Source organism: Pseudoalteromonas sp. Angola-7 (assembly GCF_028599255.1).
GTDB lineage: Bacteria > Pseudomonadota > Gammaproteobacteria > Enterobacterales > Alteromonadaceae > Pseudoalteromonas > Pseudoalteromonas atlantica.
In genome coordinates this window covers 115343-230685 of record NZ_JAQREL010000001.1, presented here as the reverse complement: position 1 = coordinate 230685, position 115343 = coordinate 115343, and the positions used below count along the sequence as shown (strand labels likewise).

Here is a 115343-nt window from a genome sequence, read left to right as displayed (position 1 = left end):
ATTTCGCTATTGGCAACCACAATACCAGTGCGCAGGCCTGGCAAGCCCAGTTTTGAAAGCGACATACACAATATAATGTTTGAGTTCCACGTAAGGTTTGCATCGGTGTAAATACAACCTGGGAAAGGGGCGCCGTAGGCGTTATCAATAATTAGGGGAATATTGTACTTGTGTGCAAGGGCATCTAGGTGGCGTACTTCCTCATCGGTAATGACATTACCAGTTGGGTTGGTAGGGCGCGATACGCACAGTGCGCTAATACTGGTATCGTTGGCTAATACGTCTTCTACCGCGTCAAAATCAATGACATATTTAAACTGCTTAGAGCCACTGGGTGTATTTAAAATTTCGATGTCGGGCTTTATTGCCACAAACATATCATCAGATAAACCTTGGTCGGCGTAACCTACGTATTCAGGCGCAAGCGGAAACAATATACGCTTATTAGTGCCATCGCTCATTTTGCCCGCAAGCATATTAAACAATACAAAAAAGTTAGCTTGGCTGCCGTTACCCAGTGCTATGTTTTGTGGTGTTAAGCCCCAGTCAAACTCGCTATTGAGCTGTTTAGCAAGGGCCGCTCTAAATTCGTCATTGCCAGTTGGCCCGTCGTACAAACCAAATACTTGCGATACTTTATTACTGGCTACTAGCTTTTGTAATTCATCTAAAAATACGGCATTAACCTGTGGTACGTGTGCGGGGTTACCGCCACCTAGCATAACAATATTTGGATTATTGCTTGCGTTAGCGCTGCCTAAATCTTCCATAAGCTGCGTTATTCCGTTGGGTTGTGTAAATTTAGTACCAAAATTTGAGTAGTTCATAATACCTATGTGTGCGCTAATAACGAGGAGGGCAGTATAGCGTAAATTATAGCTTTAAATTGCATGTTGAGAATAATTCACGGTTTAGAACTTTAAACTCTTTAGGGTATAATTAATGCACTTTTTATTCGCTAGGCTATTGTTATCAGTAATTTTGAATCGACTTTACATCGCACTACGCTTGAGGCTGAACCTGCCGCTGATTTAAACGAGCCTGTGGTAAAAAACACGCAATTTAAAATAGCCACGTTTAATTTATTTAACTACCTTGAGCCGCCTAATGCGTATTACGATTTTGAAAAAATTTATACCGCAGAGCAATGGGCACGCAAACAGCGTTGGATTGTAGATTATTTAAATGAGTACGCGCCTGATGTAATAGGTTTTCAAGAAGTGTTTAGTATTGAATCGCTAAAGGTGTTAATGGCGCAGCAAGGCTATACATATTTTGCTGTGGTTGATACACCAGAGGTGATTGATGATTTTATCTTTAAACGCCCGGTAGTGGCTATAGCGTCTAAATTTGAGATTGTTGATATAGCTGCGGTTAAGCACAATACCGAGCTTGTTGAAATGCTTGGCCTTAATAGTAATTTTACGTTTAGCCGTAAGGTGTTAAGAGCCACCATTAGATTACCCCATGTAGGTAATACCGACTGTTATGTGGTTCATTTTAAGTCAAAACGAGCCATGATTGAAAGTGATGAAAGTACTACTAGCTCAGCCAAAACCGAACCATCCTCAAGCGAAAAAAACATAATAGACACTCTCAAAGCAAATGTGGCCGGCTCGTGGGGCTCAACCATTCAGCGCGGCAGTGAAGCCACTTTACTAATGATAGAAATGATTACCCGACGCGAAGCTACACAACAGCCTATGGTGCTAATGGGCGATTTTAATAACGACCTTGCCGATGGCGTATTGACCCATTTATTAACGAATACATTGCGATTTGCCCCAGCGTTTGATGTTAAAACATACCTTGCTAAATATTGTTTAAATGACGCATGGCAATTATTTAAAACACTAAAAATGAGCCAATTTACGGCGCACAACACCCAGCAAAACGCTGGGAATGCAGATGTTCAACAAAGTAATGGCCCCTCTGCGCCATTATTAAATCGCAGCCCTACCCATTACTATGGAACGAGTAGTACGGTACTTGATTATATTTTACTCTCGTGTGAATTTGACCCAAGTTACGATGATAGCTTTTATGAAGTGAGTGATTATCATACATACGACAGGCATTTAATAAACCCAGAATACGAACGAGACGATTTAACAACCGATCACGCAGTGGTATCAATTACCCTAACGTTAAGGAGTTAATTCGTGGGTAACATTTATAAATAGGTTTGCAGCTTTTACATTATTATTGAACTTATAAATTACAAGTCATTAATTATAATGAACTTATTTTAGGCTTAAAACTTGCCGTAACTACTGAGTTAAAACAATTTTAAGGACATAAAAATGACTGAAGTTGCGCTTTCTGCCTATATGGCGTTTTACGTTTATTTAATAATGTTAGTGGTACAGTGGTCGGTAGCTACCTTTAGCAAAGCTAAACAACCTAATGCTGTACCGGGTAAAATTAGCGATGATTTATCGCACGACAGTTTTATATTTAGAGCCCACCGTACTTTTCATAACACACTAGAAAACAGCGCGTTGTTTATTGGTACTGTGTTGTTTGCATTTGTTATAAATTACCAAAGCCCTATATTTGCCATGTGCGTTTGGGTGTATGTAATAGCGCGATTAATTCATATGGCGCTGTATTACGTTATAGCCACAGAGAAAAACCCAAGCCCACGCACGTACTTCTTTTTAATCAGTTTTATAGCCAATATTGTCATGCTAATTTTAATTGGTTTAAGATTAATGGCTTAATATCATGCGGTTAAAGGCTATTAAACCGTTAGTATAAAAGCGAAAGGGCTGTAATTATCCCTTTTACTTTTTAGTTTAATCTACACCAATAAACCCACCGGTTTGATGCGCCCAAAGGCCAGCATAAATACCATTTTGTGCAATGAGCGCTTCGTGGTTGCCTTGCTCTACAACGCGTCCTTCATCAAGTACAATAAGTCTGTCCATTTGCGCAATGGTCGATAGCCTGTGAGCAATGGCAATCACAGTTTTACCTGTCATTAAATCATCTAGGCTTGCTTGTATTGCGGCTTCTACTTCTGAGTCGAGCGCGCTGGTGGCTTCATCGAGTATTAAAATAGGTGCATTTTTCAGTAATACCCGCGCTATAGCGATACGCTGGCGTTGCCCACCGGAGAGGGTTACACCGCGCTCGCCTACTTGAGCATCAAACCCTTTATTGCCTTTGCTATCTTCTAAATCGCTTATAAACTCGAGTGCTTTAGCTTGCTTGGCAGCGCTGAGCATTTCGGCTTCTGAGGCATCGGGTCGGCCGTATAAAATATTATCTTTTACAGAGCGGTGAAGCAGGGAAGTGTCTTGCGTAACCATGGCTATATAGCGGCGAAGGCTTTCTTGGCTTACATCGGTAATGTTTTGGCCATCAATTTTAATCGCCCCAGAATCGGTATCGTAAAAGCGCAGCAGTAAATTAACTAATGTTGATTTACCAGCGCCAGAGCGACCCACTAAGCCAATTTTTTCACCGGGCTTTATATGGAGGTTTAGGCCATTCATTACCGGACCGCGATTAGTTTCGTTAGCGGCTTTGCCGTAGTTAAAATGAACATTTGAAAAAGCGATATCGCCCTTAGAAACGTTAAGCGTTTTTGCATCGGGTTTATCATCTACTTTAATGGGCGTAGATAAGGTTTTCATGCCATCGGTTGCGGTACCAATGTTTTCAAACAAGCTGCTTATTTCCCACATGATCCACTGCGCCATACCATTTAATCTAAGCGATAAACTAACCGCAACTGCAATGGCGCCTGCGCTAATTGCACTTAACGACCATAAATAAAGGGATAGTGCGGCCACACTAAATACTAATAAGTAATTTAGGCTATTAATGGCAAAGTTAAGGCTGGTTACTAAACGCATTTGCTTATAAACAGGCTGTAAAAATACATCCATACTTTGTTTAGCGTATTGCTCTTCACGTTGTGTATACGAAAAAAGCTTAATGGTCGATATATTTGTATAGCTGTCAACTATACGGCCGGTCATTTCAGAGCGCGCATCGGCCTGTGAGCTGGCAATTTTTTTAAGCTTTGGCACAAAGTACATTTGAATGGCGGCATAAATAATTACCCACACTAAAAGCGGTAGCATTAAACGCCAGTCAGCTTCTGCAACTAAAAACACCATAGCGCCAAAATAAACCACAATATACATTAGTACATCGAGCAGTTTCATTACGGCTTCTCGTACGGCCAGTGATGTTTGCATTACTTTTGTGGCAATACGCCCTGCAAACTCGTTTTGATAAAAGCTAACACTTTGGCGTAATAAGTATCTATGCGCCGACCAACGAATCGACATAGGGTAATTACCCAGTAATGCTTGGTGTAAAATAGCCGAGTGAAAAAACACCACAATAGGCAATATCACTAAAAGTACTACCGCCATTTTTATAAGTTCGGCTTTTTGCTCTTCAAATAGGGTTTGCGGTGTGTAGGTGCCCAACCAATCAACCAGTTGGCCCATATAGCTAAATAACGATACTTCTAAAATGGCAAGCAGGGCAGCACTAACAGACATTAAAACTAACGACAGCTCCATACCTTTAGTGTAATGACGACAAAACGCAAATAAGGTAGAGGGCGGCTGCGTTGGCTTTTGCTCAGGAAATGCGTTGGTCATTTTTTCGAATAATCGATACATTTTATAAACTTAAATGACAAAAAATAGAAAAGGATCATACCATTTAAGTGGCGCGCTGTAGATCTTTAGCGACTAATTTACACTGCTACTTTTATCGAATAGGGTTTGTAAGGTTTACGCCTTTAATCATATAAATGTCGTCATAGCGTAAACCGCCATTTCCGTAGGGCTTTTTATGTGGGCCCGTATTACAGTTAGCTAAAAAATAGCTAAGTGGGCGCTCGCGTTTCATTCTAAAGGTGGCATTTTTATACACTAAGGTTTGGTTTTTAAATTCGCCGCCTTGAACGTATACATTGTATTGCTGGCCTTGCATTTTTACCGATGCATTATTAACAACGTACCAAATGTTGTACCAACTGTTTGTATCAAGTGGTTTAGCCGATTGCGCTTGTGCATAGTTTTGGATATTACTATAGCCTTTATCAGTTTTGACCATTAGCGCCCCGGTATTAACTAAGCCGTTTGATTCGGTTTTATCGGTAACCCGAAGAGTGGCTTCAAAGGCGTCGTAGCCATGAACGTTTATTTGCTCTGGCTCTAAGTTACTTAATCCAAAAGCATGGTTATTTGGAAAAGAGGCGACGTTAATACGGGTAAAAAAAGTGTAGGTTTCGCCAACGGGCACTGTTTTAGGAAGCTTTTTATAGCTGAGGGCTTTGCGGTTGCCGACAATACCATTTTCGGCAGGCTTTTTAATTAAAAAATGGTTAATCCCTTTGGCTGTGTCCTCAACTTCTATTTTAGTTACTTGTGGGTTAGCGACATAAGGTTGAGTTTGGTTGTCTGTGTCGGCCTTTGTCCAGCCTTTTAGCGGTTGTTCAAAGTTATCTACTAATAACCACTTTGCAGAGGGAGCGTTTTGATTGTTTTGGCTACAGGCTAATAATCCTGAGCAGGCCACTAACAGTAAGCTGTATTTAACGCGCATAATCCCTCTTTAACTAATGTAAGTATAAGTATACAAATTGGTAAACCAATATGTGGAATTTAATTTTTAAAGCCAAAAATCTATATAACCAATTTGGCGTAAATTAGTCAACCAATATTGTATTTTATCTATTCTACTGACGTTTATATTTTAAACGCGTAAAATACCTAACTACACGCAATTAAAAATAATAAAAGGGATTATATGTATACTGGCACGTGCCTATGTAAAGCGGTAAGCATTGAAATTAAAGGGGCTATTTCTCAAATTATTCATTGTCACTGCTCACTATGCAGAAAAAACAGTGGGACTGCTTTTGCCACTAATGGTTTTGTAAACACTCACGAGTTTACACTTACCCAAAGGTGAAGATAATTTAACTGAATTTAATTTCAAACCTGGGCGTGCGCGCTTTTTTTGTAAAACATGTGGCTCACCTATTTACAGTGCTAATGCAGAGGATAAATCTCGCTTGCGAATACGCCTTGGGTTGATAGATGACGATATTGCTGAACAGGTAATGTCGCATAATTTTGTTACCTCTAAAGCCAATTGGGAGCAATTAGAAACCCATTTGCCGTGCTATGAAAAACACGAACCAGGGCGCTAAATTACTCTATGTGATAAATGCTGTTTATGTCGTTGTGAAGGGTGGGCGCCCACGTTTTAAATAATGGCGAATGGGCTATTTCTTCTTTATTAATGTGCACTAAGCTTTGCTGAGAAAGCATCACGACAATATTTTTGTATTCGTTAAACTCTATAAGGGCAATACAGCTAAAGTGTTGCCTAAACAGGACGAGTAAAGCTTGGAGCTCTTTTCCTGTTTTAGGGTTTAAATTTATAATAATTTGCGCATTTAGCCCGCTGCAGCGACGTATGTTTTGCCAAAATACGCTGTTAGATAAAAAGTCTTGATGTACATCGCCACTAAAAATATCAATTGTAATGACATTGTATGTGCGCGTGCACGTTGCAACAAACAGCTCTGCATTTTGTAAGTGCACCGTATGATTAGCGGGCAAGTTAAAATGGTGCTTAGCAACGCTTATCATCGCGGGGTTTATTTCTACACTGTCAAACACAGCTAAGTTATTTATATAAGCCGTTTTGTTATGTAAATAATGAATGGCTCGTTCAATGCCCGCAGTACCTATACCTAAATTTAAAACACTTAGTGGCTCAGCTGCTTTAAGTAAAAATAACAGCATACATTGATTAACCGCAATCAGTAATTGTTCATTCTCATTAAGGCTCATCACCCCTTGAATAGTGATATCGCTTTGCGCATTTTGGGCAAGTGTTAACCAGCGATAGGCCGTATTTTGATAAACACAAATAGGCCCATATTGGTTGTTACTAGTGGCAATTAAATTAGCAGAGACAGTGTCGGCTTTAAGCTGGCGCATAGGTTACAAATACAAATAAAACACCCCATTAGTTTGCCACGAAAACACGCTATGTATATAGCGTATTTATGTAACAAGGTTTGTAATACGCTCGGTTTCTTAAAAGAGGGGAGTACTTAAGTGTGGTTAATTTTTACAGTTGAGCTTACTTGTATAAAGCTTTAACTCAAAATAGTTGCACTATATAGGTCGTTGAGTAATGGTAAGGTAAAAAATAAGGAGCTTATAATGCGCAAAACCCCTTTTTCTATTACAACTAAACTTATTAATTTGAGTGCGTTAGCCTTTGCTTGTACGGCAGGATTATCAGCACAGGCTCATGCCAGCATAAAATATGAAGAACAACAAAAGCTACATGATATTGCAGCGCAGGTATCAGCTAAACGTATTGGGAGCGACATACAAACGCTGGTGGATTTTGGTACCCGCCATACTCTTTCTGAAACTAAGTCAGATACACGGGGCATAGGTGCTGCACGGCGTTGGATCAAAAAAGAGTTTGAAAAAATATCAGCGCAATGTGGTGGTTGCCTAGAAGTTATTGAAGTTAAAGACACTATATCAGGTGAAAAACGAATTCCTAATCCTGTTGAAGTAGTGAATATAGTGGCCATTCAGCGTGGTAGTACTGAGCCAAACCGAATGGTTATTATGTCGGGCGATATTGATTCGCGGGTGAGCGATGTAATGGACTTTACCAGTGATTCACCGGGTGCTAATGATAACGCTTCAGGCGTGGCAGGGGTTATTGAAGCTGCACGTGTACTAAGCAAGCATAAATTTAATGGCTCAGTTGTGTATGCAGCGTTGTCTGGCGAAGAGCAGGGTTTATTTGGCGGTAAAATACTCACAGCGTATGCGCAAGAGCACAATTGGCAAGTACATGGCGTTTTAAATAACGACATGATTGGCAACATTACCGGTATTAATGGCGTTACCGACAATACAACGGCGCGTATTTTCTCAGAAGGCACGCGTGTAGTAGAAACGAAACAACAAGCAAGAACGCGCCGTTTTACAGGTGGCGAAGTCGATTCGGCGAGCCGTAATTTAGCGCGCTATATAGATACAATTGCCGATAGGTATATTCCAAATTTAGATACGATGTTAGTTTACAGGTTAGATAGATTTGGCCGGGGCGGGCACCATAGACCGTTTAACGATGCAGGTTTTGCAGCAGTCAGAATTATGGAAACTAATGAGCATTACGACCGACAACATCAAGATTTACGTTCAGAAAATGGCGTGGTTTATGGCGATACCATAGATGGCGTTGATTTTGACTACACAGCAAAGCTTACGTCACTGAACGCAGTAACAATGGCTTCAATGGCTTGGGCGCCAGCTCCCCCTAAACAGGTAAAAATTGAAGGCGCGGTTAAGGCCGACACTACGCTTTCGTGGCAAAGTTCAGATGATGATAATATAGCCGGTTATCGTATTTATTGGCGCTATACCAGTGAGCCGCAATGGCAATTTAGCCAAGATGTGGGCAATGTAAGTAAAGCTACACTTAAAAACGTTGTTATAGATAATTACTATTTCGGTGTTGCAGCGATAAGCAAAGACGGGATTGAATCGCCAGTGGTGTTCCCAGGTGATGTAGGCTCGTTTGATCACAATATAAAATAACAGCGATTTATTATTGCTTAAGCGCAATTGTGATTAAAAACAAATCAAATGGTGTATTTAAGGTGCAAAGCAGGTGTTTTATGCTTGCACCTTATTTGTTATGCACTTAGAGTGTAGAAAAAAAGCAGTAAAGGTTAATAAAATGCAGCAAGAAGAAAAAAAACCATTAACAGCGCAAGAGCAAGCACAAATAGAGCAACAACGGGTTGCTTGGCAACGCGAGTGTTTTCAAAACGCCCAAAAATACTTAGCAGAAAAAGGCATTATGCCTAAATCAGTAATAGACAAAGATAGCCGCTTTTTAGCGCCATTGTGTGCTATGTGGAAATTTAAAGCGCAAAACGGTAAGAGCTACTGGGTAATAACAGGGCGCTTACCTACTGATCATGCAGAAGTAAGTGCAGCAAAAGATGCGCGCGATGCTATGCGATATTTTTCTTTACAATGGCAGTTAAAAGCAGATCAAATAATGAGTGTTGGCGCACGCGATAAAACCCAAGTCGACTTTGCTAACTTACTTATAAACCGTGCTCACGGCTTATACGAAATGCATGAAAACGAGCAACTTTGGGCTAATGAACCAAAATAAGGTATTGCTTGTATAAACGTAAAAAAGGGCTATTAACGGCCCTTTTTTAATGTACTAATGTAAATGGTTTAGTGACAAACTCAGACACTTGGCATTGCATTCGCTGCCTAGGTATACCTGCTTCCATAAAAACACCGCCTTGTTGTATAAAGCCGTTTCGTTTAAAGCGTTCAACTTCGTTTAAAATACAATTAATACTAATAACTTGGTGCCCATCGTTAGCGGCAAGATTAACAATAAAAGTAAGTAATGAAGTATAAACGTGGCGATTACGGTGTGCGGGCAAAACGGCTATTCGGCCTATTAAGCCATCTGTACACAGCCTACCTGTGGCTACGGGTGCGTTACTGTTGTGAGTAACTAGCACATGGTGTGCTAGTTTGTCTTGGCTATCAAATTCTACTCGTTTGGGTATGTGTAACTCATATACAAATACTTTTTCACGTATTTGTTGTAGCTGGTCTTTTTGCCTATCCCACTCGACCTTATTAATTTGATAGCCCATAGCGCACCTCTAATTAAACCACATCCCCTCATTAACTAGTGTAGTAAAGGTTTGAATAAAAACTAGGCTGGGCTGCGCTGCGTTTAAATCGTCGATATTAACATAATCATGATCTGTTAATAGTTTAACGGCATTTAAGTCGCAAAGTGGTAACGGGTAGTTTTCGCCATTAATACTTAATAATAGGGTGTCTTCTAGCTGCTGATAGATAGCACGTATGCCACCTAAACGCTCAAATTCTTCTGCATTGTTTGCTATTAAATCACTCATTTGCTCGCAGGCTATAGGCTCTTCAAGCGGTGCTAAGTCCATTTCGTGCTTGGCTTGGCTTAAGGTATTACCAAGCCAATGCTTAAATAGCTCATCGTTATTAAGTAGCGCTTGCATAAGGGTTTTAACTTTATCGGTTTCGCTCTGTAAAAGCTCACCTTTAGAGTCCCTAAGGGCTAAAGTGTGATCGGTATAGCGTTTTTGGCCGCTGTCGGTATCAATAACATGATCGGCAAAACTAGAAAATAAGTCTTGTTGATTAGGTGCTCTAAATCCAACCGAGTAGTTAAGGGCGTTTTCTATTGCATAACCTTCGTGAGGACACCCAGGTGGTATATATAAAATATCGCCGGGCTCTAAAATACAATCTATAACGGCTTCAAATTGCTCAACTTGTAGTAGTTTTTTATTTTGCGTAAATTGTTTAAGTGTTGGATCAGGCAGACCAACACGCCAATGACGCTTACCCTGGCCTTGAATAATAAATACATCGTACTGATCTAGGTGCGGACCAACGCCACCTTTAGGGGTTGAGTAGCTGATCATTAAATCATCTATTCGCCAGTTAGGTATAAACCTAAATGGTTGAAGCAGTTGTGCTGCATCGCTATGCCAATGATCAACCGCTTGTACCAATAAAGTAGCGTGTTGCTCAGTTAATTTTTCAAAGTCTTCAAATGGGCCTTGGTATGCTTGCCAATCGTTATTGTGGTTGGTAACAATTCGCGACTCTATACTTTCTTCCATAGCAAGACCGGCAAGCTCTTCTGCCTCTATTGGGTCTTGAAAGTCTGTAAAGCCTTGTTTAATTAATAGCGGTTCTTTTTGCCAGTATTGGTTTAAAAATTCTTGCTCACAGAGGTTGTTTATTTTTAATTGGTACATAGAGTTGGCCTATAATTTTTAGTACAAAAAAAGCGAAAGGGATTATCCTTTCGCTTTTTATATGCGCAATTTAGTATTTAAACTAAATCGTCAATAAACTCAACAGCGCGGCCAATGTAGTTGGCAGGTGTTAGTTTTTTCATTTCTACTTTAGCGTGCTCTGGCAGGTCTAAACCATCGATAAAGTCGGCCATAATCTCTTGATTTACACGTTTACCACGCGTTAAATCTTTAAGTTTTTCGTATGGTTTTTCAATACCGTATTTACGCATAACTGTTTGAATTGGCTCAGCAAGTAATTCCCAGTTTTGATCAAGCTCATCAAGTAAACGTTGCTCATTTACTTCAAGCTTGCTTACGCCTTTAAGTGTAGATTGATACGCAATAAGCGTGTAGCCCATACCCACACCTAAGTTACGTAAAACGGTTGAGTCGGTAAGGTCACGCTGCCAACGAGAAACAGGCAGTTTTTGTGCAAGGTGAGCAAATATAGCATTTGCTAAACCTAGGTTACCTTCTGAGTTTTCAAAGTCGATAGGGTTTACTTTATGCGGCATTGTTGAAGAGCCGATTTCGCCAGCAATGGTTTTTTGCTTAAAGTGGTTAAGGGCAATGTAACCCCAAACGTCACGATCAAAATCAAGTAAAATAGTGTTAAAGCGAGCAATAGCATCAAATAGCTCGGCAATGTAGTCATGCGGCTCTATTTGTGTAGTGAACGGATTAAAGGTTAAACCAAGGCTAGTTACAAAGTTGCTTGCGTGGGTATGCCAATCGTAATCTGGGTAAGCACTCAGGTGAGCATTGTAGTTACCTACAGCACCGTTAATTTTACCTAGCATTTCTACCTGTGCGATTTGGTCGCGTTGGCGTTTTAAACGCATGTATACGTTAGCAAACTCTTTACCCATTGTTGAAGGCGTAGCTGGTTGGCCGTGGGTACGCGTCATCATAGGTACTGCTTTGTACTCAATGGCTTTTTCTTTTATAGCGTTAAGTAGTTGGTCGCAGTATGGAAGGAGCACATTATCACGAGCTTCGCTTAGCATTAAACCATGAGATAGGTTATTAATATCTTCTGATGTACAGGCAAAATGAATGAACTCGTTAATAGCGTTAATTTCGCTGTTATCGGCTACTTTTTCTTTTAGTAAATATTCTACCGCTTTAACATCGTGATTTGTGGTGCGTTCAATGTCTTTAACACGCTGTGCGTCTGCTTCGCTGAAGTTATCAACTATGGCATTTAAAAGTGCATTGGCTTGTTCGCTAAATGCAGGTACTTCTTTAATATCGCTTGCTGCAGCTAAGGCTTGCAACCAACGCACTTCAACGGTTACGCGGTATTTGATTAAGCCAAATTCGCTGAAAATACTGCGTAGTTCAGTGGTTTTGCTGCCGTAGCGACCATCCACTGGAGAGATAGCGGTTAACGCTGAAAGCTCCATAATAACTCCTAAATTTTAGTTTTGAACGATAATTAAATGTTTGTTTTTGCAATAGCGAGAATTTTTCTTTTTGCAAAGAAAAAGTGACGGCGTTTACCGCCCATTTGTCGCCATAATACAGCACTGCGAATTCCTGCTAATAAAAGGGCACGAATTTTATTTTGCGTTTGCTGCTGTTTTAATAACTCGGGTTTACCATAAACCTGAATTCGGTGCCCAAGGGGGCTCAGCACCGACGAGTATATATCTGCTAAACCGGCAACTACGGTGTCATCGGTTATGGCAAAGTGATCTAAGCGACGATGAATGTCGTCGATACGACGGCCAAGTTCAGCTAAGCTTTTTGGCTCGTTATTTAAAATACGTTCAAGCTGCATTAAACCACCTACGTACTTAACTATTTCAACATCTTTTTGAGCGCCAGCAGTAAGCTGCGCCATTAATGTTTTATAGCCGTCGCGCAAGTTATGCGTACCTTGATAAACATCAACCGGCGATGCGGGTGATGTTTGTACAATACTTGTAAATAGCACGTCTAAGTCTGAATCGTTTGCGCTGCCGTATTGCGCGATTTTTTGTACTTGTTTAGCCACTTGGCACATGGCGGCAAGCGCCATGACTTGGTGTTGATTCATTACTTAATCACCGAATCTATAATACCGCCACCTAAACACACATCATCGGCATAAAATACAGCTGATTGACCCGGTGTAACGGCTTTTTGTGGTTCATCAAACAATACGCGTGCCATACCATCTTCCCCAACGAGAAGAGTACAATTAATATCTTCTTGGCGGTAACGGGTTTTAACGGTGCAGCGCGTTGTACCTTGAGGACCAACACGGTCTACCCAATGTAATTGATTGGCGTTTAGACCATTGCTGTATAGGCGAGGGTGGTCTTTACCTTGTCCGACAACGAGCACATTGCGCTCAACGTCTTTATCTACAACGTACCATGGCTCGCCAGAGCCTTCTTTCATGCCACCAATTAACAAGCCTTTACGCTGGCCAAGTGTATGATACATAAGCCCTTCGTGCTCACCAACGTTGTTGCCGTCAGTATCTTCAATCACACCAGGTTGAGCAGGTAAAAACTTTTGTAAAAAGTCTTTAAATTTACGCTCCCCAATAAAACAAATACCGGTGCTGTCTTTTTTATCGTGGGTGATTAAGTCTTGCTCTTCTGCAATACGGCGTACGTCTGGTTTAGCTATATCGCCTACTGGGAAAAGAGTTTGGCCTATGTGTTCATGGCTTAAGGTATATAAGAAATAGCTTTGATCTTTGTTATCGTCTAAGCCTCGGCACATAACGTATTTGTCGTCTCGTAGTTCACGACGAACATAATGGCCTGTTGCAATATAATCGGCGCCAAGTGCTTGTGCTGCAAATTCTAAAAATGCTTTAAATTTAATTTCTTTGTTACACATAATATCTGGGTTTGGCGTACGGCCCGCTTTGTACTCTTCTAAAAAGTACTCAAAAACGTTATCCCAGTATTCGGCTGCAAAGTTAACGGTATGAAGCTCGATGCCTAATTTGTCACACACTGCTTGTGCATCTTTTAAATCTTCAGCGGCTGCACAGTATTCGTCATTGTCGTCTTCTTCCCAGTTCTTCATAAACAGGCCTTCTACTTGGTAGCCCTGTTGTTGTAATAAATATGCAGATACAGAAGAATCAACACCGCCGGACATACCAACGATGACTTTAATGTGACTATTTTCGCTCATGAATAATTTCGCTTATACAGATTGCTGTTAACTAGGAAAGGCCGCGATTATAGCACGCATTTTGTTTTTGCTTAAAGGGAGGAGTGGCGCAAACACACGATTTTGTAGTTATTTTATTCATATAATAAATAGCAAATAAGACTGAATCGCATTTAACATAAAAAATGATGAAAAATTTAAATAAGCCATTGTAAAAAGATATTTCGGTGCCATTATTGTCTGAGCGCATAATAATAGCGTCCATATTACCTTGTGTTTGTTGTACAATTAAGGAACAGGCAAGATTTTTGTATTAAATTTGCATTTTATTGCCTTAATATTTTCAACGGAATGAATATATGAATTACGCCTTTCAGGTAAAAAAACTTACGACCCTAATTACGTTTTATACGACTAACTCAAGCTTTCATGTAAAGCAGTTACTTGAAAACCCGACGAGTGAGTTTAAGCAATCTGCCTACAAACTTTTTCATGAAATATTTAAACACAGCGTACCCGTAGACTCTCAACAGATTAGCCCCGTTGATGCTATTTTTGATTCAGTTACCGCATCTTTAGCTTTAATTAACCAATCTGAAGTGGCGTTAATTGAAGCAACACAAAAATGGTGGAACGAGTGGTACTTTGTATTAACTATGGAGCATTCGCTTTCTCACGAAAAAGAAGATGCGCCATACAGTTTCCTTTCTAAAAAAATGCATCATCCTATGAAGCGCCACGAGATGAGCCACTACGCCCATTTATTTACTATTTTGCCTATGCCTATCTCTAATGTGTGTGCTAAAACCGGTGATATTATTAGAGTTAATCAGCGCTTTATAGATGTATTTGGTTATACCGTTGATGACTTACCTAACTTAGAGCAGTGGTGGGTTAATGCATACCCAGATCCTCACTATCGAGAGTCCGTGAAAAAAATGTGGCAATCGGCGTTAGAAATTGGCAATGAAACAGGGCAAGACATCCCCGCGCATGATTACCATGTTACTTGTAAAAACGGTAATACAATTACCATGGAAGTATCTGGAATCAATTTGGGCGATGAATATATTGCTGTATTTAATGATGCGACCAAGCGTTTAGAAGATCAAAATATTTTACGCGACATGGCATTTTTAGATTCGCTAACACAAATAGCAAATAGACGTCGTTTTGATGAAAAGCTAAGTAAAGAGTTCGAAAAAGCCGTTGAGTGTGGTGACGATTTGGCAATTATTTTAATCGATATTGATCACTTTAAACTCTTTAACGACCGCTACGGGCATGTTGAAGGTGATTTATGTTTGTATAACGTGGCGCAAGCAATAGCTTGTACGGTAAGCCGCACCGAGGACTTTGTGGCGCGTTATGGCGGAGAAGAATTTGTTGTATTGCTGCCTCAAACCGATAAACAAGGGGCCTTATTTATTGCTGAGCATATTCAAAAGGCAATTGAAGAGCTGCACATCCCTCATGAAGACAGCTTTACCGGCTACTTAACCCTGAGCATGGGTATTCACGCAATTAATAAAGATGATAGCTGCGATCAAAAAGAGTTTATTAAGGCCGCCGACAGCGCACTTTATTATTCAAAAAGGCAAGGACGAAATTGTTTAGCATTAAGTTAATTTATAGCCTTGGACTATTTATATAGCTTTGAGAATTATATAAAGCGTAGATGTTTAATTATCCTCGTAAATAAAGTCTACGTCTTGAATAGGGCGGTTTAGGCTGTCTTCAATACATTTTAAAACTAAATGGCTTCTTAGAGGCAGTGCTTTTATGTCTTCTAAACTGTGCCAGTTGGCACTAATTATATCTCCATCTTTTGGGCAGGGCTCAGTGGTGACTTGAGTGCCATCAAACATAAAACAAAAGCGTAAGTAATGCACCCCATTACCGCATGTAAGTTATAAACACCGATTAAGCCCGTGGAGGTTAGGGACAAACCTGTTTCTTCAAAAAGCTCTCTGCTGGCTGCTTGAGCCAGTGTTTCGTTTACTTCTAAATGGCCAGCAGGTTGGTTATAACAAATATTAGAAGTAAATTTATCTCGCTCTTTTACCAGTAAAAAATGCTCTCCTTTTTTTACTACAGCAGCCACCGTTACATGGGGTTTATGCATTTACCTTACCTTTTATAACACTGTACTGTGCGCTGTTTATGCCATCTAGCGTGTAATTGCCAATACTGTAGCGAATAAGCCTTAATGTAGGGTGCCCAACGTGGGCGGTCATACGGCGAACTTGCCTATTACGCCCTTCATTAATTGTAATACTTAACCACGTTGTAGGAATCGACTTTCGCTCTCTTACCGGCGGCACGCGAGGCCAAAGTTTTGGCTCGTCAATAATTTTTACGTTTGCGGGTAAGGTCATCCCATCTTTTAGTTCAACACCTTTACACAGGGCATTAATGGCCTCTTCACTAGGCTCGCCTTCAACTTGCACCCAATAGGTTTTATTGGTTTTTTTATTCGGTGCGGTAAGGGTATTTTGAAGCTTTCCGCAGTTTGTTAAAAGTAACAAGCCTTCACTGTCACGGTCGAGTCTGCCTGCAGCGTATACATCTTTAATGGGAATAAATTCAGCCAAGGTTTTTCTTTTGGCATCGTCTGTAAATTGGCAAAGCACATCGTAAGGCTTGTTAAATAAAACAATTTTTCTATCTTTAGGCGCTATAGCGGGTTTAATTTCACGCGAAGTTGTACTTTTTTTAGTGAGCGAATTGCGTGAGTAAGTTCTACCCGTGGTTCGTTTAGTGGTACTTTTACTTGCGCGATTATGCATTGGTTTGTTCGCCATTAAATACACCTAGCGGGCTTGGGTAAGCCAGCAATTTTTGTGGCTTGTTTTGCAGGCCCCTTGGGAAATAATTTATACAAATAAATACTATTGCCTTTGTCCTCGCCAAGCGCTTTAGCCATGGCTTTAACAAGCATTCTTATTGCTGGGCTGGTGTTATATTCTAAGTAAAAATTGCGCACAAAATTAATCACTTCCCAGTGTTGTTCACTTAAGATAATGTTTTCTTGCTCGGCGATAATGGGGGCTAACTCTTTTGTCCACAAGGTGTAATCTAGCAAGTAGCCTTGTTTATCAGTGTCGATTTGTTGATTATTAAATTCAAGCATGGATTACCAGGTAATAGATTGGTTAGTAGATAGAGTAAGGGCGACAAACTCATCGTAATTAATAAGTGTTTGGCCTGGGCTTAGTTTAACTGCGCGTGCCTGCGCATCCTCTAAAAGCAACAATAGCGAATCGTTTAATTGAAAATACTGCTTAGCGGCATAACAGGCATCACCAACAAGGAGTACTTTATCGGTGTATTTAATTAAGTTTTCAAGCTGAGTAGAGTCATAATAAGCCAGTGGCTTTGAAAAAATGTGTAATGTACTCATAGGTTCACCACAAAATCTTGCTGGCCGATCAGCAGTTGTTGCTCAGTGTAATTGAGGCTGGTTGAATCAATAATTAATTGAGATTTGTTTAAGTTATAATCTAGTAACGATTTTTCACATACATATATGTTTTCTACTTCATAGATTTCAAGCGTTTTGATGTTTTTAAAAAAATCTTTTACACCAAGTTGCTGTGTTGATTGATTATGTTTTAAAGCAAGCACTGCAGGGCCGCTAAATAGCCAGCTAATATTTTGATCAACTGCGGCAAATATTAGTGCCATGTCTAGGGCATCGCGGGTATTAAGCTCATCAAAGGGGCTGGATTGGCTCATTACTAAAACGTTTTTCATTTAAACTGTATCCATTTATCTGCATCACTCGCTAGCATGGCAAATTCTGCAAGCCCGGCTACAGTAAACACACCTGTTTGGCTTGTGTTTAAGCCACGTTTTTCTGCTGCAGTAATACATAGCATTAAGTTGACGTTTTTATCTGCAAGTTGTTGCCATTGCGTAGGAATTTGCAGCTCGTCAGAGGCTAGCTCAAAGTGAGCTGACGCGTGATAAATCCCATTTTGATACAAAAATATCGCATCTATGGTGTGGCCTTGTGCTAAACATGCATTCGCAAACTTTATAATACGTTGCGTTGAGTCATGATCTGAAGGAGGAGTATGTAAAGAAAGAACAAATCGCGCCAAAACAATTCCAATAAAAAAGCCCCAATAAAGGGGCTATTTTAACAGAACTATTTAATTAGTCATCACTTGCGCCAAGAAGGTGCAGTAAAGAGGTAAATAGGTTATATACGTTTAAGTATAGAGCGACCGTCGCGCGAATGTAGTTAGTTTCGCCGCCATTAATAATACGGCTAGTATCAAATAAGATTAAGCCAGACATAATTAACACAACAGCAGCGTTAAGCACCATAAACATTAGCGAGCTGCCAATGAAGATGTTAACTATGCTTGCAACAATAACCACTAGTAAGCCTACTGTTAAAAAACCACCCATAAATGAGAAGTCTTTTTTAGTGTTTAATGCATAAGCCGATAGACCAAAAAATATTAATGCAGTAGAACCAAGCGCCTGCATAATAAGCATAGGGCCATTAGGCATAGCTGCATAATAGTTAAGTAGTGGGCCAAGGCCTGCGCCCATACAGCCTGTAAAAGCAAACACCCAAAACACGCCTGAGGCTGAGTCTGCTTTTTTGTTTACAACAAATAATAAACCAAACGAAACCAGTGTGAACACAATTCCCATAAAGTAAGGTAATTGTAATGCCATTGAAATACCCGCCGTAACAGCACTAAATGCTAATGTCATGGCCAGTAAGAAATAGGTGTTTTTAAGTACCTTGTTTGTTTCAATGGTCGACATTACCGGTTTAGCGGTATTGTACGAATGATTAAATGCCATTGTAGAGCTCCTTTAAGTGAAACATGTTTGTTTCGATAATTTAACTAAAATTAGATTACCAACTCTTATATGTTTGGGCAAACCTTTGTAGATCAATAGAGTGTTATTTTTTAATTAAAGTTCATTTAAGCATCAAAAAGAAATTATTTGTTTCATCTTTAAACAAATTAATTGTTTTTTAAGCACTTAAACAATTTTTTAAAAAAAAAGCTTCACAAAGCCAATGGGTTTCCCTATTATGCAGGCCGTGCGGAGAGATGGCAGAGTGGTCGAATGCACCGGTCTTGAAAACCGGCATAGGTTTGTAGCCTATCTAGGGTTCAAATCCCTATCTCTCCACCATCTTATTACAATAATTATGAGTACACTCTTACTTGTAATTTATAGCACTTTCGGAGAGATGGCAGAGTGGTCGAATGCACCGGTCTTGAAAACCGGCATGGGTTTGTAGCCCATCTAGGGTTCAAATCCCTATCTCTCCACCATTATATTAAAGCCCGCTTTTTAGCGGGCTTTTTTGTTTTTACGCTTTATTATCAGGCCATCTTAGGTTTCCTCGCTTATTTGCCCATTTCGGTTTGCTATTAGCCGCTATTGATAGATTATTAACATATTCATGTACTACTTTTATTTTTTAGATTTTAAAATTGGTCATTAAAATAGTATGTTGTGGCTCAAGGATGATTTACCTTCAAGAAAACTTATTATTTATCGTGTAATGATGCTCATTGATAACGTTGTTTGTTTTATTTGTATTCCAACCTTTTGACACAATTAACGATACATCATCACTTTTGCAGCTTTGCTGTGCTGTATACCTATGACGCTGGCTATGCGTAAATTAGTCATTAATTGAAGAACGTATTTAATATTGCAATCTAAAGGTTAGGTTTTACTGACGATAGCGTCTATAAGGTAGTGAACTTTGTCTTATAGGCGACTAAGCAGCTCAAAGTAAGCGTGGGCAGGTAAAACAATGCGTGTTTGTTTTTTGTTAGCAAAACATTATTAAGCCCATTCACTAAACAGCCCAACATAAATTAAATCTTCAAATTAACACACCTTGCAAAGGGGGTTAAAGGCCCTTGCTAGAAACGCGAAGGTATATTTTTTATAAAATTAAAATGCCTAGTTACAGCAGTTTAAAGAGTGCTTGTTTTCCCATCATAAATTACGACCATAGTCTCTATTTCTAACCTTAAGAACTTGGTGCATGCTTAATATAATGTTTGTAGTGTGTAATTAGGAACTTATATGAAACATCAACTAGTCAAAAGTGTAGCGCTTTCTTTATTATCCCCTGTGATTGTTGGTAGTTTACTTGGCCTTTATTATGGGCTCACTATGAATGGCGATGCGGTTACCATTTTTTTACAACTACTGATGAGTGCAATTGCGAACGCACATATTGTTGGACTGACTATGGCCGCTTTTGTCGTACCGGGTTATTTGCTTATGTTTAAGTATGCAAAAGTGAATTATTCAGGTGTACTGACTCTTGGGCTGCTCGGTGGCGCAATATTTAGTTATTTACTCAGTGCTACAACAGGTGAGATATTTTTAATTAATAGTGTAATGGCAGCTTTTGCCGCAGGACTATTTTTATTTGGCCTGCGTAAAACATCAAAAAAATAATTGCAGAAATATTAATCAAGCGTGCTGAAAAACGGCGCTATTTCTGTTTTTTTGCCTGTAAAAGGTTTCAATTTTTCACGACAAAGAGTACCTTTAGCTACTGTCTGTTTAATAAGAAGTAGTTTGGTATGCAAAAGCACGATTTTTACCAGTCATTAGTTAAGCAAACTGAATCACTAATTGCTGGTGAATCTAATGTCATTGCTAATATGGCTAACGTAAGTGCGCTATTATTTACCTCATTAGAAGATGTAAATTGGGCGGGCTTTTACTTTATGGATTCGCCAAGTGAATTAGTGCTTGGGCCTTTTCAAGGTAATCCAGCGTGTATTCGTATCCCTGTTGGTAAAGGGGTGTGTGGTACGGCTGCAGCAACGTTAGAAACTCAACTAATTGAAGATGTACATGCGTTTGATGGCCACATAGCCTGCGATGCAGCGTCTAACTCTGAGATTGTTGTACCTATCATGAAAAATGATAAAATAGTTGCTGTTCTTGATATCGATAGCCCAACTATTGGTCGATTTGATACTGATGACCAAGCAGGTCTTGAAGCATTAGTTAAATGCTTAGAGGCAAGCTTATAATGAAAGACTTGCTAAATGTTCAAGACTACCTATTCGCAGTACAAGATGTAGGCGATTGGGAAGGGGAAGAAGAACATGTAGCGGAAACGCTCAATGATTTGATTCACATAGCCTGGGATAAACTTCCAGATGATTTAGATTGTGAATCAATCGATGAAATAATAAATGGTATTTGGGAACACCTTCGAGGTGATTTGGCTGTACTTGAAGCCGACTTCGAAGAGTTAATCGACTGGGTAATACACTACGTTGACTCGTCCCTTGATGAAAAGATGTGAAAAATAGGTTCTAAAATGGAAACCACAAACAAGCTAAAAGATATTAATGAAGTGCTGGAATTTCTTTATCAAGAATTTCCACAATGTTTTAAACAAAAAGACGGTATTAAACCGCTTAAAGTCGGTATTTTTAAAGATATTGCCGAGCGTATCGAAGGGTCTGAAAAAGTAAGCAAGACTCAAGTACGTCAAGCGCTTAGAAAATACACGTCTAACTGGCGTTATTTAGAAGCTGTGACTAAGTCAGAGTTTCGTATTGATCTTGATGGTAATCAAGGTGAAAAAGTTGAGCAAGAGCACATTGACCACGCTCAAAAAGCACTAGAAGAAAGCCGTGCTAAAATGGCAAAACGCAAAAAACAACAGCGTCCACGCCAAGATTCAGATTCTAAATCTTTCAAGAAAAAACCAGCCCACGCTAGCAAAAACAATGCACAAGCTAACAAACCAGCTAAAGCAGCCCCTGCTAAACGTTCAGGAAAAGTTGAACCTTTACCTGCAAGTGAGGTCAAGGTTAATAACAAGGTTAAGGTTAAACTTGGCCAAGCACTTGTAAATGCGGTAATTACTGAAGTAAACAAAGACGAAGTTCATGTTGAATTAGTAACAGGCATGCAAGTTAAAACCAAAGCTGACAGCTTATACATTATTTAAGTTGTAAATAAATTAAGGAGTTGTGTATGAGTAAAAAGTTTACGCTCATTCCGTTAGTTGCTGCCCTGTTTTCGGGTTCTTTATTCGCTTCCGTAGAAGCGGCAAAACTTGAAGACTTGCCTGTACTTAAACAAGAAAGTCAACATGGCACTGCCAGCAAACGAGTGGCTAACTTATTTGCTCGTTCACACTATACACCGGTTCGATTTAACGATGCGCTTTCTAGCAAAGTGTACGATCGTTATATCGAATCCCTTGATTTTAATAAAAGTGTGTTTTTAGCAAGCGACATTGCTGCGTTTGAAAAATACCGCAACGATTTTGATAATGCTATTACCACCGGTAAGCTTGGCTTTACGTTTGATATTTTTAACTTAAGCTTAAAGCGCCGTTTTGAACGTTATGATTATTCTTTATCACTACTAGATAAAAAAATGACGTTTGATAAAGACGATGAATACTTTTTTGACCGTGAAGATTCAGCATGGCCAGCATCGCAAGCTGAGCTTGATGAAATTTGGCGTGAACGCGTTAAATACGATGCCTTGCGTTTAAAAATGACAGGCAAAGATTGGGAAGGGATCAAAGAGGTCCTTACCAAGCGTTATAAAAATGCACAAAAACGTTTAGTTCAAACAAATTCAGAAGATGCATTTCAAATTGTAATGAACTCGCTAGCGCGAAGCATTGAAGCGCATACGTCGTATTTATCGCCGCGCCGCGCAGAACAATTTAAAATGGATATGGACTTAGAGCTTGAAGGCATTGGCGCCGTTTTAAGCCCAGATGAAGATTACACCGTTATTCGTAGCTTAGTACCAGGTGGACCTGCCGATAAAACAGAGCAGCTAAAAGCTGACGACAAAATTATTGGTGTTGCCCAAGATCAAAAAGAGTTTGTTGATGTTATTGGCTGGCGTTTAGATGATGTAGTTGATTTAATTAAAGGCCCTAAAGGCACTAAGGTACGTTTACAGTATCTTAAAGGCTCTGATGCACATGGCACGCCTAAAGTAGTTGAAATCACCCGTGATAAAATTCGCTTAGAAGATAGGGCTGCTAAATCTGAAGTATTTGAAGCGAGTTATTCAAATTTAACTTCAAAAATTGGTGTTATCGAGATCCCAGGCTTTTACAACAATCTTTCAAAAGACGTTAAAGTTGAATTAGCTAAACTTAAAGAAGAAAACGTAGACGGTATTATTATTGATTTGCGCCAAAATGGCGGTGGATCATTATATGAAGCTACACAGCTATCAGGCTTGTTTTTTGACCAAGGTCCGGTTGTACAAATTCATACATTAAATAACCGTATCGAAGAGCAAAAAGACCGTGACGGAATTACCTACTACGATGGCCCATTAACTGTTTTAGTTGACCGTTACAGTGCTTCAGCCTCTGAAATTTTTGCCGCCGCAATGCAAGACTATGGCCGCGCAGTAATTATAGGCGAGCAAACCTTTGGTAAGGGAACGGTTCAGCAGCACAAAGGCTTAGGTCGTGCGTACGATTTATACGACAACGACTTAGGTAGCGTACAATACACTATTGCTAAGTTTTACCGTATAAACGGCGGCAGTACTCAGCATAAAGGGGTTATTCCTGATATTTCATTCCCTTCGGCGATAGACCCAGCAGAGTGGGGCGAGAGCAAGCAAGATAATGCATTGCCGTGGGATAGCATAGTACGAGCTAAGTATAATAGGCAGGGTAATTTAACGCCTGTAATCACTTATCTTGAAAAACAGCACGAAGTACGTATTAAGTCAGAGCCAGAGTTTGGTTACGTATTTGATGATATTGCCCGTTACAATGAAGAGAAAGACCGCAAAACTATTTCTTTAGTTGAAGCAGACCGTATTAAAGAAAAAGATGAAAATGAAGCACGTACTCTAGCGCGCACTAATGAGCGTTTAAAGCGTTTAGGTAAAGAGCCAATAGAAAACCTAGATGATGTACCTGAGGTAATTGAAGAGCTTGACCCTTTCTTAGAAGAGGCAGCACTGATCACTCAAGATTACATTAACTTTGGCCGTATCGCTAAAAAATAAACACGTGTTTACCCCGTTTAAAAGGCGCTTTTTGCGCCTTTTTTGTTACCTAAATTTCGCTAAATTGCTATAATCGCGAATTACTAAATTGAGTTACATTACTGTGGCTTAAAAAAAGCACTGATACGCTAAAAATAATAAATAACCACGCCACGATATGTGGTGTGCAGGAGTCACTATTTTGAAGCCTTTAGAAAAACCGATTAAACCCGCCTCGTTTTTTGATGCACTTGTTCCTATCACTGTTTTAATTTGCCTTTTAGGCGCAGCGGTATATTTATTTGGCGATAACTCGTCATCAGGTCCTAACCAAATAGCGTTATTATTTGCCACCTTTGCTGCGGCACTAATAGGGCTAAAAAATGGCTACACGTGGAAAAAGCTTGAAGAAGCCATGATTGAAGGTATTACCTTATCATTGGGGGCTATTTTAATTTTATTAATGGTGGGCGCCTTAATTGGTACTTGGTTGTTGTCGGGTACCGTGCCAACGCTCATTTACTATGGCTTACAGGTTATTAACCCAAGCTGGTTTTACGCCGCAAGCTGCTTAATTTGTGGCATTGTTGCAATGAGTATAGGTAGCTCTTGGACCACAGCTGCCACCATAGGTGTGGCGCTTTTAGGGGTGGCCACCGGGTTAGGGCTTGATCAAACTGTGACGGCAGGGGCGGTTATTTCGGGTGCTTACTTTGGTGACAAACTCAGTCCGCTTTCTGAGACTACTAACTTAGCACCGGCTGTTGTTGGAGCTGATTTATTTGAACATATTCACCACATGTTATGGACTACTGTTCCTAGCTTTGTCATTGCATTAATCATTTTTATATTTATGGGCTTTAATGCAACGGCTTCTAACGAAGCCGGCAGGATTGACGAAATAACAGCGATTTTAGAGCAAAACTTTAATATTGGCTTTGAAATGCTAATTCCATTAATTGTGCTGCTAGTTTTAGCTATTAAAAAAATGCCAGCGTTTCCGGCTATTTCAATTGGCGCTGTAATCGGTGCTGTGTGGGCAATGTTGTTTCAGTCTGATTTAATTGCGACACAAATTGACCTTTCTCAGGGTGAGTTGGTTGGTTATTTTAAAATTATTTGGACAACTTTTTTCGATGGTTTTAGCATCGACACGGGTGATGACAAAATGGATTCATTGCTCAGTGGTGGCGGAATGGCAGGTATGTTAACTACAACATGGCTGATCATGACAGCTCTTATGTTTGGTGCCATTATGGAAAAAACCGGTTTATTAGATATTTTTGTTAATAGCATTTTAAAAATTGCAAAAAGCACAGGCTCGCTTATTACATCAACCATTGCTACTTGTGTGGGCACAAACTTAATAGCGGCTGATCAATACATTGCTATTGTAGTGCCAGGTCGTATGTTTAAAGAAGAATATAAAAAGCGTGGATTAAAGCCCGTTAATTTATCGCGTACTTTAGAAGATGGCGGCACAATAACTAGCCCGTTAATTCCGTGGAATACCTGTGGTGCATACATGCAAAGCGTTTTATTAATCAACCCATTTGACTATGCCTTGTATGCTTTCTTTAATTTAATTAACCCTTTCTTAGCCATTATTTATGCGTACGTAGGCATTAAAATTTTACGCATTGAACCCAAGCAACCTGCTTAAATCTAAATAGCTCCTTTTTAAGGAGCTTTAGTTGGAGTAACTATGACTGTTTCAGCAAAGCCAAAAGCGCAATACTTAAAAGACTACACTGCGCCTAATTTTTCTATAGAGCACACTGAACTCACTTTTGACTTACAACCACTAAATACAAAAGTGACGGCGCTACTAACGCTTAAAAGAACAACAAATCAAAACTCAACGCTTGTGTTAGATGGCATAGACTTACAATTAGTGGAGCTGCAAGTAGATAATGTTGCTTATACTAATTATAAGATTGAAGGTGAGCACCTATTCATTAATGATTTACCTCACACATGCCAGCTCAAAATTGTTACTGAAATTTCTCCTGATACAAATACCTCTTTAGAAGGCTTGTATTTATCTGGTGGAGCGTATTGCACGCAATGTGAAGCGCAAGGTTTTAGAAAAATAACCTACTTTTTAGACCGCCCTGACGTGCTAAGCACGTACGATGTGACGATTATTGCTGATAAAAGCTTTAAGCATTTACTGTCAAATGGTAACCAAATTGACAGTGGTGAAACAGCTGATGGCCGCCATTTTGCTAAATGGCAAGACCCATTTAAAAAGCCAAGTTACTTATTTGCATTAGTAGCGGGTGATTTTGATGTACTAAAAGACACTTACACAACAAAAAGTGGGCGCGAAATTGAGCTTGCGTTATTTGTTGATAAAGGCAATTTATCTAAAACACCGCATGCAATTAACTCATTAAAAAAAGCCATGCATTGGGATGAAACGCGCTTTAACCTAGAATACGACTTAGATATTTACATGATTGTTGCCGTAGATTTTTTCAATATGGGAGCAATGGAAAACAAAGGGCTAAATGTATTTAATAGTAAATGCGTATTGGCTAACCAAGAAACCGCCACCGATAAAGATTATCACACGATAGAGTCGATTGTTGGTCATGAGTATTTTCATAACTGGACGGGTAACCGTGTTACCTGTAGAGACTGGTTTCAGCTATCGTTAAAAGAAGGGCTCACAGTATTTAGAGACCAAGAATTTAGTAGCGATTTAGGCTCACGCGCACTTAACCGCATTGATGCCGTTAAGGTAATGCGCACACACCAGTTTAGTGAAGATGCGGGGCCAATGGCGCACCCAATTCGCCCAGAAAAAGTTATCGAAATGAATAACTTTTATACCGTAACGGTGTACGATAAAGGGGCTGAAGTTATCAGAATGATGCACACCCTGTTAGGTGAGGTTAACTTTCAAAAAGGGATGCAGCTTTACTTTGAACGCCATGATGGCCAAGCGGTTACCTGTGATGATTTTGTTGCTGCAATGAGTGATGCTTCAGGCATAGATTTAACGCAATTTAAGCGTTGGTATAGCCAATCTGGTACACCACGATTAAATGCAACACAGCACTATGATCACGATAAGCAACTTTATACTTTAACAATTGAGCAATCAGCTCCGCTAAATCAGCCAGATAATAAGAGCCTTCACATTCCATTTGCCATCGAATTATTAGATGAAAATGGGCAAAGTATTGCACTTACTTATCAAGGTGAAAAACGCGACCACGTGCTTAACGTAACTGCGCCAACGCAAACGTTTTACTTTGATCAAATACCTGCTCGCCCAGTGGCTGTACTACTTGAAGATTTTTCAGCGACCTGTATTTTAAGCCAGCAAAATTCAGAACCTGATTTACTGCATATTATGCGTTTTGCGCGCAGCGATTTTTCGCGTTGGGATGCGCAGCAGCAATTATTTATTAATGCAGTTAAGCAAGCAGTTAACGCACCTGAACACGCAACATTAAGTGAAAACGTTATTAATGCACTACGTGTGTTAATAAGCGCACAAAGTGGCGATTTAGCACTGGTAGCAGAGCTTATAAAACTGCCAAGCTTTGACACGTTTGCCGCTGAGTTTGACATAATTCCTGTTGACGAAATCATTACAATCACAAGATTGTTTGAGCAACAGATTGCCGAGCAATTATCTGATGAGCTTTTACATTGTTACAGTTCGTTAGTAGATGATGGCAGTATAAATTCAGATGCAGTGGCTATAAGAGCGCTTAAAGGTGTTTGTCTACATTACTTAGCTAAAATACCTTCTGAGCAAGTTGACCGCTTTATTAAAAAATCGGCAGATTCACCGAATATGACCAATGTTTTAGCTTCATTAAGTGCGGTAGTAAAAGCATCACACCCATTAAGAACAACGTTGTTAGATCATTTTGATAGCCAGTGGCGTCATGATGTTTTAGTTATGGATAAATGGTTTGCGCTGCAGGCTATGCAATCTGGTGATGATGCTATTGAGAATATAAAAGCGTTGTACGCGCATCCTAGCTTTGATTTTTCAAATCCAAATCGTGTACGGGCATTAGTGGGCAGCTTTAGTCATTTTAATACCGCACAATTTCACCGAAAAGATGGTGAAGGTTACGCATTATTAGGTGATTTACTTATTAAGCTAAACGCGATTAATCCGCAAAATGCCTCTAGAATGTTAACGCCTTTCATGTCGTGGAAACGCTTTGACACAACCCGTGCTCAAGCAATGAAAGCACAGTTGCAACGCTTAGCAAACCTTGAAGGATTAAGTGCTGATTTATTTGAAAAGGTTGAAAAAGCGCTTAATTAAATGATTGAGTATTACTTCTCTTTACACCTGAGCTATAACAAATGCATGGACTACTACCATGGTCGTTTTAGCTCAGTACAAGTGGTTGAGGATAACGGTAAAACAATACGTTTTGCCGCCTCGCACTTACGCCCTTACATTTCATCTATAGGAATAAGAGGGCGTTTTAGACTTTTACTTACCCCCGAGAATAAATTTATTCGCCTCGAACGTATCGCCTAACCTGCTGTTTTTATGTTATAGATACATAAAAATATTATCTTTTTGTTAATTTCAATTTGTTCTATTGTTAATTTACGTGTATAAATTATCTGGTATGACGTCTTACCAATACGTAAACGTCAGCTCAAAAAATATAATAATTGATTGAACGCGACCATTTGTAATTTTTTATAATCGCTTCTATCGTTAAGATTACACTAAAAACAATAACTTGATCACACATAATTACCCACGACAGGGGGGATACACAATGATAAGAAGATCGCTTTTTGTTAAAAACAAAATAGCTATAGGTTTAGCAGCCGCAAGCTTAGGTTTATCTGCAGCAGCGAATGCAGCAAATTTTGAGGTAGGGGGCTTTGATGTCACCTTCGACTCAACTTTTTCCTATGGTCAAAGCGTCCGTGTTGAAGACAGAGATTTCGACATTATTGGTAAAAGCAATAATCCTGCATTTGATTGGACTGGGTATAATCCTTCATTAAATACAATTTATTCTTCTCAAGATGTTTGGGCTCAACCAGGCTCTTACTCTAATAATGGCGATGCAGGTAATCTTAATTTTGATAGCGGTGATTCGTTTTCAAAATTATTGAAAGGAACACACGACCTTTCAATTAGCAAAGATAACTACGGCTTATTCACACGTTTTATGTACTTTTACGATTTTGAGTTAATGGATGGTGATAGAGCCTACGTTAACCCAACCTCAGGACAAGGCGTAGATCCATGTGATGATGACGACACAAAAGAGCAAAGCTGTGCCGACATCCGTTTATTAGATGCCTACGTTTGGGCAAATTTTGACTTAAACGATGGCAATAACCCGCTGTCAATTCGCCTTGGTCAACAAGTAGTTAACTGGGGTGAGAGTACACTTATCTCTCATGGTATTAACGTAAACCCGGTCGATATTGACCGCTTAAAAGCGCCAGGTGCTGAGCTTAAAGAAGCATTTATTCCTGTAGGTATGCTTTGGGCGTCATTAGGGATCACTGAAAATATTACTTTAGAAGGTTTTTATCAGTACCAATGGCATGAAACACGCCTACCGGCTGCGGGTACTTATTTTTCTACCAATGACTTTGCAGCAGAAAACGGCTATCAGCAAAATGTACAGTTAGGTTTTACTTCAAACCCTGACATTGATATGGCCTTTTTAACCGACAGCCTTAATAACCTTTATACTAATTTTGCTCAGGTAGCCGCTGCACAGGGTATTGACCCAACAAGTGCTGAAGGCCAAGCCCTGCTTGCAAACATGTATTTAGCTCATCCAACTAAAGTTGCGCTTAAAGGTAAAGGCGATAACGGTAAAACAGAGCCAGATGACGGCGGCCAATATGGTCTACGTTTAGGTGTATTTTTACCAGAGTGGAACGACACAGAAGTGGCGTTATACCACGTTAACTACCATAGTCGACGTCCGCTAATTTCTGGTCGTGTTTCTAACTTTTCTCAAGCTGCCATCGCACAAGATCTAGCGATGATTGCAACAACAGAAATTACAGATGACAACGTGGCAGATTTAGTTGCGTTTTCAAAAGCAGAAAATGATTACCCAGAAGATATTAAACTTTACGGTTTAAGCTTTAACACCACAATTGGCGAAACCGCGTTTGCTGGTGAGTTTGCATTTCGTAAAGACGAACCGTTACAAATTGATGATGTAGAGCTACTTTATACCGCCATGCCTGAACAATTGGCGCTTGCCGGTATTCGCCCAGACTTTGCGGGTATTTCGCAAATGAGTTTTGGTGATGCGATTAGCTCTGTAGCGGCAGGTGAAGTTGCACAAGGTTATATTGAACGCGACACATCACAAATTCAGTTTACTGCAACACATTTATTTGGCCCGTCATTAGGTGCTGATAGCTGGGCTGTAGTAGGTGAAGTAGGTGCTGTGAAAATTCATGATATGCCTGATTACGACGAAATGCGTTTAAATGTGTCGGGTACAGGTCGAAGTGGTGTGATCACAGGCCCAGGCACTACTGACTACACAACATTACAACTAGGCCTTTCTAATGGGCCAGAAGAAAAGTCGTTTGCAACGGCATCATCTTGGGGTTACCGCCTAATTGCTAAAGGTGATTACTTTAACCTTTACAATGGCATTAACTTCTCTCCACGATTTGTATTTTCTCATGATGTAAACGGTAACACACCTGATCCTATGTTCTTGTTTATTGAAGACCGTAAATCGTTGGGTGTAACGATGAACTTTAATTACCAAAATGCATGGTCACTTGATGTGAGCTACAACTCATTTTGGGGTGGTGGCGATATCAATACTTTCTCAGATCGTGACTACGTTTCTTTCAATTTAAAATATTCAATTTAGGGGTAATATTAGTATGATTAAAAAACCTACCCTCATCGCTACCGCTTTGTGTAGCATGTTTTTAAGTTCAGCGGCAATGGCAAAAATGAGCGCTGAAGAAGTTGCACGTTTAGGACAAGACTTAACGCCATTTGGCGCAGAAAAAGCAGCCAATGCTGATGGGTCAATTCCAGCGTGGAATGGCGGTATTACATCTGCACCAGAAGGTTATGAGCCAGGCATGCACCATTTAGACCCGTATTCTGCGGACAAAGTGTTGTTTACCATTGATAACACAAACCTTGATAAGTACAAAGCTAACTTAAGCCCTGGTCAAATTGCTTTATTTGAAGCATACCCAGATACGTTTAAAATGCCTGTTTATGAAACGCGCCGCTCTGCGTCTTACCCACAGTTTGTATACGATGCAACAAAAGAGTTTGCTGCAACGGCTGAGCTTATTGAAGGTGGCAACGGAATAAAAAATACCGCAATTGGTATTCCATTTCCTATTCCTAAATCTGGCTTAGAAGCTATTTGGAATCACTTATTACGCTATCGTGGACAATCAATAGAGCGTTTTGGTGGACAAGCTGCACCCACCGCATCGGGTTCGTACAATTATGTAGGCTTTGATGAACAACTATTGGTTAAATATTCAGATCCTAAAGCGACCCCTGCAGAGCTTCAAGACTCAAACATTTTGTTTAAATTTAAGCAAAAGGTAACAGAGCCAGCACGCCTTGCCGGTACTGCGCTACTCGTACACGAAACCATGGATCAAATTTTAACGCCTCGCCAAGCGTGGACATATAACTCGGGTCAGCGTCGTGTTCGTCGTGCACCAAATGTTGCATATGACGCTCCAGGTACAGCCGCAGATAGCTTACGTACTACCGATGATTTTGATATGTTTAATGGCTCACCTAACCGTTACAACTGGACGTTAAAAGGTAAGCAAGAGCTATATATTCCGTACAATAGCTACAAATTACACAGTGATAAACTAGAGTACGACGATATTTTAAAACCAGGCCACATTAACCCAGAGCATACGCGTTATGAAAAGCACCGTGTATGGGTTGTTGAAGCTAACTTAAAAGATGATACACGCCATATTTATAAAAAACGCGTGTTTTATATTGATGAAGATAGCTGGCAAGTACAAGTGACCGATATTTATGATAATCGCGACCAGCTTTATCGTGTAGCAATGGCATATGGCTTAAACTACTACGAAGTACCTACGCAGTGGAGTACCTTAGAAGTGTATCATGATTTAAATTCGCGCCGTTACTTAGCTATTGGTTTAGATAACCAAGAAAAAATGTACGACTTTTCAGAGTCGTTTAACGATAACGAATTTACTTCAAGCGCATTACGCCGTGAAGGTAGATAACAACGTAATATGCAGCTAACAGCCCGTTAGCTGCTTTTTTCTTTCTCATCGCGTTTGTCTATACGACACGCAGGATTTTCCTCAGCAAACAGACAAACAATTCTTCAGTTCAAGGCGATTAAAATTTATGAAGTATTTGGTATATGCCAGCCTGATCATAAGCGGTGCGAGTATTGCACAAGATGCACCTCAGTATGCTATTAGCGCAATTAACGCAAATAAAACCCTACTAACTGATATTACCAATACAGGTGCAGGTTTAGTGGCTGTAGGTAAGCACGGTACGGTAATAACAAGCAAAAACGCTGAGCAGTGGCAGCAAGCGCAAAGCGTCCCTACACAGGTATTGTTAACGGCTGTCGATTTTTCTAATGAAACCCACGGGTGGGCGTGCGGGCACGATGCCACAATAATTAATACCACCGATGGAGGTTTAAATTGGCAATTACAACAAGCAAAACCAGAGCTTGATAAGCCGTGTTTAGATATTTACTTTGAAGATGACTCAAATGGTTTTGCTGTGGGCGCTTATGGCATGTTTTATCAAACCAGTGATGGCGGCAAGCACTGGCGTAAACGCTTTTTAGACTCTTTACTGTTTAGTGAAGATAGAGAGTATTTGAATGATTTAAAAGAAAATGACCCTCAAGGCTACGAGGCTGAAACAGCATCTATACTGCCACATTTTAACCGTATTGAAAAAACAGACAGTGGTTTGATGTTAGTCGGTGAAATGGGGTTAATGGCCAAAAGCAGTGATAATGGCCAAACATGGCAACGCCTTGATGAAATTTACCCAGGTTCTTTTTTTGCGGTAGCATCAGATGCGCAGCAAGAAATTGTGGCAGGGCTCAGAGGAAATGTATTTGCTAAAAATAAAAATGAACAACAATGGCAGCATTTTGAAAATGTTAAAACGGCCACGGTTAATAACATTATAAATTATAATAATGAGCATTGGTTACTGCTGGCAAATAGTGGTGTGATCTTTCATTTAAAAGATGGCTTACTTACACATGAACAACGCCCCGATGGTAAAGCTATTCTTGATGGCGTAATAATTAATAATAAATTAGTCATGGCAACAGAAGATGGCATTAAAGTGAAGGAGTTGAACCCTTAATGCATACGTTTTTAGATTTTTTAGAGAAGGCGGTGTTTAGACACCGTACTATCATGTTGATCGCTTTTGCGCTAATCACATGTTTTTTAGGCTATAAAGCCACTCATATTGAATTAGACGCCTCGTTTAACAAAAATATTCCGCTGAATCACGAATACATGAAAGTGTACACCAAACACGAAAAACAATTTGGTGGCGCAAATAGCATTTTAATTTCGGTGTGTGATGACAGTGGCGACATTTTTAACCCCGAATTTTTCACCCAGTTAAAAGCAGTACACGATCAACTGTATTTTATTCCCGGTGTAAACCGCCCATTAGTTAACTCTATTTTTGCGCCCAGTGCACGTTTTGTCGAAGTGGTTGAAGATGGTTTTGCTGGCGGCCCAATCATTCCTGCAAACTTTAAAGCTGACCAAAAAGGTTTAGCGGTAGTTAAAGAAAACATTGAAAAAGCAAAAGTAGTAGGGCGAATGATTGCCAGCGATTACTCATGTGCCATGGTGACCGCGCAACTACTCGAAACCGACCCGCAAACTCAGCAAAAGCTAGATACACTCGCATTTGCAGATAAGTTAGAAACGCAAGTAAGAGAGCCTTTAAGTACAGATAAAGTCAGTATTCATATTATTGGATTTGCCAAAATGGCCGGCGATATCGCTCAAGGGGCAAAAGGCGTTGTACTATTTTTTGCTATTGCCATTGGTTTTACCTTTATTATGGTATGGCTATTTTGTGGCAGTTTAAAGCTCACCATTTTACCTATAGCGTGTTCAATTATTGCCGTAATTTGGCAAATGGGTTTATTGTCGAGTTTAGGCTTTGGTCTCGACCCTATGTCTATATTGGTACCATTTTTAGTATTTGCGATTGGTGTAAGCCACGGCGTGCAGATGATCAATGCCATTGGTAAAAAAGTAGGTGAGGGCAAAAGTACCCGAGTTTGTTGTCAATCAAGCTTTAGAGCATTACTTGTACCTGGTGGTATTGCGCTGCTTTCAGACACGGTGGGCTTTTTAACCCTGCTGACTATTGATATAGGTATTATTCGTGAACTTGCAATCACAGCAAGTTTAGGTGTTGCGGTTATTATATTTACTAATTTAATTTTATTGCCAGTGTGGGCCTCGTATATGAATTTTGCCAACACTGTGCATATTCAATCAGGCGATGCGCAAAAGCCAAATATGCTAGATGCGATACGCGATTTATTAGTAAAAGCCACAGACCCTAAAACCGCAAAAATGATTATTGGTTTTACCCTGGTGTTATTTGCCTTAGGTTACTGGCAAGCAGATAAAATGCGAATTGGTGATTTACATGCAGGTGCGCCTTCGCTGCATCAAGATGCTCGCTACAATCAAGATACTTTTTTAATATCGGACAAATACACCATTTCGTCGGATATTTTAAAAGTGATTGTTGAGGCTTACCCTGCGGCGTGTACAGAGCACGATGTGATGGCGCGCATTAGCCGTTTTCAGTACAAGGTAGAAAACGTGCCAGGCGTACAATCGGCGGTTAGTTTAAGCTCTGTAGCGCAGTCGGTTAACGCAGGTTACAACGAAGGTAACTTAAAATGGCAAAGCTTGCCGCGTAATTCAGCCAGCTTAGTGCAATCAACAGCCCGTGTAGAAACAAGCACAGGATTACTCAATGGCGATTGCTCAGTCATGCCGGTGATTATATTTTTAGATGATCACAAAGCAAATACAATCGATACCGTTATTCAACGTGTTAAGCAATTTGCACAAGAAGAAGGCACAGACAAGTTAGCCTTTAAGTTAGCGTCTGGGCCTGTAGGGGTTATGGCGGCAACAAACGAGTCTGTTTCTGCGGCGCAAATTCCGATGATGCTTTACGTTTACGGCGCAGTTATTATTTTGTGTTTGTTAAGCTTTAAGAGTGTGAAGGCGACAATCGCAGTGGTATTACCTCTGTATATTGTATCAACTCTTGCACAAGCACTTATGGTGCAATTAGAAATTGGCTTAACGGTATCTACTTTACCTGTCATAGCCTTAGGTGTAGGTATTGGTGTGGATTACGGTATTTATATACTTTCTTCGATGATGGGCCAACTTAAGCAAAACGTACCGCTGAGCGTGGCGTACCGTAATGCCCTTGTTGAACGTGGCAGTGCTGTATTGTTTACCGGTATTACCCTTGCGATAGGTGTGAGTACGTGGATATTCTCTGATCTTAAATTTCAAGTAGATATGGGAATACTGCTTACCTTCATGTTTTTAGTAAATATGTTAGGTGCGGTACTGCTATTACCCGCAATTGGTAGTCTGCTGTGGACCGACCAGAAAAAATAAAGTGAATAATTGTGCTCCTAAATGACCTGTAATGGTCATTTATATCTATATTTTGTGAATAGATGACCAAATAGCTGAAATGCTTAAAATGTTTTCATCGAAAAGGCTGTTTATTAGCGCTAAAAGGGTTAGAATTTAACTGACTCCACGCTAATAAATGGCTGTACAAATATTCTGCTTAACTAAAAGCAGTAATAGATTAAGGAACATACAATGACACGAAATGAAGGCCAAGCCTCGGTTATCCTAGATAATGTCTGTAAGCTTATCCAGAAAAAAGTTCACGCTGATAATGTGTTACTCGTTGAGAAATTCGCCAAAGCCTTGTACAGCAATATGTCTAAAGAGGATTTGGCAAATCGCAATGATAGTGACCTATACGGTGCTGCACTCAGCCTTTGGAATGCACTAGAAAAAAACACCACGGACGACGCAGTAATTCGCGTTTTCAACCCTGAAGTAGCAAAAGATGGCTGGCAGTCATCACATACAATTGTAGAAATTATTGCTAAAGATATGCCATTTTTAGTAGATTCTGTTCGTATGGCTATGACCCGTGAAAATATAGCTTCTCACTTATTACTTCACTGCCCACTAAAAATTCAGCGTGACAATAACGCTAAAATTTCCGGTTTATCAAATTTAAAAGCAGAGCAAGAATCGACCTCTACTAAAACAGTGTTCTTTATTGAGATTGACCGCCAAACCGATGCATCTGTTATTGCGTCTTTCAAAAAAGAGCTCGAATCAGTATTGGTTGATGTTTCTATTGCGGTAGATGATTGGCAGCCAATTCGCGAAAAATTAGTCTCTGTTACTAAAGAAGTACCAAAACGTAAGCACAATAAAAACAAAAACGAAGTATCTGAAGCCGTAGAGTTTTTAGATTGGCTGGCTAAAGATAACTTTACTTTAATGGGTTATCGCGAGTACGAGCTTACCCCTGTACAAGGTGATTACCAGTTAAAAGGTAAAATGGACACAAGCCTTGGCCTGATGAAAAATTCAACCGATGAGCACACACGTTTATTATCTGAATTACCTGAATTTGCTCGCCAAGAAGCCCTCAGCAGTAACTTATTAGTATTAACAAAAACGAACTCTGTATCGCGCGTTCATCGCCCAGCGTACATAGATTACGTTGGTATTAAACGCTTTGATGATGAAGGCAATGTGGTTGGTGAAGACCGTTTTATCGGCCTATTTTCATCAAGCTTTTACAACAACAGCGCAGCAGATGTGCCTGTTCTAAAAACTAAAATTAACCGCATCATGGATATGTGTGACTTTGCAAAAGGCACCCATGCATACAAAGCGGTACTTAATATTTTAGAAACGTACCCACGTGATGAATTAGTTCAAGCTCGCGAGAGCGAGTTACTTGAAGTAGCAATGGGTGTTTTACAAATTCAAGAGCGTGACATGTGTCGCTTGTTTGTTCGCAAAGACTCCTACGGACGTTTCTTCTCTTGTATGGTGTACGTTCCTCGTGAGCGATATAACACAGCGCTGCGCCGAGAAACACAAGACATTTTAGCTAACGCCTTTAATTCTGACGAAAAAGTCGAATTTACTACCTATTTCTCTGAGTCAACACTGGCGCGTACACATTACACCGTTCGTGTGACCGATAACAATATCGAATATAACGTGAAAGACATCGAAAACAACCTAGTAGAAGCTGCTCGTACATGGGAAGATAAATTACAATCTGCACTGTTAGAGTCAGCAGGGGAAGCCCGCGGTAATGAGCTAAATCGTAAATATTGCAACGCGTTTGCACGCTCGTACAAAGATGAAGTACTACCAAGTGCTGCGGTTGTCGATATTGAAAAACTAGAATTGTTAAACGACGAGAACAAGCTAGAAATGCTGTTCTACCGTCCGCAAGAAGAAGCTAACAGCAATATTGTACGCCTAAGCTTGTTCCACAAAGATGAGCCAATTCACTTATCTGATGTTATGCCAATGCTAGAAAACTTTGGTTTACGCGTGGTAGGTGAAACGCCATATTCTGTTAAAACAAGTGATGGTCGTATCAATTGGATCATGGACTTCTCTATGCTGATTGACAGCAAAGGAATGGCCGACTTTGATAAGATTTCTGCTCGTTTTCGCGCTGCATTAACTAATGTATGGGGCAACCGCCTTGAAAACGACGGCTTTAACCGCTTAGTATTAATGGGTGGTTTAACAGGTCGTGAAGCCTCTATATTACGTGCCTATGCAAAATACATGCGCCAAATTGGGGTTACTTTCTCACAGACCTACATTGAGAGCACGTTTGCAAACTACCCGCATATTGCTGCGCAAATAGTTAACTTATTTGCTAAAAAATTCTCAGTAAAAAGCCCTGCAAGCCCTAAAACACTTGAAAAATTAAGTGCACAAATTTACTTAGAGCTTGAAAACGTAGCGAACCTTGATGATGACCGTATTATACGTTTATACGTAGATATGATTGTGGCAACACTGCGTACTAACTACTTCCAAAAAGATGAAACAGGTCAGTTTAAATCTTACGTGTCGTTTAAAGTACAGCCTAGCTTAATTCCTGATATGCCGCTTCCGCTGCCAGCATTTGAGATTTTTGTATACTCTCCGCGTGTAGAAGGTGTGCATTTACGTGGTGGTAAAGTTGCTCGTGGTGGCCTTCGTTGGTCAGACCGTCGTGAAGATTTCCGTACTGAGGTACTGGGCTTAGTAAAAGCGCAACAAGTTAAAAACACTGTAATTGTTCCGGTAGGTTCTAAAGGTGGTTTTGTATGTAAGCAGCTACCGAGTGAACGCGAAGCCTTTATTAAAGAAGGTCAAGAGTGTTACAAAATTTTCATCCGTGGTTTATTAGACATTACCGATAACATTGAGCGTGGTGAAATTGTACCGCCAGCTAATGTAACACGTCACGATGAAGACGACCCATACCTAGTAGTTGCAGCCGATAAAGGTACAGCTACCTTCTCTGATATTGCTAACGGTATTGCTAACGAATACAACTTCTGGCTAGGTGATGCGTTTGCATCAGGTGGTTCAGTAGGCTATGACCATAAGAAAATGGGCATAACAGCAAAAGGTGCATGGGAGTCTGTTAAACGTCATTTCCGTGAAATGGATATTGACTGTCAAACTACCGACTTCACTGTGGTTGCTATTGGTGATATGGCTGGCGACGTATTTGGTAATGGTATGTTATTGTCTAAGCACATTCGCCTACAAGTCGCGTTTAACCATATGCACATATTTGTAGACCCTACACCAGATGCAGCGACCTCTTACCCAGAGCGTGAGCGCTTGTTTAACCTGCCTCGTTCATCATGGGAAGATTACAATAAAGATCTGATTTCAGCGGGTGGTGGAATTTTCTCGCGCGCAGCTAAATCGATTTCTTTAAGCCCAGAAATGAAAAAAATGCTTGGCACTAAAAAAGCAAGCATGACACCGAACGAGTTAATCAAAGCCTCATTAATGATGGAATTTGATTTACTGTGGAACGGTGGTATTGGTACTTACATTAAAAACAGCCACGAAACAGACGCTGATGTAGGGGATCGTGCAAACGATGCGCTGCGCATAAACGGTAAAGACCTTGGCGCTAAAATTTTAGGTGAGGGCGGTAATTTAGGTGCAACCCAATTAGGGCGTATCGAGTTTGCAGCCAAAGGCGGGCGTGTAAATACCGACTTTATTGATAACGTAGGCGGTGTTGCGTGTTCAGATAACGAAGTAAATATTAAAATTTTACTTAACGGCTTAGTTTCTGAAGGTGATTTAACACGTAAACAACGTGATGAGTTACTTTACTCTATGACCGACGAAGTGTCTGAGCTTGTACTTAAAGATTGTTACCGTCAAACACATACATTGTCGATTACACAGTCTAAAGGTGCATCAACTCTTAAAGAGAAGATCCGCTTTATTCATGCCCTTGAAAAAGAAGGCAAGCTAAACCGTGCAATTGAGTTTTTACCAACTGATGAAGAGTTGGCAGAGCGCGCTGCAGCAGGTAAAGACCTAACACGTCCAGAGCTTTCAGTATTAGTTTCGTACGCTAAAATGGTGCTTAAAGAGTCGTTAGTAACAGATGAAATTACCGAAAACCCTTACTACCGTCAGCTACTAGTTAAGTCTTTCCCGCGTCCACTGCGTGAAAAATTTAACGACGCGATGGATAATCACCCACTGCGCAAAGAAATCATTGCAACAAAACTGGCGAACAATATCGTTAATGACATGGGCTTAAACTTCATGGTACGCATGAACGAAGAGACCGGTGCTAACGAAGCTGAAATCGCAATGTGCTACTCAATTGCGAGTGAGATTTTTGAAATGCGTGAAACTTGGTCATCAATCAGCGCGCTAGATAATAAAATCCCAGCAGCGGTTCAAACCGAAATGCTGTACCAATTACGTCGTACTGTTCGTCGTGCAACACGCTGGTTCTTGCGTCATCGTAATAAAGCACAAACAATTGAACAAGCTATTGAGTTCTTTGCGCCAACGTTTAAAGATTTAAGCGAAAACTTAAATACGTACATGCAAGACAAAGAACACGAATGTTTAACTGGCAAAGCAAATGAGCTAGTTGAAAAAGGTGTACCTAAGCAAATTGCTAAGCGTATTATTGACCTTTCTAGCCTGTTCTCTGTAATGGATATTGCTGAAATAGCGCATAATTCAGGCCGCAGTGTGGCGATGGTATCTAATACCTACTTTAAACTTGGCTCGCGTATGGGCTTACACTGGTTCTTAGATCAAATTACTAACCAGCCTGTTTCTAACCATTGGCAAGCACTTGCCCGTGCGTCGTACCGTGAAGAGCTTGATTGGCAACAACGTACGCTTTCTCATGTTGTGCTAAACAGCTTTGAAGGTGACGAAAACGATGTTGATAATCAAATCGATCAGTGGATGGCCAGCCAAGATCTGCTGCTACAGCGTTGGAAGCAAATGTTAGCTGAATTTAAAACCTCGCAAAGTCACGACTTTGCTAAGTTCTCAGTTGCACTGCGCGAATTAATGTTGTTAAGCCATAACTGTGATACATCAGGAAAATAATTTAGCTTTAATTGGTTATTTATTCAGTAAATAATCAGTTAATTGTTAAAATTGTTATACAATACCTCAGCCTAGTCTGAGGTATTTTTTTGTCTGTAATTTAAAGAGGAACAATTCATGTTTTACGATTTAGCCCGCCGTTTTATGTTCACCCGAGATGCTGAATGGGCACATGAGTTTGCGCTTAATAATTTACGCCGTTTTGCACACACCCCTTTAAACGCAGCTTGGTCACAACAACTACAAAACAAACCAGTTAATTTTTTAGGCCTTGAGTTTAAAAACCCTGTGGGTTTGGCTGCAGGTTTAGATAAAAACGCTGAGTGTATTGATGCCTTTAGCCAAATGGGCTTTGGTTTTGTAGAAGTTGGCACGGTTACCCCGCGCCCGCAAGCAGGTAATGATAAGCCGCGCATTTTTAGATTACCGCAGTCAAATGCCATTATTAACCGAATGGGCTTTAATAATAAAGGGGTCGATAATTTAGTTAATAACGTAAAAAATGCCAAGTACACCGGTATTTTAGGTATTAATATTGGTAAAAATAAAGATACCCCAAATGAACAAGGTAAAGACGACTACATTCATTGTATGCGTAAAGTGTTCGAGCATGCTTCGTATATTACGGTCAATATTTCATCTCCAAATACCCCAGGGCTGCGCGATTTACAATATGGCGCCGCGTTAGATGATTTACTGCAAAGTTTAAAGAATGAACAGCTTGATTTAATTGCCAAGCATAATAAGCAAGTACCTATGCTGGTTAAAATAGCGCCAGATCTTGATCAAATCCAAATTGATCAGGTTAGCGAGTCACTATTAACTAATCAAATTGATGGCGTAATCGCAACAAATACTACGCTTGAACGTAGTGCAGTAATGGGGCAGCAATACGCCGATGAGGCGGGTGGTTTATCTGGCAGCCCTGTAAGAGAGCGATCTACACACGTTGTTAGCGAACTTAAACGTTTAACACAAGGTAAATTACCAATTATTGGTGTAGGTGGTATTGATGATGCGCAATCTGCTCAAGAAAAGCTAAATGCAGGCGCAAATTTAGTGCAGGTTTATACTGGGTTCATCTACAAAGGGCCACAATTGGTAAAATCGATCGTTGATTCCTTATAAGGATCAGTTATGTAAGCTTTTGATCGTTCAATAAATGTTCTAAACAAATGTTTTAAAAATGGTCAAAAGCCGTTATAATCTAATATTAATGTCTTAATTAAAAATAAATTTTTAAACAAGGAGGAGGCAAATGTTACAAGCAACAAAACAATGGCAGTGGATTGCATGTGCAAATAAAAACCGCTTACTACTTGATTTAAATGACGATATGCAACTATGCACACCGTATAAATTAAGACAACTCACCGACTGTGTATTTGAAAACCCGCGTTTTAGCTTAGAAGATGCTGCTTTTTATGAACAGGTATATAACTACTTAGATGGTTTTGAGCTGTATAAGCCTGCACAAATTTGCCAAATTGCGCTCAATGCCACCGCTGTAAAATTTCATTTAAAACCGGTACTGGCTAAAAGTTGGTTTTTTGAAGAGTACACAGGCACCCAGCCAAGTACAGAAGCCATCGTTAAACTTACCTCAAAAGCGCAAACCGGTGAGTTTTTAATTGTTGAACATTGCCCTGATGCTTCAATTTGCCTAAACCTTAACGAAACATTCAAACTTGATGATAATTTGTCTCTTGAACAGTTTGAAGTTATCCGCGTTTTAAACAATCGTGTTCACCCGCTATTACTTGAGCAATATCACACTAAATCAGCTTAGCAAATTTACAAATCGAGCTGCGTTTATCAAGTGTTTGTCAGCCAACCTATGTTATAATCCTGCGCAATTAGCTATTAAGGGTTATTACTTTGCAATTTATCGCACTTACTTCTATCGGAATCGAAAATTTACTTGTTGATGAACTAACAGAATTAGGCGCCGTCGTGTCTAAACAAACTGTGGGTTCTGTTCGCTTTGAGGCAGATTCAACATTGGCGCAAAAGGTTTGTCTATCAACTCGTTATGCAACACGTGTGCTGATGCTTATTGAAGAAAAAGAAGGCGTTAATGATAAAGATAGCCTGTATAAATTTGCTCGTTTTCAGCCATGGCAAGAATGGTTTGGCCCTACCCAAACATTTGCCGTTGATTTTAATGGTACCAACGACTCTTTAAAAAATACCCAGTTTTCAGGCTTGGTAATTAAAGATGCGATTGTTGACTATTTTAACGATTTATACGAACAGCGCCCAAATGTAGATAAGCAAGATGCCAATGTGCGTGTTGTGGCGCGTTTAAATCGCCATGGTGTTGCTTTGTACATTGATTACTCAGGTCCTCGTTTATCTGAGCGCGGTTATCGCCAAGGCCAAGGTAAAGCGCCTATTAAAGAGCACTTAGCGGCCGCGATTATTAAACGCAGTGGTTGGCTTGAAAATGTAAATCAACCTTTATTTGACCCTTGTTGTGGTGCCGGCACTATTTTAATAGAAGCGGCGGGCATGGCGCGTAACGAAGCACCTGGTTTATTTAGAGAAGGGTTTGCTTTTGAGCGTTTACCTAGTTTTAGAGCGGCCAAATTTAAACAACTTCGCGAAGAATTAATTGAGCAAATTACCGATCCTAAATTGTGGTTAATTGGCCACGATTACGATGCGCAAGTTCTTGATAAAGCCATTGCCAATGCCGAGCGAGCAGAGCTGGGTAATGTTATTAAGTTTAAGCAAAGTGATGCAACTAAGCTTACCTCTGTGGCTAAATTACCCGGGGTGGTTATTTCTAACTTACCGTACGGCGAACGTATTGGCTCTATGGCTGAGCTGGTAAATTTACACCGCAGCATGGGCGTGGGTTTTAAAAAGCACTTTAATCATTGGAAGCTTGCGTTACTAGGCATGGATGAAAGCCTATTTAAGCTGTTAAAACTGGTTAAACAAAAGCGTTATAAATTTAAAAACGGCCCATTAGATGTAGAGCTAAATTTATATCAGTTAGATGATAAACAGGTAAGCCTGACAAGCGATGACAAACCGGCTCTTAATTTTGAAGGCTCAATGTCGTTTGCTAATCGTTTGAAAAAGAACAAACAAGGCCTAAAAAATTGGCTTAAACAAAACGAAGTACAAGCTTATCGCGTATATGATGCTGATATTCCTGAATACAACGTAGCGGTTGATATTTACGGCGACTCTGCTGTGATTTTTGAATACGCAGCCCCTAAAGAAATTGACGAAAAAACATCAGAAAAGCGTCTTCAAGATGTGATTAGCTTAACTGCACAGCAGCTAAGCATAGCGCCTGAAAACATTGCCGTTAAAGTGCGTAAAAAACAAAAAGGGGAAGAGCAGTACACCCCAATGGCTAAACGAAACCGCACTATGGTGGTGGAAGAGTTTGGCGCTAAGTTTAAAGTAAACTTGTTTGATTACCTCGATACAGGGCTGTTTTTAGACCATCGTTTAGCGCGTCGTTATATTCAGCAAAATGCAAAAGACAAACGCTTTTTAAACTTATTCGCCTACACAGGTACAGCCTCTGTGCACGCGGCATTAGGGGGGGCAAAAGCAATTACCACCGTTGATTTATCAAAAACCTACCTTAAGTGGGGCCAAGATAACTTTGCGTTAAATGATATTAGCAATACCCGCTACCGTTTTGAGCAAGCTGATTGTTTAAAATGGCTAGAATACGCACAAGGCCAATACGATTTAATCTTTTTAGACCCGCCTACGTTTTCTAATTCTAAACGAATGAAAGACGCGTTTGATGTGCAAACCGATCATATAAAATTACTTACTTGGGTTAAAAAAATCTTGAGTCCGTCGGGTACATTAATTTTTTCTAATAACAAACGTGGTTTTGTAATGGATGAAGTAGGTTTGATGGGTTTAGGCTTAAAAGCTGAAAATATTTCAGAAAAAACGTTATCACCTGATTTCAAACGTAATAAAAAAATACACAACAGTTGGTTAATTACCCATGGCTAATTATGTTTTATACCACACCGATGGCTGTCATTTATGTGAGCAAGCCGAGCAGGTTTTATTATCGGTCTTGGATAAAAGTAGTGAGCTTAAATTAATTGATATACTCACTGATGAGCAGCTAATAGCGCGTTTTCAGTTAAGTATTCCCGTATTTGAGAGCAAAAGCGGCCACCATTTGTATTGGCCGTTTGATGCACAAACAGTGCATGAATTTTTAGCGCAAGAATAAAAGAGCAGTATTTATGGATTTAATTAGAATACAAAAAGCGCAGTTAGCTTATGGTACGCACCCATTACTTGATGATGCTGATGCAGTGATAGAAAGCGGTGAGCGCGTCTGTATTGTAGGGCGAAATGGGGCGGGTAAATCTACACTTTTAAAAGTACTAGATGGCCAAGTTATTTTAGATGATGGTGAAATTAACCAGCTTGGCGGGATCAAAATATCTCGCTTAGAGCAAGATCCTCCTAAAGGAGCAAATGGCTCAGTATTCGATTATGTAGCGCAGGGTATGCCTGATATTGCTAATTTGCTGATTGATTATCACCACGTAAGCACACAGTTACAAACCGACTGCACCGACAAACTGCTAAATAAGCTTGAGCGTTTATCTAACGATTTAGAAGCGTGTGACGGTTGGCGTTTTGATTCGCGTATTCAATTAGTACTCACGCGTTTAGAGCTTAGCCCAGATGCTAAATTAGAGTCGCTCTCAGGTGGTTGGTTGCGTAAAGTTGCCTTAGCACGTGCTCTTGTGAGTGAGCCTGACTTATTGTTACTTGATGAGCCAACAAACCATTTAGACGTAGACAGTGTTAAATGGCTAGAGCAGTTTTTAAAAGAATTTAAAGGCGGTATTGTATTTATATCACATGACCGTGCGTTTATCCGTGCCGTTGCAACGCGTATTTTAGATTTAGACCGCGGTAAACTTATCTCTTACCCTGGCGATTACGCGACCTACCTTGAACAAAAAGCGCATGACTTAAAAGTAGAAGAATCACAAAATGCACTCTTTGATAAGCGTTTAGCAGAGGAAGAAGCCTGGATACGCCAAGGGGTTAAAGCCCGTCGTACTCGTAACGAAGGCCGTGTACGTGAACTTAAACAGCTACGTGTTGAGCGCAAAGCCCGTGTAGAGCAAGTAGGTAAAACCGATTTTAATATTGAAACGGCTGATAGATCCGGCAAGCTAGTGTTTGAGGCAAAACACCTTAGTCATGCATTTAAAGATAAAGTGATTGCTAATGATTTTTCTACCCTTGTTATGCGCGGTGACCGCATTGGCTTAGTAGGCCCAAATGGTATTGGTAAAACTACCTTACTTAAACTGCTGTTTGGTGATTTAGAAGCCGATAGCGGTCATGTTAAACAAGGCGTTAATTTAGAATTTGCTTACTTTGACCAATACAGGCAAAAGCTTGATGAAGAGGCCACTGTTCAAGATAACGTTGCCGAGGGTAAACAAGAGGTAATGATGGGCGGGCGTTCTCGTCATGTACTTGGTTACCTGCAAGACTTTTTGTTTCCACCGGCACGTGCGCGTACACCTGTAAAAGCACTCTCTGGTGGTGAGAAAAACAGGCTTTTACTTGCAAAACTATTTTTGAAACCCTCAAATATTTTAGTACTCGATGAGCCAACTAATGACTTGGATATTGAAACATTAGAGTTACTCGAAGAAATTATTAATCAGTATCAGGGTACTGTGCTTATAGTAAGCCATGACCGTGAATTTATTGATAATACGTGTAGTAGTGTATGGGCGTTTGAAGGTGATGGCAAAATAACTGATATGGTAGGGGGTTACACCGATTACCAAGCTTATTTAAGCTATTTAGCCGAGCAGGAAAAACAGCAACAAGCACCAAAAAAAGACGTTAAACCTGCGCCTGTAGCCGCGACAAAGCCTGAAAACAAAAGCACTAAGCTTTCTTACAAATTAAAACTTGAATTAGAGCAACTACCCAATAAAATGGAACAACTTGAAGCCGCTGTAGAAGCGCAGCAAGCTGTAGTGAGCGATCCTGACTTTTTCAAACAAGATAGCGACGTAACCACTAATGCATTGAACCATTTAGCAAAACTTGAGTCTGACCTTGAAGCCGCGTTTGAGCGCTGGGAAGAACTTGAAGAATTACAGAATCAGTAGTAAGGATTAAAATGAAATATAAATTACTCGCTGCCAGTATTTTAGCGACATTGAGTACATCTGCATTAAGTGCAACCTATGAATTAACAGAACTAGGTACTCTTGACGGCGCTAAACATTCTTACGTGACTGACGTAAGCGAAAGCGGGCACATTATTGGTACTGCCAACGGATTGTATAATTTACCAATCGATATTAGCTATATCGACTTTACCGAAAGCGTTATTGAAAATGCGTACGATAGTGAAGAGTACAACTTTGAGCTAAGTGATAAAGAAATTACTTTTACACTTGATGATATAGAAAATAACGATGCGGTTTTTAATAACGCCGATGCGCATTCATTTATGGTTAGCTTTTTAGCTGGCAGACCAACGGATTACGAGTACCAAAAGTTAAGCTCGGTAGTTGGTATCAAGTTTGACGATGGCATAGTTACTGAGCAAATACTGTTTGATGAAGAGTCGGTAGATTACGATGGTTTAACGCGTTCGGTTAGTAACTTTTACAACGCGGTAAGCGAAGATGGCGTGAGCGTTGGTTGGAGTGCAGCTCCATATGATAAAGTTTTATTTACGCCAGATGATGAAGATGAAGAAGAAACATGGTTTACCCATGACTTTATTGAGCGCGGAATAGTTATTTCTGAAGATGGAACGCAAAAGGTTGAGTTAGTTCCAGACTTTGACGATTACGGCGGTACTAGCCGAGCTAACGATATTGTTAAAACAAATGACGGATACACTGTCGTTGGTTATGTTTCAACAGGTATTCCTGAAGACAGGCTTGATAATATTGAAGATAACTGTGATAACGAAGACGAGCCAACCAATACCTGTGTGGAATTATTAAATTCAAGTGTAACCACCGGCGTATTTGATGAGCGCGCGGTAAAATGGGAGCTTGATGAAGCATTTAATATCACTTCTACTGAAATACTAGGCCTTGCCTTAACGCCAGAAGAAGATGATGACTTTGCTTTTACAAGTACCGCTCTTGCACTAAATAATAATGGCACAGTGGTGGGCTCTTCAAATGCTCGTTACTATAAAAATGACGACACTATTTTAACAATGCCTGTTTATTTTAAAAATGGTGACGTGTTTAATTTTATAGACCAAGAAGATGATTGGCTTTCTGGTAAAGCGCTTGCTGTCAATGACAACGATGTAATTGTTGGTTATGCATCAAAGCGTATTGAAACCACGATCCGTGATCAGTTTTTCTATCATGATATAAGTACTGGCAATACCGTTTTCCCTACCGGTTACTTTAATAGCTCAAGCGCTTATGGTAATGATATTAATAACCAAGGTTATGTTGTTGGTGAAGGCGAGGTTGGTACATCTGAAAACAGCCGTCGTAAAGAAGCGTTTATATATAAAATTGGTGACGATAAAATTACCAACTTAAACGATTTACTACCTTGTTACGAAACAGATGGTGAAACAGACTACGCCTACACAATGGCTGAAGCGAAAGTCATTAATGAAGACAATGAAATTTTTGGTGTAGCTACCAAAACCGTTGAAAAGCGCGATACCTTTGGTAATGTAGAAACCGATATTGAAGGTAATATTGAGTACGAGAGTGTTGCTGTTGCAGTAAAACTAACACCTATTGATGGTGAAGTAGAAGACTGTACACCAATAGAAGAAGAGCTCTATGAAAGAAGCTCAGCAAGCTTCCCTTGGTACACACTGTTATTATTGCCGCTAGTGGGCTTACGCAGAGTATTTAGATTTTAAGCTTTTTGCTTTTCATAAAAAAACCAACTTATAAAAGTTGGTTTTTTTTCGTCTATAATAAAGTGCTTGGCGTTAATTAGTTATCTCAATTTACTTCATTAAGTCATTCTCTTTGAGCACTTTAATAGTTGGCTTTATTGCGTATTAGTATTTCGCGCTAACCAGGCTTTGCGCACAGAGCGTCGCCAAATAATATCAATACCTAAATAAGCAATAATAGCGGCAACAGAAGCGCACACCAGTGAGCCAATTAAAAATGCAGGACCGATGGTAGAAAGGCTTTCTAAGAACCATGCCCAACTGGCTTCAAATGCAAAATGCTGCTCTGGTTGATTTAAAACAAGCGTACCTACAAGGTATGAGCCGTAAAATATTGGCGGCATAGTCAGTGGGTTGGTAAGCCACACTAATGCCACAGAAATAGGTAAGTTAACTCTAAATACAATAGCTGCCGCAGCGGCTAAAACCATTTGAAAAGGAACAGGGATGAACGCAAAAAATAAACCAACCGCAAATGCGCCCCTTGCCGAGCGTCTGTTTAAATGCCATAGGTTGGCGTCTTGTAATAGGCGGCCGAATATTCTAAGTGTTTTATGATGCCTAATTTTATTAGGATCAGGTAAAAATCGTTGGATCGTTTTCTTAGGCATTTCAAGCAACCATTTACTTCAGTGTGGATTAGTCTTGGATTTGTAATAGGTTGTATTTCAACCGTATTTTATTATCAAACCCATGAATTTACAGTCATCACAATATCTGTCCTTATTGCGAGCGCCTATTTTAAGCCGTTTTTGAATGTTTTGTTAGGGTTTATTTTAGCTATTTGCTGCATTGTTGTGCACTTTTACCTGTTTTATAGCTATACATTGCCAAATGATGAAAATAACTATGCTTACCCTGCCACAATTCTTGTTGATGACGTTATCTCTGCAAAGCAACCACAGTATATAAAAGCAACGTTATTAAAGTTAAATGGGGATGAAATACACAAATTTAAAGCACCTAAAGCCATGTTAAGTGTCGATTCTGCACAGCTTATTAAGCAGGGCGATACTTTTGAGGCAACAATAGCGCTGAAAAAATTCAGAACAATTAAAAATATCGGTGTGTTTGATACTAATGTGCATGCCTTTAAACAACGCATACTATTTAAAGGCAAAGTACTTAATAAACAATTGCGCATTACTAGCGCGGCTTCACCTTCAATAATTTATAAATACAGGTCGTTTTTAAAACACACTTATCAAAAAACAACGCTTAATTGGCTTTATTATGCATTGCTTAGTGGTGATAAATCACTGATGTCGTTTGAAAATAAACAAACAATGCAAAGTTTAGGGCTCAGCCATTTATTAGCTATTTCAGGGTTGCACATAGGGCTTATATTCAGCTGTTTTTATTTACTGAGTAAGTACACAGCATACATCCTTAAAATTAAAGTATTGCAGTCTATTAATTTAACTATTGTTTATTGTTTTATCGGGTGGTTAGCGGCATTTATCTATGTGTATTTAAGTGAATTTTTACTTTCAGCGACTCGCGCATTTATTATGTTAAGTTGCGTATTAGGTCTTTACTTTATTGCCAAACAGCCACTGCGCTGGCGAAGCATTTTATATGCTTTAGTCGCTGTATTACTCATCAATCCTTTTAATGTTTTAAACCCAGGTTTATATTTTTCTTTTATTGCGGTTGCAATTATTTTCCTTGTTATAAAACACCTTCCTAAAACTAAATATAATTGGCTTGGCGTGTTTATGGCGCTGTGTATTATTCAGCTTGCTTTATTTATTGGGCTTTTGCCCATTACCCTTATTTATTTTAGTGGGGTAAGTATTGCTGGGCTGGTTATTAATTTATTGGCAATTCCATTATTAAGCGTGGCAATCATGCCACTTTTGCTGCTATTTACGATAATAAGTGCTGTGGTAGATATAACGCCCGTCATTTTATTATTCGATAGTGTACTTATAACATTGTTTAAGTATATGGATGAAATCCCTTGGCATTACAGATGGTTAGATATAGCTAAACCGCGTACATTGTACTTAGTCGCAGCTTATCTATGCATATTAATCGCCTGGTTTAGCCCCTTTAAACGTTTAGCACTCATTCCTCTATGCGTTACATTAATAGATTATCTGTATTTACCAAAACCTCTTTGGCAACTGCATGTGTTTGATGTTGGGCACGGATTAATGACGTTACTCGAAAAAGACAATCAAGCGCTGGTTTACGATTTTGGCCCTAGTTATTTTAACCGTTTTAGCCGTACATACAGTGTGTTAATTCCTTATTTGAAAACACATAACTTAACGGTCAGTGATGCAATAATAAGCCATCAAGACAACGACCATGCAGGGGGCGCAGCACATTTTATTAATGCAGGGTTTGGTGAAAGCTTTAAGCGGTTTCACCCACATGGCATAACTACACAGTGTATGTCTTTAGATTATAACTTTAATGGATTGCGCATTAGCAGCTTTGCTGATAACACATTTAATAACGAAAACGATAATTCGTGTGTGCTTTTAATCAAATCACCCCAACTTACTATGTTATTAACGGGTGATATTTCTAAAGCACGTGAGCTGAGCCTTATTAAAACTCACTCGTTACAAGCCGATGTGATTTTAAGCCCTCATCATGGCAGCGATACGTCTTCAAGCACGGAGTTTATCAACCATGTAAATCCACATACGGTTATTCACTCAACAGCTTTTCAAGGCCAATGGCAATTTCCCAGTGAAAAAGTGGTTTCGCGCTACAAAGCTATAAATGCTAAACAATATGTTACGGCACTTGATGGGCAAATTACGGTAAGTATTTATCAAGATAGCTTTAAAGTGACAACGGCGCGCAAACACGAAAGTTATTGGTTTATAGAAGATTGACGTTTAGTTTTAACGGTTTGAAGGATACAATAAGGGCTGTAATTGTATAACGAGAGTAATATGAGTCAAAGTACTACACAAATTTATAAACGGTTGATTTCTTACGTTGGTGATTATAAAAGCGTTGCCTTCGTCGCTATTATTGGAATGATCGGCTATTCGGGTATGGATGCTTTATTTATTCAATTAATGAAACCCTTTATTGATGAAGGCCTAAACCAACGTAATAGCGAAGTGCTAGCTTATGCCCCTTTTGTTGTAATTGCGCTGGTAATAGGGCGTGGGCTGTTTAATTTTATGTCTTCGTATTGCCTAAGCTATGTAGGCTCGCAAGTAGTTCGTTCGTTACGCCAGCAGTTATTTGAACACATATTGCATTTGCCTGTTTCGTTTCATGATAAAAACTCAACAGGTGATTTAATTTCAAAAATTACTTTTGATACAGAACAAGTTCAGCAAGCAATCACCAAAGCACTGTTAATTGTTGTAAGAGAAGGCGCTTTTGTCGTTTTTCTACTTGCCCTTATGTTTTATACCAGCTGGCAGCTTTCGCTGATTTTTTTAGTGATCATTCCATTAGTGGCAATTATTGTAACGTTTGTGTCTAAACGCTTTCGCCATATTTCGAAAAATATACAGTCTGCAATGGGGCAGGTCACCCGTAGCTCTGAGCAAATGCTAAGTGGACACAAAGTTATTCATGGTTTTGGTGGGCAAAAACAAGAAATCGACCAGTTTTCAAAAATCAATAATCATAATCGTCAGCAACGTATAAAAATGGATGCCACTAAAGCGTTAAGCGTATCGGTAATTCAAGTGCTTGCAGCAAGTGCAATGGCTGTTATTTTGTGGGTTGTATCTATGCCTTCAATGATAGATACAATCAGCTCTGGCGATTTTATGGTACTCATCTCTTCTATGATGATGCTTTTACGCCCGCTTAAACAATTAGCAAACGTGAACAGTGATATGCAGCGCGGTATTTCTGCAGCGCAAAGTATTTTTTTAGTTTTAGATGAAGAAATTGAAAAAGACAAAGGGACTTACAGCGTAGATAAAGTGAAGGGCGAAATTGAGGTTAAAAACGTTACCTTTAAATACCCAACTAAAGATGAAGCTGTTTTAAATAACCTATCAATAAGTATAAAAGCCGGTGAAAGCATCGCGCTTGTAGGGCGTTCAGGCTCGGGTAAATCGACTATTTCTAATTTATTACCGCGTTATTATGATTTAGAAGCACCAAGTGAAATTTTATTAGATGGCGTTGCGCTTGAGAAATATAAACTGGCTGATTTACGCCGCCAGTTTGCCTTAGTATCTCAGCAAGTTGTGTTATTTAACGACACAATTGCTAATAATATTTGTTATGGCATAAGCCGCGAAATAACACCGCAGCAATTAGAAGAGGTGGTTAAACAAGCCCACGTGTGGGAATTTGTTAAAGACCTACCTGAGCAGCTCAATACCATGGTCGGTGAAAACGGGGTGATGCTCTCTGGTGGTCAACGTCAACGTATAGCAATTGCTCGCGCTATATTAAAAGATGCACCTATTTTAATTTTAGATGAAGCAACTTCAGCCTTAGACACAGAGTCTGAAAAACTAATTCAGCAAGCTCTTGATACCCTTATGCAAGACAAAACGTCTATAGTCATTGCCCATCGTCTTTCAACCATTGAGAACAGCGACAAAATATACGTTATTGATGGTGGCCGGGTGATTGAAAGTGGCGATCATCAGAGTTTACTAGCTAAAGATGGTACTTATTCAGCTCTATGTAAAATGCAGTTTGGTGAGCACGGGTGAGTAAAATAGAGCAAAGCTGGTATAAACCATTTAGTTTTATAACGCTAGTTTTACTGCCATTAGCTGCGCTTTTTTGGTTAATTTCAAGCATTAGGAAATGGTTTTTTAAGGTTGGCTTTGCCACGCCTTTTAAAGCTAAATCTAAAGTGATTGTGGTGGGCAATATAAGTGTAGGCGGAAATGGCAAAACGCCATTTGTGTTATGGCTTTACGAATACTTGTCAGAGCAAGGCCTAAAAGTGGGTATTATCAGCCGAGGTTACGGCGGTAAAGCCAACAGCTACCCGCTGGTGGTAGAGCGCGGCGTAACAAGTGCACAAGCCGGTGATGAGCCAATACTTTTATTTAATCGCTTAAAATGTCCGCTTGTTGTTGGACCCGATAGAAAAGCCAACATTACATTATTAGAGCAGCAATTTTGTGTGGATGTCATAATCTCAGATGATGGTATGCAGCATTATAAAATGGCGCGCGATATAGAGTGCTGCATTGTTGATAGCCAAAGGCGATTTGGTAATGGCTTTGTTATGCCTGCAGGGCCATTACGTGAAACCACAAACAGATTAAATAGCGTTGATTTAGTGATTGAAAACGGGGGAGATGCATCCCTTAGCTACGTTTTGCAAACTGGTGCACTTAAACACGTTGCTAACAATACCCCTGTGAATAAAACCATTGAAAAAGGCCATGCGGTAAGTGCCATTGGTAACCCACAACGTTTTGAAGATTCATTAAAGGGGCAAAATATTCAGCTGCTTTCGACTCATCATTATCGAGATCACTATGCTTATAGCATGGCTGATTTTACTCAATTTAATGATGACAACGTATTAATGACAGAAAAAGATGCAGTAAAATGTAGAGACTTTGCAAAAGATACTTGGTACTACCTACCCGTAAATGCAAAACCTACTGACGCTGTAATACATAAATTAGATTTATTATTAAAACAAAAAGGGATCCTCAATGGCCTTTGATACAAAATTACTTGAAATAATTGCTTGTCCTGTGTGTAAAGGAAAGCTTCGTTTTGATAAAGAAAATGCAGAACTTATTAGTACTGCAGCTAAACTTGCATACCCAGTACGCGACGATATACCGGTACTTTTAGAAAATGAAGCGCGTGAGCTATCTCAAGATGAGGTTGATAAGTGGAATTCGTAGTTGTTATACCTGCACGTTACGCGTCTACCCGTTTGCCTGGCAAACCATTAGCTGACATATGCGGTAAACCTATGATTCAACACGTGTATGAAAAAGCGTGTTTGTCAGGTGCAAGTAAAGTGGTTATTGCAACCGATCATCAAAAAGTTTTTGATGCTGTTAAATTGTTCACAAACGATGTGCTGATGACGCGAGAAGATCATCAATCGGGTACCGAACGTTTAGCAGAGGTTGTTGACTTACTTAAGCTAGACGCAGAAACCCTGGTGGTAAATGTACAAGGCGATGAGCCATTACTTGCCAGCGAAAACGTATCGCAAGTTGCCACTTTACTAAATAATTCAAGCGCACCAATGGCAACATTAAGTGTAGCCATTGAAGAGCAAGACGAAGTGTTTAATCCTAATGCCGTGAAGGTTGTTAGTGATATTAATAAAAATGCGTTGTACTTTTCACGTGCCAGTATTCCGTTTGACAGAAGCGCAATGTTAAATAACGACAGTGTGTTAGATATAACGCCTTTTCAGCGCCATGTGGGTATATATGCTTATCGCGCGGGCTTCATTAAGCAGTATATTGAGCTAAGTGTATCGCCACTTGAAGTACTTGAGTCGCTAGAGCAACTTAGGGTGTTGTACCATGGTTACGCTATCAAAATTGAGCAGGCCAAAGTAACGCCACATGCTGGGGTTGATACGGCCGAGGATTTAGAAAAAGTGATTGCCTACCTAAAAGCTAAGCAAGCCTAATAATGGTTAAAAGTGAATTACCCATAGTGTTTAGCCACGCTGATTTTTATATTTTTGAAAAACCAGCGGGGCTTAATTTTCACTCAGAAGGTGAAAAAGGGTTTGTGGTATTAGCTGAGCAGCAAACTGGCGAAAAATTATTTGCTGTTCACCGCCTTGATAAAGTGACATCTGGCCTTATTATTCTTAGTCGCAATAAAGAAGCCGCTGCTAAATTTACGTCTCTTTTTACTGAGCACGCAATAAACAAGTTTTATTTAGCTATAAGCAATGCTAAACCTAAAAAAAAGCAAGGGTGGATAAAAGGTGATATGGCTAAGTCTCGCAGAGGCATGTTTAAGCTTTTACCGACCGTGCAAAACCCGGCCATTACCCGCTTTTATTCTTTTAGTTATAAGCCCGGGTTTAGAGCGTATATTTTAAAGCCGTATTCGGGCAAAACCCACCAACTTAGAGTAGCATTAAAAAGTTTAGGGGCGCCAATTTTAGGCGATACACTTTATAGTGGCAGCAAAGCTGAGCGGGCGTATCTTCATGCCTATGCGTTAAGTTTTTTATGGCATGGGGAGCAAATTAATTGCTCTTTGCTACCTACTACGGGTGATGAGTACCAGCAATTAATTAATCATCAAGAATTTCAAGCATGGCAATCGCCGTGGCAACTGGATTGGTAAATGAGCGAACAAGTAACAGATATTCGTTTTGGCGGGATCAAACGCCTATACGGTAACCAACAATTTGACTGGCTACAACAAGCCCATTTTTGTGTAGTGGGCATAGGCGGTGTAGGAAGTTGGACCGCAGAAGCTTTAGCACGTACAGGCGTGGGTAAAATCACTTTAATTGACTTAGATGATATTTGCGCGACGAACGTAAATAGGCAAATTCATGCACTTAGCGGCAGTATTGGCCAAGCCAAAGTAGATGCAATGAAATGCCGCTGCGAACTGATAAACCCAGAGTGTAAAGTAACTGTGATAGATGACTTTATTACTCTTGAAAATATTCGTGAGCATATTCAAGGTTTTGATTACGTTATTGACTGTATCGATGCAGTTAAAGAAAAAGCAGCGCTTATTGCTCATTGTAAGCGTAATAAAATGCCTATTATTACTACTGGCGGCGCGGGTGGGCAAACTGATCCTAGCCAAATAACATTTGGTGATGTGGCTAAAACCACGCAAGATCCGCTCCTTGCTAAAGTGCGTTATATTTTACGCAAACAATATAATTTTAGTAACAACCCTAAACGCAAATTTAATATTGATTGTGTGTACTCAACTGAGCAACTTGTTTACCCAGGCAGTGATGGCAGTGTATGCCATGCTAAACAAAATGCTGATGGTACAATGAATATGGATTGTAATAACGGGTTTGGCTCGGTAACTATGATCACCGGAAGTTTTGGCTTTTTTGTAGCGGCTAAAGCGGTACGTAAATATTTAGATAAAAAACAGCGTTTACAACAAGCTCAATAGTTTAATTGAGCTTGTTAGTTGCCATGCTTTGAATTGCCTCGACCATGGCTTTTATTCCGTTCCCTCGAGATGCACTAAGGTGTTTAATTAAGCCTAACTTTTCAAATTCGTCATACGCATTAATATTCACGACCTCTTCAGGTGTTAAGCCATTATAAAGCGCTAAAATTATCGCTAATAAGCCTTTTACAATGCGAGTGTCTGAATCGCCAATAACCACTAAACGATTCTCGCTATCGTCAAACTCCATAAACATCCACACTTTGCTCTCACACCCTGGCACCAGTGCGTCATCGGTTTTAAGTACATCCGCTAAAGCGGGAAGTGTTTTGCCCAGAAGCATTATTTCGCGATATTTTTGCTGCCAAGATTGCGCCTGTTGTATAGGTTTTACTACGTTTTTAAACGTATTTGTCATGAGTTATCCTAAATTAGTCTAATAATTCAATCGTTTCTTTCAAGGCGTTGATGAAATTATCAACATCTTGATGGGTATTATAAAATGCAAAGCTTGCTCGAACAGTGCCTTTTACCCCTAAATGGTGCATTAATGGTTGCGTACAATGGTGTCCACTGCGTACTGCAATACCAAATCCGTCAAGCAAAGTTGCCAAATCGTAGGGGTGTTCACTTTTATAATTAAAACTGAGGGTGCCAATATTGTTGTTTAGGTCGCTATAAATAGTAATACCGTCAATTTTACTCAATTGTGTGGCTGCATAATTAAAAATAGCCTGCTCATGGCGCTGTAACTGTTGTATGTTTAGGGCTGATAAATAATCAATTGCTGCACTAAAGCCAATGACGCCGGCTATATTTGGGGTGCCGGTCTCAAATTTAGCAGGAGCGTCTCTGTAGGTGCTTTTTTCAAGGGTTACAGTATCTATCATCTCACCACCCGTTTGATACGGGGTAAGCGTATTAAGTAATTCATAGCGACCATATAAGCCCCCAACACCCGTAGGGCCAAGCATTTTATGCGCTGAGAATACATAAAAATCGCATCCAAGCTGCTTTAGATTAGGGCGTAAATGCATGGCTCCTTGTGCGCCATCAACAACAACTAACGTGCCGACTGCTTTCGCTGCAGCTATTAATGGCGCTAAATTGGTAATATTACCTAATGCGTTAGACGCTTGGCTGATACACAGCACCTTTGCTTTAGTGCGCGTGATCATGTCTATACAGCGCACTATATTAAACGTCGCGTTTTGCTCAAGGGGAAGTGCAGATAGTGTAGCCCCGGTATTTTGTGTTAATACCTGCCAAGGTACAATATTAGCGTGGTGCTCAAGGGGGGTAATTAATACCGTATCTTCACCTGTAATTTGCCTTTGTAGGCCATGAGCAAGTAAATTTAGCGCCTCTGTCGCGCCTTTTGTCCAGACGATTTCTTTAGCATTTACGTTAAAGTAATCCGCTGTTTTTAATCTTGCCTCTTCATATTGTTCTGTAGCGCGCTCGCTTAAAGTATGGCGGCCTCTGTGAACGTTTGCGTTGCCTAAATTATAAAAACGAGTCGTTGCATCAATAACGCTTTGTGGCTTTTGCGACGTTGCGCCAGAGTCTAAATATACTAAAGGGTTGCCATTAAGGGTTTGGTTTAGAGTAGGGAAGTCGTTGCGGATTTTTGTTATATCAAACTCTTGAGAAGGCATGGCTATTCAACATCTATAAATTTAGGCAGGAATTGTAATCGGTTTCATAAAATTGACAAGCAAAGCACACAAAAAAGGCCGCAAAAGCGGCCTTTTTTAACTAACTAAGCTTAGCGCTTGTCAGTTGATACGAAGTCACGTTGAGTGTAACCAGTATACATTTGACGAGGGCGGCTGATCTTATGACCAGGTTGAGATAGCATCTCATCCCAGTGAGTGATCCAACCAACAGTACGTGCCATTGCAAAAATTACAGTGAACATGCTTGTTGGAATACCAATCGCTTTTAAGATAATACCTGAGTAGAAATCAACGTTAGGGTAAAGTTTCTTCTCTACAAAGTATGGGTCTTCAAGGGCAATCTGTTCAAGCTTCATTGCAATATCAAGAAGCGGATCTTGAATGTTAAGCTCTTCTAATACTTCGTGACACGTTTGACGCATTACTGTAGCGCGTGGGTCGAAGTTTTTGTAAACACGGTGACCAAAGCCCATAAGACGGAACGGATCAGACTTATCTTTTGCTTTTGCTACGTACTCATCAATACGATCAACAGAACCAATCTCTTCTAACATGTTTAAACATGCTTCGTTAGCACCGCCGTGAGCAGGGCCCCAAAGAGATGCGATACCCGCTGCAATACATGCATATGGGTTAGCGCCTGAAGAACCTGCTAAACGTACTGTTGACGTTGATGCGTTTTGCTCATGATCAGCATGAAGCATGAAGATTTTATCCATTGCTTTAGCTGTCACAGGGTTAACTTTGTATTCTTCAGCCGGTACAGAGAACATCATGTGTAAGAAGTTTTCTGCGTAGCTTAAATCGTTACGTGGGTAAACAAACGGCTGACCAATGTTTGTTTTGTACGCCATAGCTGCAATAGTCGGTAATTTAGCGACAAGTTTAATAGCGCTTGTTTTACGTTGGCTTGCATCAGTAATATCAAGATCTTCGTGGTAAAAAGAAGATAATGCGCCTACTACACCACATAGCATTGCCATTGGGTGAGCATCGAAGCGGAAACCTTGGAAAAAGTTAGCAATTTTCTCATCAAGCATGGTGTTATGCGTGATTTCTTTTGCAAATGCATCGTATTGCTCTTTAGTTGGTAACTCACCGTTTAAAAGTAAGTAACAAAGCTCAATATAGTTAGAGTCTTCAGCTAATTGCTCAATTGGGTAACCACGGTGAAGTAATACACCTTTACCACCATCAATGTAGGTGATTGCAGATTCACAAGAGCCAGTCGACATGAAACCTGGGTCATAAGTAAAGTGACCGTGTGAACCTAACGTACGTACGTCGATCACATCTTGGCCAGCAGTGCCTTGATAAATTGGAAGTTCGATTGGATCTAGTCCATCAATATGGACTGTGGCTTTTTTATCTGCCATCTATGTATCTCCTATTAAGATATCTATTCTGATTTTTAGATTTTTAAAGTTCTGAAATCTTGTTTTAAGCACATCTTCGCATTTTAACGTGAAAGAGGGGGTTAAAGTCAATTTTTATAAACATTATGCATATATGTATAATAAATATTCGGTATTAATTAAATATTATACTATCGGCTAATTCGCAAACGTCTCTAACTAAACAAGAATTGTAAAACAACCTTTGGGTATATATACTATCGGAGGTTTTAAACCGCTTTGTATTTAGGTAAACATATTTTTACAGCGTAATTTTTGCAGATTTGTGAACTTTTGCTGTATTGACACGTTTACTTTGATAGTTCCACCAGAAATTTTGGTGGGTTTTAGAAAAACAAGTAGATGAGCTCCAATGTGAGCAAGATGGGCAAGTAACTGTGAAAAAGCAAAGACCTGTAAATCTAGATCTAACAACTATATCTATGCCGGCAACGGCTAAAGCATCAATCTTTCACCGCGTCACCGGTGTTGCATTATTTTTTGCTTTAACGTTTGTCATTTGGGCTTGGTCTGAGTCTCTTTCTTCAGCTGAAGGTTTTGAATTCGTCAAGGGTCTGTTTAGCGGATTCATTGCCAAATTCATAGCTTGGGGCACACTTTCTGTATTGGGTTATCACCTTATTGGTGGTATCCGTCACATCATTATGGATATGGGCCACTGGGAAGAACTTGAATCAGGTAACCTTAGCGCTAAAATTGCAATGGCACTTGGCGTTGTATTTGCCGTACTGGCAGGGGTGTGGATATGGTCTTAAATCAAGCAACTCTTAAACGTGATGGTGTACAAGATTTCGTATCTTTACGTACCACGGCACTAGTAATCACCGCATACGCGATTTTTATTATCGGCTATTTTTTAGCAACGCCAGAAGTCACTTTCGAAGCCTGGACAGGCCTATTCTCTAATCTAGCAATGAAGGGTTTTACACTTATTACTCTTGTATGCATGATGGTTCATACCCGCATTGGCCTTTGGCAAGTTTTAACGGATTACGTTAAAAACGCTAAACTACGCGCTGTTTTAGGCTTTGTATTAAACCTGATGGCCGTTGCTTACGTAGCTATTGGTCTAATCGTTTTATGGGGTGTTTAAGTGAAATATTCTGTTCGTGAATTTGACGCCGTAGTAATTGGTGCAGGTGGTGCTGGTATGCGCGCCGCTCTTGCCATTACCGAATCTGGCAAAACGTGTGCATTAATATCTAAAGTATTCCCAACACGCTCACACACTGTATCTGCACAGGGTGGTATTACAGTAGCGCTAGGTAATTCACACGAAGACAACTGGGAATGGCATATGTACGATACCGTTAAAGGTTCCGATTTTATCGGTGACCAAGACGCTATCGAATACATGTGTCAAACAGGCCCAGAAGCTATTACTGAATTAGAAAACATGGGTTTACCATTTTCTCGTTTTGAAAATGGCCGTGTTTACCAACGTCCTTTCGGTGGTCAATCGAAAAACTTTGGTGGTGAACAAGCTGCACGTACTGCAGCAGCAGCTGACCGTACTGGTCATGCTTTATTACACCTTCTATACCAACAAAACGTTAAAAACCAAACTAATGTATTCTCTGAGTGGTATGCACTAGATTTAGTTAAAAACGACAATGGCGATGTAGTAGGCTGTACAGCAATTGAGATTGAAACAGGTGAAATCACTTTCTTCAAATCAAAAGCTGTTGTACTTGCAACCGGCGGTGCTGGTCGTATTTTCGCATCAACAACCAATGCTCACATTAATACGGGTGATGGTGTTGGTATGGCAGCCCGTGCAGGCGTTGCTATGCAAGATATGGAAATGTGGCAATTCCACCCAACGGGTATTGCAGGCGCCGGTACACTTGTAACGGAAGGTTGTCGTGGTGAAGGTGGTTATCTTTTAAATAAAGATGGCGAACGCTTCATGGAACGTTATGCACCAAACGCTAAAGACTTAGCGTCTCGTGACGTTGTAGCACGTTCAATGATGACTGAAATCCGTGAAGGCCGTGGTTGTGATGGTCCTTGGGGTCCACACCTTAAGCTGAAACTTGACCACTTAGGTGAAGAAACGCTTAACTTACGTCTACCAGGCGTATGTGACCTTGCTAAAACTTTCGCACACGTTGACCCTGCTAAAGAGCCAATTCCAGTAATACCAACTTGTCACTACATGATGGGTGGTGTTCCAACTAACGTAAATGGTCAAGCGCTACAAATCGATGCTAACGGCAACGAAAAAGTAGTAGAAGGCTTATTTGCCGTAGGTGAAATTGCCTGTGTATCTGTACATGGTGCAAACCGCCTAGGTGGTAACTCATTACTTGATTTAGTTGTATTTGGCCGTGCTGCGGGTAACTTCCTAGGTAAATACCTAAACGAAGTTGAAATTACTAAAGCACCGACAGCATCTGATATTGACGCGTCTCTTGCACGCTTTAACCGTTGGGAAAATTCAACGGCTGGCCAAGGTGAAGACCCAGTTCAAATCAAAAAAGACCTACAACAATGTATGCAGCTTAACTTCTCGGTATTCCGTGAAGGTGAGTCTATGGCGACAGGTCTAAAAGAGCTTAAAGAAATTCGTGAACGTCTGCAGCATGCACGTCTTGATGATAAATCATCAGACTTCAACACGCAGCGTATCGAATGTCTTGAACTAGACAACTTAATGGAAACAGCTTACTCAACTGCAGTAGCTGCAAACTTCCGTACTGAAAGCCGTGGTGCACACTCTCGCTTTGACTACCCAGATCGTGATGACGAAAACTGGTTATGTCACTCAGTATTCAATCCGGTAACGGATGAAATGAGCAAGCGTGACGTAAACTACGCGCCTAAGACGCGTGAAGCGTTCCCACCTAAAGCACGTACCTACTAGGAGCGAGACGATGGCACAAGTACAATTTTCAGTTTATCGTTACAATCCTGATGTTGATAACGCACCTCGTATGCAAGAATATACTTTGCAAACAGAGGAAGGTCAGGACATGATGGTATTGGATGCACTTTTATTATTAAAAGAGCAAGATCCAACATTATCATTCCGTCGCTCATGTCGTGAAGGCGTGTGTGGCTCTGATGGCGTTAATATGAATGGTAAAAATGGTTTAGCATGTATTACACCATTATCTACGCTGCAAAAAGGCGGTAAAGGTACTATTGTAATTCGTCCTTTACCTGGCTTACCTGTGGTACGTGACCTTGTTATTGACATGAGTCAGTTCTACACTCAGTACGAAAAAGTTAAACCATACCTAATTAACGATCAGCCAGCGGCTGGTGAGCGTCTTCAATCTATTGAAGAACGTGATAAATTAGATGGACTTTACGAGTGTATTTTATGTGCATGTTGTTCTACATCGTGTCCTTCGTTCTGGTGGAATCCAGACAAGTTCATTGGTCCAGCAGGCCTTCTTCATGCTTACCGTTTCTTGGCTGATAGCCGCGATACGGCAACTGAAGAACGTTTAGCAGACTTAGACGATGCGTTCAGTGTGTTCCGTTGCCACAGTATCATGAACTGTGTTAGCGTTTGTCCTAAAGGTCTTAACCCGACCAAAGCAATTGGACAAATTAAATCTATGTTATTAAACCGCGCGGTTTAATCACTTAGTAACGTAAGATGGCTAATATTTTTATTAGCCATCTTGTTATGACAACTATTAATTTCTGCGCTAAAGAAAAGGGCTTATAAATGCACGAAGGTGTGATGAAGGCATGGCTAGAATCTTCACATTTAAACGGCGGCAACGTTGCTTATGTAGAAGAGCTTTATGAAGCGTATTTAGATGATGCGACTTCTGTGCCAGAAGAATGGCGAGAAGTGTTCGAACAATTACCTAAAGTAGATGGTGTGGATGTTGAAGTAAAGCATTCAGAAGTTCGTTCACAGTTTGCGGCGCTTGCTAAAAACAAGCATAGAGAGGTAGTGGTAGCAGAGGGTAGTGGCGGTGACCTTAAACAGGTTAAAGTACTACAACTTATTAATGCTTTCCGCTTTCGAGGACACCAAAATGCTAACCTAGATCCATTAGGCATTTGGCAACGAGAGCGTGTTCGAGATTTAGAGCTAGAATACCACGACTTATCTAAAGCTGATTTTGACCGCGAATTTAACGTAGGATCGTTTGCCGTAGGCCGCGATACTATGCCTTTAGGTGAACTATACCAGGCACTTAAAACCACCTATTGTGGTTCTATTGGTGCTGAGTATATGCACATCACATCAACAGAAGAAAAGCGTTGGTTACAACAGCGTTTAGAATCTGTTCAATCACGACCTACTTTTTCTAAAGAAGAAAAACTGCGTATCCTTAAAGGATTAACCGCAGCAGATGGTCTTGAAAAATATTTAGGTGCAAAGTTCCCTGGTGCTAAGCGTTTCTCACTTGAAGGTGGTGATGCGTTAGTTCCTATGCTTAAAGAACTTATTCACCGTGCCGGCGAAAGCGGGCAAAAAGAAGCAGTTATTGGTATGGCCCACCGCGGTCGCTTAAACGTACTAGTTAATGTGTTAGGTAAAAACCCATCTGAGTTATTCGATGAGTTTGCTGGTAAACACAAAGACACGTTAAGCTCTGGTGACGTTAAATACCATATGGGTTATTCATCTGACTTTGCGACCAAAGGTGGCAATGTTCATATGGCACTTGCGTTTAACCCTTCTCACCTAGAAATTGTTAATCCTGTGGTTATGGGCTCAGTAAGAGCACGTTTAGACCGTTTAGGTGACAGTTCAGGTAGCAAAGCATTACCTATTACTATCCACGGTGACTCAGCGATTACAGGCCAAGGTGTTGTACAAGAAACATTTAATTTGTCGCAAACAAATGCCTTCTCATGTGGTGGTAGTATCCGTATTGTTGTAAATAACCAAGTTGGTTTTACAACCTCAAAACAAGACGACGTACGTTCTACAGATTACTGTACTGACATTGCTAAAATGGTTCAGTCACCAATCTTCCACGTTAACTCTGATGACCCTGAAGCCGTTGCATTTGTTACACAACTTGCACTTGATTTTAGAAACCAGTTTAAACGTGACGTAGTAATCGATTTAGTATGTTATCGCCGCCATGGTCATAACGAAGCTGATGAGCCTAATGCAACACAGCCTCTTATGTACCAAAAAATTAAAAAGCATGCGGTTCCGCGTTTAATTTACGCTGATCAACTTATGTCTGAAGGCTCATTCACTGAGAGTGAAATTAAAGCATTAGCTGATGAATACCGTAACGGCTTAGATGAAGGTAACTGTGTTGTTGAAGAAATTCAGCCAGAAACTTCGCACTCATCTGATTGGGCAAAATATGTTGGCCATGAGTGGAATGTTGAGTACGACGCAAGCGTACCGGTAGATAAGCTAAAAGCACTTGGCGAACAAGTTGCGCAGTTCCCTGAGCAATATAAAGCACAGTCTCGTGTTAAAAAGATTTACGATGACCGTAAGCTTATGGCAAGTGGCGAAAAACCACTAGATTGGGGTATGGCAGAAACACTTGCTTATGCAACAATTGCTTCTGAAGGCACAGATATACGTTTAACTGGCCAAGACTCAGGGCGTGGTACTTTCTTCCACCGCCATGCTGTAGTACATAGCCAGTCAGATGGTTCAACTTACCTCCCTCTTCAAAATTTAAGTGAAGACCAAGGTACCTTTGAAGTATTTGATTCTGTTTTATCAGAAGAAGCGGTACTTGCTTTTGAATATGGTTATGCAACAGCTGAACCTACATCATTAGTCCTTTGGGAAGCCCAGTTTGGTGACTTCGCAAATGGTGCACAAGTCGTATTTGACCAGTTCTTAAGCTCTGGTGAGCAAAAGTGGGGCCGTTTATGTGGCTTAACATGTTTGCTTCCGCATGGTTATGAAGGTCAAGGTCCAGAGCATAGTTCTGCACGTTTAGAGCGTTTTTTACAGCTTTGTGCTGATCACAACATGCAAGTGTGTGTTCCTTCAACACCTGCACAAGTTTACGCTATGCTACGTCGTCAATCAGTTAGACCACTTCGTCGTCCATTGATTGTAATGACACCAAAATCACTACTTCGTCACCCACTTGCGGTATCTTCACTTGAAGAACTTTCACAAGGTGTATTCCATAATATGATCGACGAAATCGATGATATTAACCCTGAGAAAGTAGAACGCGTAGTATTTTGTAGTGGTAAAGTTTACTACGAACTATTACAAGAGCGTCGTAAGCTTGAGCAAGACAACATTGCTATTGTACGTGTGGAGCAGTTATACCCGTTCCCGCATGCAGAAATGGACACGATTATGGAACGTTACCAACACGTTACTGATTTTGTTTGGTGTCAAGAAGAGCCACAAAACCAAGGTGCTTGGTACTGTTCGCAACATCACTTTATTGATGCAATCCCACAGGGTGCTAAATTGACTTACGCAGGGCGTAAGGCGTCGGCATCTCCAGCGTGTGGTTACATGTCAGTACATACTAAAGAACAACAAGCGCTCGTTGCAGACGCGCTTACTATACAAAAGAAAGGATAAGCAATGAGCACAGAAATTAAAGTTCCTGTTCTTCCTGAGTCGGTTGCAGATGCTACCGTTGCTACATGGCATGTAAGTGTAGGCGACAAAGTAAGCCGTGACCAAAACTTAGTAGACATTGAAACAGATAAAGTGGTTTTAGAAGTGGTTGCACAAAATGACGGTGTAATTACTGAAATATCACAAGAAGAAGGTGCAACGGTACTTGGCGACCAAGTTATCGGTTTACTTGGTGATGCTGATGCAGCACCAGCAAGTGACAGTGCTCCGGCTAAAGAAGAAGCCGCACCTGAAAAATCAGAAGACGCGCCTGCGGCGCAATCAGCTCCAGCATCAGAAGGTAAAGAAGTGGACATTAAAGTACCTGTACTTCCAGAATCAGTTGCAGACGCAACAATTGCTACATGGCATGTACAACCAGGTGAAGCGGTAACTCGCGACCAAAACTTGGTAGATATTGAAACTGATAAAGTTGTTCTTGAAGTAGTAGCTCAAGAAGACGGTATCATGGGCGAGCAACTAAACGCAGAAGGCGATACTGTACTTGGCGAACAAGTTATTGGTAACGTTAAAGCGGGCGGCGCTCCAGCAGCACCTGCAGCTAAAGCAGAAGAAGCGCCTGCTGCAAGTGAGTCTAACGATAGCTCAGATGTATTAACGCCGTCTGTACGTCGTTTAATCGCTGAAAAAGGGCTTGATGCGTCTAAAATTAAAGGCACAGGTAAAAACGGCCGTGTAACTAAAGAAGACGTTGATACTTTCTTAAAAGCACCTGCTCCAGCTGCTAAAAAAGAAGCTGCTTCAGCACCTGCTGCACCTGTGGGTGACCGTACACAAAAACGTGTACCAATGACGCGCTTACGTAAAACCATTGCTAATCGTTTATTAGAAGCGAAAAACTCAACAGCAATGTTAACTACGTTTAACGAAGTAAACATGAAACCTATCATGGACCTTCGTAAGCAATACCAAGAAGTATTCGAGAAGCGTCACGGTATTCGTTTAGGCTTTATGTCTTTCTACGTGAAAGCAGTAACTGAAGCACTTAAGCGTTTCCCTGACGTAAATGCATCAATTGATGGTGACGATATTGTTTACCACAATTACTTTGATATCAGCATCGCTGTATCTACACCCCGTGGTTTAGTTACACCAGTACTTAAAGATTGCGACAAACTATCTGTTGCTGAAATCGAGAAAGGTATTCGTGAATTAGCCCTTAAAGGCCGTGACGGTAAACTAACACTTGACGATATGACAGGTGGTAACTTTACCATTACTAACGGTGGTGTATTTGGTTCGTTACTTTCTACGCCTATTATTAACTTACCACAGTCATCAATCTTGGGTATGCACAAAATCCAAGAGCGTCCTATGGCTGTAAATGGTAAAGTTGAAATTCTTCCTATGATGTATTTGGCACTATCTTACGATCACCGCCAAATCGATGGTAAAGAATCTGTTGGTTTCTTAGTGACTATTAAAGAGTTACTTGAAGATCCAACTCGCTTATTACTGGATGTTTAATCGAGTAGTATGAAATATAAGCTGTGAATGACAATTCACAGCTTTTTTTTTGCGCCTTTGGTGTTACTGGGGTTTTCATGTTAAGCCTTGGGATCTATACTAGGTGCGCAATTTGGGATAGCTGTTTATTTGCATAAATATTCAGCTCTTTTAGTATAAAAAATTGGATAAAGCATCATGAATTTGCATGAGTATCAGGCAAAACAACTTTTTGCCGAATATGGTTTACCAGTTTCTCAAGGTTTCGCTTGCGATACACCTGAAGAAGCTGCAGCAGCTGCCGAAAAAATTGGCGGTGATATGTGGGTTGTTAAAACTCAGGTTCACGCAGGTGGCCGTGGTAAAGCTGGCGGTGTTAAGCTAGTTAAAACAATCGAAGAAGTAAAAGAATTCGCTGCTAACTGGTTAGGTAAAAACTTAGTTACTTACCAAACAGACGAAAATGGTCAGCCTGTTGCTAAAATTTTAGTAGAAAGCTGTACAGATATCGCTAACGAATTGTACTTAGGTGCAGTTGTTGACCGTGCTTCTCGCAAAGTTGTTTTCATGGCGTCTACTGAAGGCGGTGTTGAAATTGAAACTGTTGCTGAAGAAACTCCAGAGCTTATCCACAAAGCAGAGATCGATCCATTAGTGGGTCCTCAAGCTTACCAAGCACGTGAGTTAGGTTTTAAACTGGGTCTTAACCCTACACAAATGAAGCAGTTCGTTAAGATCTTTATGGGTCTTGGCAACATGTTCAACGATTTTGATTTCGCTCTTCTTGAAATCAACCCGTTAGTAATCACAGACGAAGGTAACCTTCACTGTCTTGACGGCAAAATCGGTATAGATGGTAATGCACTTTACCGTCAACCAAAAATCCGTGAAATGCACGATCCATCTCAAGAAGATGCACGTGAAGCTCACGCAGCAAGCTTCGAGCTTAACTACGTAGCACTAGATGGTAACGTAGGTTGTATGGTTAACGGTGCAGGCCTAGCGATGGGTACTATGGACATCGTAAATCTACACGGCGGTAAGCCAGCTAACTTCCTAGATGTTGGTGGCGGCGCGACTAAAGAGCGTGTTTCTGAAGCATTCAAAATCATCCTTTCTGACGATAACGTAAAAGCTGTTTTAGTTAACATCTTTGGTGGTATCGTACGTTGTGACATGATTGCTGAAGGTATCATTGGCGCAGTTAAAGAAGTAGGTGTAAACGTGCCTGTAGTTGTACGTTTAGAAGGTACTAACGCTGAATTAGGTCGTGACGTTCTTAAGAACTCTGGCCTAGATATCATCGCTGCTGAATCACTAACAGACGCTGCTGAGAAAGTTGTAGCTGCTGCGGAGGGCAAATAATGTCTGTATTAATCAATAAAGATACAAAAGTTATCTGTCAAGGTTTCACTGGTGGCCAAGGTACTTTCCACTCTGAGCAAGCGCTTGAGTACGGTACACAAATGGTTGGTGGTGTAAGCCCAGGTAAAGGCGGTCAAACGCACCTTGGTCTTCCAGTATTCAACACAGTACGCGATGCAGTTAAAGAAACAGGCGCAACAGCGTCAGTTATCTACGTACCAGCACCGTTCTGTAAAGATGCAATCTTAGAAGCTATCGATGCGGGCATCGAGCTAATTGTTTGTATCACTGAAGGTATCCCAACACTAGACATGGTTGACGTTAAAGTTAAGCTTGATAACTCTGGTGTTCGCATGATCGGTCCTAACTGTCCAGGTGTTATCACTCCTGGTGAGACTAAGATTGGTATCATGCCTGGTCACATCCACAAGCCTGGTAAAGTAGGTATTGTTTCTCGCTCTGGTACTTTAACGTACGAAGCAGTTAAACAAACTACAGACGCTGGTTTTGGTCAGTCTACGTGTGTTGGTATTGGTGGCGACCCAATCCCAGGTACTAACTTTATCGACGTGCTAGAAATGTTCGAAAAAGATCCACAAACTGAAGCAATTGTAATGATTGGTGAAATTGGTGGTACTGCAGAAGAAGAAGCTGCAGAGTACATTAAAGCTAACGTAACTAAGCCTGTTGTTTCTTACATTGCTGGTGTAACTGCACCAGAAGGTAAGCGTATGGGTCACGCTGGCGCAATCATCGCAGGCGGTAAAGGTACTGCTGATGAGAAATTTGCTGCACTAGAAGCTGCTGGCGTACAAACTGTACGTTCACTTGCTGATATCGGTAAAGCACTTAAAGAGAAAACAGGCTGGTAATCAGTTTGCTTAATCTTTAAAAAGGCTCGCATTTGCGAGCCTTTTTGTTATTGGCTTAAAAATTAGTATGGGTAACTAATGTGTTGAAAAAACCGTACTGATAAATCTTGTCGTTCTTTATTTATTGCCAGCTCTGAGCACATAGCGTGTATTGTTTTTTCTACTTGATTCATAAAGCGGCCGTAGCCCATTTCATGTTTATCTTTATGGGTGGCAACAATCACAAAATGTAGTGACTCAACTAACTTTTCAGCATTGAAAAAAATATGTATTTGCGTGGCTGTGCCATTCACATCAAAACTTATTTTTTGTAATTCTGCATTCCCATCATTTTTATCTATTTGGCTATTACGCACTATGGGCCTTGCACCATTTGCAACCATAGCGCCGTGAGATAATTCGTATCGCTCGCAGCACCCTTTAAATGATTGGGCAAAGTAGTTATAAAACTCAGTGTAATTATTTTTATTTATTAAGCTTTGAAATTGCGTTTTAATGCCGCGCGAAACCGGTATAGAAAACGTTGCATAGGTCATTTCTGCATGCTCGGCGGGTATTTTACATTGGCGAGCTAAATAACGGGGGTATAGGCTTCTAAGTTTGTAGCCGTAACTTTGGTTGCAGCCTTTACTCTTGGCAAATAAGTCATAGGTTAAATGCTGATGATCGCGAAGCTTAAACTGGGGTTGTTCAATAAATAATTGTGTTTGTAAATTATCTAACACTTTTTGCACCCTGCTGTGAAATTGTGCCGAGCTTGCGCGTAAATCATCACCGGTGGCTAAAAATAACAAGCGAATTTTTTTACTTTTAAAAGTAGGGGTGTAGTGTAGTTTGTGCGCCTCGTGGTAACGCGGGTTGTAAAAAAACAACATTTGCTTTGCTGTTTCTAATTGATACGACTCATCATGAAATCTGACCACAGGTAATTTGTCGTTAGCGAGTAGGTGTACATTATGTAGCTCGTATTCATCACAGCTTGCAAATAGTTGCTTGGCAATGCGGGTATAGCAACTATCGATATCGCTAAAACTTGTGTAAAAGTCATCAGTGGGTGTTATTTCAGCGAGTAAATAGTGATTAGCTCGTGCATTTGTTGGAATATAAACTCTGTGTTGTGTAGAACTGGCCATCTTTGAATCCTTTTAAGGAGCTTAAGTTTAGGTACTATAAATGCCTTTCATGACTCAAATATTGCGCTAAAACAAATTTAAGTAATAAACTAATGCACCATTGTCATAATAACTAGAATAAACCCGCATCTAGTGCTGTATGTTAGTGTTTGTTTTTGTAATAATGCATTAGTTTTGTTATCACGAATATTCAGAGGATCGCACTCCTATGGCGGAAATTGAGAATCGCCCAAGTAACTTTATAAGAACTCGAATTGATGAAGATTTAGCAAGTGGCAAACATGCAACTACGCATACACGTTTTCCACCTGAACCAAATGGCTTTTTACATATTGGCCATGCAAAATCAATTTGTTTGAATTTTGGCATTGCAAAAGATTACGATGGTTTATGTAACCTACGTTTTGATGATACAAACCCAGAAAAAGAAGATATTAACTACGTTAATTCAATCAAAGAAGACGTGCAGTGGTTAGGCTTCAACTGGAGTGGTGAGATAAAATATTCGTCAAACTATTTTGATACCCTATACGGCTATGCAGTAGAGCTTATTGAAAAAGGCTTAGCGTACGTTTGTTTTTTAACGGCCGATCAAGCACGCGAGTATCGCGGTACGTTAAAAGAGCCGGGTAAAAACAGCCCATACAGAGACACCTCAGTAGAAGAAAACCTCGCCTTGTTTGAAAAAATGCGCGCGGGTGAATTCAAAGAAGGTGAGTGTGTGCTACGCGCTAAAATTGATATGGCAAGCTCATTTATGGTGCTTCGCGATCCAATTATTTATCGCGTTCGTTTTGCTCATCACCATCAAACAGGTGACAAGTGGTGCATTTACCCAATGTATGACTTCACACATTGTATTTCTGATGCGCTTGAGGGGATAACCCATTCATTGTGTACACTTGAGTTTCAAGATAACCGTCGTTTATACGACTGGGTACTTGATAATATCAGCCTTGAGTGCCACCCACAGCAAATTGAGTTTTCGCGCTTAAATCTTGAATACACAATTATGTCTAAGCGTAAGCTAAACGACTTAGTTGTAAATAACTATGTAGAAGGGTGGGATGACCCACGTATGCCAACTATTGCTGGTTTACGTCGTCGTGGTTATACACCGGCTTCAATACGTGAGTTCTGTTTACGTATCGGTGTGACTAAGCAAGAAAACATGGTTGAAATGGGTATGCTTGAAGCGTGTATCCGTGAAGACTTAAATGAAAACGCACCACGCGCAATGGCAGTACTCGATCCAGTTAAAGTTGTAATAGAAAACTTTGATGCAGATAAAGTAGAGACATTGTCGGTAGCTAACCACCCTAATAAAGAAGAAATGGGGCGTCGTGAAGTACCGTTTACTCGTGAGCTTTTCATTGAGCGTGAAGATTTCCGCGAAGAAGCGAATAATAAATTTAAACGCTTAGTACTTGATAAAGAAGTACGCTTACGTGGTGCTTATGTAATTAAAGCCCAGCGTGTAGAAAAAGATGAAAATGGTGAAATCACCACTATTTATTGTACTTACGACAACGAAACACTAGGTAAAAACCCAAGTGACGGTCGTAAAGTAAAAGGGGTTATTCATTGGGTTTCTGCGCCTGAGTCGGTTAATGCAGAAGTTAGATTGTATGACCGTTTATTTAATGTACCAAACCCAGGTGCAGCTGAAGAGTTCGAATCGACACTTAACCCTGATTCGTTAGTTGTATTAGAAAATGCAAAACTAGAAGCATCGCTTGCTAAAGCCGAACCAGCCCAAGGCTTCCAGTTTGAGCGTACTGGCTATTTCTCACGTGATACAAAGTCAGAAAATTTAGTATTCAACCAAACGGTTGGTCTTAGAGATTCATGGGCTAAAATCGAGAAGCAGTAACGCTTTAAAATACCAATTTGCATAATATATTATTATTGCAAATTGGTATTAAACACAGTTTAAATGCTTAATTTTAAGCACAAAAAAACCTGCAAAAGCAGGTTTTTTTATTACTATAGCGCGTTATTAGCTATTTGAATCGCTAAATGCTTTACACGCTGCTTTGTCTTGACACTCACCGTATAGGTATAAAGAGTGATTTGTTAGTGTAATACCGTTTTCTTCGGCTATTTCTAACTGGCGACGTTCAATTAAGTCATCTTCAAATTCAACAACTTTACCACATTTTAAACACACTAGGTGGTCGTGGTGAGTGCTGCCAGAAAGTTCAAATACTGACTTTCCGCCTTCAAAATGGTGACGGCTTACAATACCTGCGTCATCAAATTGGTTTAATACACGGTAAACAGTCGCAAGACCAATTTCTTCACCTAAATCTAAAAGAATTTTGTATACATCTTCAGCGCTGATGTGTTGGTTATCTGGAGATTGTAGAATTTCTAAGATTTTAATACGCGGTAAAGTTACTTTTAAACCGGCTTTTTTAAGTTCCAAGTTATGATCAGTCATTAAATCTGTCTCAAATTTGTTTGGTTATACTAGACATCTCTTACAGATGCATACGACACATTAGCAATAACAAGGATAACGCGCCTAAGCACTGAGTGCAAAGAACAATTGATCAATTTTGCTATTAATTCTAAAGTCGCTAACTGTTTGATAATTATTTAAACAGTTAGCGATAAAAGGGGGGAGGTTAGTCTGCTAGTTCGCTTAAGCACATTTCATCATATACTTGTGCGCACCATGCTTTAACACGTTGCTCTGTTAATTCAGGTTGGCGGTCTTCATCAATACCTAAGCCTACAAAGTGTGTGTCATCAGCCATACCTTTAGATGCTTCAAAGTCGTAGCCTTCACTAGACCAATGGCCAACCACAATAGCACCGCGCTCGGTAACGATGTCGTTGATCATACCCATAGCGTCTAAAAAGTATTCTGCGTAGTCTTCTTGGTCGCCACAACCAAAAATAGCCACTAGCTTACCTTCAAAGTCTACTTCTTCAAGCTCAGGGAAAAAGTCATCCCAATCACATTGTGCTTCACCGTAGTACCAAGTAGGAATGCCGAATAAGATTAAATCGAACTCTGCAATCTCTTCTTTAGAGCTTTTTGCAATGTCGTGTACAGCCACAAGCTTTTTACCCAATTCTTTTTGGATCATTTTTGCTACGTGTTCTGTATTACCTGTGTCACTTCCGAAAAAAATGCCTACACTTGCCATGGACTTCAAACCTTTTATCTATCAATAGCCAATCTTTCTTGTAAAATTGTTTCAATCAGCGCACTACGGCTAATATTTTGTGCATCTGCCATATCACTCAGTGCCTGATATAACTGTGATGAAACTTTAAATTCTACACGCTTTAAACCGCGTGCTTTATCTCGTTTTATTTGATTACGTTTATTAACCTTTAACTGCATATCCCTTGGTAAAGGGTTCGTTTTAGGCCTGCCTGGGCGCTTTTCGTATTCAAATAAATCGGGAGTTGTTCTATCTGTTTCTGACTTCGCCATGCCTAACCTACACCTGCACCTTGCCAAAAAACTTGTATAAGTCCTTTCGCAATAAAGCCAGAACACCCTAAAAAGAGGACGCCCCACACAATGTAGCGACCAAACTTAGGTACGTTACCACTATTAAGTACGTCTTTAATTGCCAGGCCGATGAATACAAAAATACCGGCTAAGCCAAAGTACAACCCTAGGGTATCAAATTCGTTAATAAACTGACTGACCATCAACGTATAACCTTTAAATTAAACGGCGCGTACTATAGCATATAAATATGCATTAATTTAGTACGGATAACCAAAAACACATGATTAAAATTGCATTAAAGCCCTGTTAAAAAGTCATTTATTGCTTTATTAACTGCAGCGGGTTTTTGAGCATGAAGCCAATGTCCTGCACCGTGTATAATTTTTGCTCGTGTATTTTTAAAGCGCTTTGTTATTTCATCGCGGTATTCTGGCAGTATGTAATCAGAATCGTTGCCTTTGATAAATAAAGTATCGCACAAACAAGAATTGTTTTCATTAACGTTAGCTGTGATTGTCGAATATTTTTCATCAAGTACATCTAAATTAAATCGCCATTTGTACTGTCCATCGTCGTTTTTAGCTAAGCTTTTTAGTAAAAACTGCCTAACACCTAGCTCATTAATGTACTCGCTCATAATAGCATCGGCTTGTTTTCTATCAGTAACCTGGCTTGTTGCCACTTTTTTTAGTGCATTAATAATCTGTGTATGGCGGGCAGGGTAACTCACAGGGGCAATATCAAGTACCACTAGCTTATTTACTTTTTGGCTATGCATTAGCGCCACTTCCATCGCCACTTTACCGCCCATTGAGTGGCCAATCAGGTGCGCATTGTTAATATTTAACGCGTTCATTAGCTCAACAATATCTGCGGCCATTGCAGGGTAGTTCATTTCATTACTGTGCGGTGAAGCGCCATGGTTACGCAAATCTACATTCGTTACCCTAAAGTGCTCGCTCAATGGTTTTGCAATAACATTTAGGTTTTCTAAAGAGCCAAATAAACCATGAATGATCACTACATCCGGACCTTCACCGTATTGTTTATAGTTTAATAGCATGACCGCCTCCTAAAATTTAGGCTTAGTTTGCCGAGCATTGCCCTAAAAAGCAAAAGATATAACGGTTAACTGCTCTGCACGCGCCTTTTATGGGGTAACACCGTTTATTTTTACGCCAGTTGTGGGCTATTTGGTGTTACCAGCCTAATGGAGATAAAAATATGAGTAGTACTTTTAAAAGCTGTTAATTACTACATTGGGTTTATAAGCAAATAATCAACACACCTTTATTAGCACGTTTATAGGATATGTTTGTGCGAGTGCTTGTTGTAACTCGCATTTATATTTGGTTTGGGTATAATCACGGGGAAAGAAAAAATGTGGCCCGTAATGACAGGAACAACATGAAACAAATCGACATAGACGACGAGTTATATCAGTATATTGCTAGCAATACACAAAGTATTGGCGAAAGCGCATCCACTATTTTACGTCGTTTATTAAATCTAAACGGTGATGACAACACTCCCGTTGCTAAGAACAATCAAAACAACCAAACAGCTACTCAAGACCCACTTGACGACACGCCAGCTACTAACGACAGCCAAGAGCAAGAGGTTGTCACACCAGTGAAGCAAACAAACGCTAATGTATTTAATATTCTAAATAAAGAAGAACTAGCAATGCAAAAAGGGGTGGTAGGCAGGTTTTTATTTATTTTAAGTGCTTTTTATAGAACGCATAAAAAAGAGTTTAGTGCTGTGCTTGATATAAAAGGGCGCGACCGCGTTTACTTTGCAACCAGCAAAGAAGACTTAGTTAATAGCGGCAGTAGTATGAACCCTAAAAACATTACCGACAGTGAGTACTGGGTAATGACAAATTCAAACACGACACGTAAAAAAATGATGCTACACGAGGTTGCGCTGTGCTTAGGTTATTCAGCAGAGCAAGCAGAAGAAATTCGCGATTACTTGTAAGGAAATAAACATGGCTATTCATTCAGGTGCTGGGAAAACTGCGCCACATTCAACTTTAGTTAACGTACCAAAACTGGTATCGGCTTATTACTTAAATGAGCCAGACTTAGAGCAAAACCCAGAGCATTGTGTTGCTTTTGGTACGTCGGGTCACCGTGGTTGCTCTTACGATGTTAAGTTTAACGAATCTCATATTTTAGCCATTACACAAGCTATTTGTGACTACAGAAAGCAAAACGACATTTTTGGTCCGCTTTTTTTAGGTAAAGATACGCATGCATTAAGTGAAGCTGCTTTTAACTCTGCCATAGAAGTATTAGTGGCTAATGAGGTGCAAGTAATCACCCAGCAAAATCACGATTACACGCCAACCCCTGTCATTAGCCATGCTATTGTTTGCCATAACAAATTAAATCCTAACGAATTAGCCGACGGTATTGTGGTAACGCCTTCACATAACCCGCCAGAAGACGGTGGCTTTAAATACAATCCACCTAACGGCGGCCCAGCAGACACCGACGTAACTAAATGGATTGAAGATAGAGCAAATCAATTACTATTAGAAGACTTAGTAGAAGTTGAGCTGTTTCCATTTGCTAAAGCATCGCGTTCAGGGTTTATTAAATACGAAGACCTAATGACGCCATATATTAACGACTTAGAAAATATCGTTAATTTAAAAGCCGTTAGCGATGCGGGTATTAAAGTAGGTATTGACCCGCTAGGTGGCTCTGGTATTAACTTTTGGCCATTAATAGCGCAAAAATATAATTTAGATTTAACCGTAGTAAACGACAGTGTTGATCCGCGTTTTGCATTTATGCCACTTGATAAAGATGGCAAAATCCGTATGGATTGTTCATCACCTTACTCAATGGCTAATTTAATTAAATTAAAAGACGACTTTGATATTGCTATTGGCAACGACCCAGATTACGACCGCCACGGTATTGTTACCCCAGATGGGTTAATGAATCCTAATCACTTTTTAGCGGTAGCGATTGATTATTTATTAAAACACCGCGACTGGGACAGCAGTGTAGAAATTGGCAAAACGCTGGTTTCTAGCTCAATGATTGACCGCGTAGTAGCTCGTAATGAGCGTAAAGTTAAAGAAGTGCCGGTAGGCTTTAAGTGGTTTGTCGATGGCTTAAACAAAGGCAAGCTTGCCTTTGGTGGCGAAGAAAGTGCTGGTGCTGCGTTTTTACGTTTTGATGGCAGCGTATGGTGTACCGACAAAGACGGCTTTATTATGGGGTTACTTGCAGCTGAAATACTCGCAGTAACAGGTAAAACACCATCAGCGCTTTATAAAGAGCTAGAGCAAGAATTTGGCTCTCCACTATACAAGCGTTTAGATGCCCCTGCTAGCAGTGCGCAAAAGTCACGTTTAAAAGCACTTAGTGCAAGCGATGTTAAAGCCGATACATTAGCTGGTGAACCTATTTTACAAAAACTGACTCATGCCCCTGGCAATGATGCGGCCATTGGCGGCTTAAAAGTAGTGACTGAAAACGGCTGGTTTGCAGCACGCCCTTCTGGTACTGAAGATATTTATAAAATTTATCTTGAGTCTTTCAAAGGTGAAGAGCATTTAGCACTACTAGAAAAAGAAGCGAAGCAATTAGTTGATTCTGTGATCAGCTAACACGGCTTACAGTATTTAAAAACGGCTGATTTATTCAGCCGTTTTTGTTTGTATCTCTCACACTATAAAAGGGCTTATCATGTTAGCCAAACCAGATTATTTAAATGAACTAATAAATAGCGGCGATTTTTTAACACTCAGTCGCGACAATGAATGGCATTTAGAGGCAAGTGAATTTGCTTTAGAAAATGGAACGCGCGTAACTGTTCACGATACAGGTGTTATTGAATTTCAACCTCAGGGTACAACAACAAAAGATGTTGTGCTTTCAAGCGCTGTACACGGTAACGAAACCGCACCTATAGAAATATGTGACGAGCTAATAAAAACCATAATAAAAGGTGAGCTTGCATTAAATCAGCGTGTGCTCTTTATATTTGGTAATCCAAAATCAATAAATATTGGCCTGCGTTTTGTAGAAGAAAACCTAAACCGTTTGTTTAACGGCCACCACACTGTTAAAGGTGTGCCAATGAACGATGAGCGCAAACGCGCAGCAAAACTAGAAGAGTATGTAACTGACTTTTTTACACGGGGTGAGCAAGGCAGTGCACGTTATCATTATGATTTACATACTGCTATACGTGGCTCAAAAAATGAAAAATTTGCTGTGTATCCTTATCTTCATGGTAAACCATGGAAAAAATCGCAGTTACAATTTTTACTTAGCTGCGGTGTAAATACCGTATTGATGATGAAATCACCGGCAACCACATTCAGTTACTATTCTTCGTTTGTTCATAGCGCTGATTCATTTACCGTTGAACTGGGTCAAGTTAAACCGTTTGGTGAAAACGACATGGCTCGCTTTGCAAAAACCAAGCAAACGCTAACTGCATTAATTAGCCAAAAAGAAGTCCAATACCCTCAATTTAATGCAAGTGATTTTGAGCTGTTTGCCGTACATCGCACAATTAATAGAACGCAACAGGACTTTAGCTTTCCGTTTTCTGATGATGCAGAAAATTTCACAGGGTTTGCTAAAGGTGAGTTGCTAGCAACAGACGGCGATACCCCTTATTATGCCGATGTGGAAGGGGAAGCTATTATTTTTCCAAATGCGCACGTTGTGCTTGGGCAAAGGGCACTGCTTACCGTTATTCCTATGCAAGTAGATAGTAATTTCGTCTAATAAAACTCATCAGACCACTCGCCTTATATGTTTAACTGTATGTTTTTATTAGTTTAATGAATGCGTACAGTTAACTTTCCATATTTTTAATCGTATTTTACTTTTGTTTCGTCTTACACTTGTTGAATAACATCTTACGTTAACGTAAGGTGGTGGCAGCTTTAATTAAATACAGCGCAGATGCTGCAAAGTTTATTCGCAAGCCTCACCCATAATAAAAACTTAAAAGGGGTGCTGTATCACAGACAACAAGAGAAGGTAGGTTATGAGTAATCCAAATAACGTATCGCTGAATATTAACCACGACCTCGAGTTTATAGACGGTCATGCGCTAACTATTCCAACCCTTAGTATTTTAACTGAGGACGGCGACATTCATCCTAGTGCTACCGCACCGACTATTTCTAAACACACAGCAATTAAACTATACGAAACAATGCGTTTTATTCGCCTACTCGATGAGCGGATGCAAGGGGCGCAGCGCCAAGGCCGCGTAAGCTTTTATATGCAATGTTTAGGTGAAGAAGCCGCTGTTACTGCCTCTGCTGCTGCACTTGATCAAGATGACATGATTATGGCGCAATACCGCGAGCAAGCCGCTTTGCATTACCGCGGATTTACGCTTGACCAATTTATGAATCAAATGTTTTCTAATGAGTTAGATTTAGGAAAAGGGCGCCAAATGCCGATTCATTATGGTTCAAAAGAATTAAATTATATGACCATATCATCGCCCCTCGGTACGCAAATTCCTCAAGCTACAGGGTATGCCTACGGGCAAAAAGTAAAACACATTGACGCAAAAACCGGCGAACTTGCAAGCACCATAGATAATGTGACTATTTGTTACTTTGGTGAGGGCGCAGCATCTGAAGGTGACTTTCATGCGGGTTTAAATATGGCTGCGGTACACAAAGCCCCTGTTATATTTTTTGCACGTAATAACGGGTATGCAATATCAACACCTGCAGATGAGCAATTTAAAGGCGATGGTATAGCATCGCGAGGCGTAGGGTATGGCATTAAAACCATACGTGTTGATGGCTCAGATGCATTAGCCGTGTTTGCAGCAACACAAAAGGCCCGCGAACTTGCAGCAACGCAGGGCGAGCCGGTATTAATTGAGTCAATAGCGTACAGATTAGGTGCTCACTCAACCTCAGATGATCCAAGTGGTTACCGCTCAAAAGATGAAGAGGCCACGCATAAAGTTTGCCCAATTGATAAATTTAAAAAATGGTTGATCAAACAAGAGTGGTTAAACGAAGAGGACGATGCTAAAGCGAAAGACACTATTCGTGAAGATATTTTAGCCGCCCTTAAACGTGCTGAAAAAGTGCAAAAGCCAGCGCTTGAAGAGCTAATATCAGATGTTTACGATACGCCAGTTCCCTCACTTGAGCGCCAATATAACGATTTAAAAGCACATATAAAGCAGCACCCAGATGCGTACCCAATAACAGCAGGGAGAATTAAGTAATGGCTAAAATGAACATGCTACACGCAATTAATTCTGCGCTCGATATCACCATGAATGAGCACCCTCAGGCGTGTATTTTTGGTGAAGATGTTGGCTATTTTGGTGGTGTTTTTAGGGCGACCTCAGGTTTGCAAGAAAAGTACGGTAAACACCGCGTATTTAACACACCGCTTACAGAGCAAGGTATTTTAGGTTTTGCCAATGGCTTAGCCGCGTTTGGCGCGCCTGCACTTGCTGAAATACAATTTGCTGATTATATTTTTCCGGCATTTGACCAAATAGTTAATGAGTCTGCCAAATTTAGATACCGCAGTGGTAATGAATTTAACGTGGGCAATTTAACGATTCGCACCCCGTATGGTGGCGGTATTGCGGGGGGCTTATATCACTCACAATCGCCAGAGGCATACTTTGCCCATACGCCAGGGCTAAAAATAGTGGTACCGCGTAACCCGTACCAAGCAAAAGGGTTACTACGAGCAAGTATTAAAGACGATAACCCCGTTATTTTCTTCGAGCCTAAACGTTTATACCGCGCTTCTACCGGCGAAGTACCAGAGGATGATTACAGCATTGAGCTGGGTAAAGCAGAAGTAGTACAAGAAGGTACAGATATCACTGTACTTGCGTGGGGCGCGCAAATGGAAATTGTTGAAAACGCAGCAAAACAAGCCAATGAACAAGGCATTAGTTGTGAGGTGATTGACCTTAGAAGCATATTACCTTGGGATGTTGAGACAATTGCTAAGTCGGTTACTAAAACAGGACGTTTAGTGATAAGCCACGAAGCGCCTATTACCAATGGTTTTGGTGCCGAAATTGCGGCGACTATTCAGCAAGAGTGCTTTTTACACCTTGAGTCACCTATTATGCGAGTATGTGGGTTAGATACACCTTACCCATTAGCACTTGAAAAAGAATATGTGCCTGATGCGCTAAAAGTAATGGCCGCAATTAAACAATCAATGGATTTTTAGGGGATACCATGGCTAAAGATTTTATATTACCCGATATTGGTGAAGGCATTGTTGAGTGCGAAGTGGTTGAATGGCTAATACAAGAGGGTGACACAGTAAAAGAAGATCAACCCATTTGTGACGTGATGACCGATAAAGCCCTAGTGCAAATACCGGCTGTGCACGATGGCGTAATCACTAAATTGTATTATCAAAAAGGGGAGATAGCGCAGGTTCATGCACCCTTGTTTGCTATGAATGTAGCCGATGAGCAAAGCCAAAGCGATGAAACACACACAGAGCAAGTGCAAAATACACAAAGCGACAACGCATCGTCAGAGCATTTAGAAGATTTTATTCTTCCAGATATTGGTGAGGGGATTGTTGAGTGTGAAATTGTTGATTGGCTAGTGGCCGAAGGCGATGAAATACAAGAAGATCAGGCTGTGTGTGATGTAATGACCGATAAAGCTCTTGTACAAATTCCGGCTAAATACACAGGTACAGTGCAAAAGCTTTACTATCAAAAAGGTGAGATTGCCCAAGTACACAGCCCGTTATTTCAAATGAGCATAGCCGGCAGTACAGCGAAACCCAATGTAGATGTAAACGAAGCCGTTGTAAAAGCACAAAGTAAAGCGGCAGATAAATCTGTAGCAACGCAGCAAACAACAGCAAATAAAGTTGTTAATAAAAAAGCGGTTGCCTCTCCAGCTGTAAGGCGCAAAGCGCGAGAGCTTGATGTTGATTTAACGTGCGTACCGGGCAGCGGTAAAAATGGCCGCATTTATAAACAAGACATAGAAGAATTTATTAAAGGTGAGGTACCTAACACAATAGATACATCACCACTTAGTAGTGCTACTACTAAAAACAGCGTTACTCAAAATAAAGAGCCACAATCGCCACAAACACAAAACGGTGGAATGCGAGCAGAGCCAATTAAAGGCATTAAAGCGGCTATGGCAAAGCAAATGATGGCCTCGGTCTCTACAATCCCTCACTTTACCTTTAGTGACGAGATAGACTTAACGCAATTAATTGCCCTGCGAGCGAGTTTAAAAGAGCAGTATAAAGCGCAAGGTGTAAAGCTCACTATGATGCCATTTTTTATCAAAGCGTTATCGCTTGCGATGAAAGAGTACCCAGTGCTTAATTCTAAAGTAAATGATGATTGCACTGAGCTTACCTACTTTGACGATCATAATATTGGGGTAGCAGTGGATTCAAAAGTGGGTTTGCTAGTGCCTAATATTAAATCGTGCCAATCTAAGAGTATTGTTGAAGTTGCAAACAGTTTAACAAGCTTAACTGATGCAGCACGCGAGGGGCGCGTAGCACCAGATGACTTAAAAGGGGGCACCATTAGCATTTCAAATATTGGGGCAATTGGCGGCACTATTGCGACCCCGATTATTAATAAGCCAGAAGTTGCTATTGTAGCATTAGGGAAGTTACAACACTTACCGCGCTTTGATGAAAGCGGCCAAGTTGTTAGCAAAGCTATTATGCAAGTGAGTTGGTCAGGCGATCACCGCGTTATTGATGGCGGTACAATTGCTCGCTTTAATAACTTGTGGAAATCGTATTTAGAAAACCCATCGGCAATGATGATGGCAATGAGTTAAAAATTAAACTTATAAAAAACCAGCAATTTGCTGGTTTTTTGTTTTAAAGCGCGGTGTTTTTAATTAAGATACAAATGTTACTAAAAGGTAATAAAACAAACCCGCTAGGGAATATAAAAACTAACACTAAGGAATTGTAATGGAACATTATATGAACGCGCTGCGTAGCTACGCAGATTTTTCAGGACGTAATCGCCGTAAAGCATTTTGGATGTTTTACTTAATAAATTTATTAATCAGCATAGTACTAGGTGTTGTTGATGAGCTTATGGGTGTAGCAGTAATTGGTACTATCTATAGCTTGGCACTGTTAATTCCTCAATTGAGCGCTGGCGCACGCCGTTTACACGATACTGGCCGCTCTGGCTGGTGGCAGCTACTTTGGTTAGTGCCAATCATTGGCTGGATTGTTATAATTGTATTCCTTGCGCAAGACTCACATGAAGGTGAGAACGATTATGGCCCAAATCCAAAAGAGTTAGCGGCTGAACCTGTTTCTGTATAAATAATACGCTAACATTAAAAAAGCTCAGCAATTGCTGAGCTTTTTTGTACTTATGATTTTTTAAACTGTTAACTTAAAAAGTAAAGCCCGTAACCAACAACTAAAGCAGGTATAGAGGTATACAAGGTAGCAATTACAGCCGCTTTTGGCGCCATTGCAATGGCAGGAAACAACGCATCGCCATCATTTGAAATCGCATTAGCAGCTAATGCACTAAAAGGAATAATGCCCTGTATATAAAGCGTGGTTACAATTATTTGTGGCCCACAGCCAGGTAAAAAACCAATGGCGACTGCAATTAACGGTGCTAAATAGGCGTAGTGCATAAACCAGGTTTTTAAATCAAGGCCTACCACACTGACTAATATTTCAAACAGCATGAACGAAGCCACCACCCAAGCAGTTACAAAATGGGTATCTTGTAATACTTTTATAAGCTTTGAAGGCGGATTACATTCATCCTCTTCAGAGGTAATTTCTTTATAGGTTTCACCTTTAGAAGAGTAGGCCCAAATAACAACCGTAAACAGTGCCATTGCTGCACCAAATAAGCTAATACCGGTGCTGGTATATTGACCAAATTGATCAAAGTTGACATTAAAGGCAATTAAAAACGCAATGATTAAACTTGGAATAATGGCAAACATCCACACAGGTTTGCTAATTTTTATTATTTTAGTGGGCAAAACTTTTACTTGGTGTTTTTGCTCTTGTGCGCTGGGACGTAAAAAATCAGGTTTGTGAATTGCATTAACTATTAATCCACACAGTGTGCCTACCACTAAACCTATAGCCATTATTGTTAAACCTTCAGTGGGGCGCGTAGCAAGCAGTAAAAAAGCAGCATCTCCCATCGTGGCGGTAAGTACAGCAACAATAGCCCCAAAGCTTGCTTGGCCTTTAGTGTATTGAGTAACCACAATAATTGCACCACCACAGCCGGGTAAAGCGCCAAGAACGGATGCAAACAGCACTTCAAGTGACTTAGATTTAGCGCTTAAGTAGCTCATTTCTAATTGAGGAATATGTTCTATTGCGTAGTAGTAAATAAGTAACGTAGCCGCTACAAATACACTAACCTGAAAAAACGCATCACTGAGAGCAGTAATGGTTATTTCGCGAAGACTAGGAACAGCTAAACATACCAATAAAAAAAGTGGTAGGAGTAAGCGTTTATTTTGGCTAACAAACCGTTTGGAAGCTGGCGTAATAAATCCTATTTGAGAGAGTAAAATCATAAGTGTGCCCCAGTTTTAGTTTAACTAGGACACACTCTATATATTTTGAAAATGATAATCAATATCATTTGTATCTATTTAAATCGATAGCTCAGTTTGAGTTTTTCGATGGTAAATAACCTACGCTCAAGCGAAATACGTTATTTGCGTTGAAACTCTGAGTTTTCGTACCATGCAGGCCATTGTGCTTGCTCGGAAATATCAAAGCCTACTTTATAAAACAATTGTAGGTCTTGCACCGCACCCGATAAATCCCACTCATCGCGGTATCTGTCACAGGGTTGATGGTAACAACCACGTAGCACTAAGCTCATACGTTTACGATAATTTGCTGTATCCTCATCAGCGGCAACTGTTCCGCCGCCTGCATACATAGCCGGAATACCCATGTTTGCAAATGCAAAGTGATCAGAGCGGTAATAACCACCTGATGATGGTTTAGGGTCGCCCGCTATTGTTCTACCTTGCTCTTTTGCTGCTTTGGCTAGTAGGTCGTCCATTTGCGACTTACCTAAACCTACTACGTTCATGTCTTTTACTTTACCTAATAAGTTTAGGCTATCCATGTTTATATTGGCGACTGTTTTATCGGCAGCAATAACTGGGTTAGCAGCGTAGTATTTAGATCCAAGTAAGCCTTGCTCTTCAGCCGTAACAGCTAAAAATGTCATTGAGCGAGTAGGGTGTTTTGGCAGCTTAGTAAATGCCTCTGCAACCTCAATTAGCCCCGCAGTGCCTGTGGCGTTATCGTGTGCCCCATTATAAATTTGGTCGCCCTTACGGGTTGTATCTGTACCTAGGTGATCCCAATGCGCTGAATAAATAACATGTTCATCCGCTTTTTCGCTACCCGGCAACGTGGCAATAAAGTTATACGACACCGATTTTTTAATTGTATTTTTAACATTAACCGATGCAGTTAAATCGCCCATGTCGACGTTATACGCACCTTTAGCTGCATTGGCTTTTGCAGTCTCAAAATCCAGACCCGCTTTAGCAAATAACTCTTTTGCTACATCAGTGGTCACCCAGCCTTCAACCGCAACGCGGTCCATATTGTTGTTCTCTTTTTGAAAACCGAACTGCTCACCGCTCCATGAGTTTTCAACCACTGACCACGGGTATGACGCAGGGGCTGTTTCGTGAATGATAATAGCACCGGCTGCACCTTGACGACTCGCTTCTTCATATTTATAAGTCCAGCGGCCATAGTAGGTCATTGCATCGCCGGTAAATAACGCAGGATCTTTTGTTGCAAAACCCGGATCGTTAACAAGCATAACAACAGTTTTGCCTTTTACGTCTAGGCCTTCGTAATCGTTCCAGTTATATTCTGGGGCATTTACACCGTAACCTACGAATACAAGCTCTGAATTTTCAATCCCTTCTTGTGCGCTAATGCGGCTACTGCCCATAACCATGTCTTTTTTGTATTGATAATCTTTGCCACCAATACTTAATACCATATTTGAATCAGCTTCTAATGAAACAAGCGGCACTTCTTGTAAAAAACTATCACCATTACCGGGTTCAAACCCTAATGCTTTAAATTGTGTAGTTAAGTAATCTAGGGTTAGTTTTTCACCTTCAGATGAAGGCGCTCTACCGCCAAATTCATCAGAGGCAAGCACTTTAATGTGCGCTGCAAGTTCATCTGCTTTAATACTGTTGTAACCCTTTGTTACATCGGTAGGTGTAATACTTGTTGTTGCACAGCCAGCTAACACAGCGCCAGCAATCAGAGTGAGAGAGAAATATCGTTTCATAGTAGCTCTATTCTTGTTCTAAGATGTAATTAGTATATTAACTTCTATTAATTAGAACCAGTTTTTGCGGTAAACTGCCCGCAAATTAACAGCATAAATTGTTAAAGGTATAAATGAAGCGCTTTACTCCGCCCGAGCAATGGCAAGTTAGTAGTTTGAAAAGCGGTGCGTTTGAGCACTTACGAACACTGTTTAATATTGATAAACAAACTGATTGGCCAACCCCCGATTGGTTCAGTGTATATTTGAATGCCATTAATGCTAATAACCTCCCCATAACGTTTGAAGACGATGCAAGCGTTGATTTTGGTGAGCGCTATTATGAGCAAGTCATTTTTGAAACTGGCGTAGTGCCAACACGCAGTAAAAATTGGCACGATTTATTTGGTGGCTTTATTTGGTGTTTGTTTCCAAAAACCAAGGCGCTTATTAATCAGCGCCACGTACAAGAAATAGCGCAACATGGCTTAAAGCAACGTACTAAACATCGTAATGCACTCACATTATTTGACGAGTGCGGCGTGGTGCTTGCCATTAGTGATACTAAGTGGCAAACGCTTTTAACAGACCATCAATGGAAAGCTGCATTTATAACTCACCGTGAAGAGTGGGGCAAAACAATACAACCTTTTATGTTTGGCCACGCTAATTATGAAATGCTCACAAAGCCCTATATTGGTTTAACGGGTAAAGCGTTATTTGTATGTGTACCGGATGAAATATTTTGTAAAGATTTAGTTACTCAATATCAGTACCTAGACCAAGTACTTTATGAGAAGATAAAAATAGAGCATTGCTTAGCCGATAACAAACAGCTTTCTCCATTGCCATTGTTAGGTGTACCAGGGTGGCATGACGCAAATGAGAATGAATCGTTCTATGATAATACCGACTACTTTAGAGCTAAACGAAGGATACGAAAATGATAGAAGTCGCAGGGCTTAAAAAAAAGTTTAAGTTAACCAAGGATCATAAAAAAAATAAAGTTGATGATATAGACCCGCGTGAAGATAAAGATTTTTTTCATTCAGTAAGAGATGTCAGCTTTCAATGTGCAAAAGGTGAAGTGTTAGGGTTACTTGGCCCTAATGGCGCGGGTAAAACTACTACATTGCGTATGCTCTCAACTGCACTTAAGCCCGATGAAGGCACAATAACTATTGCCGGCAACGACATAATTAAAAAGCCGTTAGTAGGGCGCAAGTCTATTGGTTTTTTATCCGGTTCAACTGGTTTGTATGGTCGCCTGACCGTTAAAGAAAATATTGAATACTTTGCAAAGCTTCATGGAATGAACAAAGAGCAAATAGCGGCCCGTTGTGAAGAACTTTTTACTTTGCTCGACATGCATAAATTTATTGATAAACGTGCAGAAAACCTATCTACCGGCATGAAGCAAAAAGCCAATATTGCCCGTGCTGTGGTACATCACCCAGAAGTGGTGGTACTCGATGAGCCAACCACAGGCCTTGATATCATGACCACACAAACAGTGATCAACTTTATAAAAGGCTTAAAGGCGCAAGGCACGCCTGTTATTTTTTCAACGCACCATTTAGATGAAGTGGCCCTTTTATGTGACCGTGTTGCGGTAATTAATGAAGGCGTAAGCTGCTTTGATGGCACACTTGCTGAATTCAAACAGGCAGGTAATAGTGAAGAGCTAAACCAAGCGTTTATGAACATATTAACGGAGAAACACGATGTTTGAAGTTTTTAAAAAGGAACTAACAGAACTCCTACGAGATAAAAAAACCTTGTTGTTTGTAGTCGCTCTACCCGTTGCGGTGTTTCCCTTATTATTTGCCGTTATGGCGTTTATTAGCTCTCAAGCGGCACTCGATGCTGAACAAAAGGTACATACCTACGCCATTATTAATGGCGACTACGCACCAGAGTTTACCGAAAAAGTGTTTTATCATAAAAGCTTTGAACTTTATAAAGGTGCTAAAACCTTTAATAGCATTGAAGAGTTAAAAGAAGGGGTAATCGCAGGTGATATAGACATGGGTATATATTTACCCACCAACGCTAAACAAGCCTTAAATGATGCCCAGCAAAGTAAGTGGGAAGTGGTATTTAATGATGCTAAATCTATCAACTTTTTATTTCAGCGTGTAAAAGAGCTCGCCAAAGAGTATAGCGATGCATTACAAACAGAAAAATTAATCAGTTTTGGTATTGAAAAAGAAGCCCATTTAGCACTTTTAACCCCTATTGAAGTAGTAAAGGTTGATACCGCCGATAAACGTGAAAACTTAGGTGAAAAACTAGGAGGCTTTTTGCCCTACCTACTTATTCCTATAGTTCTTATGGGCGCTACGTACCCAGCAATAGATTTAGGTGCAGGTGAAAAAGAGCGCGGTACATTAGAAACCTTATTGCTTACACCTATTACGCGTACCGAGCTGGTACTAGGCAAATTTATAACCTTACTGACAACCTCAATTGCATCAACAACTATAACTGTACTCAGTATGGGCGGGTGGATAGCCGTAGCCCTTGCATTTGCAGACCTAGAAGTAATTAAAACAGCATTTAGCTCATTAGCGGTAAGCGATTTATTAATGATTTTTGTATTGTTACTACCTATTGCCGCGATATTCTCAGCATTGGCGTTAGCAATATCTATTTATGCTCGTACATTTAAAGAAGCCCAAAACTACATGGCACCATTGAGTATGGGGGTGTTTTTTCCCATCATTGTATCCATTATGCCTAATGTAGAGCTAACAGCTAAAACTGCTTTTATTCCTGTTACTAATGTAGCGCTCGCAATTAAAGAAATTGTTAAAGGCACGGTAGATTACACCCTTGTAGGCTTAATATTTTTAGCAACAGCTATTATAGCCGGCGCGTTACTTGCCTTTTGTGTTAAGTGGTTTAACCGCGAAGACGTATTATTTAGATAGTTTAAGGTTTTATAAACGGGCAGGGTAATGCCTTGCTCGTTTACTTTTACTTTTACTACCCATTAACTGTTATCGCTTATAATTTTTTTATTTGCCGTCTATATTAATTTGTATGTTTTTTAGAATGGTATTCATCTTAAATTAACACTGCTTTTTAATAGTAATACTAAGTGATTGGTTTAGAGTATTTGTTCAAACTTTAATTACACTTTTTTAAGTAACTAATTATTTTTACTTCTATTTTTTATCAAATAATCCTCTATAATCTAACCTAGAAAATAGTGAGGAGTGAGGGTTCAATGCTAAAAAGGAATGTATTTATAACAGCAGCAAAAGGTAATAAATTATTACTGGTTGCCATTATTGTTTTTTTAGTTATTGCATTGCCTTCGGTGTATGTGTTTGAAAAAAAAGTGCGCGCAGAGATATATAACGATGCACGTAGTGAACTCAATCGTGAGCTTGAAACAAAAGCCGCGTCTTTAAAAAATCATTTAAACGACAGTATTACCGCTATTCGCTTTTTAAACGCCACTCCACCTATTCAAGGTATATCTAGAGCGACCGACAACCAATTAATCGACCCACTATTACAAACCCCAATTGCTGTATGGCAAGACCGCCTTGCTGATATTTTTAGCGGGTTTATGCAAACCGACGATTCTATTTTGCAAGCACGTTACATTATGCTTGCTGAAAATGGCCAAGAGATAGTACGAGTAGACCGCTTTTTAGGTGACATAATTAGGCTAGAGGGCGCACAACTGCAAAAAAAAGGCGGGCGAGACTACGTACTTAAAGCCAGCATGCTTGATGAAAAAAGCGTGTATATATCGCCTATTAACTACAACCGCGAAAACGGTGAAATACAAAAACCCTTTGTGAGTACATACCGCGTAGCTAAGCCTGTTTTTGATCATTTAAAGCAAGTGTTTGCAATTTTAGTGACAAACTACTCCGCAGATAAGTTATTTGAAAGTTTAACGTTTGAACTTCCACCTGGGATTAATATTTATTTGCTTAATAATGAAAGCGAATTTTTATACCACCCAAACCCAGATTTACGGTTTGGCTTTGAATTTAACCAAGCCAAAACCTGGAGCGATGAATTTAGCCCCACCCAAAACATGAACTCTCACGAAACCTTGTTAATAGGTGATGCGCCAAAACAGTACTTTTTAAATAAACGGGTAAGTTTTGAAGGCGATATTGCCATGCTGCCGTTAGAGATGGCCGTTTCTATTGATTCTGAAACCTTGTTGGAACGCGTTGCAAAAAGGCGCGAAAGTTTTATTGCCATCACCGCCACATTTTTTACCATATTTATAATTATTACGCTGTTATATCAGCGTTATATTAATCGCAAGCTGCTTATACACTCTTTAACAGAGCAAAATAATAAAGTGATTGAAAATTCACTCGACGCTATTTTTACCATAGACAGTGATGAAACTATTATTCACTGTAATCAAACGGCTAAAAAAGTTTTTGCAAGTAGGCTAGGTAATGACAACACCCGCTTTAGTAACTTATTTACCCTTGCAGATGAAGATAAAAACTGCATTAGTGAAACCATAGAGCACGGCTCTAAAATGCCATTTGAAGCGGTTTATACTGGTGATGATGGCAATAAAGAATATTATTCAATCACGCTGACCAGCGTATTTGATGTATTTAGCAATCGTTATCAGGTTGCTGCTATTTTGCGTAATATCAGCTCGTTAAAGCAAACTCAATCACAGTTACAGGGTTTAAATAGCACGTTAGAGTTAAAGGTATCTCAGCGTACTGTTGAACTTGAGCGAGCGATTGACCAAGCCCTTGCCGCAAGCCAAGCAAAAAGTGACTTTGTAGCCAATATTTCCCACGAAATACGCACACCCATGAACGGTGTTTTAGGCATGCTTGAAATGCTAAAAGAAGACAGCCTCAATGAGCAACAGCAACACTATTTAAAATTAGCCAATAGCAGTGCACATTCGTTAATGAGTTTAATTAACGATATTTTAGATTTTTCTAAAATTGAAGCGGGTAAACTAGATATTGATAATCACTCGTTTGATGTTATCTCTGTTTGTAGCGATATGATTAATTCAATTGCGCTGCAGGGCCAACGTAAAGGGTTAGAGGTCTTTTTAAATACCCAAAACGTGGTTGATAGAATGGTTATTGGTGATAGCCATCGCCTTAAGCAAATTTTAATTAATTTAATAAATAATGCGTTTAAGTTTACGCATAAAGGCGAAGTAAGTTTAACCTTAAACTCTAAATACATTACCGACAGTAAAATTTTAATGAGCTTTATAATTAAAGACACCGGTATTGGTATTGCCCCTGAAAACATCGATAAACTGTTCGATGTGTTTACCCAAGAAGATTCAAGCACTACGCGCCATTTTGGTGGCACCGGTTTAGGGTTATCTATATGTAAAAAATTGGCGCAATTAATGGGCGGTAATATCACCGTTAGCAGTGAAAAGGGCGTAGGCAGCACCTTTATTGCCACGGTAGAGTTACATGTGGCGCAACAGCAAAAACTTAATACCGGCATTGAGCTTTCTAAAGAGGTCAGTGTAGCGGCGCTTATTGCGCGCGATAACGTATTTAAAAATGTATGCGGATTATTAACTCAAACCTGTAAAATTCAGCCGAGCCATATTACAAGGCTCGACTACTTTAGTGAACACAGCGAATTTGATGCCGATTTACTGATTATTGATGACGAACACCCGCAAGTTAATGCGCTAATAAGCTACTGCGAAAAGGCAGATAAAAAATATGTGCTTATTTTGCGAGACATGGTGGTTAATAAGCAATCTAAAAAGGTGTTTCCTGAGCATAGCCACATTTTGCACAAACCACTTACACAAGATCAATTTACCTATAAGCTAGGCAGTATTTTTGGCGCTAATAATGAGTTTGTTTTAACCGCGCCTAAACAAGCAAACGATGTAGAGCCAGAGCCTGAGTTGTCTAAGTATCATGTATTATTGGTTGACGACAACATGATTAACATTGAGGTAGCGAAGGCTATTTTAAAACGCACAGGGATAAAAATTACCTGTGCAAGTGATGGTATAGAAGCACTCTCTGCCCTTAAATTTAATCAAGAGCAACCGTTTGACTTAATTTTAATGGATTGCCAAATGCCTAACCTAGATGGCTACGATACCACCAGCGAAATAAGAAATGCTAAAGCTGGGGTTGAGTATATTAGCATTCCAATTATTGCCATGACCGCAAGTGCAATGGAAGGCGATAGAGAGCGTTGCATTACCGCCGGCATGAATGACTATATTACCAAGCCAATAAAGCCTAAAACACTTAAAAATAGGCTACTAACCTGGTTAAACTAAATGGGCTAAGTCAGCAGTTACGCTGCTGACTTACTTGGTTTGGTATCAGTTTGACTAGGTTTAACTAAGCTGGTTACATCGGCTGTATCAAGTACTTTTTGCGTATCAGACCAATGCAAAAGCTCTATTTTACCGTTTGGTTGCTCAACTAATGCGGTACAGCTTTCAATCCAATCACCATCATTACAATACACAATGCCATCTACTACTTTAATTTTAGGGTGATGGATGTGTCCACAAATGATGCCATCGACTTTTTGTTTTTTTGCCTCATGTATAGCGGCATCTTCAAAAGCGGCAATGGCTTCACGGGCTTTATGTACGCGTGCTTTTATCCATGCAGCAAGCGAATAGTAGTTACCGCCAAACACTTTACGAACTCGGTTAGTCCAACGATTTAAAAACAGCAGTAAGTCGTAACCTGCATCGCCTGCAATACTAATGAGCTTGTTGTAGCGGGTTGCCGAGTCAAAGTCATCACCGTGGATCAGTAAAAAGCGTTTATTGGCTTTTGTGGTATGAATAAACTGCTGGTGGACTTCTACACCAAATAAAGTTTGATTTATGTAGTGGCGAAAGGTCTCGTCGTGGTTACCAGGTATGTATATTACACGGGTGCCATCAAGGGCTTTTTGTTGAATGCAACTAAGCACTTGGTAATGAGATGGGTGCCAATAAAAACTGCGCTTCATCGACCACAAATCAACAATATCACCCACTAAATAAAGCGTATCGCATTCAATTGAATTTAAAAAATCTAATAAATAGTCGGCTCTACAGTCTTTATACCCTAAATGTACATCCGATATCCAAACGGCTGGATAATGTTGTTTTTTACGCTGTTGATTGTTTGTCATGCCCGTCATCCATAGTGTAATAATTAAACACTGTAGATAAATCTAATGACACTTATGAGACACTTTAGCGAAGCCTGCATGACAATTTATATCAAACCAGCTAATTAAAGTTTATTGGCTGGGAAGGAGATTAGGTGAGCGGTTTTATATACATTACTATTAAACGCGCATAAAAAAGGCCGCATGTTTAAATGTGGCCTTATAAGTTTGTTTTAAGCGTAGGTGTTATTAACCTTTAACAGCCGCTTTAATAGTCTCTATTGCGGTGTCTAAATCAACCATTAACTTTTCACCGGTGCGGCGATTTTTAAGCTCAACCTTGTTTTCATCAAGGTTACGCTCACCAATCACTAAAGTATAAGGTACACCCATTAATTCCATGTCGTTAAACATAACGCCAGGGCGCTCTTTACGATCATCAAATAAAACATCTAGGCCTGCATCTTTTAAACCTTGGTATAGATTATTAGCAATATCAGGAATACGATGCGACTTATGCATGTTCATTGGCACAATAGCTAAATCAAATGGGGCAATAGATTGTGGCCAAATAATACCGTAATCATCATTATTTTGCTCAATAGCCGCTGCCACAATGCGCGAAACACCAATACCGTAACAACCCATAGTCATTACTTGGTTTTTACCCGACTCGCTCAGTACGCCTGCTTTCATGGCTTCTGAGTACTTAGTACCAAGTTGGAAAATATGACCAACTTCAATACCGCGTTTAATTAGTAAAGTACCTTGTCCACACGGGCTTGGATCGCCTTCAACAATGTTACGAATATCAGCAACTTGATATTCTTTAACATCGCGATCCCAGTTAATTCCGCTAAAGTGCTCGTCATCTTTATTAGCACCGGCAACAAAATCTGCCATTACATTAGCGGTTCTGTCTACAATAATTGGCATTGTTAAACCCACAGGGCCAAGTGAACCAGGCTTTGCACCAATTGCTGCAACAATGTCAGCCTCAGTGGCCATTTCAAGTGGAGAGTCTACAAGAGGGTGCTTTTCAGCCTTTAATTCGTTTAACTCGTGATCGCCACGTAGTACAAGCGCAACTAAACCACGTTGTTCGTTTTCATCTGGCGTACCGTAAACAATTAATGTTTTAACACCGCGGTGTGGTTTAACGCCGTAGTGCTTTTTAAGCTCGCTAATTGTTTTAGCATCTGGTGTAGGAAACGCTTTAAGCTCTTTAGATGGCTCAGGACGACTTTGAGTTGGAGCTAACGCTTCTGCTTTTTCGATGTTAGCTGCATAATCGCTTGCATCACTAAAGGCAATCGCGTCTTCACCTGATTCAGCAAGTACATGAAACTCATGCGATAAGCTACCACCAATAGAGCCTGTATCAGCAAGCACAGGGCGGTATTCTAGGTTTAAACGTTCAAAAATATTACAGTACGCTTTGTGCATTACTTTATATGTGGCATCTAAACACGCTTCACTTAAATGAAATGAATACGCGTCTTTCATCGTAAATTCACGTGCACGCATTACACCAAAGCGTGGGCGTCTTTCATCGCGCACTTTAGTTTGTACTTGGTACAAAGTAACAGGCAGTTGTTTATAGCTGCTAATCTCTTTACGAACAAAATCTGTAATTACTTCTTCATGCGTAGGACCTAGCGCAAACTCACGGTTATGGCGGTCGTTAAAGCGAACAAGTTCAGGACCAAATTGCTCCCAACGGCCAGACTCTTGCCATAAATCAGCAGGTTGAATAACCGGCATCAACATTTCTATTGCGCCTGCTTTATCCATTTCTTCACGAACAATATTTTCTACTTTACGAAGCACGCGTAAACCAGAGGGTAACCATGTATATAAACCCGAAGCGACGCGACGGATCATACCGGCTCTAAGCATTAATTGATGCGAAACAATTTCAGCATCTGATGGCGTTTCTTTAAGTGTTGCGAGTATATATTGACTGGTACGCATGATTTTTCCGAAATTAAGTAATATGTTCTTTTTAATAGGGCGCTAAGTTTACCAGCGCTTGCTTTTACACTAAAGCGCTAACTGCACTTTTTAGTTATTTTCTATACTTGTTACTAAGTTATGCTCGCCGTTAACCTGCCAGCGTATATTATAATTATACAGTGTCATACCATAACTTTGCTCGCCTTGTTTTTGTTTTTTATAGGCAGGGCGTGGGTCTTGTTTTAGTACATTAGTAATAAAATCTTCAAGCTCAGGGTAGTGTGTTTGCTTGGCAATAAAATCAATAGCCTCGGGTGAAAACGCGACGCTCATTTGTGTTTCTGGTCGGGTATCGGCAAAACCGGCACTGGCCTCATGCATTGCATCTGAATACGGTAAGTAAGGCTTTATATCCACAATAGGCGTGCCATCGAGTAAATCTATACCAGCAAGCAGTAAACTAAGTTGGCCGTTTTTATACTCAACGCCTTCAAGTTTTACAGCGCTCATCCCAATGGCGTTGGGTCTAAATGTGGCACGCGTTGCAAAAACGCCTTTGCGCTCATTGCCGCCTAAACGTGGGGGGCGCACCATAGCTGAATAGCCTTTATCGGCGGTTTCATGAAACCTAAACAATAGCCAAATATGGCTAAATTCTTCAATACCTCGCACAAATTCTTCACGATTAAACTCAGCAGTAAAAATAAGTTTGGCTTTAGCTTGAGGCACTAAACGTGGTTGCCTAGGTATTGCAAACTTTTGTTTATAAGGGGATTGAATGTGGCCAACAGCCGAAATGCTATAATCGCTCATAATGCTCAGTTAACAAAAAAATAGGGTGCTATTCTACCTCTATTTAGTATTTATAGCAGTACAGTTAATGCGTTATATTTTAGACTGACTGGTTTAATCGAATATTAGACTAAGCGGTTTAAAATGTAGTAATTAGTGTTTATACCAATCTGCTTAATTAAGTGGAGTTATTTTGAGACTGGAGCGACACGTTTAGCCCCGCAAAATGATTAGCTATTATTACGGATGGGTATTATTTATAAACAACAAAAAGGTGAGCACATGGCTCACCTTTAAGTGTTTTAAATGCTAATTAAAACATGTATTGAATTGATACTGATGCAACATCCATTTCTGGGTCAATTTCATCATCTAGTTCGTAGCGTTCGTACTCTAAGCGCATTTGAACATTGCTAGAAAATGCGTATTGAATACCTGCGCCGTAAAACACGTCGCCGCCGTCTTGTGATGCTGAAATGCTACCAACAGGAAGCTCTTGCTCTACATCTGCATCCCATTCAAACCAACCACCTTTAGCATATACTGAAAAGCTTTCAGAAAGCGGAGCCGCTAAAATAGCTGCTAATGACACACCATCAACTTCTGCTTTGCTGTCGATGTCGCTCACTTCATCAAAGTTTTGATAAGCTAACTCAACGCTAAAGTGTTCGTTAAATTGTGTACCAATGTAACCTTTTAGCATTTGTGCATCGTCATCAAATTCAGTGTCGTTTTCGCTGTCTTCAAATTCAAATGAGTATTGGCCATAACCAACACCTGTATAAATGCGAGGAGAATCAAAATCCGTAATGTCAGCGTGTGCTGCAGAGTTAAAACCCAGTGTTGCTAAAGCAATTGCAGAAAGAGAAAGTGTTTTAATCATTGTATAGCTCCTTTAAAAAAATAATAAATGTTTGATTTAACTTATCAAACGACAATTAGTTATTTGCAGTGAGCATGCCAACAATAGGCTGTGGTTACAAAATAGCCGCAAAAACGACTTATACGGCATTTTTACGGCTATTTTGTATTTTTTATAGGCAGGGTGAACTTTTTTAGTTTTTTGTTTTCTAAGTAAAGGTTGTACCTTTTACATGGTCTATGTGAATTTTACATTGTACTTTTATACTTTATGAAGCAAATTTTCTGTCTCAATTGCAATTTGTTTCATTTTAATAGCGTAGTTTTCCAATTTAATATCTTCTTCTGTTTGTGCTTTAAAAGCAGGAACCTCTACCGGGTAACCTGTTTCGTCCATTGCTACAAAGCTAATAACACAGTGGTTTGTTTCTACCATGTTTTGAGTTTTAGGATCGCCACACCGTACCTGAATAAATATTTGCATACTTGTTGACCCTGTATGCGCAATTTTTGCTTCAACTTCGACAATTTGGCCAACCAAAATAGGGCGTCTAAATTTAACCCCAGCAACAGAAACAGTAACACAATAATGGCCGCTCCAACCTGCAGCGCAGGCATAACCCGCTTGGTCAATCCATTTCATGACCACACCACCATGAACCTTCCCACCAAAATTTACATCGGTAGGCTCTGCTAAAAAACGAAATACAACATTTGACGACGGCATATTAAATACTCACTTTATGAAACTTACCTATGAGCATACCGTAAAAAAGGGGCCGAAGCCCCTGCAATTTAGGATAGGTTTATAATTTATATGTAAAAGATAGGTTTTTAATGCACCTTTGTGCATAAAATAGTTACATATTAGGGTAGTTTGGCCCGCCAGCACCTTCGGGTGTTACCCAAGTAATGTTTTGGCTTGGGTCTTTTATGTCGCAAGTTTTACAATGCACACAGTTTTGAGCATTGATCACAAACTGATCTTCACCTTCAATTTGTTGCACTTCGTATACCCCTGCAGGGCAATAGCGCTGTGCGGGCTCGTCAAACTTTACTAAATTAACCGCAATAGGAATGGCGGGATCTTTAAGCTTTAAATGGCAAGGCTGCGACTCTTCATGGTTAGTATTAGATAAAAACACGCTAGAGAGTTTATCAAAGCTAAGTAGGCCATCAGGCTTAGGGTAGTCAATGTGAGGGCTGTTAGCTGCATCCTTTAGCGTGTCGTAATCGGGCGTGTTGTCTTTAAAGGTAAAGGGCAGTGCACCGCTGAAGATGTTTTGATCAAGGGTATTATACGCACCCCCAGCAAACTTACCTAAGGTATGCATAGCGGGGCCAAAATTACGCGATTGGTAAAGCTCTTTATAAGCCCAAGAATTTTCAAACGCGTTTTTATAATCAGCTAAATCAGTATTAGCTTGGCCACTTTGGAGCGCTTTAAAAATAACTTCTGCCGCCACCATGCCAGATTTCATTGCGGTATGGTTACCTTTAATTTTGGCAAAATTGAGCGTACCGGCATCGCAACCTATTAATAAGCCACCAGCAAAATGCATTTTAGGCAACGAGTGAAGGCCGCCTTTTGCAATTGCACGGGCACCATAGGCAATGCGTTCACCCCCTTCAAGGGTTTGCTTAAAAACAGGGTGGTGTTTCATTCGCTGAAACTCATCAAACGGGCTTAAATGCGGGTTAGAATAATTTAAATCAACAATTAACCCTACAACCACTTGATTGTTATCGCAGTGATACATAAAAGAGCCGCCATTGGTATCGCCACTTAGCGGCCATCCCGTACCATGCACAACTTTACCTTGCTGGTGTTTACTGGCATCTATTTGCCAAATTTCTTTAAAGCCTAAGCCATAGTGCTGTGGTGACACATCTTTATCAAGCGCAAACTCGTTGATAAGTTGCTTACCTAAATGGCCGCGACACCCCTCAGCAAATACAGTGTATTTAGCGCGAAGTTCCATACCTGGCATATAACCATCTTTTTCATTGCCGTCTTTATCAACGCCCATATCGCCCGTAATAATGCCTTTAACGGTGTCTTGCTCAATAATTAAAGAGTGAGCGCAAAAGCCTGGGAATATTTCTACGCCTAAATTTTCAGCTTGCTCGGCAAGCCATCGGCACACATTGCCCATAGAAACAATGTAATTACCTTCATTATGAAATGTTTTAGGGGTCGCAAAGCGAGGGAGAGTTGTGGCTTTTTCGCTGTTATTAAACCAATAAATTTCATCCTGTGTTACTTGTGTAGTGACGGGAGCGCCTAGCTCTTGCCAGTTAGGCAAAAGCTCATCTAAGGCTTTGGTTTCAAATACCGCGCCTGAAAGAATATGCGCGCCTACCTCGGAGCCTTTTTCTACCACACAGATAGTTTGTTCTTGTTGTTTTTCTTGCGCTAGCTGTGCGAGTTTAATTGCACTGGCAAGGCCCGCTGGGCCGGCACCTACAATAACTACATCAAATTCCATGGTTTCACGTTCGACCATAATAACCTCTTAATCAATGACGGGCTTAGCTAAATTAGATAAGCAATGCAGCCTTTTTAATACTTGCACATTAAATGTTACAGGCTGTGAATACTTTAAGGTTATTTTAGGTTGACGTTTACGTCAACAGGAAGTAGTCTGAATTCATAAAATAAATAGGTTGACGTACACGTTAGCTTGTAGGTTTAAATATAGATGGAGTTCCTATGAAAGTTCTCGTTCCAATAAAAAGAGTGATCGATTACAACGTTAAAGCACGCGTAAAGGCTGATAACAGCGACGTTGACTTAGCAAATGTAAAAATGGCAATGAACCCATTTTGTGAAATTGCGATAGAGGAGGCCATTCGATTAAAAGAAGCGGGCACAGCAACAGAGGTTATAGCGGTAACAATTGGTGCAAAAGCAGCGCAAGAGCAGCTACGCACCGCACTTGCATTAGGTGCAGATAAAGCCATTCACATCGAAACCGATGAAAAACTAGAATCGCTGCACATTGCTAAATTATTAGCAAAATTAGTTGAGCAAGAAGCCCCAGAACTGGTTATTTTAGGCAAGCAATCTATTGACTCAGACAACAACCAAACTGGCCAAATGCTGGCGGCTTTAACTAAGCGCGGCCAAGGTACGTTTGCCTCTAAGGTGGATATAAACGGTAACACAGTGAATGTAACCCGTGAGGTAGATGGTGGCTTACAAACTGTTGCACTTAAACTGCCCGCTATTGTAACTACCGATTTACGCTTAAACGAGCCTCGCTATGCATCGCTGCCAAATATAATGAAAGCAAAGCGTAAACCACTCGATGTTATAGCAGCAGATTCGTTAGGTGTTGATTTAACACCCCGCGTACAGTTAATGAAAGTAGAAGAGCCGGCTAAGCGCAGTGGCGGTATTATTGTTGAAGATGTAGCGCAGCTGGTAGAGAAACTTAAAACAGAGGCAAAGGTGATTTAAATGAAAACACTTGTAATTGCAGAGCACGATAACGGTGCACTAAAACCAGAAACCTCAAAAACAATCAATGCGGCAAGTAAATTAGGCTTTGATATAGATGTACTTATTGCGGGCTTAAATATAGGTGCAATGAGCGAACAGGTTGCCGGTATTGAAGGTGTAACAACTGTACTCACTGCCGATAATGCACTTTATCAACATCAGTTAGCTGAAAATATGGCCGAGCTTGTTTTAGCTATTGCCGATAATTATACGCATATTGTTGCCAGTGCAACCACCACAGGTAAAAACTTTATGCCTCGCGTTGCAGCGCTTTTAGATGTTGCGCAAGTGTCAGAAATAATAGAAGTAATAGATAGCGATACATTTAAACGCCCCATTTACGCCGGTAATGCAATTGCCACGCTTAAATCGCTTGATAGTAAAAAAGTGATCACCGTACGAGCGAGTAGTTTTGACTTACAAAACCAACAATCACCTGCCAGCATAAATGCATTAGATACGCTAAGTGATACTCAATTAAGTGACTTTGTAAGTATTGAACAAACCGAGTCAGAGCGTCCTGAGCTAACTGCAGCAGAGGTAGTTATATCGGGTGGTCGTGGCATGCAAAATGGTGAAAACTTTGCTTTATTAAACGGTATTGCTGACAAGTTAGGCGCTGCAATTGGTGCGTCTCGTGCTGCCGTTGATGCAGGCTTTGTACCGAACGATATGCAAGTAGGGCAAACGGGTAAAATCGTGGCGCCTAATCTGTATATTGCCGTGGGCATAAGTGGTGCTATTCAACATTTAGCAGGTATGAAAGACTCAAAAGTTATTGTAGCGATTAATAAAGACCCAGACGCACCTATATTTCAGGTGGCAGATTACGGCCTGGTTGCTGATTTATTTGAGGTATTACCGCAGCTTGAAAACGCACTATAAACATATTCTGGTTGTAAAGCCGCGGTGAACTTAGGTTCCTGCGGCTTTTTTTATTCAGCCTCAACCAAAGAATAATGATGCGCTGACAAAGTATCTAAAACACGCTTATCTTTTAATAAATTGAGCAGCAGCTCTGTTTGTTCTACAGAGCGGCTCGATTGGCTATTTACCAATAAAATTAGTGGGCGAACAAACGTATATTCACCATTTTTAATAGTTTCATCTGAAACGTTAACGCCATTGATACCGAGTAAATTTATTTTATTTATTTTTTTAGAGCCCTGCAGCTGCGAGACTGCACCGTAAGAGTCAAAAGCAATGGCATTGGGCATGCGTTGTACTATGCCAAGGGCTTGGTTAAATTCGTCATACATTTGCACTTCCATTTTAGGAAATAACCCTCGGTTACCAGCCTGCTTTAGTTTAATTGTATTACCATTTGGAACCCGCATAAAAGATAGGTTTAAAAACTCTAATAAAATATCAAATGTGCCATGGTTATAGGCCTTACTAAACAGAAGAATTTTATTATCTCTTTGTGTCTCTGGTTTATAATCTGGGTTAATTTCTTGCCACGTCTTATATTTGCCCGAATAAATGTCGCTGAGTTGCTCTACGCTTAGCGAATCAATGTTATTTTTTTTATTAGTAAAAAATACCAGCGCATCTTGCGCAATAACAATTTGACGTACATGAGGGTATTGCTCTTGCTCTGCATTGGTTAAATAGCGTGATGCTGTACCAATATCAATAATGTTTTGTGCTATGGCTTTAATGCCTTTAGTACTGCCCATAGAGCGGATTTGCATGGCTGTATTAGTTTGCTCTTCATAGTTGGGCTTTAATAAATGCAATAGGTGCGAGACCGAAGAAGAGCCGCCAATAAGTAAAGGCTTGTGATCGGGGGCAATATCAGAAACTGATGTTGCAATGTTAGAGGAAGAAAGCAGTACGGTGGCTGCCAAAATAAGGTTTTTTATCATGCTATTAGCCAAATAACGAATACGTTATAAAACTATAGTTCAAAATTTATAAATCTCTAATTTATAAACAGTATTTTACAAAGCCATAATTAAAAAACAACAGGCATTAAAAAGCCAGCAAAAAAGCTGGCTTTTAAAATCAATTAATTTGATTAGTAGGTTGCGCTGCCTTTAGTACGAGGGAAGGCAATCACATCACGTACGTTGCCCATACCTGTAACATAAGCAACTAGGCGTTCAAAACCTAAACCAAAGCCAGAGTGTGGCACGCTACCGTATTTACGTAAATCGCGGTACCAGCTGTAATCTTCTTTGTTTAAGCCCATTTCATCTAAACGCGCATCAAGCACATCAAGGCGCTCTTCACGTTGTGAACCACCAATAATTTCACCAATGCCTGGTGCTACAACGTCCATAGCGGCAACGGTTTTACCGTCTTCGTTTTGGCGCATGTAAAACGCTTTAATATCGCGCGGGTAGTTTTTAATAACAACCGGTGCTTTAAAGTGCTCTTCAGCTAAGTAGCGCTCGTGCTCAGATTGTAAATCTACACCCCATTCAACGGCGTACTCAAACTTTTTACCACATGATTTAAGTATTTCTACGGCGTCAGTGTAATCAACTTGGGCAAAGTCTTTTTCTACAAACTCTTCTAAACGGCTAATCGCTGTTTTTTCGATACGTTGTGCAAAAAATTCCATATCGTCACGGCGCTCTTCAAGTACCGCTTTAAATACGTACTTAAGCATGTTTTCAGCAAGTTTTGCAATATCTTCTAAATCAGCAAATGCTACTTCAGGTTCAACCATCCAAAACTCAGCCAAGTGACGAGACGTGTTTGAGTTTTCTGCACGGAATGTTGGGCCAAAGGTGTAAATTTTTGACATAGCCGATGCGTATGTTTCACCATTTAACTGGCCAGATACCGTTAAAAAGGCTTCTTTACCAAAAAAGTCTTCGCTGTAATCAACGTCGCCTTTATCAGTGCGTGGCAAGTTTTGCATATCAAGTGTTGATACGCGGAACATTTCACCTGCGCCTTCACAGTCACTGGCTGTGATGATTGGGGTGCTGATCCAGTAAAAGCCTTGCTCGTGGTAAAAACGGTGAATTGCTTGTGCTAAACAGTTACGCACACGTGTTACTGCACCTATCATGTTTGTACGTGGGCGAAGGTGAGCGTGCTCACGTAAATACTCAATGCTGTGGCGCTTAGCGGCCATAGGGTATGAATCTGGGTTTTCTACCCAACCTAAAACTGTGACAGAATTAGCTTGAATTTCAAATGACTGACCTTTACCTGCAGATTGCACTAACACACCAGTAACCGACACAGAACAACCGGCTGTTAAGCTAGTAACTTCATCATAATTATTTAGTGAATTAGGAACTACCGCTTGAATAGGATCAAAACACGAACCGTCATGAACGGCTAAAAATGATATTCCTGCTTTTGAATCGCGGCGTGTACGGATCCAGCCTTTTACTGTTACTTGGCTGTCTACCGCAACATTGCCTTTTAATAGCTCTGAAATCGCTAAATGGCTCATCTTCACTCCAATGATATAAGTTGCCTAACTGTATAATATTAACTACTCAACGCAGCGGTTAAATTTAGTGCGTTGAACTTGAACCGTGTATCTTACCTAGTTAAATAAAATAAAAAAACTATTGTGAGCAACTCTTTAAAAGTTTTTATGCAAGTGGGTTACTTTTAAAGCGTTTTTTGCTTTAAATTACCACTATTGTTATTTGGTGCTCTGAAATTTAGTGATTTTGTGGCATTATTACTGCGTGTTGACTCTACGGATTGAAATTAGCCAACCTTAAGGCTATTCAATCACCGAGCAAAATTTGTAAGCTAGTGGGCGCGCTAACTGCTTCAGCGTTATTCTAATGGCTTACAATGATGAAATAATAAGTAACAATTAAGCCGGTAAATCAGCACATCATAATTTTAACTATTTAATATTTACCATTACCCAGAAATGGATGCTATGAAACAAGTTTTTATTTTAAGAGGGCTACCAGGAAGTGGTAAGTCTTACTATGCACAAACCCTAGCCGATGAGCTTGGTGGAGTAGATACAAGCCAGTATTTAATATGTTCAACCGATGACTACTTTGTCAATGAGCAAGGCGAGTATCACTTTGATAAATTTAAACTACCGCAATATCATAATTTAAATTTAGCGCGCTTTATAAATGCTTTAGCGCAAAATATTCCGCTTGTAATTGTTGATAACACCAATATAAAAAAATGGGAGTTTATTGCGTACTCTCAAGCAGCACATGCACTTGGTTATCAAGTTAAAGAAGTTATTGTTGGTGAAGTAAAAGACAAGTCTATGCAGCATTTATACGCTAAGCGCAACACGCATAACGTGCCTTTAAAAACCATTAGTAAAATGGCGTACATGTTTGAGTGGTAGGTGAGTATTACTTATGGGTTATTTAAGCTTTATTAAAGCGCTTAAATCACATTGAGTAATGGCATCTAGATGAGCAGTGATTTTTTCATTGCTCCAATCCCACCAAGCTATATCTAATAACGTACTTATTGTGTTGCTATCAAACCTAGGCTTAATTACTTTTGCCGGATTACCACCTACCACGCTATAAGGGGGGACATCGCAGGTAACCACCGATTTACTTGCAATGATAGAGCCACTGCCAATATTAACCCCTGGCATTATGGTTGCGTCATAACCAATCCATACATCGTGACCGATAACCGTATTGCCTTTAAAGGGTAACTCGCCAGCCTGCGGGGCCGATTTTTCCCAGCCGTTGCCAAATATAAAAAATGGATAGGTAGAAAACCCCGCGGTTTGATGATTAGCGCCGTTCATTATAAAGGTCACGTTTTTAGCTATGGCGCAAAACTTCCCAATAATGAGACGATCTTTAATAAAATCGAAATGGTAAAGGACATTTTTTTCGAAGTTTTCAGGGCCGTCAGGATCGTCGTAATAGGTATAATCACCCACCACTATATTAGGCGAGGTAATAAAGTTTTTTAAAAAGCCAACCTGAGGAAAGCCCTCAACAGGGGCAGGGTTATTTGGATTAGGGCCCTGTTTAGACATAGCTACCTCATAGTTTAATTATTGTTTTTTATACACAGCCAGCGGGTGAGTAGTAACAATAGATACATGAACGCTGTCACCCGGATTAACCACAACCTCGTGGCTTACACGGCTAGTAACGAGCGTATTACAGCTTAATTTAACCGCACATAAACGGCTGCCACCTTCAAAGCGTACCCAAACAACTTCACCGTTAGGTTGATTTAAGTTTTGAATAAGCTGTACATCGTCAGGGCGAAGCAATACATCTACATCGCCACTGTCGCAGTCTATACCTTGACCTGGTGCTACGCCAATACTGGTGGTTGCTTGGCCATTTTCAAACTGCCCAGCAATAAAGCTTGCCTCACCTAAAAAGCGTGCTACAAAGCGGTTGTTTGGCATGCTAAAGCATTGTTCAGGGCTGTCGAGTTGTTGTATTTTACCGTTTTGTAATACACCTACACGGTCACCTACAGAAAGCGCTTCTTCTTGGTCGTGAGTAACCCACACGGCAGGCACTCCCGCTTCTTTTAGGGCGTTTCTTATATCCCAGCGCAGCATATCTTTTAATGCGGCATCAAGGTTAGAAAGGGGTTCATCAAGTAACACAAAATCTGGCTGGTGAGCAAGTGTACGGGCAAGTGCTACACGCTGTTTTTGACCACCAGAGAGGGTGGCTGGCTTTTTTGCTCTAAAATCATTTAGACCAAGTAGTTTAATCCAATGATCGGCAATGGCGGTGTCTTTTAATCTAAAACAAATGTTTTGCTCAACCGTTAAATGAGGAAACAATGCAAAATCTTGAAACACCATACCAACACTGCGTTTTTCAGGGGGGACATTACGTTTTGGCGTTGCGCGCCATTTGCCTACGTTTATTTCACCCTCACTAATGGGGATAAGCCCTGCAAGTGCTTGCAATATTGTACTTTTACCGCAGCCCGTAGGGCCTACTAGCATGAGAATTTCATTTTCACCTAACGATATATTTAAATCGCTTACTACACGGTTACTGCCGTAATCTATAGACAACTGGCTTACAGATAGCATTTGTTTTTAAATCCTCAATGTTCTAGTTGGTTACGTTTTTCGCCAGACATCATAATAGCTAAGCCACAGGCAGAAATCACCACTAACAATAATCCGGGAATGGCAGCACGGCCAAAGTAACCGGCTTCGTACACACGCCATAAATAGGTTGAAAGGGTTTCGAACCCGGTCGGGCCTAGCAATAGCGTTGCTTCAAGCTCGCGCATTGATTCTAAAAATACCAATGCAGCACCGGCAATAATACCACGCATTGTTAGCGGCAGGGTAATGCGAGTAAAGGCTTCACGCGGGCTTGCACCTAATACGCGCGCCGACTTTATTAAGCTTTGATCTAAATGCTCTGTACTGGTGCGAATAGAGCCAACGGCAAGCGGTAAAAATCGTAGCATGTAAGCAATAATCAGAAGCGCTAATGTTTGATATAAAAACGGGAGTTGCAAGCCGCCATATACCAGCGCGGTGCCCATCACAATGCCAGGAATACCAAAACCAAAATAGGTAACACGCTCCATTATTCTGCCGGCTTTTCCGCTTAATGCGGCATGAGCAACAGGAATAGCCACAATAACCGCCACTATGGCAGCAATGGCTGAGGCGTACGCTGAGTTCCACGCTATGCTAAAGTCAAAGTTGCTGTAACCATCACGTGCTAGCCAAACAAAAAATATCGCCAGCGGTAAACCAATAGCTAACAATAAAATAGGGCCAAAGGCAGCAATCATTGCGGTTATTTGCCATTTAGTGGGAAATAAAACCAGTGGGCGGCCGTGTCGTTCAGAGGCGGTTTTTATTTGGGATTCTATTAAAAGTAAAAAGCCAACAATAACCATTAATTGCAGCGACAACATTGCCGCGCGCCCTAATGCAAACGCATTGTATTCTACGTAAATTACCCGGGTAAAGGTATCTAGGCGCATCATTGCAGGTGTACCAAAGTCTGAAAGCGTATACAGCGCCACTAATAATGAGCCCGCTGCAATACCGTTAACTACACGGGGTAAAATTACTTTAAACACACTTTGTGTCATCGACATACCCAAGGTGCGCGCTGCATTTACCATGCTGGCATCTAAACTGAGCAAGGACGAGCGTGTGGTCATCATTACAAAAGGGAAGGTATACAAGGTCATTACAATGGCTGCACCGCTTAATCCGTACATGGGTGGGGTTTCAAAGCCAAGTAGGTTATTTATTTCACCCCCTGGGCCAAACGCAGCGTACAAAGTAAATGCGCCAATATAACTTGGAATAGCCAAGGGCGCGGCAAAAATCACCAGCCATATTTTTTTAAAAGGCAAATGCACATAAGCACTTATAAAAGCCAGTGGTACCCCAATCAAAATTGAGCCTAATACGGTTAAGCCCATTAGCGATAACGTATTGCCCAGTATTTTTAAATTATGACTGTCAAAAAGGGTACTGGTGTCGCTAGCAAGGGTAATTAAAATATAAACAGGGGTAATCGTAATGAGCGCTGCAAGCAGCGCCATTGGGTAAGAAGCAGGTATTCGCATTTATAAAACGCCGTTGTTGCGCATCAAGTTGATGGTGGGGCGTAAATCCGCAAGTTGAGTTAAATCAACCTTTGGTGGAGATATGTCACTCAGCGACGGTAAGCCTGCCGGTTGAGTAATGCCATTAACAAGCGGTATTTCATACGCTTCTCGGGCTAAATAACCTTGTACTTCTTCGCTTAATAAGTAACGCATAAAATTAGTAGCAAGCGGGTCATCATTTAGCGTTAAAATACCCGAGGCATTGACTAAACAACCTGCATCTTGCTCGGTAAAGGCTAAGTCTAATTTAGCATCTGGTTTACCCGATTTAAGACGCAGCGTGTAGTAGTGATTAGCAAAACCAATATCTACTTCACCACGTTCTACCGCCATTACAACACCGAGTTCACCGGCGTATGTTTTAGCACGCTTTTTAACTTTTTTAAGCCATTTAGCGGTTTTATCATCGCCTTCTAAAATACGCATAGCGGTAACAAACGATTGAAACGATGCATAAGCAGGCGCCCAACCAATTGATAAATCGCTATCTGCAATGTCCATTATGCTTGTTGGAATTTGATCTTTGGTTAAACGCGATGTGTTATACGGCAAGGTTCTGATCCGACCGGTAACCGGCGCCCATTGATCGTATCTAAATTGCGGTTGTAACTGAGCAGATAAATCACTCGGTAGGGGCTTTGCAAGGCCTGCATCGGTAACTAGGCCAATAGCGCCTGAGTCAACCGCCCAAAATAAATCGGCGCGGCGTACACCTGCCTTTGCCTCTGCCACAATAGTATTGGCAAGTGCAGCAGTCGGGCCGCGGCGAATAGCTAAGTTAAAGTCAGGATTTTTTTTCTGAATCGCTTGTAATACATTTTCATACAAACCACCTTCACCACGGCCTAGGTATAAGGTTAAATCACCTTTAAGCTTTGGTAAATTATCAACAGAAACTGGGTTTGCTATATCGGCAGCTAGTGCGCGAGAAAGGGGCAGTGGCAAAGCGCCAACAACCCCTAACGCAGCTAGGCCTTGTATAAAGGTCCTACGCTTCACTTAAAAAACATCCTTACGCGACTTCTCCGCTTTTTCTATTAGCGTTTTAGCGCGGTCTAATTTAGTGTGCATATCACTTACCACGTCACGTACTTCATCAACGCTTTTAGCGCTTTTAATTGTTTGCGGTAGTGTTACGTTAAAATCTTTTTCCAGCACTTCTACTAGTTTTGCATCTTGTTCGATAAGCGTACCTTCTACGCCTTCAAAAAGGTGTAAATACGTATCGTGAACAATTTCAGTGGCTTCTTCGTTTAAGCGCTCTGCAAATTTAGCAACAACACGGTCAAGCTTGTGCTTGATTTCGTCAATGGTGGCACTTTGGGTCATGCCTTCTGTAGCAGTGGCTTTAACTGTATCAAGTAAGCCTTTTTGCTGGAATTTTGCCGCAAGCTTAACAGCACCAAGACCTTGCCACAAGGCTATGTTCATGGCTTTTTGCTGATTGCGCACTTCTTGGGCAGGCTTGTTGTTATCAATAGCCATTTTTACACCATAAATACCTTGCCAAATAGAGGCATATACAGGCACAAAGTTAGTTTCAATGGCGCTGTGAAACTTAACCGACTCCCAATATTCAATTAAATCGTCGCTGTTTACAGCCTTAGCACCGCTTTTGCTGTAGTCAGTTACCATGGTGTCTACTTTACCAACCATCCATTCAACTTCTTCTGAATAGTCTTTAATGTTTTCTTGTAAATGGTTTACGTGCTCACCAATTGGGCCGTTAGCTAGCGCCGGTTGCGTTACAAAAGCAGAAGCTAACAATAAGCTTGCACCTAATGTTTTTACAGATTTAGAAAGGTGTTTCATAGTAAAGAGTCCGAAAAGGTAATTGTAAATGATAGACATTATCATATCCGTAATATTTACTAAAATCAATATAACAAATACGTCAATGCAAAGCTCAAAACCTGAGCAAAATTAATACCTAACAGGCAAATAATGACTATGCCTTTTAGGTATAATTTAACGCTTAGCAGTAATGCTTACCTGCAATTGCAGTGTAAATGGCATCACATAAGGTGTTTATACTGGCTGAGTCACTTATATACGGGGGCATTAGGTAAATAAGTTTACCAAAGGGTCTAATCCATACGCCTTGCTCTACAAAAAAGGCTTGAATTTTAGCAACATCTACATTGCCAGCAGCATCAGTTAGCTCTACAACACCTATTGCGCCTAAGGTACGGACATTGGCTACCGCATCTAATTCATTGCACTTTTTAAGCTGTTGTAGTTGAGTGTTTATATCGCTAATGCGTTGTTGCCAATCCTGCGCTAAAAGTAAATCTATACTGGCGCACGCAACTGCACAGGCAAGCGGGTTGCCCATAAATGTAGGTCCGTGCATCAAAACGCCGGCTTCACCTTCGCTAATACCCGTTGCTATTTTATCACTTGTTAGTGTAGCCGAAAGGGTCATTGAGCCACCGGTAAGGGCTTTACCAATACATAAAATATCAGGCTCTATATTAGCGTGCTCTACAGCAAATAATTTACCCGTGCGGCCAAACCCTGTGGCTATTTCATCGCAAATTAGTAAAACATTATATTGTGTGCATAATTTACGAACGCAGGCTAAATACGCGGGGTGATAAAAGTTCATGCCGCCGGCGTTTTGTACTATGGGCTCAATAATAAAGGCGGCTACCTCGTGGTGGTGCGTTTTAAAGTATTGTTCAAGCGTTTGGGCTTCTGCTTGGTTAAACTTGCCATCAAATTTACTTACAGGGGCGGGTACAAACACATGTTCTGGTAAAAAACCTTTATACAAACTGTGCATAGAATTAACCGGATCGCACACGCTCATAGCGGCAAATGTATCGCCATGATAACCCTTATACGGTGTCATTAATTTTTGCTTGTGTGTAAACCCTTGGCTTAACCAATATTGCAGCGCCATTTTAATCGCTACTTCTACACTTACCGAGCCGCTATCGGCTAAAAACACCTTAGTTAAACTTTTTGGGGTAATTGTAATAAGCCTTTTACACAGCTCTACCGCGCTGTTATGAGTAATGCCGCCAAACATTACATGGCTCATACTATTAATTTGTTCAATCATGGCGTTATTTAATACCGGATGATTATAGCCATGAATTGCGCTCCACCATGAGGCCATGCCATCAATGAGTTGCTCGCCGGTTTCTAGGTAAATTAAATTATGATTTGCATGAGTAACAGGGTAAACCGGAATAGGCTGTGTCATTGATGTGTAAGGGTGCCAAATATGGTCACGATCAAAATCAAGGTCAATCGTTTGTTTTTTATTCATATGTAAACTTTAACGTGGTGAGTTTCGTTGACAATGGTACTTCAAGACGTAGACTAATCCAACATCACCACTGAGAAAAATAAGAGACTACTATGGAACTTGCACCTGTTCGCCACGATTGGACCCACGCACAAGTAAAGGCATTATTTGAAATGCCATTTAACGATTTATTATTTAAGGCGGCATCGGTTCATCGCGCTAATTTTAATCCTAACGAAGTACAAATATCTACTTTATTATCCATTAAAACAGGGGCTTGCCCAGAGGATTGTAAATACTGTCCACAATCGGGGCATTATAAAACCGACTTAGAGCGCGAGCGCCTACTAGAAGTAGAAAAAGTGGTAGAGCAAGCACGCCTAGCTAAGCAAAAAGGCGCAACCCGTTTTTGTATGGGCGCAGCATGGTCAGATCCAAAAGACAGAGACATGCCGTATATTTCTAAAATGGTAAAAGAAGTAAAAGAACTTGGCCTAGAAACCTGTATGACACTTGGTAAACTTACCAACGAAAAAGCACATGAGCTAAGTAGCGCAGGGCTTGATTACTACAATCATAACCTTGACACTTCGCCTGAATATTACGAGCAAATTATATCAACGCGTACCTTTGAAGACAGATTAAACACCATAGATCACGTGCGTGATGCCGGCATGAAAGTATGCTCAGGCGGTATAGTCGGTATGGGCGAGCAAGCAAGCGACCGTTACGGTTTATTAATGCAGCTGGCAAATTTACCGCAACAACCAGAAAGCGTACCCATTAATATGCTGGTAAAAGTAAAAGGCACTCCGCTTGAAAACGTAGACGATTTAGATCATTTTGAATTTATACGTACCATAGCTACTGCCCGTATTATGATGCCACACAGCTATGTGCGTTTATCGGCAGGGCGCAGCGCCATGAACGAGCAAATGCAATCAATGTGCTTTTTTGCAGGCGCTAACTCAATATTTTATGGTGATAAGCTACTCACAACCGAAAACCCAGAGGCTGATGCCGACATGAAGCTAATTAAAAAATTAGGCATGAACCCAGAAAAACACCAAGACTACTCAGACGAAGCCGTTGCCGCATCGCTGTCATCGCAAGTGGCCGATAAAGCAACGTCAGCCTTATTTTACGAAGCCTAAGCTTACCCTTTATGCCATTTGAATTTTTAAATACGCATTTGCAGCAACAACAGCAACATGCGTTATTGCGTAAACGCCATGTGGTGCAGCGCGCCACAGCACGTACCATTACGGTAAATAACGCAACGTACCTTAATTTTGCCAGTAATGACTACCTAGGCTTTGGTGATTGCAGTATTAACCTTGAGCAAAATAACGTACTCGGTAGCCACAGCTCACCCTTAGTGACTGGGTATCAGGCGCAGCAACAACAGCTAGAGCAATACTTATGTAGCGCGCTTGGCTACGAGGCTGGCATGTTGTTTAACTCGGGCTTTAGTGCAAATAGCAGTGTAATTAAAGCGCTGTTTAACGATAAAAGCACTGCTCAAAACAGTGCTATTTTTCAAGATAAGCTAAACCACGCTAGCTTGATTGACGGCGCAATGCACTCAAATGCCGCATTGATCCGCTTTAACCATAACGATTTAAAGCATTTACGTTCGCGGCTCGAAAAATCAAAAGCACACAATAAGCTAATTATTAGCGAAGGGGTGTTTTCGATGGATGGCGACACCGCCCCCATAAAAGAGCTGCTTGCTTTAGCTAAAGAGCACAATGCTTGGCTTATGATTGACGATGCACATGGTTTTGGCGCACTAGGTAAAACCGGTTTAGGTAGCTGTGAGGCTTTGTTAGATGAAGGCTTAGTACTTCCCGATATACTGGTTATTACTTTTGGAAAAGCAGTAGCAAGCAGCGGAGCCTGTGTATTAGCAAATAATGAATTTATTAATTACATGCTGCAGTTTAACCGCGACTACACGTATTCAACCGCTATGTCGCCGCTTATGGCTGCACTTACGCTTACGCGCCTGCAAGCCATTAAATGTGCAGATGTTAAACGCCAGCAGCTTAGTAGTAACATTGCTTTTTTTAAGCAGCTTTGTAAACAACACGCCATTGCAGTAATGGAGTCAAACACCGCTATTCAGCCCATTGTACTTGGCTGCGCCGAACAAACGTTACACGCAGCACAAAGGCTTAAACAGCAGGGTATTTGGCTAACCGCTATTCGCCCACCTACGGTTGCACATAATACCGCGCGGTTACGTGTAACCTTAACAGCGGCGCATACCCATGCAGATATAACAGTACTTGTTGAGCACTTAAAAGGCGCAATAGCATGATTGCGCAGGCTTTAGCTCATACCCACAGTAAGCAAGCTTTAAATAAAAAGCCCGCGCTTTTACCTATAAATGGGGCTCCACAAAAGCGTGCGCTTATACAAAGTGCTGAGCAAGTACGCCCCCATACAGCGCTTAAAAAGGGAGCGAGTGATAAGTTTTCTAAAGCAGCTGAGCAATACAACAGCCATGCCAATGTACAAAAACAGGCAGCAAGCGATTTATTTAAATTAATAAACTCCCAGCCATACAACCAAAATAAGCGCTGTGTAGATTTAGGAGCTGGCCCACTGGTGAATACCTCGCAGCTAAGCAAACAATACGGCCAAGTGATTGCGATAGATTTAAGCTTAAACATGCTTAAAAGCGCTGCATTAACTAACCCAAAAGTTTGCGCCGATATGGATAACCTGCCGCTACAAGCCAACAGTATTGACGCCATATTTAGTAATTTTGCAGTGCAGTGGTCGGCTAATTTTGAAAAATTAATGCATACGCTTTATAAAAGCTTAAAGCCTGGCGGGCAGGCTTATATAAGCACAGTGGTTGCGGGTTCGCTTAACGAAATTAAAACAGCGTTTGCAGCGCTTGATAACCGTAGCCATATAAATACCTTTAATACACACGCTTATATAAACCAGTCGGTCCAAAAGGCAGGGTTTAGTATTAATAGCTCGCAAAAAGTAATTTATACCGATTGTTACTCAAGCCCGTTAAAAGCCATTAAATCTATTAAAGCCATTGGTGCTACAACGCAAAATCATGCTAATTCACGCCAAGGGTTATTAACGAAGTCGGCGCTACAACGGGTATGCAATGCGTATCCGCTTTTAAACAATCAAGCGTGTGTATCTTACCATGTGGTATTGTTATCATTACAAAAAAGCCATGAGTAGCTAATATTAAAATTAATCAAGGCAGTAAAATGAAAGAATTTTTTATTACCGGTA

99 protein-coding genes, 2 tRNA genes and 2 pseudogenes (2 of these 103 running past the window's edge) are annotated in these 115343 nt (G+C 40.4%); 61 read left to right on the top strand and 42 right to left on the bottom strand.

All coding sequences use genetic code 11. The annotated features are described in order from the left end of the window. Positions 1 to 827, bottom strand: the 5' portion of a protein-coding gene (locus PSH50_RS01085; RefSeq protein ID WP_273609223.1) for a valine--pyruvate transaminase. 436 nt of this gene lie to the left of the window's left edge; 827 of the gene's 1263 nt are visible here — the first part of the coding sequence; the start codon lies at positions 825 to 827; its stop codon lies off the left edge, out of view. A 216-nt stretch (positions 828 to 1043) separates the two neighbouring features. Here PSH50_RS01085 and PSH50_RS01080 point away from each other — a divergent pair, with 216 nt between their 5' ends. Beyond that, positions 1044 to 2159, top strand: a complete 1116-nt coding sequence (locus PSH50_RS01080; RefSeq protein ID WP_273587402.1) for an endonuclease/exonuclease/phosphatase family protein — start codon at positions 1044 to 1046, stop codon at positions 2157 to 2159. A 144-nt stretch (positions 2160 to 2303) separates the two neighbouring features. Continuing rightward, on the top strand, positions 2304 to 2723 hold the full coding sequence (locus tag PSH50_RS01075; RefSeq protein WP_029772660.1) for an MAPEG family protein: 420 nt from the start codon (positions 2304 to 2306) through the stop codon (positions 2721 to 2723). A 75-nt stretch (positions 2724 to 2798) separates the two neighbouring features. Here the strand turns inward: PSH50_RS01075 and PSH50_RS01070 are convergent, their stop codons facing one another. Together PSH50_RS01070 and PSH50_RS01065 are read right to left on the bottom strand one after the other, a co-directional pair. Then, positions 2799 to 4646 (bottom strand): ABC transporter ATP-binding protein, encoded by a 1848-nt coding sequence (locus PSH50_RS01070; protein WP_273587399.1) that lies wholly within the window; start codon positions 4644 to 4646, stop codon positions 2799 to 2801. 91 nt (positions 4647 to 4737) lie between these two features. Continuing rightward, positions 4738 to 5577, bottom strand: a complete 840-nt coding sequence (locus tag PSH50_RS01065) for a hypothetical protein (RefSeq protein WP_029772658.1) — start codon at positions 5575 to 5577, stop codon at positions 4738 to 4740. A 204-nt stretch (positions 5578 to 5781) separates the two neighbouring features. On the opposite strand from PSH50_RS01065, the pseudogene PSH50_RS01060 reads away from it, so the two are divergent. Continuing rightward, positions 5782 to 6187: pseudogene (locus PSH50_RS01060) on the top strand (GFA family protein). 1 nt (position 6188) lies between these two features. Here PSH50_RS01060 and PSH50_RS01055 read toward each other — a convergent pair. Beyond that, complete coding sequence (locus PSH50_RS01055) at positions 6189 to 6986, bottom strand: hypothetical protein (RefSeq protein ID WP_273587396.1); 798 nt, start codon at positions 6984 to 6986, stop codon at positions 6189 to 6191. A 228-nt stretch (positions 6987 to 7214) separates the two neighbouring features. Here PSH50_RS01055 and PSH50_RS01050 point away from each other — a divergent pair, with 228 nt between their 5' ends. Beyond that, positions 7215 to 8618: a M28 family metallopeptidase gene (locus PSH50_RS01050; protein WP_273587394.1), complete on the top strand. Its 1404-nt coding sequence runs from the start codon at positions 7215 to 7217 to the stop codon at positions 8616 to 8618. 142 nt (positions 8619 to 8760) lie between these two features. Further along, entirely contained in the window at positions 8761 to 9207 is a 447-nt protein-coding gene (locus PSH50_RS01045; RefSeq protein WP_029772653.1) for a DUF4826 family protein, read from the top strand. Positions 9208 to 9253: 46 nt separating this feature from the next. Here the strand turns inward: PSH50_RS01045 and PSH50_RS01040 are convergent, their stop codons facing one another. The 5 genes from PSH50_RS01040 to mnmA all read right to left on the bottom strand — a co-directional run bounded on the left by PSH50_RS01040 (position 9254) and on the right by mnmA (position 14050). Beyond that, positions 9254 to 9712: a GNAT family N-acetyltransferase gene (locus PSH50_RS01040; protein WP_121637558.1), complete on the bottom strand. Its 459-nt coding sequence runs from the start codon at positions 9710 to 9712 to the stop codon at positions 9254 to 9256. A 9-nt stretch (positions 9713 to 9721) separates the two neighbouring features. Further along, complete coding sequence (locus PSH50_RS01035; RefSeq protein ID WP_273587390.1) at positions 9722 to 10867, bottom strand: cupin domain-containing protein; 1146 nt, start codon at positions 10865 to 10867, stop codon at positions 9722 to 9724. Between the two features lie 77 nt (positions 10868 to 10944). Next, positions 10945 to 12315: an adenylosuccinate lyase gene (gene purB, locus PSH50_RS01030; RefSeq protein ID WP_024033516.1), complete on the bottom strand. Its 1371-nt coding sequence runs from the start codon at positions 12313 to 12315 to the stop codon at positions 10945 to 10947. Positions 12316 to 12347: 32 nt separating this feature from the next. Further along, positions 12348 to 12950, bottom strand: coding sequence for a high frequency lysogenization protein HflD (gene hflD, locus PSH50_RS01025; RefSeq protein ID WP_004586725.1), 603 nt, complete (start codon positions 12948 to 12950; stop codon positions 12348 to 12350). Continuing rightward, on the bottom strand, positions 12950 to 14050 hold the full coding sequence (gene mnmA / locus PSH50_RS01020) for a tRNA 2-thiouridine(34) synthase MnmA (protein ID WP_004586724.1): 1101 nt from the start codon (positions 14048 to 14050) through the stop codon (positions 12950 to 12952). Before mnmA ends, hflD begins: the two co-directional genes overlap by 1 nt. Before the next feature lie 338 nt (positions 14051 to 14388). On the opposite strand from mnmA, the gene PSH50_RS01015 reads away from it, so the two are divergent. Further along, the gene (locus PSH50_RS01015; protein WP_273587386.1) at positions 14389 to 15657 is read left to right on the top strand and encodes a diguanylate cyclase; all 1269 of its coding nucleotides are present in this window, start codon (positions 14389 to 14391) and stop codon (positions 15655 to 15657) included. 54 nt (positions 15658 to 15711) lie between these two features. On the opposite strand, the pseudogene PSH50_RS01010 reads toward PSH50_RS01015, so the two are convergent. The 7 genes and pseudogenes from PSH50_RS01010 to PSH50_RS00980 all read right to left on the bottom strand — a co-directional run bounded on the left by PSH50_RS01010 (position 15712) and on the right by PSH50_RS00980 (position 18856). Further along, a pseudogene (locus PSH50_RS01010) lies at positions 15712 to 16154 on the bottom strand (NUDIX domain-containing protein). Next, positions 16147 to 16833: a pseudouridine synthase gene (locus tag PSH50_RS01005; RefSeq protein WP_273587384.1), complete on the bottom strand. Its 687-nt coding sequence runs from the start codon at positions 16831 to 16833 to the stop codon at positions 16147 to 16149. Before PSH50_RS01005 ends, PSH50_RS01010 begins: the two are co-directional and overlap by 8 nt. Then, positions 16833 to 17162, bottom strand: coding sequence for a TusE/DsrC/DsvC family sulfur relay protein (locus PSH50_RS01000; protein WP_004586720.1), 330 nt, complete (start codon positions 17160 to 17162; stop codon positions 16833 to 16835). Before PSH50_RS01000 ends, PSH50_RS01005 begins: the two co-directional genes overlap by 1 nt. Before the next feature lie 3 nt (positions 17163 to 17165). After that, a complete protein-coding gene (gene tusB / locus PSH50_RS00995; protein WP_273587381.1) occupies positions 17166 to 17432 on the bottom strand; it encodes a sulfurtransferase complex subunit TusB in 267 nt (88 codons plus the stop codon). Further along, positions 17429 to 17785: a sulfurtransferase complex subunit TusC gene (gene tusC / locus PSH50_RS00990; protein WP_273587379.1), complete on the bottom strand. Its 357-nt coding sequence runs from the start codon at positions 17783 to 17785 to the stop codon at positions 17429 to 17431. Before tusC ends, tusB begins: the two co-directional genes overlap by 4 nt. Continuing rightward, entirely contained in the window at positions 17782 to 18135 is a 354-nt protein-coding gene (tusD, locus tag PSH50_RS00985; protein WP_004586717.1) for a sulfurtransferase complex subunit TusD, read from the bottom strand. The genes tusC and tusD overlap by 4 nt, the downstream gene beginning before the upstream one ends. A gap of 55 nt (positions 18136 to 18190) precedes the next feature. After that, on the bottom strand, positions 18191 to 18856 hold the full coding sequence (locus PSH50_RS00980; RefSeq protein WP_004586716.1) for a Bax inhibitor-1/YccA family protein: 666 nt from the start codon (positions 18854 to 18856) through the stop codon (positions 18191 to 18193). Between the two features lie 251 nt (positions 18857 to 19107). Here PSH50_RS00980 and PSH50_RS00975 point away from each other — a divergent pair. The 21 genes from PSH50_RS00975 to PSH50_RS00875 all read left to right on the top strand — a co-directional run bounded on the left by PSH50_RS00975 (position 19108) and on the right by PSH50_RS00875 (position 48680). Beyond that, positions 19108 to 19198: transfer RNA gene (locus PSH50_RS00975), tRNA-Ser, on the top strand. Between the two features lie 52 nt (positions 19199 to 19250). Then, positions 19251 to 19341 (top strand) — tRNA-Ser (locus tag PSH50_RS00970). Positions 19342 to 20110: 769 nt separating this feature from the next. After that, positions 20111 to 20491 (top strand): hypothetical protein, encoded by a 381-nt coding sequence (locus PSH50_RS00965; RefSeq protein ID WP_273587375.1) that lies wholly within the window; start codon positions 20111 to 20113, stop codon positions 20489 to 20491. A 128-nt stretch (positions 20492 to 20619) separates the two neighbouring features. Next, entirely contained in the window at positions 20620 to 21078 is a 459-nt protein-coding gene (locus PSH50_RS00960) for a GAF domain-containing protein (RefSeq protein WP_004586714.1), read from the top strand. Continuing rightward, positions 21078 to 21356 (top strand): hypothetical protein, encoded by a 279-nt coding sequence (locus tag PSH50_RS00955; RefSeq protein WP_004586713.1) that lies wholly within the window; start codon positions 21078 to 21080, stop codon positions 21354 to 21356. The genes PSH50_RS00960 and PSH50_RS00955 overlap by 1 nt, the downstream gene beginning before the upstream one ends. Positions 21357 to 21371: 15 nt before the next feature. Then, positions 21372 to 22010, top strand: coding sequence for an RNA chaperone ProQ (gene proQ, locus PSH50_RS00950; protein WP_004586712.1), 639 nt, complete (start codon positions 21372 to 21374; stop codon positions 22008 to 22010). A 26-nt stretch (positions 22011 to 22036) separates the two neighbouring features. Beyond that, on the top strand, positions 22037 to 24061 hold the full coding sequence (prc, locus tag PSH50_RS00945) for a carboxy terminal-processing peptidase (RefSeq protein WP_055253727.1): 2025 nt from the start codon (positions 22037 to 22039) through the stop codon (positions 24059 to 24061). Positions 24062 to 24242: 181 nt separating this feature from the next. Next, entirely contained in the window at positions 24243 to 25703 is a 1461-nt protein-coding gene (gene nhaC / locus PSH50_RS00940; RefSeq protein WP_273609222.1) for a Na+/H+ antiporter NhaC, read from the top strand. A gap of 42 nt (positions 25704 to 25745) precedes the next feature. After that, complete coding sequence (gene pepN, locus PSH50_RS00935; protein ID WP_273609221.1) at positions 25746 to 28340, top strand: aminopeptidase N; 2595 nt, start codon at positions 25746 to 25748, stop codon at positions 28338 to 28340. Further along, positions 28341 to 28562, top strand: a complete 222-nt coding sequence (locus PSH50_RS00930; protein ID WP_024033528.1) for a DUF2835 domain-containing protein — start codon at positions 28341 to 28343, stop codon at positions 28560 to 28562. Between the two features lie 250 nt (positions 28563 to 28812). After that, entirely contained in the window at positions 28813 to 30906 is a 2094-nt protein-coding gene (locus tag PSH50_RS00925; RefSeq protein WP_004586707.1) for a DUF1302 domain-containing protein, read from the top strand. Between the two features lie 13 nt (positions 30907 to 30919). Continuing rightward, positions 30920 to 32284 (top strand): DUF1329 domain-containing protein, encoded by a 1365-nt coding sequence (locus PSH50_RS00920; RefSeq protein WP_273587369.1) that lies wholly within the window; start codon positions 30920 to 30922, stop codon positions 32282 to 32284. Between the two features lie 127 nt (positions 32285 to 32411). Continuing rightward, positions 32412 to 33407, top strand: a complete 996-nt coding sequence (locus PSH50_RS00915; RefSeq protein ID WP_273587367.1) for a YCF48-related protein — start codon at positions 32412 to 32414, stop codon at positions 33405 to 33407. Then, positions 33407 to 35728: an RND family transporter gene (locus PSH50_RS00910; protein WP_273587365.1), complete on the top strand. Its 2322-nt coding sequence runs from the start codon at positions 33407 to 33409 to the stop codon at positions 35726 to 35728. The genes PSH50_RS00915 and PSH50_RS00910 overlap by 1 nt, the downstream gene beginning before the upstream one ends. 213 nt (positions 35729 to 35941) lie before the next feature. Beyond that, positions 35942 to 40783: an NAD-glutamate dehydrogenase gene (locus PSH50_RS00905; RefSeq protein WP_273609220.1), complete on the top strand. Its 4842-nt coding sequence runs from the start codon at positions 35942 to 35944 to the stop codon at positions 40781 to 40783. A 117-nt stretch (positions 40784 to 40900) separates the two neighbouring features. Further along, positions 40901 to 41911 (top strand): quinone-dependent dihydroorotate dehydrogenase, encoded by a 1011-nt coding sequence (pyrD, locus tag PSH50_RS00900; protein ID WP_154944564.1) that lies wholly within the window; start codon positions 40901 to 40903, stop codon positions 41909 to 41911. A gap of 130 nt (positions 41912 to 42041) precedes the next feature. Beyond that, on the top strand, positions 42042 to 42572 hold the full coding sequence (locus PSH50_RS00895) for a cell division protein ZapC (protein WP_024033533.1): 531 nt from the start codon (positions 42042 to 42044) through the stop codon (positions 42570 to 42572). An 89-nt stretch (positions 42573 to 42661) separates the two neighbouring features. After that, the gene (rlmKL, locus tag PSH50_RS00890; RefSeq protein ID WP_273587358.1) at positions 42662 to 44779 is read left to right on the top strand and encodes a bifunctional 23S rRNA (guanine(2069)-N(7))-methyltransferase RlmK/23S rRNA (guanine(2445)-N(2))-methyltransferase RlmL; all 2118 of its coding nucleotides are present in this window, start codon (positions 42662 to 42664) and stop codon (positions 44777 to 44779) included. Further along, positions 44772 to 45008, top strand: a complete 237-nt coding sequence (locus tag PSH50_RS00885) for a glutaredoxin family protein (protein WP_024033535.1) — start codon at positions 44772 to 44774, stop codon at positions 45006 to 45008. Before rlmKL ends, PSH50_RS00885 begins: the two co-directional genes overlap by 8 nt. Positions 45009 to 45021: 13 nt before the next feature. Beyond that, entirely contained in the window at positions 45022 to 46932 is a 1911-nt protein-coding gene (locus tag PSH50_RS00880; RefSeq protein ID WP_029772627.1) for an ABC transporter ATP-binding protein, read from the top strand. A gap of 11 nt (positions 46933 to 46943) precedes the next feature. Then, positions 46944 to 48680, top strand: coding sequence for a DUF3466 family protein (locus tag PSH50_RS00875; protein ID WP_004586697.1), 1737 nt, complete (start codon positions 46944 to 46946; stop codon positions 48678 to 48680). Positions 48681 to 48814: 134 nt separating this feature from the next. Here the strand turns inward: PSH50_RS00875 and PSH50_RS00870 are convergent, their stop codons facing one another. Then, entirely contained in the window at positions 48815 to 49330 is a 516-nt protein-coding gene (locus PSH50_RS00870; protein WP_273587357.1) for a DUF2062 domain-containing protein, read from the bottom strand. Between PSH50_RS00870 and PSH50_RS00865 the strand changes: the two genes are divergently transcribed. The 7 genes from PSH50_RS00865 to tcdA are packed head-to-tail and all read left to right on the top strand — an operon-like array spanning position 49310 to position 56771. Continuing rightward, positions 49310 to 51574, top strand: coding sequence for a DNA internalization-related competence protein ComEC/Rec2 (locus PSH50_RS00865; protein ID WP_273587355.1), 2265 nt, complete (start codon positions 49310 to 49312; stop codon positions 51572 to 51574). The genes PSH50_RS00870 and PSH50_RS00865 overlap by 21 nt on opposite strands. A gap of 60 nt (positions 51575 to 51634) precedes the next feature. Continuing rightward, a complete protein-coding gene (gene msbA / locus PSH50_RS00860; RefSeq protein ID WP_096739572.1) occupies positions 51635 to 53380 on the top strand; it encodes a lipid A export permease/ATP-binding protein MsbA in 1746 nt (581 codons plus the stop codon). Beyond that, positions 53377 to 54357, top strand: coding sequence for a tetraacyldisaccharide 4'-kinase (lpxK, locus tag PSH50_RS00855; RefSeq protein ID WP_273587352.1), 981 nt, complete (start codon positions 53377 to 53379; stop codon positions 54355 to 54357). The genes msbA and lpxK overlap by 4 nt, the downstream gene beginning before the upstream one ends. Beyond that, complete coding sequence (locus tag PSH50_RS00850; RefSeq protein ID WP_004586692.1) at positions 54347 to 54544, top strand: Trm112 family protein; 198 nt, start codon at positions 54347 to 54349, stop codon at positions 54542 to 54544. Before lpxK ends, PSH50_RS00850 begins: the two co-directional genes overlap by 11 nt. Further along, positions 54532 to 55293 (top strand): 3-deoxy-manno-octulosonate cytidylyltransferase, encoded by a 762-nt coding sequence (kdsB, locus tag PSH50_RS00845; protein ID WP_024033541.1) that lies wholly within the window; start codon positions 54532 to 54534, stop codon positions 55291 to 55293. The genes PSH50_RS00850 and kdsB overlap by 13 nt, the downstream gene beginning before the upstream one ends. 2 nt (positions 55294 to 55295) lie before the next feature. Continuing rightward, positions 55296 to 55967 carry a TIGR01621 family pseudouridine synthase gene (locus tag PSH50_RS00840; protein WP_273587349.1) on the top strand — a complete coding sequence of 224 codons (672 nt, stop codon included), beginning with the start codon at positions 55296 to 55298 and terminating at the stop codon, positions 55965 to 55967. Next, positions 55968 to 56771, top strand: coding sequence for a tRNA cyclic N6-threonylcarbamoyladenosine(37) synthase TcdA (tcdA, locus tag PSH50_RS00835; RefSeq protein WP_273587347.1), 804 nt, complete (start codon positions 55968 to 55970; stop codon positions 56769 to 56771). It begins immediately after the preceding gene. 1 nt (position 56772) lies between these two features. Here the strand turns inward: tcdA and PSH50_RS00830 are convergent, their stop codons facing one another. The 3 genes from PSH50_RS00830 to PSH50_RS00820 all read right to left on the bottom strand — a co-directional run bounded on the left by PSH50_RS00830 (position 56773) and on the right by PSH50_RS00820 (position 59826). Further along, entirely contained in the window at positions 56773 to 57189 is a 417-nt protein-coding gene (locus PSH50_RS00830; protein ID WP_004586688.1) for a SufE family protein, read from the bottom strand. A gap of 13 nt (positions 57190 to 57202) precedes the next feature. Next, positions 57203 to 58429: an aminotransferase class V-fold PLP-dependent enzyme gene (locus PSH50_RS00825; protein ID WP_121637539.1), complete on the bottom strand. Its 1227-nt coding sequence runs from the start codon at positions 58427 to 58429 to the stop codon at positions 57203 to 57205. 110 nt (positions 58430 to 58539) lie between these two features. After that, entirely contained in the window at positions 58540 to 59826 is a 1287-nt protein-coding gene (locus tag PSH50_RS00820) for a citrate synthase (RefSeq protein WP_004586686.1), read from the bottom strand. 416 nt (positions 59827 to 60242) lie between these two features. Between PSH50_RS00820 and sdhC the strand changes: the two genes are divergently transcribed. From sdhC to sucD, 8 genes are all read left to right on the top strand, one after another. Then, positions 60243 to 60620, top strand: coding sequence for a succinate dehydrogenase, cytochrome b556 subunit (sdhC, locus tag PSH50_RS00815; RefSeq protein WP_084554498.1), 378 nt, complete (start codon positions 60243 to 60245; stop codon positions 60618 to 60620). Further along, positions 60611 to 60958: a succinate dehydrogenase, hydrophobic membrane anchor protein gene (gene sdhD, locus PSH50_RS00810; RefSeq protein WP_004586684.1), complete on the top strand. Its 348-nt coding sequence runs from the start codon at positions 60611 to 60613 to the stop codon at positions 60956 to 60958. Before sdhC ends, sdhD begins: the two co-directional genes overlap by 10 nt. After that, positions 60959 to 62731: a succinate dehydrogenase flavoprotein subunit gene (gene sdhA / locus PSH50_RS00805; protein ID WP_004586683.1), complete on the top strand. Its 1773-nt coding sequence runs from the start codon at positions 60959 to 60961 to the stop codon at positions 62729 to 62731. It abuts the gene before it with no gap. Positions 62732 to 62741: 10 nt separating this feature from the next. Next, positions 62742 to 63458 carry a succinate dehydrogenase iron-sulfur subunit gene (locus PSH50_RS00800; RefSeq protein ID WP_004586682.1) on the top strand — a complete coding sequence of 239 codons (717 nt, stop codon included), beginning with the start codon at positions 62742 to 62744 and terminating at the stop codon, positions 63456 to 63458. An 89-nt stretch (positions 63459 to 63547) separates the two neighbouring features. Then, positions 63548 to 66367, top strand: coding sequence for a 2-oxoglutarate dehydrogenase E1 component (locus PSH50_RS00795; RefSeq protein WP_004586681.1), 2820 nt, complete (start codon positions 63548 to 63550; stop codon positions 66365 to 66367). Positions 66368 to 66370: 3 nt separating this feature from the next. Next, complete coding sequence (gene odhB / locus PSH50_RS00790) at positions 66371 to 67894, top strand: 2-oxoglutarate dehydrogenase complex dihydrolipoyllysine-residue succinyltransferase (protein WP_273587340.1); 1524 nt, start codon at positions 66371 to 66373, stop codon at positions 67892 to 67894. A gap of 177 nt (positions 67895 to 68071) precedes the next feature. Beyond that, positions 68072 to 69238 carry an ADP-forming succinate--CoA ligase subunit beta gene (sucC, locus tag PSH50_RS00785; protein WP_004586679.1) on the top strand — a complete coding sequence of 389 codons (1167 nt, stop codon included), beginning with the start codon at positions 68072 to 68074 and terminating at the stop codon, positions 69236 to 69238. Next, on the top strand, positions 69238 to 70110 hold the full coding sequence (sucD, locus tag PSH50_RS00780) for a succinate--CoA ligase subunit alpha (RefSeq protein ID WP_004586678.1): 873 nt from the start codon (positions 69238 to 69240) through the stop codon (positions 70108 to 70110). Before sucC ends, sucD begins: the two co-directional genes overlap by 1 nt. 62 nt (positions 70111 to 70172) lie before the next feature. Here sucD and PSH50_RS00775 read toward each other — a convergent pair whose 3' ends face one another. Next, on the bottom strand, positions 70173 to 71243 hold the full coding sequence (locus PSH50_RS00775) for a DUF3083 family protein (RefSeq protein ID WP_096041661.1): 1071 nt from the start codon (positions 71241 to 71243) through the stop codon (positions 70173 to 70175). A 208-nt stretch (positions 71244 to 71451) separates the two neighbouring features. On the opposite strand from PSH50_RS00775, the gene glnS reads away from it, so the two are divergent. After that, positions 71452 to 73116 carry a glutamine--tRNA ligase gene (gene glnS / locus PSH50_RS00770; protein ID WP_054982561.1) on the top strand — a complete coding sequence of 555 codons (1665 nt, stop codon included), beginning with the start codon at positions 71452 to 71454 and terminating at the stop codon, positions 73114 to 73116. 126 nt (positions 73117 to 73242) lie between these two features. Here the strand turns inward: glnS and fur are convergent, their stop codons facing one another. The 5 genes from fur to PSH50_RS00745 all read right to left on the bottom strand — a co-directional run bounded on the left by fur (position 73243) and on the right by PSH50_RS00745 (position 75781). Then, positions 73243 to 73686 (bottom strand): ferric iron uptake transcriptional regulator, encoded by a 444-nt coding sequence (gene fur / locus PSH50_RS00765; protein WP_004586675.1) that lies wholly within the window; start codon positions 73684 to 73686, stop codon positions 73243 to 73245. A gap of 187 nt (positions 73687 to 73873) precedes the next feature. Beyond that, entirely contained in the window at positions 73874 to 74401 is a 528-nt protein-coding gene (gene fldA / locus PSH50_RS00760) for a flavodoxin FldA (RefSeq protein ID WP_004586674.1), read from the bottom strand. A gap of 14 nt (positions 74402 to 74415) precedes the next feature. Then, entirely contained in the window at positions 74416 to 74694 is a 279-nt protein-coding gene (ybfE, locus tag PSH50_RS00755; protein WP_004586673.1) for a LexA regulated protein, read from the bottom strand. Between the two features lie 2 nt (positions 74695 to 74696). After that, entirely contained in the window at positions 74697 to 74918 is a 222-nt protein-coding gene (locus tag PSH50_RS00750; protein ID WP_004586672.1) for a DUF2788 domain-containing protein, read from the bottom strand. 95 nt (positions 74919 to 75013) lie between these two features. Beyond that, positions 75014 to 75781 carry an alpha/beta fold hydrolase gene (locus PSH50_RS00745; protein ID WP_055253688.1) on the bottom strand — a complete coding sequence of 256 codons (768 nt, stop codon included), beginning with the start codon at positions 75779 to 75781 and terminating at the stop codon, positions 75014 to 75016. A gap of 344 nt (positions 75782 to 76125) precedes the next feature. Here PSH50_RS00745 and seqA point away from each other — a divergent pair, with 344 nt between their 5' ends. The 7 genes from seqA to PSH50_RS00710 all read left to right on the top strand — a co-directional run bounded on the left by seqA (position 76126) and on the right by PSH50_RS00710 (position 84050). Beyond that, positions 76126 to 76701, top strand: coding sequence for a replication initiation negative regulator SeqA (gene seqA, locus PSH50_RS00740; RefSeq protein WP_273587328.1), 576 nt, complete (start codon positions 76126 to 76128; stop codon positions 76699 to 76701). A 10-nt stretch (positions 76702 to 76711) separates the two neighbouring features. Continuing rightward, positions 76712 to 78349, top strand: a complete 1638-nt coding sequence (gene pgm, locus PSH50_RS00735) for a phosphoglucomutase (alpha-D-glucose-1,6-bisphosphate-dependent) (RefSeq protein WP_004586669.1) — start codon at positions 76712 to 76714, stop codon at positions 78347 to 78349. A 79-nt stretch (positions 78350 to 78428) separates the two neighbouring features. Beyond that, positions 78429 to 79481: a succinylglutamate desuccinylase gene (gene astE, locus PSH50_RS00730; RefSeq protein ID WP_273587327.1), complete on the top strand. Its 1053-nt coding sequence runs from the start codon at positions 78429 to 78431 to the stop codon at positions 79479 to 79481. 265 nt (positions 79482 to 79746) lie between these two features. Beyond that, a complete protein-coding gene (locus PSH50_RS00725) occupies positions 79747 to 80961 on the top strand; it encodes a thiamine pyrophosphate-dependent dehydrogenase E1 component subunit alpha (protein ID WP_273587326.1) in 1215 nt (404 codons plus the stop codon). Beyond that, positions 80961 to 81938: an alpha-ketoacid dehydrogenase subunit beta gene (locus tag PSH50_RS00720; RefSeq protein WP_024033553.1), complete on the top strand. Its 978-nt coding sequence runs from the start codon at positions 80961 to 80963 to the stop codon at positions 81936 to 81938. The genes PSH50_RS00725 and PSH50_RS00720 overlap by 1 nt, the downstream gene beginning before the upstream one ends. Positions 81939 to 81946: 8 nt before the next feature. Continuing rightward, positions 81947 to 83545: a dihydrolipoyllysine-residue acetyltransferase gene (locus PSH50_RS00715; RefSeq protein ID WP_273587324.1), complete on the top strand. Its 1599-nt coding sequence runs from the start codon at positions 81947 to 81949 to the stop codon at positions 83543 to 83545. 139 nt (positions 83546 to 83684) lie between these two features. Next, a complete protein-coding gene (locus PSH50_RS00710; RefSeq protein ID WP_054982556.1) occupies positions 83685 to 84050 on the top strand; it encodes a DUF805 domain-containing protein in 366 nt (121 codons plus the stop codon). 68 nt (positions 84051 to 84118) lie between these two features. Here PSH50_RS00710 and PSH50_RS00705 read toward each other — a convergent pair whose 3' ends face one another. Both PSH50_RS00705 and PSH50_RS00700 read right to left on the bottom strand, forming a co-directional pair. After that, positions 84119 to 85288: a putative manganese transporter gene (locus tag PSH50_RS00705; RefSeq protein ID WP_273587323.1), complete on the bottom strand. Its 1170-nt coding sequence runs from the start codon at positions 85286 to 85288 to the stop codon at positions 84119 to 84121. Positions 85289 to 85428: 140 nt separating this feature from the next. Continuing rightward, a complete protein-coding gene (locus PSH50_RS00700; RefSeq protein WP_138685666.1) occupies positions 85429 to 87054 on the bottom strand; it encodes a M28 family metallopeptidase in 1626 nt (541 codons plus the stop codon). A 113-nt stretch (positions 87055 to 87167) separates the two neighbouring features. Here PSH50_RS00700 and PSH50_RS00695 point away from each other — a divergent pair, with 113 nt between their 5' ends. The 4 genes from PSH50_RS00695 (at position 87168) to PSH50_RS00680 (ending at position 93322) form a co-directional block, all read left to right on the top strand. Beyond that, positions 87168 to 87980 carry a DUF3025 domain-containing protein gene (locus PSH50_RS00695; protein WP_273587322.1) on the top strand — a complete coding sequence of 271 codons (813 nt, stop codon included), beginning with the start codon at positions 87168 to 87170 and terminating at the stop codon, positions 87978 to 87980. After that, entirely contained in the window at positions 87977 to 88765 is a 789-nt protein-coding gene (locus PSH50_RS00690) for an ABC transporter ATP-binding protein (RefSeq protein ID WP_024033559.1), read from the top strand. The genes PSH50_RS00695 and PSH50_RS00690 overlap by 4 nt, the downstream gene beginning before the upstream one ends. After that, on the top strand, positions 88758 to 89966 hold the full coding sequence (locus PSH50_RS00685; RefSeq protein WP_024033560.1) for an ABC transporter permease: 1209 nt from the start codon (positions 88758 to 88760) through the stop codon (positions 89964 to 89966). The genes PSH50_RS00690 and PSH50_RS00685 overlap by 8 nt, the downstream gene beginning before the upstream one ends. 299 nt (positions 89967 to 90265) lie before the next feature. After that, positions 90266 to 93322 carry an ATP-binding protein gene (locus tag PSH50_RS00680; protein ID WP_273587321.1) on the top strand — a complete coding sequence of 1019 codons (3057 nt, stop codon included), beginning with the start codon at positions 90266 to 90268 and terminating at the stop codon, positions 93320 to 93322. Positions 93323 to 93339: 17 nt separating this feature from the next. Here the strand turns inward: PSH50_RS00680 and PSH50_RS00675 are convergent, their stop codons facing one another. The 6 genes from PSH50_RS00675 to PSH50_RS00650 all read right to left on the bottom strand — a co-directional run bounded on the left by PSH50_RS00675 (position 93340) and on the right by PSH50_RS00650 (position 100274). After that, positions 93340 to 94179 carry a UDP-2,3-diacylglucosamine diphosphatase gene (locus PSH50_RS00675; protein ID WP_273587320.1) on the bottom strand — a complete coding sequence of 280 codons (840 nt, stop codon included), beginning with the start codon at positions 94177 to 94179 and terminating at the stop codon, positions 93340 to 93342. 228 nt (positions 94180 to 94407) lie between these two features. After that, the gene (locus tag PSH50_RS00670) at positions 94408 to 96132 is read right to left on the bottom strand and encodes a proline--tRNA ligase (protein ID WP_273609219.1); all 1725 of its coding nucleotides are present in this window, start codon (positions 96130 to 96132) and stop codon (positions 94408 to 94410) included. A 90-nt stretch (positions 96133 to 96222) separates the two neighbouring features. Next, entirely contained in the window at positions 96223 to 96927 is a 705-nt protein-coding gene (gene tsaA, locus PSH50_RS00665) for a tRNA (N6-threonylcarbamoyladenosine(37)-N6)-methyltransferase TrmO (protein ID WP_273609218.1), read from the bottom strand. Between the two features lie 292 nt (positions 96928 to 97219). Then, complete coding sequence (locus PSH50_RS00660; protein ID WP_024033565.1) at positions 97220 to 97789, bottom strand: outer membrane beta-barrel protein; 570 nt, start codon at positions 97787 to 97789, stop codon at positions 97220 to 97222. Between the two features lie 240 nt (positions 97790 to 98029). After that, positions 98030 to 98494, bottom strand: coding sequence for an acyl-CoA thioesterase (locus PSH50_RS00655; protein WP_004586653.1), 465 nt, complete (start codon positions 98492 to 98494; stop codon positions 98030 to 98032). A gap of 133 nt (positions 98495 to 98627) precedes the next feature. After that, positions 98628 to 100274 carry an electron transfer flavoprotein-ubiquinone oxidoreductase gene (locus tag PSH50_RS00650; RefSeq protein ID WP_273609217.1) on the bottom strand — a complete coding sequence of 549 codons (1647 nt, stop codon included), beginning with the start codon at positions 100272 to 100274 and terminating at the stop codon, positions 98628 to 98630. A 206-nt stretch (positions 100275 to 100480) separates the two neighbouring features. Between PSH50_RS00650 and PSH50_RS00645 the strand changes: the two genes are divergently transcribed. Together PSH50_RS00645 and PSH50_RS00640 are read left to right on the top strand one after the other, a co-directional pair. Continuing rightward, positions 100481 to 101230 carry an electron transfer flavoprotein subunit beta/FixA family protein gene (locus tag PSH50_RS00645; RefSeq protein WP_054982548.1) on the top strand — a complete coding sequence of 250 codons (750 nt, stop codon included), beginning with the start codon at positions 100481 to 100483 and terminating at the stop codon, positions 101228 to 101230. Further along, a complete protein-coding gene (locus PSH50_RS00640) occupies positions 101231 to 102157 on the top strand; it encodes an electron transfer flavoprotein subunit alpha/FixB family protein (protein WP_273609216.1) in 927 nt (308 codons plus the stop codon). It abuts the gene before it with no gap. A gap of 50 nt (positions 102158 to 102207) precedes the next feature. Here PSH50_RS00640 and PSH50_RS00635 read toward each other — a convergent pair whose 3' ends face one another. Beyond that, positions 102208 to 103140, bottom strand: a complete 933-nt coding sequence (locus PSH50_RS00635) for a PstS family phosphate ABC transporter substrate-binding protein (protein WP_273609215.1) — start codon at positions 103138 to 103140, stop codon at positions 102208 to 102210. Positions 103141 to 103292: 152 nt separating this feature from the next. Further along, positions 103293 to 104690: an asparagine--tRNA ligase gene (gene asnS, locus PSH50_RS00630; RefSeq protein ID WP_024033570.1), complete on the bottom strand. Its 1398-nt coding sequence runs from the start codon at positions 104688 to 104690 to the stop codon at positions 103293 to 103295. 447 nt (positions 104691 to 105137) lie between these two features. Here asnS and PSH50_RS00625 point away from each other — a divergent pair, with 447 nt between their 5' ends. Then, on the top strand, positions 105138 to 105572 hold the full coding sequence (locus PSH50_RS00625) for an ATP-binding protein (protein ID WP_004586647.1): 435 nt from the start codon (positions 105138 to 105140) through the stop codon (positions 105570 to 105572). A gap of 18 nt (positions 105573 to 105590) precedes the next feature. Here the strand turns inward: PSH50_RS00625 and PSH50_RS00620 are convergent, their stop codons facing one another. From PSH50_RS00620 to bioA, 6 genes are all read right to left on the bottom strand, one after another. Continuing rightward, complete coding sequence (locus PSH50_RS00620) at positions 105591 to 106229, bottom strand: Vat family streptogramin A O-acetyltransferase (protein WP_126007130.1); 639 nt, start codon at positions 106227 to 106229, stop codon at positions 105591 to 105593. Positions 106230 to 106247: 18 nt separating this feature from the next. Next, positions 106248 to 107261: an ABC transporter ATP-binding protein gene (locus PSH50_RS00615; RefSeq protein WP_004586644.1), complete on the bottom strand. Its 1014-nt coding sequence runs from the start codon at positions 107259 to 107261 to the stop codon at positions 106248 to 106250. A 14-nt stretch (positions 107262 to 107275) separates the two neighbouring features. Then, positions 107276 to 108775: an iron ABC transporter permease gene (locus tag PSH50_RS00610; RefSeq protein WP_126007128.1), complete on the bottom strand. Its 1500-nt coding sequence runs from the start codon at positions 108773 to 108775 to the stop codon at positions 107276 to 107278. Further along, positions 108776 to 109816 (bottom strand): extracellular solute-binding protein, encoded by a 1041-nt coding sequence (locus PSH50_RS00605; protein ID WP_004586642.1) that lies wholly within the window; start codon positions 109814 to 109816, stop codon positions 108776 to 108778. It abuts the gene before it with no gap. Then, positions 109817 to 110629, bottom strand: coding sequence for a hypothetical protein (locus PSH50_RS00600; RefSeq protein ID WP_004586641.1), 813 nt, complete (start codon positions 110627 to 110629; stop codon positions 109817 to 109819). It lies immediately after the preceding gene. Positions 110630 to 110792: 163 nt separating this feature from the next. Then, positions 110793 to 112094 carry an adenosylmethionine--8-amino-7-oxononanoate transaminase gene (bioA, locus tag PSH50_RS00595; protein ID WP_273587314.1) on the bottom strand — a complete coding sequence of 434 codons (1302 nt, stop codon included), beginning with the start codon at positions 112092 to 112094 and terminating at the stop codon, positions 110793 to 110795. A gap of 92 nt (positions 112095 to 112186) precedes the next feature. Here bioA and bioB point away from each other — a divergent pair, with 92 nt between their 5' ends. The 4 genes in view from bioB to bioD are tightly spaced (at most 29 nt apart) and all read left to right on the top strand, a layout consistent with a single transcriptional unit that may run on beyond the window. After that, positions 112187 to 113227 (top strand): biotin synthase BioB, encoded by a 1041-nt coding sequence (gene bioB, locus PSH50_RS00590; protein WP_004586639.1) that lies wholly within the window; start codon positions 112187 to 112189, stop codon positions 113225 to 113227. An 11-nt stretch (positions 113228 to 113238) separates the two neighbouring features. Continuing rightward, entirely contained in the window at positions 113239 to 114396 is a 1158-nt protein-coding gene (locus tag PSH50_RS00585; protein ID WP_273587313.1) for an 8-amino-7-oxononanoate synthase, read from the top strand. Next, positions 114393 to 115289 carry a methyltransferase domain-containing protein gene (locus PSH50_RS00580; RefSeq protein WP_273587312.1) on the top strand — a complete coding sequence of 299 codons (897 nt, stop codon included), beginning with the start codon at positions 114393 to 114395 and terminating at the stop codon, positions 115287 to 115289. Before PSH50_RS00585 ends, PSH50_RS00580 begins: the two co-directional genes overlap by 4 nt. A 29-nt stretch (positions 115290 to 115318) precedes the next feature. Next, a protein-coding gene (bioD, locus tag PSH50_RS00575; protein WP_273587311.1) for a dethiobiotin synthase crosses the window boundary here: on the top strand, positions 115319 to 115343 show its 5' portion. 659 nt of this gene lie beyond the right edge of the window; the window shows 25 of its 684 coding nt (coding positions 1-25); the start codon lies at positions 115319 to 115321; its stop codon lies off the right edge, out of view.

Bases quoted from the DNA above. Each gene is read 5' to 3' on its own strand.
- PSH50_RS00920 (WP_273587369.1), top strand. From the start codon at position 30,920: ATGATTAAAAAACCTACCCTCATCGCTACCGCTTTGTGTAGCATGTTT.
- fur (WP_004586675.1), bottom strand. From the start codon at position 73,686: ATGACTGATCATAACTTGGAACTTAAAAAAGCCGGTTTAAAAGTAACT.
- PSH50_RS00820 (WP_004586686.1), bottom strand. From the start codon at position 59,826: ATGGCAGATAAAAAAGCCACAGTCCATATTGATGGACTAGATCCAATC.
- PSH50_RS00690 (WP_024033559.1), top strand. From the start codon at position 87,977: ATGATAGAAGTCGCAGGGCTTAAAAAAAAGTTTAAGTTAACCAAGGAT.
- PSH50_RS00695 (WP_273587322.1), top strand. From the start codon at position 87,168: ATGAAGCGCTTTACTCCGCCCGAGCAATGGCAAGTTAGTAGTTTGAAA.
- asnS (WP_024033570.1), bottom strand. From the start codon at position 104,690: ATGAGCCATTTAGCGATTTCAGAGCTATTAAAAGGCAATGTTGCGGTA.
- sucD (WP_004586678.1), top strand. From the start codon at position 69,238: ATGTCTGTATTAATCAATAAAGATACAAAAGTTATCTGTCAAGGTTTC.
- PSH50_RS01055 (WP_273587396.1), bottom strand. From the start codon at position 6,986: ATGCGCCAGCTTAAAGCCGACACTGTCTCTGCTAATTTAATTGCCACT.
- PSH50_RS00980 (WP_004586716.1), bottom strand. From the start codon at position 18,856: ATGGCATTTAATCATTCGTACAATACCGCTAAACCGGTAATGTCGACC.
- PSH50_RS00885 (WP_024033535.1), top strand. From the start codon at position 44,772: ATGGCTAATTATGTTTTATACCACACCGATGGCTGTCATTTATGTGAG.
- PSH50_RS01035 (WP_273587390.1), bottom strand. From the start codon at position 10,867: ATGTACCAATTAAAAATAAACAACCTCTGTGAGCAAGAATTTTTAAAC.
- PSH50_RS00745 (WP_055253688.1), bottom strand. From the start codon at position 75,781: ATGCTATTAAACTATAAACAATACGGTGAAGGTCCGGATGTAGTGATC.
- PSH50_RS00960 (WP_004586714.1), top strand. From the start codon at position 20,620: ATGCAAAAGCACGATTTTTACCAGTCATTAGTTAAGCAAACTGAATCA.
- PSH50_RS00620 (WP_126007130.1), bottom strand. From the start codon at position 106,229: ATGTCTAAACAGGGCCCTAATCCAAATAACCCTGCCCCTGTTGAGGGC.
- PSH50_RS00625 (WP_004586647.1), top strand. From the start codon at position 105,138: ATGAAACAAGTTTTTATTTTAAGAGGGCTACCAGGAAGTGGTAAGTCT.
- PSH50_RS00720 (WP_024033553.1), top strand. From the start codon at position 80,961: ATGGCTAAAATGAACATGCTACACGCAATTAATTCTGCGCTCGATATC.
- PSH50_RS00880 (WP_029772627.1), top strand. From the start codon at position 45,022: ATGGATTTAATTAGAATACAAAAAGCGCAGTTAGCTTATGGTACGCAC.
- fldA (WP_004586674.1), bottom strand. From the start codon at position 74,401: ATGGCAAGTGTAGGCATTTTTTTCGGAAGTGACACAGGTAATACAGAA.
- PSH50_RS00830 (WP_004586688.1), bottom strand. From the start codon at position 57,189: ATGACAAATACGTTTAAAAACGTAGTAAAACCTATACAACAGGCGCAA.
- PSH50_RS00660 (WP_024033565.1), bottom strand. From the start codon at position 97,789: ATGATTAAAACACTTTCTCTTTCTGCAATTGCTTTAGCAACACTGGGT.
- tusB (WP_273587381.1), bottom strand. From the start codon at position 17,432: ATGAGTACATTACACATTTTTTCAAAGCCACTGGCTTATTATGACTCT.
- pgm (WP_004586669.1), top strand. From the start codon at position 76,712: ATGGCTATTCATTCAGGTGCTGGGAAAACTGCGCCACATTCAACTTTA.
- proQ (WP_004586712.1), top strand. From the start codon at position 21,372: ATGGAAACCACAAACAAGCTAAAAGATATTAATGAAGTGCTGGAATTT.
- PSH50_RS01070 (WP_273587399.1), bottom strand. From the start codon at position 4,646: ATGTATCGATTATTCGAAAAAATGACCAACGCATTTCCTGAGCAAAAG.
- PSH50_RS00650 (WP_273609217.1), bottom strand. From the start codon at position 100,274: ATGGTCGAACGTGAAACCATGGAATTTGATGTAGTTATTGTAGGTGCC.
- seqA (WP_273587328.1), top strand. From the start codon at position 76,126: ATGAAACAAATCGACATAGACGACGAGTTATATCAGTATATTGCTAGC.
- purB (WP_024033516.1), bottom strand. From the start codon at position 12,315: ATGGAGCTTTCAGCGTTAACCGCTATCTCTCCAGTGGATGGTCGCTAC.
- sucC (WP_004586679.1), top strand. From the start codon at position 68,072: ATGAATTTGCATGAGTATCAGGCAAAACAACTTTTTGCCGAATATGGT.
- PSH50_RS00585 (WP_273587313.1), top strand. From the start codon at position 113,239: ATGCCATTTGAATTTTTAAATACGCATTTGCAGCAACAACAGCAACAT.
- PSH50_RS00875 (WP_004586697.1), top strand. From the start codon at position 46,944: ATGAAATATAAATTACTCGCTGCCAGTATTTTAGCGACATTGAGTACA.
- hflD (WP_004586725.1), bottom strand. From the start codon at position 12,950: ATGAATCAACACCAAGTCATGGCGCTTGCCGCCATGTGCCAAGTGGCT.
- PSH50_RS00580 (WP_273587312.1), top strand. From the start codon at position 114,393: ATGATTGCGCAGGCTTTAGCTCATACCCACAGTAAGCAAGCTTTAAAT.
- PSH50_RS01015 (WP_273587386.1), top strand. From the start codon at position 14,389: ATGAATTACGCCTTTCAGGTAAAAAAACTTACGACCCTAATTACGTTT.
- bioA (WP_273587314.1), bottom strand. From the start codon at position 112,094: ATGAATAAAAAACAAACGATTGACCTTGATTTTGATCGTGACCATATT.
- PSH50_RS00825 (WP_121637539.1), bottom strand. From the start codon at position 58,429: ATGCCTTCTCAAGAGTTTGATATAACAAAAATCCGCAACGACTTCCCT.
- tusC (WP_273587379.1), bottom strand. From the start codon at position 17,785: ATGAAAAACGTTTTAGTAATGAGCCAATCCAGCCCCTTTGATGAGCTT.
- bioB (WP_004586639.1), top strand. From the start codon at position 112,187: ATGGAACTTGCACCTGTTCGCCACGATTGGACCCACGCACAAGTAAAG.
- PSH50_RS00850 (WP_004586692.1), top strand. From the start codon at position 54,347: ATGGCCTTTGATACAAAATTACTTGAAATAATTGCTTGTCCTGTGTGT.
- PSH50_RS00710 (WP_054982556.1), top strand. From the start codon at position 83,685: ATGGAACATTATATGAACGCGCTGCGTAGCTACGCAGATTTTTCAGGA.
- PSH50_RS01065 (WP_029772658.1), bottom strand. From the start codon at position 5,577: ATGCGCGTTAAATACAGCTTACTGTTAGTGGCCTGCTCAGGATTATTA.
- PSH50_RS00725 (WP_273587326.1), top strand. From the start codon at position 79,747: ATGAGTAATCCAAATAACGTATCGCTGAATATTAACCACGACCTCGAG.
- PSH50_RS00795 (WP_004586681.1), top strand. From the start codon at position 63,548: ATGCACGAAGGTGTGATGAAGGCATGGCTAGAATCTTCACATTTAAAC.
- glnS (WP_054982561.1), top strand. From the start codon at position 71,452: ATGGCGGAAATTGAGAATCGCCCAAGTAACTTTATAAGAACTCGAATT.
- PSH50_RS00955 (WP_004586713.1), top strand. From the start codon at position 21,078: ATGAAAGACTTGCTAAATGTTCAAGACTACCTATTCGCAGTACAAGAT.
- PSH50_RS00615 (WP_004586644.1), bottom strand. From the start codon at position 107,261: ATGCTATCTGTAAGCCAGTTGTCTATAGATTACGGCAGTAACCGTGTA.
- ybfE (WP_004586673.1), bottom strand. From the start codon at position 74,694: ATGGCGAAGTCAGAAACAGATAGAACAACTCCCGATTTATTTGAATAC.
- PSH50_RS00640 (WP_273609216.1), top strand. From the start codon at position 101,231: ATGAAAACACTTGTAATTGCAGAGCACGATAACGGTGCACTAAAACCA.
- PSH50_RS00800 (WP_004586682.1), top strand. From the start codon at position 62,742: ATGGCACAAGTACAATTTTCAGTTTATCGTTACAATCCTGATGTTGAT.
- PSH50_RS00840 (WP_273587349.1), top strand. From the start codon at position 55,296: ATGGTTAAAAGTGAATTACCCATAGTGTTTAGCCACGCTGATTTTTAT.
- PSH50_RS00675 (WP_273587320.1), bottom strand. From the start codon at position 94,179: ATGACAAACAATCAACAGCGTAAAAAACAACATTATCCAGCCGTTTGG.
- sdhD (WP_004586684.1), top strand. From the start codon at position 60,611: ATGGTCTTAAATCAAGCAACTCTTAAACGTGATGGTGTACAAGATTTC.
- tsaA (WP_273609218.1), bottom strand. From the start codon at position 96,927: ATGAGCGATTATAGCATTTCGGCTGTTGGCCACATTCAATCCCCTTAT.
- pepN (WP_273609221.1), top strand. From the start codon at position 25,746: ATGACTGTTTCAGCAAAGCCAAAAGCGCAATACTTAAAAGACTACACT.
- pyrD (WP_154944564.1), top strand. From the start codon at position 40,901: ATGTTTTACGATTTAGCCCGCCGTTTTATGTTCACCCGAGATGCTGAA.
- PSH50_RS01040 (WP_121637558.1), bottom strand. From the start codon at position 9,712: ATGGGCTATCAAATTAATAAGGTCGAGTGGGATAGGCAAAAAGACCAG.
- PSH50_RS00750 (WP_004586672.1), bottom strand. From the start codon at position 74,918: ATGGTCAGTCAGTTTATTAACGAATTTGATACCCTAGGGTTGTACTTT.
- prc (WP_055253727.1), top strand. From the start codon at position 22,037: ATGAGTAAAAAGTTTACGCTCATTCCGTTAGTTGCTGCCCTGTTTTCG.
- PSH50_RS01045 (WP_029772653.1), top strand. From the start codon at position 8,761: ATGCAGCAAGAAGAAAAAAAACCATTAACAGCGCAAGAGCAAGCACAA.
- PSH50_RS00715 (WP_273587324.1), top strand. From the start codon at position 81,947: ATGGCTAAAGATTTTATATTACCCGATATTGGTGAAGGCATTGTTGAG.
- PSH50_RS00670 (WP_273609219.1), bottom strand. From the start codon at position 96,132: ATGCGTACCAGTCAATATATACTCGCAACACTTAAAGAAACGCCATCA.
- PSH50_RS00600 (WP_004586641.1), bottom strand. From the start codon at position 110,629: ATGAAACACCTTTCTAAATCTGTAAAAACATTAGGTGCAAGCTTATTG.
- msbA (WP_096739572.1), top strand. From the start codon at position 51,635: ATGAGTCAAAGTACTACACAAATTTATAAACGGTTGATTTCTTACGTT.
- PSH50_RS00930 (WP_024033528.1), top strand. From the start codon at position 28,341: ATGATTGAGTATTACTTCTCTTTACACCTGAGCTATAACAAATGCATG.
- PSH50_RS01005 (WP_273587384.1), bottom strand. From the start codon at position 16,833: ATGGCGAACAAACCAATGCATAATCGCGCAAGTAAAAGTACCACTAAA.
- PSH50_RS00870 (WP_273587357.1), bottom strand. From the start codon at position 49,330: ATGCCTAAGAAAACGATCCAACGATTTTTACCTGATCCTAATAAAATT.
- PSH50_RS00965 (WP_273587375.1), top strand. From the start codon at position 20,111: ATGAAACATCAACTAGTCAAAAGTGTAGCGCTTTCTTTATTATCCCCT.
- PSH50_RS00925 (WP_004586707.1), top strand. From the start codon at position 28,813: ATGATAAGAAGATCGCTTTTTGTTAAAAACAAAATAGCTATAGGTTTA.
- PSH50_RS01050 (WP_273587394.1), top strand. From the start codon at position 7,215: ATGCGCAAAACCCCTTTTTCTATTACAACTAAACTTATTAATTTGAGT.
- PSH50_RS00680 (WP_273587321.1), top strand. From the start codon at position 90,266: ATGCTAAAAAGGAATGTATTTATAACAGCAGCAAAAGGTAATAAATTA.
- PSH50_RS00905 (WP_273609220.1), top strand. From the start codon at position 35,942: ATGACACGAAATGAAGGCCAAGCCTCGGTTATCCTAGATAATGTCTGT.
- PSH50_RS00655 (WP_004586653.1), bottom strand. From the start codon at position 98,494: ATGCCGTCGTCAAATGTTGTATTTCGTTTTTTAGCAGAGCCTACCGAT.
- PSH50_RS00895 (WP_024033533.1), top strand. From the start codon at position 42,042: ATGTTACAAGCAACAAAACAATGGCAGTGGATTGCATGTGCAAATAAA.
- PSH50_RS00910 (WP_273587365.1), top strand. From the start codon at position 33,407: ATGCATACGTTTTTAGATTTTTTAGAGAAGGCGGTGTTTAGACACCGT.
- tcdA (WP_273587347.1), top strand. From the start codon at position 55,968: ATGAGCGAACAAGTAACAGATATTCGTTTTGGCGGGATCAAACGCCTA.
- odhB (WP_273587340.1), top strand. From the start codon at position 66,371: ATGAGCACAGAAATTAAAGTTCCTGTTCTTCCTGAGTCGGTTGCAGAT.
- PSH50_RS00915 (WP_273587367.1), top strand. From the start codon at position 32,412: ATGAAGTATTTGGTATATGCCAGCCTGATCATAAGCGGTGCGAGTATT.
- PSH50_RS00775 (WP_096041661.1), bottom strand. From the start codon at position 71,243: ATGGCCAGTTCTACACAACACAGAGTTTATATTCCAACAAATGCACGA.
- astE (WP_273587327.1), top strand. From the start codon at position 78,429: ATGTTAGCCAAACCAGATTATTTAAATGAACTAATAAATAGCGGCGAT.
- PSH50_RS00635 (WP_273609215.1), bottom strand. From the start codon at position 103,140: ATGATAAAAAACCTTATTTTGGCAGCCACCGTACTGCTTTCTTCCTCT.
- PSH50_RS01075 (WP_029772660.1), top strand. From the start codon at position 2,304: ATGACTGAAGTTGCGCTTTCTGCCTATATGGCGTTTTACGTTTATTTA.
- PSH50_RS00645 (WP_054982548.1), top strand. From the start codon at position 100,481: ATGAAAGTTCTCGTTCCAATAAAAAGAGTGATCGATTACAACGTTAAA.
- PSH50_RS01000 (WP_004586720.1), bottom strand. From the start codon at position 17,162: ATGCTTGAATTTAATAATCAACAAATCGACACTGATAAACAAGGCTAC.
- PSH50_RS00705 (WP_273587323.1), bottom strand. From the start codon at position 85,288: ATGATTTTACTCTCTCAAATAGGATTTATTACGCCAGCTTCCAAACGG.
- PSH50_RS00685 (WP_024033560.1), top strand. From the start codon at position 88,758: ATGTTTGAAGTTTTTAAAAAGGAACTAACAGAACTCCTACGAGATAAA.
- PSH50_RS00700 (WP_138685666.1), bottom strand. From the start codon at position 87,054: ATGAAACGATATTTCTCTCTCACTCTGATTGCTGGCGCTGTGTTAGCT.
- mnmA (WP_004586724.1), bottom strand. From the start codon at position 14,050: ATGAGCGAAAATAGTCACATTAAAGTCATCGTTGGTATGTCCGGCGGT.
- PSH50_RS00610 (WP_126007128.1), bottom strand. From the start codon at position 108,775: ATGCGAATACCTGCTTCTTACCCAATGGCGCTGCTTGCAGCGCTCATT.